This is a genomic window from Paenibacillus radicis (ex Gao et al. 2016) (assembly GCF_014641555.1).
GTDB lineage: Bacteria > Bacillota > Bacilli > Paenibacillales > Paenibacillaceae > Pristimantibacillus > Pristimantibacillus radicis.
Window position 1 is genome coordinate 346,029 of the sequence record NZ_BMHY01000001.1, and the last position, 115,343, is coordinate 461,371.

At 49.5% G+C, this 115,343-nt stretch carries 98 protein-coding genes and 1 pseudogene (2 of these 99 cut by a window edge); 83 read left to right on the forward strand and 16 right to left on the reverse strand.

The window, feature by feature from the left end:
• The 5 genes from IEX98_RS01415 to IEX98_RS01430 form a co-directional block, all read left to right on the forward strand.
• Positions 1-2,341 carry the 3' portion of an S-layer homology domain-containing protein gene (locus IEX98_RS01415; RefSeq protein ID WP_188887154.1) on the forward strand. It extends 1,847 nt beyond the left edge of the window, so only the last 2,341 of its 4,188 coding nucleotides appear in the window; its start codon lies off the left edge, out of view; its stop codon occupies positions 2,339-2,341.
• A gap of 178 nt (positions 2,342-2,519) precedes the next feature.
• Positions 2,520-3,014, forward strand: a complete 495-nt coding sequence (locus IEX98_RS01420; RefSeq protein ID WP_229691931.1) for a hypothetical protein — start codon at positions 2,520-2,522, stop codon at positions 3,012-3,014.
• Positions 2,921-3,202 carry an HAD family hydrolase gene (locus tag IEX98_RS29015; protein WP_229691985.1) on the forward strand — a complete coding sequence of 94 codons (282 nt, stop codon included), beginning with the start codon at positions 2,921-2,923 and terminating at the stop codon, positions 3,200-3,202. The genes IEX98_RS01420 and IEX98_RS29015 overlap by 94 nt, the downstream gene beginning before the upstream one ends.
• A gap of 125 nt (positions 3,203-3,327) precedes the next feature.
• Positions 3,328-3,684, forward strand: a complete 357-nt coding sequence (locus tag IEX98_RS01425; protein WP_188887155.1) for a hypothetical protein — start codon at positions 3,328-3,330, stop codon at positions 3,682-3,684.
• Positions 3,685-3,749: 65 nt separating this feature from the next.
• On the forward strand, positions 3,750-4,031 hold the full coding sequence (locus IEX98_RS01430) for a hypothetical protein (protein WP_188887156.1): 282 nt from the start codon (positions 3,750-3,752) through the stop codon (positions 4,029-4,031).
• 37 nt (positions 4,032-4,068) lie between these two features.
• Here the strand turns inward: IEX98_RS01430 and IEX98_RS01435 are convergent, their stop codons facing one another.
• Positions 4,069-4,461, reverse strand: a complete 393-nt coding sequence (locus IEX98_RS01435; RefSeq protein ID WP_188887157.1) for an NUDIX domain-containing protein — start codon at positions 4,459-4,461, stop codon at positions 4,069-4,071.
• Positions 4,462-4,691: 230 nt separating this feature from the next.
• Entirely contained in the window at positions 4,692-4,853 is a 162-nt protein-coding gene (locus IEX98_RS01440) for a hypothetical protein (protein ID WP_188887158.1), read from the reverse strand.
• A 106-nt stretch (positions 4,854-4,959) separates the two neighbouring features.
• On the opposite strand from IEX98_RS01440, the gene IEX98_RS01445 reads away from it, so the two are divergent.
• The 5 genes from IEX98_RS01445 (at position 4,960) to IEX98_RS01465 (ending at position 10,173) form a co-directional block, all read left to right on the forward strand.
• A complete protein-coding gene (locus IEX98_RS01445) occupies positions 4,960-6,381 on the forward strand; it encodes an MDR family MFS transporter (RefSeq protein ID WP_188887925.1) in 1,422 nt (473 codons plus the stop codon).
• Positions 6,382-6,492: 111 nt separating this feature from the next.
• Positions 6,493-7,683: an FAD-dependent oxidoreductase gene (locus IEX98_RS01450; RefSeq protein ID WP_188887159.1), complete on the forward strand. Its 1,191-nt coding sequence runs from the start codon at positions 6,493-6,495 to the stop codon at positions 7,681-7,683.
• 40 nt (positions 7,684-7,723) lie between these two features.
• Positions 7,724-8,404: a TetR/AcrR family transcriptional regulator gene (locus IEX98_RS01455; protein WP_188887160.1), complete on the forward strand. Its 681-nt coding sequence runs from the start codon at positions 7,724-7,726 to the stop codon at positions 8,402-8,404.
• 316 nt (positions 8,405-8,720) lie between these two features.
• Positions 8,721-8,993 carry a CD3324 family protein gene (locus tag IEX98_RS01460; RefSeq protein WP_188887161.1) on the forward strand — a complete coding sequence of 91 codons (273 nt, stop codon included), beginning with the start codon at positions 8,721-8,723 and terminating at the stop codon, positions 8,991-8,993.
• A 208-nt stretch (positions 8,994-9,201) separates the two neighbouring features.
• On the forward strand, positions 9,202-10,173 hold the full coding sequence (locus tag IEX98_RS01465) for an alpha/beta hydrolase (RefSeq protein ID WP_188887162.1): 972 nt from the start codon (positions 9,202-9,204) through the stop codon (positions 10,171-10,173).
• 74 nt (positions 10,174-10,247) lie between these two features.
• Here the strand turns inward: IEX98_RS01465 and IEX98_RS01470 are convergent, their stop codons facing one another.
• Entirely contained in the window at positions 10,248-10,811 is a 564-nt protein-coding gene (locus IEX98_RS01470; protein ID WP_188887163.1) for a GNAT family N-acetyltransferase, read from the reverse strand.
• A gap of 136 nt (positions 10,812-10,947) precedes the next feature.
• Here IEX98_RS01470 and IEX98_RS01475 point away from each other — a divergent pair, with 136 nt between their 5' ends.
• Positions 10,948-11,964, forward strand: coding sequence for an ATP-binding cassette domain-containing protein (locus IEX98_RS01475; protein ID WP_188887164.1), 1,017 nt, complete (start codon positions 10,948-10,950; stop codon positions 11,962-11,964).
• Positions 11,961-12,776, forward strand: a complete 816-nt coding sequence (locus IEX98_RS01480) for an ABC transporter permease (RefSeq protein WP_188887165.1) — start codon at positions 11,961-11,963, stop codon at positions 12,774-12,776. Before IEX98_RS01475 ends, IEX98_RS01480 begins: the two co-directional genes overlap by 4 nt.
• Before the next feature lie 80 nt (positions 12,777-12,856).
• On the opposite strand, the gene IEX98_RS01485 is transcribed toward IEX98_RS01480, so the two are convergent.
• Positions 12,857-14,320, reverse strand: a complete 1,464-nt coding sequence (locus tag IEX98_RS01485; RefSeq protein WP_188887166.1) for an MFS transporter — start codon at positions 14,318-14,320, stop codon at positions 12,857-12,859.
• Between the two features lie 148 nt (positions 14,321-14,468).
• Between IEX98_RS01485 and IEX98_RS01490 the strand changes: the two genes are divergently transcribed.
• The 5 genes from IEX98_RS01490 to IEX98_RS01510 all read left to right on the forward strand — a co-directional run bounded on the left by IEX98_RS01490 (position 14,469) and on the right by IEX98_RS01510 (position 20,991).
• A complete protein-coding gene (locus tag IEX98_RS01490) occupies positions 14,469-16,118 on the forward strand; it encodes a helix-turn-helix domain-containing protein (RefSeq protein WP_229691986.1) in 1,650 nt (549 codons plus the stop codon).
• A 132-nt stretch (positions 16,119-16,250) separates the two neighbouring features.
• A complete protein-coding gene (locus IEX98_RS01495) occupies positions 16,251-17,213 on the forward strand; it encodes an iron-hydroxamate ABC transporter substrate-binding protein (RefSeq protein ID WP_188887168.1) in 963 nt (320 codons plus the stop codon).
• Positions 17,214-17,227: 14 nt separating this feature from the next.
• Entirely contained in the window at positions 17,228-18,235 is a 1,008-nt protein-coding gene (locus tag IEX98_RS01500) for a FecCD family ABC transporter permease (RefSeq protein ID WP_188887169.1), read from the forward strand.
• Positions 18,232-19,245, forward strand: a complete 1,014-nt coding sequence (locus IEX98_RS01505; RefSeq protein ID WP_188887170.1) for a FecCD family ABC transporter permease — start codon at positions 18,232-18,234, stop codon at positions 19,243-19,245. Before IEX98_RS01500 ends, IEX98_RS01505 begins: the two co-directional genes overlap by 4 nt.
• A 213-nt stretch (positions 19,246-19,458) precedes the next feature.
• Positions 19,459-20,991, forward strand: coding sequence for an MDR family MFS transporter (locus IEX98_RS01510; RefSeq protein ID WP_374705305.1), 1,533 nt, complete (start codon positions 19,459-19,461; stop codon positions 20,989-20,991).
• 63 nt (positions 20,992-21,054) lie between these two features.
• On the opposite strand, the gene IEX98_RS01515 is transcribed toward IEX98_RS01510, so the two are convergent.
• The gene (locus tag IEX98_RS01515; RefSeq protein ID WP_188887171.1) at positions 21,055-22,041 is read right to left on the reverse strand and encodes an oxidoreductase; all 987 of its coding nucleotides are present in this window, start codon (positions 22,039-22,041) and stop codon (positions 21,055-21,057) included.
• Positions 22,042-22,190: 149 nt separating this feature from the next.
• Here IEX98_RS01515 and IEX98_RS01520 point away from each other — a divergent pair, with 149 nt between their 5' ends.
• The gene (locus tag IEX98_RS01520; protein ID WP_188887172.1) at positions 22,191-22,628 is read left to right on the forward strand and encodes an Lrp/AsnC family transcriptional regulator; all 438 of its coding nucleotides are present in this window, start codon (positions 22,191-22,193) and stop codon (positions 22,626-22,628) included.
• Positions 22,629-22,696: 68 nt separating this feature from the next.
• Here the strand turns inward: IEX98_RS01520 and IEX98_RS01525 are convergent, their stop codons facing one another.
• Complete coding sequence (locus tag IEX98_RS01525) at positions 22,697-23,656, reverse strand: ABC transporter permease (RefSeq protein ID WP_188887173.1); 960 nt, start codon at positions 23,654-23,656, stop codon at positions 22,697-22,699.
• A complete protein-coding gene (locus tag IEX98_RS01530; protein ID WP_188887174.1) occupies positions 23,649-24,569 on the reverse strand; it encodes an ABC transporter ATP-binding protein in 921 nt (306 codons plus the stop codon). Before IEX98_RS01530 ends, IEX98_RS01525 begins: the two co-directional genes overlap by 8 nt.
• Before the next feature lie 167 nt (positions 24,570-24,736).
• Here IEX98_RS01530 and IEX98_RS01535 point away from each other — a divergent pair, with 167 nt between their 5' ends.
• Together IEX98_RS01535 and IEX98_RS01540 are read left to right on the forward strand one after the other, a co-directional pair.
• Positions 24,737-25,099 carry a winged helix-turn-helix transcriptional regulator gene (locus IEX98_RS01535; RefSeq protein ID WP_188887175.1) on the forward strand — a complete coding sequence of 121 codons (363 nt, stop codon included), beginning with the start codon at positions 24,737-24,739 and terminating at the stop codon, positions 25,097-25,099.
• Between the two features lie 255 nt (positions 25,100-25,354).
• Entirely contained in the window at positions 25,355-26,524 is a 1,170-nt protein-coding gene (locus IEX98_RS01540; protein ID WP_188887176.1) for an MFS transporter, read from the forward strand.
• 77 nt (positions 26,525-26,601) lie between these two features.
• Here the strand turns inward: IEX98_RS01540 and IEX98_RS01545 are convergent, their stop codons facing one another.
• A complete protein-coding gene (locus IEX98_RS01545) occupies positions 26,602-27,168 on the reverse strand; it encodes a TetR/AcrR family transcriptional regulator (protein ID WP_188887177.1) in 567 nt (188 codons plus the stop codon).
• A gap of 173 nt (positions 27,169-27,341) precedes the next feature.
• On the opposite strand from IEX98_RS01545, the gene lpdA reads away from it, so the two are divergent.
• The 12 genes from lpdA to IEX98_RS01605 all read left to right on the forward strand — a co-directional run bounded on the left by lpdA (position 27,342) and on the right by IEX98_RS01605 (position 40,936).
• Complete coding sequence (lpdA, locus tag IEX98_RS01550; RefSeq protein WP_188887178.1) at positions 27,342-28,730, forward strand: dihydrolipoyl dehydrogenase; 1,389 nt, start codon at positions 27,342-27,344, stop codon at positions 28,728-28,730.
• Positions 28,731-28,759: 29 nt separating this feature from the next.
• Positions 28,760-29,392, forward strand: a complete 633-nt coding sequence (locus IEX98_RS01555; RefSeq protein ID WP_188887179.1) for an HlyD family efflux transporter periplasmic adaptor subunit — start codon at positions 28,760-28,762, stop codon at positions 29,390-29,392.
• Positions 29,376-30,563, forward strand: coding sequence for an ABC transporter permease (locus tag IEX98_RS01560; RefSeq protein WP_188887180.1), 1,188 nt, complete (start codon positions 29,376-29,378; stop codon positions 30,561-30,563). The genes IEX98_RS01555 and IEX98_RS01560 overlap by 17 nt, the downstream gene beginning before the upstream one ends.
• Positions 30,564-30,673: 110 nt before the next feature.
• Complete coding sequence (locus IEX98_RS01565) at positions 30,674-31,591, forward strand: poly(ethylene terephthalate) hydrolase family protein (protein WP_188887181.1); 918 nt, start codon at positions 30,674-30,676, stop codon at positions 31,589-31,591.
• A gap of 212 nt (positions 31,592-31,803) precedes the next feature.
• Positions 31,804-32,718, forward strand: coding sequence for an iron-hydroxamate ABC transporter substrate-binding protein (locus IEX98_RS01570; protein WP_188887182.1), 915 nt, complete (start codon positions 31,804-31,806; stop codon positions 32,716-32,718).
• A gap of 408 nt (positions 32,719-33,126) precedes the next feature.
• The gene (locus IEX98_RS01575) at positions 33,127-34,104 is read left to right on the forward strand and encodes a cell wall hydrolase (RefSeq protein WP_188887183.1); all 978 of its coding nucleotides are present in this window, start codon (positions 33,127-33,129) and stop codon (positions 34,102-34,104) included.
• 151 nt (positions 34,105-34,255) lie between these two features.
• Positions 34,256-34,903, forward strand: a complete 648-nt coding sequence (locus IEX98_RS01580) for a hypothetical protein (RefSeq protein ID WP_188887184.1) — start codon at positions 34,256-34,258, stop codon at positions 34,901-34,903.
• Between the two features lie 16 nt (positions 34,904-34,919).
• Complete coding sequence (locus tag IEX98_RS01585) at positions 34,920-35,615, forward strand: YfjL-like protein (protein WP_188887185.1); 696 nt, start codon at positions 34,920-34,922, stop codon at positions 35,613-35,615.
• A 119-nt stretch (positions 35,616-35,734) separates the two neighbouring features.
• Complete coding sequence (locus IEX98_RS01590) at positions 35,735-37,753, forward strand: AraC family transcriptional regulator (RefSeq protein WP_229691987.1); 2,019 nt, start codon at positions 35,735-35,737, stop codon at positions 37,751-37,753.
• Between the two features lie 116 nt (positions 37,754-37,869).
• Entirely contained in the window at positions 37,870-38,865 is a 996-nt protein-coding gene (locus tag IEX98_RS01595; RefSeq protein ID WP_188887928.1) for a FecCD family ABC transporter permease, read from the forward strand.
• Positions 38,858-39,856: a FecCD family ABC transporter permease gene (locus IEX98_RS01600; RefSeq protein WP_188887186.1), complete on the forward strand. Its 999-nt coding sequence runs from the start codon at positions 38,858-38,860 to the stop codon at positions 39,854-39,856. Before IEX98_RS01595 ends, IEX98_RS01600 begins: the two co-directional genes overlap by 8 nt.
• Before the next feature lie 15 nt (positions 39,857-39,871).
• Positions 39,872-40,936 (forward strand): NAD(P)/FAD-dependent oxidoreductase, encoded by a 1,065-nt coding sequence (locus IEX98_RS01605; protein WP_188887187.1) that lies wholly within the window; start codon positions 39,872-39,874, stop codon positions 40,934-40,936.
• A 549-nt stretch (positions 40,937-41,485) separates the two neighbouring features.
• On the opposite strand, the gene IEX98_RS01610 is transcribed toward IEX98_RS01605, so the two are convergent.
• The gene (locus IEX98_RS01610; protein WP_188887188.1) at positions 41,486-42,475 is read right to left on the reverse strand and encodes a LacI family DNA-binding transcriptional regulator; all 990 of its coding nucleotides are present in this window, start codon (positions 42,473-42,475) and stop codon (positions 41,486-41,488) included.
• Between the two features lie 167 nt (positions 42,476-42,642).
• Here IEX98_RS01610 and IEX98_RS01615 point away from each other — a divergent pair, with 167 nt between their 5' ends.
• The 18 genes from IEX98_RS01615 to IEX98_RS01700 all read left to right on the forward strand — a co-directional run bounded on the left by IEX98_RS01615 (position 42,643) and on the right by IEX98_RS01700 (position 65,545).
• Positions 42,643-43,404, forward strand: a complete 762-nt coding sequence (locus tag IEX98_RS01615) for an SDR family oxidoreductase (RefSeq protein ID WP_188887189.1) — start codon at positions 42,643-42,645, stop codon at positions 43,402-43,404.
• Entirely contained in the window at positions 43,401-44,678 is a 1,278-nt protein-coding gene (locus tag IEX98_RS01620; RefSeq protein ID WP_188887190.1) for a lactate racemase domain-containing protein, read from the forward strand. Before IEX98_RS01615 ends, IEX98_RS01620 begins: the two co-directional genes overlap by 4 nt.
• A complete protein-coding gene (locus tag IEX98_RS01625; protein ID WP_229691932.1) occupies positions 44,642-46,189 on the forward strand; it encodes a gluconokinase in 1,548 nt (515 codons plus the stop codon). The genes IEX98_RS01620 and IEX98_RS01625 overlap by 37 nt, the downstream gene beginning before the upstream one ends.
• Before the next feature lie 21 nt (positions 46,190-46,210).
• Positions 46,211-47,026 (forward strand): ATP-dependent sacrificial sulfur transferase LarE, encoded by an 816-nt coding sequence (gene larE, locus IEX98_RS01630; RefSeq protein ID WP_374705306.1) that lies wholly within the window; start codon positions 46,211-46,213, stop codon positions 47,024-47,026.
• Positions 47,023-47,697, forward strand: coding sequence for a nickel pincer cofactor biosynthesis protein LarB (gene larB, locus IEX98_RS01635; protein ID WP_188887191.1), 675 nt, complete (start codon positions 47,023-47,025; stop codon positions 47,695-47,697). The genes larE and larB overlap by 4 nt, the downstream gene beginning before the upstream one ends.
• 1 nt (position 47,698) lies before the next feature.
• Entirely contained in the window at positions 47,699-49,285 is a 1,587-nt protein-coding gene (larC, locus tag IEX98_RS01640) for a nickel pincer cofactor biosynthesis protein LarC (protein ID WP_188887192.1), read from the forward strand.
• A gap of 2 nt (positions 49,286-49,287) precedes the next feature.
• Complete coding sequence (locus tag IEX98_RS01645) at positions 49,288-50,559, forward strand: glucuronate isomerase (RefSeq protein WP_188887193.1); 1,272 nt, start codon at positions 49,288-49,290, stop codon at positions 50,557-50,559.
• 126 nt (positions 50,560-50,685) lie between these two features.
• Entirely contained in the window at positions 50,686-52,308 is a 1,623-nt protein-coding gene (locus tag IEX98_RS01650) for a helix-turn-helix domain-containing protein (protein ID WP_188887194.1), read from the forward strand.
• Between the two features lie 97 nt (positions 52,309-52,405).
• Positions 52,406-53,458: an ABC transporter substrate-binding protein gene (locus tag IEX98_RS01655; protein WP_188887195.1), complete on the forward strand. Its 1,053-nt coding sequence runs from the start codon at positions 52,406-52,408 to the stop codon at positions 53,456-53,458.
• A gap of 113 nt (positions 53,459-53,571) precedes the next feature.
• The gene (locus tag IEX98_RS01660; protein WP_188887196.1) at positions 53,572-55,287 is read left to right on the forward strand and encodes an ABC transporter ATP-binding protein; all 1,716 of its coding nucleotides are present in this window, start codon (positions 53,572-53,574) and stop codon (positions 55,285-55,287) included.
• 197 nt (positions 55,288-55,484) lie between these two features.
• A complete protein-coding gene (lepB, locus tag IEX98_RS01665; protein ID WP_188887197.1) occupies positions 55,485-56,147 on the forward strand; it encodes a signal peptidase I in 663 nt (220 codons plus the stop codon).
• Positions 56,148-56,237: 90 nt separating this feature from the next.
• On the forward strand, positions 56,238-56,945 hold the full coding sequence (locus tag IEX98_RS01670) for a response regulator transcription factor (RefSeq protein WP_188887198.1): 708 nt from the start codon (positions 56,238-56,240) through the stop codon (positions 56,943-56,945).
• The gene (locus tag IEX98_RS01675) at positions 56,942-57,952 is read left to right on the forward strand and encodes a sensor histidine kinase (protein ID WP_188887199.1); all 1,011 of its coding nucleotides are present in this window, start codon (positions 56,942-56,944) and stop codon (positions 57,950-57,952) included. Before IEX98_RS01670 ends, IEX98_RS01675 begins: the two co-directional genes overlap by 4 nt.
• A gap of 92 nt (positions 57,953-58,044) precedes the next feature.
• Positions 58,045-58,812, forward strand: a complete 768-nt coding sequence (locus IEX98_RS01680) for an ABC transporter ATP-binding protein (protein ID WP_188887200.1) — start codon at positions 58,045-58,047, stop codon at positions 58,810-58,812.
• Positions 58,784-60,661: an FtsX-like permease family protein gene (locus tag IEX98_RS01685; RefSeq protein WP_188887201.1), complete on the forward strand. Its 1,878-nt coding sequence runs from the start codon at positions 58,784-58,786 to the stop codon at positions 60,659-60,661. Before IEX98_RS01680 ends, IEX98_RS01685 begins: the two co-directional genes overlap by 29 nt.
• A gap of 173 nt (positions 60,662-60,834) precedes the next feature.
• Complete coding sequence (locus tag IEX98_RS01690) at positions 60,835-62,877, forward strand: serine hydrolase (protein WP_188887202.1); 2,043 nt, start codon at positions 60,835-60,837, stop codon at positions 62,875-62,877.
• 87 nt (positions 62,878-62,964) lie between these two features.
• Complete coding sequence (locus tag IEX98_RS01695) at positions 62,965-64,914, forward strand: sensor histidine kinase (protein ID WP_188887203.1); 1,950 nt, start codon at positions 62,965-62,967, stop codon at positions 64,912-64,914.
• Positions 64,907-65,545 carry a response regulator transcription factor gene (locus IEX98_RS01700; RefSeq protein ID WP_188887204.1) on the forward strand — a complete coding sequence of 213 codons (639 nt, stop codon included), beginning with the start codon at positions 64,907-64,909 and terminating at the stop codon, positions 65,543-65,545. The genes IEX98_RS01695 and IEX98_RS01700 overlap by 8 nt, the downstream gene beginning before the upstream one ends.
• Before the next feature lie 605 nt (positions 65,546-66,150).
• Here the strand turns inward: IEX98_RS01700 and IEX98_RS01705 are convergent.
• Positions 66,151-67,128 carry a LacI family DNA-binding transcriptional regulator gene (locus IEX98_RS01705; protein ID WP_188887205.1) on the reverse strand — a complete coding sequence of 326 codons (978 nt, stop codon included), beginning with the start codon at positions 67,126-67,128 and terminating at the stop codon, positions 66,151-66,153.
• A gap of 271 nt (positions 67,129-67,399) precedes the next feature.
• Here IEX98_RS01705 and IEX98_RS01710 point away from each other — a divergent pair, with 271 nt between their 5' ends.
• Positions 67,400-69,532: a glycoside hydrolase family 3 N-terminal domain-containing protein gene (locus IEX98_RS01710; RefSeq protein ID WP_229691989.1), complete on the forward strand. Its 2,133-nt coding sequence runs from the start codon at positions 67,400-67,402 to the stop codon at positions 69,530-69,532.
• A gap of 173 nt (positions 69,533-69,705) precedes the next feature.
• On the opposite strand, the gene IEX98_RS01715 is transcribed toward IEX98_RS01710, so the two are convergent.
• Both IEX98_RS01715 and IEX98_RS01720 read right to left on the reverse strand, forming a co-directional pair.
• Positions 69,706-70,578, reverse strand: a complete 873-nt coding sequence (locus IEX98_RS01715) for a carbohydrate ABC transporter permease (protein WP_188887207.1) — start codon at positions 70,576-70,578, stop codon at positions 69,706-69,708.
• Positions 70,579-70,601: 23 nt separating this feature from the next.
• A complete protein-coding gene (locus IEX98_RS01720) occupies positions 70,602-71,552 on the reverse strand; it encodes an ABC transporter permease (protein ID WP_188887208.1) in 951 nt (316 codons plus the stop codon).
• Between the two features lie 193 nt (positions 71,553-71,745).
• Between IEX98_RS01720 and IEX98_RS01725 the strand changes: the two genes are divergently transcribed.
• The 4 genes from IEX98_RS01725 (at position 71,746) to IEX98_RS01740 (ending at position 80,813) form a co-directional block, all read left to right on the forward strand.
• Positions 71,746-73,530 carry a sensor histidine kinase gene (locus IEX98_RS01725; RefSeq protein WP_229691933.1) on the forward strand — a complete coding sequence of 595 codons (1,785 nt, stop codon included), beginning with the start codon at positions 71,746-71,748 and terminating at the stop codon, positions 73,528-73,530.
• A complete protein-coding gene (locus IEX98_RS01730; RefSeq protein ID WP_188887209.1) occupies positions 73,508-75,109 on the forward strand; it encodes a response regulator transcription factor in 1,602 nt (533 codons plus the stop codon). Before IEX98_RS01725 ends, IEX98_RS01730 begins: the two co-directional genes overlap by 23 nt.
• A 113-nt stretch (positions 75,110-75,222) precedes the next feature.
• A complete protein-coding gene (locus IEX98_RS01735) occupies positions 75,223-76,908 on the forward strand; it encodes an ABC transporter substrate-binding protein (protein WP_188887210.1) in 1,686 nt (561 codons plus the stop codon).
• Between the two features lie 239 nt (positions 76,909-77,147).
• Complete coding sequence (locus IEX98_RS01740) at positions 77,148-80,813, forward strand: S-layer homology domain-containing protein (RefSeq protein ID WP_188887211.1); 3,666 nt, start codon at positions 77,148-77,150, stop codon at positions 80,811-80,813.
• A gap of 88 nt (positions 80,814-80,901) precedes the next feature.
• Here IEX98_RS01740 and IEX98_RS29020 read toward each other — a convergent pair whose 3' ends face one another.
• Both IEX98_RS29020 and IEX98_RS29025 read right to left on the reverse strand, forming a co-directional pair.
• A complete protein-coding gene (locus tag IEX98_RS29020; RefSeq protein ID WP_374705316.1) occupies positions 80,902-81,549 on the reverse strand; it encodes a discoidin domain-containing protein in 648 nt (215 codons plus the stop codon).
• 30 nt (positions 81,550-81,579) lie between these two features.
• Positions 81,580-82,755: pseudogene (locus IEX98_RS29025) on the reverse strand (glycosyl hydrolase family 8); the annotation flags it as partial.
• A 522-nt stretch (positions 82,756-83,277) separates the two neighbouring features.
• On the opposite strand from IEX98_RS29025, the gene IEX98_RS01750 reads away from it, so the two are divergent.
• The 3 genes from IEX98_RS01750 to IEX98_RS01760 all read left to right on the forward strand — a co-directional run bounded on the left by IEX98_RS01750 (position 83,278) and on the right by IEX98_RS01760 (position 86,175).
• A complete protein-coding gene (locus IEX98_RS01750) occupies positions 83,278-84,381 on the forward strand; it encodes a metallophosphoesterase (RefSeq protein ID WP_188887212.1) in 1,104 nt (367 codons plus the stop codon).
• Between the two features lie 94 nt (positions 84,382-84,475).
• Entirely contained in the window at positions 84,476-85,570 is a 1,095-nt protein-coding gene (locus tag IEX98_RS01755; protein ID WP_188887213.1) for a glycosyltransferase, read from the forward strand.
• Entirely contained in the window at positions 85,567-86,175 is a 609-nt protein-coding gene (locus tag IEX98_RS01760; RefSeq protein ID WP_188887214.1) for a glycerol-3-phosphate acyltransferase, read from the forward strand. The genes IEX98_RS01755 and IEX98_RS01760 overlap by 4 nt, the downstream gene beginning before the upstream one ends.
• A 356-nt stretch (positions 86,176-86,531) precedes the next feature.
• On the opposite strand, the gene IEX98_RS01765 is transcribed toward IEX98_RS01760, so the two are convergent.
• The gene (locus IEX98_RS01765; protein ID WP_188887215.1) at positions 86,532-86,729 is read right to left on the reverse strand and encodes a hypothetical protein; all 198 of its coding nucleotides are present in this window, start codon (positions 86,727-86,729) and stop codon (positions 86,532-86,534) included.
• A 142-nt stretch (positions 86,730-86,871) separates the two neighbouring features.
• Here IEX98_RS01765 and IEX98_RS01770 point away from each other — a divergent pair, with 142 nt between their 5' ends.
• The 16 genes from IEX98_RS01770 to nagB all read left to right on the forward strand — a co-directional run bounded on the left by IEX98_RS01770 (position 86,872) and on the right by nagB (position 103,972).
• Positions 86,872-87,537, forward strand: a complete 666-nt coding sequence (locus IEX98_RS01770; protein WP_188887216.1) for a ThuA domain-containing protein — start codon at positions 86,872-86,874, stop codon at positions 87,535-87,537.
• Complete coding sequence (locus tag IEX98_RS01775; protein WP_188887217.1) at positions 87,534-88,532, forward strand: glycoside hydrolase family 88 protein; 999 nt, start codon at positions 87,534-87,536, stop codon at positions 88,530-88,532. The genes IEX98_RS01770 and IEX98_RS01775 overlap by 4 nt, the downstream gene beginning before the upstream one ends.
• Entirely contained in the window at positions 88,529-89,488 is a 960-nt protein-coding gene (locus IEX98_RS01780; protein WP_188887218.1) for a PfkB family carbohydrate kinase, read from the forward strand. Before IEX98_RS01775 ends, IEX98_RS01780 begins: the two co-directional genes overlap by 4 nt.
• Before the next feature lie 237 nt (positions 89,489-89,725).
• On the forward strand, positions 89,726-90,769 hold the full coding sequence (locus IEX98_RS01785) for a zinc-dependent alcohol dehydrogenase (protein WP_188887219.1): 1,044 nt from the start codon (positions 89,726-89,728) through the stop codon (positions 90,767-90,769).
• Positions 90,770-90,816: 47 nt separating this feature from the next.
• Positions 90,817-91,803, forward strand: a complete 987-nt coding sequence (locus IEX98_RS01790) for an SMP-30/gluconolactonase/LRE family protein (protein WP_188887220.1) — start codon at positions 90,817-90,819, stop codon at positions 91,801-91,803.
• Between the two features lie 12 nt (positions 91,804-91,815).
• Positions 91,816-92,772, forward strand: a complete 957-nt coding sequence (locus IEX98_RS01795; RefSeq protein ID WP_188887221.1) for a phosphoglycerate dehydrogenase — start codon at positions 91,816-91,818, stop codon at positions 92,770-92,772.
• A 37-nt stretch (positions 92,773-92,809) separates the two neighbouring features.
• Positions 92,810-93,748 (forward strand): shikimate dehydrogenase family protein, encoded by a 939-nt coding sequence (locus IEX98_RS01800; protein ID WP_188887222.1) that lies wholly within the window; start codon positions 92,810-92,812, stop codon positions 93,746-93,748.
• Positions 93,749-93,784: 36 nt separating this feature from the next.
• Positions 93,785-94,357, forward strand: a complete 573-nt coding sequence (locus tag IEX98_RS01805; protein ID WP_188887223.1) for a glucose-6-phosphate isomerase — start codon at positions 93,785-93,787, stop codon at positions 94,355-94,357.
• A 4-nt stretch (positions 94,358-94,361) separates the two neighbouring features.
• Positions 94,362-95,342 (forward strand): aldo/keto reductase, encoded by a 981-nt coding sequence (locus tag IEX98_RS01810; protein ID WP_188887224.1) that lies wholly within the window; start codon positions 94,362-94,364, stop codon positions 95,340-95,342.
• A 147-nt stretch (positions 95,343-95,489) separates the two neighbouring features.
• Positions 95,490-97,295 (forward strand): sensor histidine kinase, encoded by a 1,806-nt coding sequence (locus IEX98_RS01815; protein WP_188887225.1) that lies wholly within the window; start codon positions 95,490-95,492, stop codon positions 97,293-97,295.
• Entirely contained in the window at positions 97,288-98,916 is a 1,629-nt protein-coding gene (locus tag IEX98_RS01820) for a response regulator (RefSeq protein WP_188887226.1), read from the forward strand. Before IEX98_RS01815 ends, IEX98_RS01820 begins: the two co-directional genes overlap by 8 nt.
• 102 nt (positions 98,917-99,018) lie before the next feature.
• The gene (locus tag IEX98_RS01825; RefSeq protein WP_188887227.1) at positions 99,019-100,392 is read left to right on the forward strand and encodes an ABC transporter substrate-binding protein; all 1,374 of its coding nucleotides are present in this window, start codon (positions 99,019-99,021) and stop codon (positions 100,390-100,392) included.
• A gap of 82 nt (positions 100,393-100,474) precedes the next feature.
• Complete coding sequence (locus IEX98_RS01830; RefSeq protein WP_188887228.1) at positions 100,475-101,356, forward strand: carbohydrate ABC transporter permease; 882 nt, start codon at positions 100,475-100,477, stop codon at positions 101,354-101,356.
• Positions 101,356-102,195, forward strand: coding sequence for a carbohydrate ABC transporter permease (locus IEX98_RS01835; protein WP_188887229.1), 840 nt, complete (start codon positions 101,356-101,358; stop codon positions 102,193-102,195). Before IEX98_RS01830 ends, IEX98_RS01835 begins: the two co-directional genes overlap by 1 nt.
• Before the next feature lie 86 nt (positions 102,196-102,281).
• The gene (locus tag IEX98_RS01840; protein WP_229691934.1) at positions 102,282-103,250 is read left to right on the forward strand and encodes a phosphotriesterase family protein; all 969 of its coding nucleotides are present in this window, start codon (positions 102,282-102,284) and stop codon (positions 103,248-103,250) included.
• Complete coding sequence (gene nagB / locus IEX98_RS01845) at positions 103,247-103,972, forward strand: glucosamine-6-phosphate deaminase (RefSeq protein ID WP_188887231.1); 726 nt, start codon at positions 103,247-103,249, stop codon at positions 103,970-103,972. Before IEX98_RS01840 ends, nagB begins: the two co-directional genes overlap by 4 nt.
• A gap of 65 nt (positions 103,973-104,037) precedes the next feature.
• Here nagB and IEX98_RS01850 read toward each other — a convergent pair whose 3' ends face one another.
• Positions 104,038-104,526 (reverse strand): DinB family protein, encoded by a 489-nt coding sequence (locus tag IEX98_RS01850; protein ID WP_308421732.1) that lies wholly within the window; start codon positions 104,524-104,526, stop codon positions 104,038-104,040.
• Positions 104,527-104,647: 121 nt separating this feature from the next.
• Between IEX98_RS01850 and IEX98_RS01855 the strand changes: the two genes are divergently transcribed.
• The 9 genes from IEX98_RS01855 to IEX98_RS01895 all read left to right on the forward strand — a co-directional run.
• Positions 104,648-105,601, forward strand: coding sequence for a helix-turn-helix transcriptional regulator (locus tag IEX98_RS01855; protein ID WP_188887232.1), 954 nt, complete (start codon positions 104,648-104,650; stop codon positions 105,599-105,601).
• A 563-nt stretch (positions 105,602-106,164) separates the two neighbouring features.
• The gene (locus IEX98_RS01860; protein WP_188887233.1) at positions 106,165-107,277 is read left to right on the forward strand and encodes an ABC transporter substrate-binding protein; all 1,113 of its coding nucleotides are present in this window, start codon (positions 106,165-106,167) and stop codon (positions 107,275-107,277) included.
• 69 nt (positions 107,278-107,346) lie between these two features.
• Positions 107,347-108,279, forward strand: coding sequence for an ABC transporter permease (locus IEX98_RS01865; RefSeq protein WP_188887234.1), 933 nt, complete (start codon positions 107,347-107,349; stop codon positions 108,277-108,279).
• A gap of 41 nt (positions 108,280-108,320) precedes the next feature.
• Entirely contained in the window at positions 108,321-109,085 is a 765-nt protein-coding gene (locus IEX98_RS01870) for an ABC transporter permease (RefSeq protein ID WP_188887934.1), read from the forward strand.
• Positions 109,082-110,125, forward strand: coding sequence for an ABC transporter ATP-binding protein (locus IEX98_RS01875; protein WP_188887235.1), 1,044 nt, complete (start codon positions 109,082-109,084; stop codon positions 110,123-110,125). The genes IEX98_RS01870 and IEX98_RS01875 overlap by 4 nt, the downstream gene beginning before the upstream one ends.
• Before the next feature lie 4 nt (positions 110,126-110,129).
• Positions 110,130-110,915, forward strand: coding sequence for a DeoR/GlpR family DNA-binding transcription regulator (locus IEX98_RS01880; RefSeq protein WP_188887236.1), 786 nt, complete (start codon positions 110,130-110,132; stop codon positions 110,913-110,915).
• Between the two features lie 14 nt (positions 110,916-110,929).
• Positions 110,930-111,763 (forward strand): alkaline phosphatase family protein, encoded by an 834-nt coding sequence (locus IEX98_RS01885; RefSeq protein ID WP_188887237.1) that lies wholly within the window; start codon positions 110,930-110,932, stop codon positions 111,761-111,763.
• 369 nt (positions 111,764-112,132) lie between these two features.
• Positions 112,133-114,436, forward strand: coding sequence for a helix-turn-helix domain-containing protein (locus IEX98_RS01890; RefSeq protein ID WP_188887238.1), 2,304 nt, complete (start codon positions 112,133-112,135; stop codon positions 114,434-114,436).
• Positions 114,437-114,438: 2 nt separating this feature from the next.
• Positions 114,439-115,343: the 5' portion of an extracellular solute-binding protein gene (locus tag IEX98_RS01895; protein ID WP_188887239.1), read on the forward strand. Its footprint extends 763 nt past the window's final position; the window shows 905 of its 1,668 coding nt (coding positions 1-905); it begins with the start codon at positions 114,439-114,441; the stop codon falls past the right edge of the window.

The window sequence follows — 115,343 nt, forward strand, 5'->3', positions numbered from 1 at the left end:
TATTGCGAGTCTGCAGGACGCTGACTTCCGGGATGTATCCCGAACCTTCCTAGAGACGTATAAGGATACACTGATCGAGATTCACAACGACAACAGCAAGAAAGCAACGAAGCTGACGAAAAACAATGTGACGCCTTATACGAAGAGTATGATGGACGGTGTATCCAAAGGGACTTATGCCGAGGCGCTGCAAAAATTGTTAGGCAAACGGGCGCTGAACGGAAAACTGGATATTGCTAAAAATTCGGATAAGTTTGAGCTCGCTACAGAGGCAGAGACCGCCTCGCTGAAGGCTGGCTGGGAAGCTTACAAAGCTCAGGTAAGAGGTCAGTTTCCGAATCTTAGCGATGAGCAGTTCAATCAATATTTTACAATTAAAGATATCGTACGCCGTATTCATCAAGGTATTGGCAGCATTGGTGTAATGCGATTCAATGTATTGATTGAAGGTTCAAGTGTTGCGAATACGGACGATATTTTACTTGATGTGAAGGCACAGACCAGAGATGCTAACGTGTCGAAGGATGCCTATCTGAAAACCTCGGTCGATGTTGATTCTTACCTGGGTGTATTGGAAGCGCTGAATGCTTCATTCCTGATCCGGGAAGTATCGCCGTTCAAGGGAGATTACACCGATAAGCCGTTCAAAAACAAAACGGAATTGGAGCAATATTTGATCGATGCTGCTAAGTCATACGCTTATGCCGGATCACGATTGAACCAAGTGTCTGACCAGTTGAATTATAAGTTTGAAGATCGTTTTGTGACGGATATCATTCCAGTATGGAGTGATCTGGAGAACTTTATTCTGAATTCCGCTGAGGACTACTCGCATCAGATTGTAGCCGATTTTGCACTCGTTAAGAGCGATATGCTGGCTGGCAAGCTGATCGATGTAACGACGCTAGATGCTTTGTCTATCGATACGGGCTCGTTGAATCCGAACTTCGATCCGGCTGTATCCAACTACACGGTATCCGTTGAACAGACGGTTGATACTATTGCGATTACGGCGGTGGCAAGCGATGCTAAAGCGACTGTTACAGCGAAAGGCAATCCTTACACAAGCGGAACGAGTGAATCATTCCAACTGTCCGAAGGACAGAATGACATTCCGTTTATCGTAACAGCGCGCAATGGCTCTACGAAAACTTATGTGGTGAAGGTGAACAGAGCTTTATCGTCGACGCCAACACCAACGCCATCGTCGACACCGACGCCAACACCAACGTCGACACCGTCGTCGACACCGACGCCAACACCGACGTCGACACCGACGCCAACACCGACGTCGACACCGACGCCAACACCGACGTCGACACCGACGTCGACACCAACGCCGACGCCATCGTCAACACCGACGCCATCGTCGACGCCAGCACCATCGTCAAAACCGGCTAATTCCGGGAACATTCCGTCGGCGGGTGGTTACTTGTCCTTGAACGGAGCGGGCATTCAAGTGCCGGCGGGTGCCCTTGATGCAGGTTTCGAGATTACAGTCACTAAGGTAAGCAACACCTCCGGCTTGTTTGCCGATGGCAAGCTGAAATTGCTGGGTGACGTTTATGAGATTGTTAAAAATAAGGCAGGCAACTTTGTTAAACCTGTTACGATTACGCTGAATTTCGATAAGTCTAAGGTGAATTTAGCGAAAGTGATTGTGGGCTTGTACTGGTTCAACGAAGAGACGAAGCAATGGATCTCTTTGGACAATGTGCAAGTGGATCAGGTTAACGGAAAAGTGTCTGGAACGGTAACCCATTTCACGAAATTCGCCATTCTGACGTCGGACAAACAAGATCCGAATCCTCAGCCAACCGCGAATTTTACCGATACGAAAGGGCACTGGGCGGAGTCAGGCATTAATGAATTGGTAGCGCTTGGTGCCATTACAGGCTATCCGAATGATACATTCAAGCCGGATAACAAGATTACTAGAGCGGAGTTCGTTACTATTATCACTAAATCCTTTAATTTGCAGGGCAAAGCATCAGGCAAAGAGTTTGCTGATACGAAAACGCATTGGGCAAAAGACGCCATCGCGACGGCTGCATCGCTTGGCATAGTGAACGGTTATAGCGAAACTGCTTTTGGCCCGGATGAGTGGATTACGCGTGAGCAAGTCGCGGAAATCGTCGTGCGCGCAGCAGGTATTGCAGCAGCAGACAAGAGCTTGACCTTCAAGGATAGCTCCAAAGTATCGCAATGGGCTAGAGCAGCGCTTGCGGCAGCGACTGAGAAGGGAATTGTTAGCGGCTATACTGACGGCACTGTGAAGCCTCTAGGCAGCACAACTCGTGCTGAAGCGGCTGTCATTATACTAAGAGCGTTGCAGTTGTAGAAATGAATGATGATGCTACAAAAAGGCGGTTTCCCCATGAGAGGGGAAACCGTTTTTTTTTACGAAGATAAGCAGGACAAAGTGGATATCGAATGGGAAATTATGTGTACAAATTTCCGTTATCGCGTTATTATATTAAAGTATTAAAACAATAACGTAATAAAGGATGTGGGAGAGCATGGTTAAATTGAAGTTCAAAGCGGTATTTCTTGATTTTTATGGCACAATCGTGCATGAAGATGAAGTTTATATTGAGGAAATATGCCAGCGAATATTGGAATCAGCAGTAAACCAAACGACCACAAAAGATATCGGGAAATACTGGTGGCAATCTTTTTCGCGAAAATTCCAATCTTCTTATGGAGAAAACTTCAAAACGCAACGGCAGCTCGAACTGTCCTCATTGGAGGATACAGCAGCCTTCTATAGATCATCCGTTACTCCAATAGAGCTTTGCGAAATTTTATATGGCCACTGGCAAACAGCACAGCTCTTTGATGATGCAAAGTTATTTTTAACGAAAGTTAAAACTCGCCAATCATCCTATCCAATATTGATCGGAAGGACATTCAGGCTGCAATTAAACATAACGGATTATCATTCCAGAACATTATTACAAGTGAGGATGTCAGATCATATAAGCCAAGGCCTGAGATGTTCCAGAGAGCTCTAATGGAACATGGTTTAAATCCTGCAGAGGTGCTGCACGTTGGAGATTCCCTTATAAGTGATGTGTCAGGCGCGCAACAGGCTGGTATTAAGGTAGCATGGATTAATCGAAACCATAAACCATTACCGTCAAACTGTTCTCCAGACTATATTGTAAAATCATTGGAAGAACTGCTTCCTATATTGGCTTGAATTTGTATATGGACTAGAGCTGTTGTTATTTTGCCGGGCATTGTTGATATTAGAAATTCGTTCAATTGCAACAATAGCGGTTATGATCACGTCAACTGAAATAGCATGAAAGGAGGGGATTACAAATGAAGGGTTGGTTTAGAAGGTTTTCTGTCTCGTTAGCCTTATTGTCAATTATGAACGTGGGGGGAGCGACGGCTTTAAGTTCAAATATAAATAATTCCGGATTGACAGCATTTAATCAGGGAGAGACGGCTATCACGAATACTTCGGGAGCGGATCCTGATTTTGATCCTAAAGCAGCTGTTGGGGAAGATGTGTTGAAGCAATTGAAGCAAGCAAGCCCTGATGCTGTCTTGTCTCGAAATCCATCAACAGGCGAAACCATTGTTACGGATAGGAAACCGGTCCGGCCGGTAAACTCGTTGGGCACCGAGCTCTCCACGCCTTCTAGTCTCGATTCTGCCGATGAACGGCACTAATTCGCGGGTTATAAGAAATCCTCGAAAAGACTCACAATGAAATCAAATATTTAAAGGAGCGTCTAATGATAAATGCATATAAAAGATGTGTGATCGTTCTCTTGATAATTGTTGCATTATTTATGTTCTGGAATTCTTTTCGTTCTTCAACAATGGAAGTCGTTATAATTCAGAAAGTAAGTAAAAATGAAATAACTATAAAAAATTTAGGTGATAGAGTAAGAACAATAAAAGTACCAATCGATATTTCAAAACTGGTAGAAGAGAATAAACAATATGCAATTTCATATGACAAACGAATACTTGATAATTATAGAATCAACTACATATCTGCACAATTACCTTAAACAATAATAAATAGCGCATCAGAAAAGAACATTTAATTTATTTCAAATACAGGTCGTATTTCATGTATTTATTATTAGTTTCGATGGCTTTATTAACCTTCGACAATCCAGCTGCAGAAGAGCTGTTTTTATAGTTTAACAACACTTCTTTTGTGAGACTTACCACCATAGGGTCAAGAAGAACTTCCTCAATTGGTCTAAATTGAACGGCTGAAACCTCTGCGTCAACTGATCCTATTGTTTCTGATACGAGTTCCATTTCAAATATAAAATATACGCTTTGCTCCAGTCCGGTTTGAGCTTGTCTCACACCTGATCTAACGCCAAGAAGCCTTTTAGGTATCGACTCCACACCTGCTTCCTCTTTCACTTCTCTTACTGCTGCTTCTTCAATGGTTTCCCCTTCTTCAACATAACCGCCTGGCAGCATCCACTGATCCTTATTTGCGCCATAAGTGGTTATTCAAATTACCTATAGTTGATCCAATCCGAATATTTTCAAACAACACAACGAACATAGTTCTTTACGAACGGTGTTCGTTGTGATATAAATGAGAGGTAGAAGTTATGAATGTGAATATGAAGGAGGCCGATAATCCGCAATAGAGATAACGAACCAACTTCGCAAAATAGCGAAGCTAACTTCGTTCGGCGATGGATTTACAAATAGCTGCACGCCGACAGCGAAGCGATTTTCGCTATTGGAGAAGCAAGGTTCACGAAGAGCGAAGATAGCTTCGCTCCAATAGCAGGCAAGTACTGCAAAGGCTGGATTAGCGAAGGAAGGTTCGTAATAAAGCGAATCTGGTTCGTTCGACGCACAAGCATACACCCGAGTGGCGAAGTACCCTCGCAAATTTAGCTAAGCTTTTCGTTCATGCAGGTTCATGCAGATACTTATAAAGAAAAGAGGTCTTGTCGTTTGAGTATGCAAGCTCAAAACGCTCCATCTGAGTTTTCGCTGAAAAAGATTATGCCGATCCTTCTGGCCGTGGCTACGGGTATGTTCTTAATTATTTTGGATAGCACCATTATGAATGTCGCAGTTCCCAAATTAGTGGATACCTTTCATTCTGATCTGGGTACGATTCAATGGGTGATTACGGCTTACACCTTGGCACTTTCAGCGGTCATACCGCTTGCAGGATGGTTTTCGGAACGATTCTCAGCGAAGCGCATGTTTCTCGTAAGCATTGTATTGTTCGTTATTGCATCTATGCTTTGTGCGCTGTCGCAGACGCCGGAGCAAATGATTATTTTTCGTATACTGCAAGCCCTAGGCGGCGGAATGGTTGCTCCTATCGGTATTGCGATGGTATTCAAGGCTTCGCCTCCCGACAAACGCGGTTCCGTGATGGGGATTCTCGGCATTCCGATGCTGCTGGCGCCAATTCTTGGTCCGATCCTGTCGGGCTGGCTGATTGAATTTATTAATTGGCACTGGATATTTCTCATTAACTTTCCAGTAGGCATTCTCGCCTTTGCAATGGCGTGGCGCTTCCTGCCAGCCTCCAAGCCAAGCAAAGGAATGAAGCTTGATGTTCCAGGTGCAATATTGGCACCCATCGCTTTTGCTTCATTAGTTTTCACCGTTCACCAAGCCGGTGAGAAGGGCTGGATGGACGAATGGACACTGGGATCTTTGGCTCTAGGCATTGTTGCTTTGCTGCTGTTCATCTGGAATGAGCTCAAGCAAAAGCATCCGCTTCTTGAGCTCAGGGTATTCCGCTCCAAAGCCTTTACACATGGCATCATTTTAGCTTGGATGAACCAAATTGCTCTGTTTGGAAGCATACTGTTGTTCATCCTTTATTTACAGCAGGTGAAAGGGCTTTCGCCGTTGGAGGCTGGGCTATACGTGATTCCCCAGGCGATCCTATCTACGATCGGGATTAATGTTGGGGGCAAACTTTTCGACCGATATGGCGTTCGTCCGGTTGCACTCATCGGTATTTTATCTTTAACAGGCGCACTGTTCGCCTTAACGCATATTACGGCCAGCACGAGCGCATTTTATATCATGTGCAGCTTCGCTTTTGTCGGGCTTGGTCAAGGTTTAACGATGATGCAGATTAATACGCATGTGCTGAAATCCGCTCCGATCGAGCTTGTACACCGGGTGACACCGATTACGACCTCAGCGCAGCAGATCATGTCTTCATTCGGTGTAACGATTACAGCCGCGTACCTGACTCATCAACTTCGGAATTTGCCTGAAAATCATACCGCTGAGCAATTGGGACAATCTTTCGGTCATACGTTCTGGATCACGTTATCCTTTGCGGTCATTGCTTTGGTGCTTAGTCTGTTTTTGAAAAAATCACAGTCTTCTTCCAAAAAGCTTTCCTGACAGATCGTCAATTAGAAGAAGTATGCGATTTATTTTTATCATTAACGAACAGTGTTCTTAAAGAACGGTGTTCAGAAAAACAAATTACATGGATGAAGGAGATGCATTTCTATGACAACAAGAGCTCAAGAACAAAAACGAATTGCGATTATCGGAGCTGGACCAGGCGGATTGACATTGGCTTTGCTTCTGCAGCGTTACGGGATTCCAACCGTTATTTATGAACGGGAACAGCAAGACCAGAGCCATACAAGAGGCGGTACGTTGGATATTCATGAGGAATCCGGCCAAAAAGCGCTTAAAGAAGCAGGGTTGTATGAGGAGTTCCAAGCTCTAGCCCGCTATGAGGAAGAGGATTTCCGTATCGTCGATAAAACCGGAAAGATTTATATTGATGAAGAACCGCAACCAGAACAGCTGGAAGCAGCACAAACAGGCGGACGTCCAGAGATTGACCGGGGTGTTCTATGCGATCTGCTGCTGCAGGCGATCAACCCTGGTACAATCAAGTACGGGTATAAGCTTGAAAAGGCAGTTTCGCTGGAAAATGGCATGACCGAGCTTCACTTTGACAATGGTGCTGTCGAAACGGCTCATCTATTGATTGGCGCAGATGGCGCCTTTTCTCGAGTGCGTCCGTTGCTGACGGATATCGATGTCGAGTATTCAGGTCTCACTATGCTTGAGTTAAACATACTGGATGCAGCGGAAAAGCATCCTGAATTGGCAGCCTTCAACAAACGCGGCAAAATGTTTGCACTAGATGACAATAAAGGCATTCTTGGCCAGCTCAATGGAGATGGACGAATTAAAGTATATGCCAGCTTTAAGGCGGAAAGAAGCTGGCTGGAGACAAGCGGGATCTCATTCGATCAGCCCCAAGAAGCCAAGGAGCAACTGCTGGAGATTTTCCAGGATTGGGATGAGCAGCTTAAAGATTATATTCGTTTCGCCGAGGATGCCATCCTGCCAAGACGTATTTACATGCTTCCTATCGGCTTCAAATGGGATCGTAATCCTGGTGTTACGCTAATTGGGGATGCGGCTCACGTCATGTCGCCTTTCGCGGGAGAGGGTGTCAATATGGCCATGTTTGATGCCTTGAAACTAGCGCTTGCTCTTGCCCGGAATACTGATGATTTTGGCAAAGCGATTGGTGAATATGAAGAAGTAATGTATCAGTTTTCCGCTGAGAAGGCCAGGGAATCCGATGATAGCTTGCAGCTCACCTTCGGAGATGATGCCGCTGCCAAGCTTGCTGAGATGATGAATACGATTTATGAGCAATTCGCTCAGCAATAAAGATGTTGAATTTCTCACTGCGCTATATTATAAAGAGAATATGAACAATACAAATCGGGTTATCGTTAGTCGTCGGGACCGTCCGGCCAAAGATCCTCTAAGCCGTGAACTTATCGTGAGAACCGCCTATGAATTACTGAAGGAACAAGGCTTGGCAGGCATGAGCATGCGCAAAGTGGCCAAAGCTTTAGATACAGGGCCATCTTCGTTGTACGTTTACGTTAATAATTTGGAAGAATTAAATTCATATGTATTGGATTCCGGGTTAGGTGAACTGGTACTGCCGGATTCCGGGGAAGGCTCATGGAAGGATCGATTATTCGGAGCGTTGAACTCGTATTTCCTTCTATTGATCGAGAACCCGGGTCTTGCGGAAATTTCATTTTCCACGATTCCGCGAGGCGACAAGTATATGGAGTTAATCGAATACATTCTAGCTGCCTTGCATGAGGGCGGAGTCAGCCCGAAATCTGCAGCTTGGGGAGTAGATCTGCTGCTGCTGTATGTGACTTCGATAGCTTTCGAGAAGCATACCTGGAGGAAGAATGGGACGATGCAACCGTTAGATATCAAAGAAACGTTTAAAAATGCAGACCCTATTCGTTTCCCTTTCATTCGCAGTCTGAATGAGCAAATGTTCTCCGAAGGAACGGAACTTCAGGAACGGTTCAGGTGGGGGCTGGAAGCGACTTTGCAAGGTATTCAATTAAACAACAAGTAATAAGAAGCTAATAGGTTCGAGCATGAAAACAACTGATTTCGGTCAGTTGTTTTTTTGTTGTGAATTAAGCCTCCTTCACAATCCTTCGTCCGGAATTATGATATAATTTGATAATCAAAAAGGGGGTGCTTACTGATGGAGAATCTCTCAAGATTGTCTGGTACTTCTTCCACTCATGCAAAGCCTATTATTAGAAAAGCTATACTTTGCATGGGGCGAAACGTTCTACTATAGCGCTGAACGAACAAACAAGCTTTCCTAATCGTTTGGCTTTGCACCTTATTTTTAAATGTTCAAAATAAGGGAGCGGGCAAAATTGAAATATACGAATGCATCAAAGGTTTTACCGGAAGAGCTAATCATGGAAATCCAGAAATATATTCAAGGGGAGACCCTTTACATCCCTAAGCAGCAAACGGAATATAAAGATTGGGGCAGCTTGAGCGGCGGGAGACGGTTGCTCGATCAACGGAATACCGCTATTCGAAATGCCTTTCTAAATCATAGTAATAGTATCGAAGAATTGGCCCGGGCATATTTCCTTTCGGCTGACACCATCAAAAGAATTGTTTATTCGCATAAAAAGTAAGGAACGACACTGGTGAGCTTTTTTCATCAGTGTTTTTTATGTCAATTATGATTCTAAGTCATCTTTATCCTATTAGGGGGATATTGAATGATTTAAGATAGAAGTGTGACGGAGGCGGACTTGTGACGCGATCGCCCCTGGAATAAAACAAACGGGAACATGCAAATAATGAAGGTGGATTCAACATGAGAGTGAGGAAACGATAACGATGAGTGATCAGCAAAGCAGAAGCAGACATCTGATTGATCCGGAAATTATGAGTGCAGTCGATTTAATACCTACAACCGATCTTACCTATTCCAAGTTAATTGAATCACGCGAAAATCAATCAAAGATGATGCCGCAAATCGATATAACGGAGAAGTTTCCGGTTACCTTTGAAGAAAAGGCTGTACCCAGCTATTTTGGCGGTCCTGCTATTCGAATAGAAATCATTAAGCCTAAGCAGTCCAAGTATGATAAAATGCCTCTTTATTATTCGATTCACGGCGGCGGAATGGTCATGGGAAGTCCGGTCGGCGAACGTATGAGCAATGCAGCGCTTGCGGTCCAGCATGGTTTTTGTTGCGTATCGGTCTATTATCGCCTAGCGCCGGAGCATGTTCAGCCTAGTCAGCTGCAGGACTGCTATTCAGGACTGAAATGGTGTATCGAACATGCAGAGGAATTAGGAATCGATAAGCAGAAGGTCGCCCTTGCAGGCAGCAGCGCTGGTGCCGGATTAGCGGCTGGCGTAGCCTTATACATCCGTGATCAGAAGGAATTCGATATTCAGCATCTGCGGCTTATAAGACCAATGCTGGATGACCGTACGAGTGCAGCGCCGGATCATCCCTATGCGGGCGAGTTTATTTGGAACAACCGAAGCAATTATTTTGGCTGGAAATCGGTATTAGGTCATGAACCTGGTCAAGAAGAGGTAAGTGAGTATTACGTGCCTGCACGTGCAAAATCATTGGCGGGATTGCCGCCGACCTATATCAATATAGGTACCGTTGATTTATTTATTGATGAAGCTCTGCTGTTTACAAAACAATTGGCCTTCGACGGCGTCTTAGTAGAGCTGCATGTGTACCCGGGGTATCATCATTTATCGCCAATGTTCCCGAACGCCCATTATTCGAAAGAAGGAGCAGAATCAAGCGAGCATGCATTATTGAAAGCTTTGGAGCTGCTTTAACCTTCAGATATTCAAGTCAAATCGACAGTTATAAAAATGAGCCTTGGGGAAAAATCCCCAGGGCTTTTTATTTTTTAATTACGAATGACTGCATAGATACACGTATCTCTTAATTCAGAGCCGTCAACCGATAAATCTTCATTCTTTAAAATACCTTCTAGCGTAAATCCTAATCTCTCTGGAATTGCCCGGCTTTTAACATTCAGCGAATCACAGCGTATTTCAAGTCTGCGGGCGTCTAACTCATTAAATGCAAAGGAAACGATGCCTTCAACGGCTTCAGTCATGATCCCGTTTCCGCTATGACGAGTATCGAGCCAGTAACCGATTTCGAATTTTGGAATATCCCAATTGGGGTTATGCAGACCTGAAGAACCTACAAGCTGGCCAGTTTCTTTCATAAAAATGAGCAGCCGTAAGTCTTCCCGCGCCAGAAATTTTACATGGGCTTCTCTAATGTTAGCCTCTGTATCGAATTCGTTTTGCTCCTTCTGCATAAAAGGCAGCCAGCGTTTTAACTCTGTTTCGGATGCTTGCAGCGATTCATACACAAGCTTCCCGTCACCAGGTTTCGGTATTCGTAGTAATAATCTTTCCGTCATAAACTCAGTAGGAAAATCGAATAGCAGCGGATTCAATCGTAAATCCCCCTTCATTTTGCTTTTCCATATCCTAACATCGAACTCGGATGGATGTCTATTAGCGGTCGTTTAAATTCAGTTTAAAAAGCGGAGTTAGGATGACATTAAATTCAGAAATATTGGAGGAATTGCAATGGGGCAAATTCAGACGAAGAGAATAGATCCAAACAATGGAGACTGGGCTGTTGAGGCGCATGGCCTTGTGAAAGTGTTTGGCGACAATCGAGCAGTTGATGGCGTTGACTTAAACGTGAAGGCCGGCTCGATCTACGGCGTGCTGGGGCCAAATGGCGCCGGGAAGACGACGACAATCCGGATGCTCGCTACTTTGCTCCGGCCGGATGCTGGAAAGGCGAAAATATTCGGGCATGATGTGGAGAAGGAGTCGCAAATCGTCCGTCAATTGATCGGCGTGACCGGACAATATGCTTCGGTAGATGAGTCGCTTAGCGCCACTGAAAATCTGGTCATTTTCTCCCGGCTGCTGGGACTAGGACGCGCAGAGGCGAAGCGCAAGGCAGCCGATCTGCTAGAGGAATTTGGTTTGTCCGAGGCGGCGAAGCGGCCGCTTCGCAATTTCTCCGGCGGCATGCGGAGGAGGCTGGACTTGGCTTCAAGTCTCATTGCGCAGCCCCCGCTCATCTTCCTGGATGAGCCGACTACAGGTCTTGACCCGCGCACACGTTCACAGATGTGGGATACGATACGCCGTCTGGTAAGAACAGGGTCAACCGTACTGCTCACTACGCAATATCTCGAAGAAGCCGATCAATTGGCTGATCGGATCGCCGTTATCGACCGGGGGATAGTCGTGGCTGAAGGAACGGTAGATGAATTAAAGTCATCGGTCGGAACTTCATCGCTCCATCTAAGCGTCCAGCATCCGCTGCATATCGAGAAAGCTCGTCAGATTGTGGAGCAAGTGCTGCAAATCCAATCTGTCGTATCGCCCGAAGCGGGGAAAATTACGGCGCCAATGGCCAACGCAGACCTCGTTACGGATCTGCTTATCGCCTTGCGGGCGGCTGGTATTCCACTGGCTGAGATGAGCGTTCAGAAACCAACCCTTGATGAAGTATTTCTATCCATTACAGGCCATGGCGCCTCGGATGCGCCGGCATCCCGTGAGAAGGAGGAAGCAACAGTATGAACAGCACACAAGTGAATGCGGCAACCGGCCGCAAATTGAAAAACCATACGAGTTTCGGCCAGACGGTGCGCAATTCATTGACGATGGCTTATCGAGGGATACTGAAGATTCGGCGTACGCCGGAGCAGTTGTTCGACGTTACGCTCCAACCAATCATTTTCACTTTAATGTTCACCTATATTTTTGGCGGGGCCATCTCTGGGGATGTCATAAGCTATTTGCCGGTCATTATTCCAGGTATTCTTGTACAGACGGTTATTACGACTTCTATCGTTACCGGTGTTCAACTGCGTGAGGATATGGATAAAGGGGTATTCGACCGGTTCAAGTCACTTCCCATTGCGCGTATCGCACCGCTCGCCGGAGCTTTGCTGGCGGATACCATCCGGTATACGATTGCAACGGTGCTGACGTTTGGCATGGGATACATGATGGGCTACCGTCCTGAAGGCGGCCTTGGCTACGTGGCGATTGCAGCGCTTCTTGTCATACTCTGCTCCTGGTCGATTAGCTGGATCTTCGCCTTTTTCGGTGTCATCGCCCGTACAGCCTCCAGCGTACAAGGCATCTCGATGATTGTGTTATTCCCGCTCACATTCTTGTCCAACGCTTTCGTGCCCGTCGACACGATGCCGAATTGGCTTCAATGGTTCGTAAACATTAATCCGATCTCGCATCTCGTTACGGCGGTAAGGGAATTGACCAATTCCGGAATCGTAGGCTGGGATTTAGGTATCTCTCTTATCGGAGCTGCAGTTATTGTAGCGATCTTTGCTCCGATTACGGTTCGCGCTTATATGCGCCGGACGTAGACTTACGAGTTTGAGTTTGAAAATCAAACAAATCAGCCCCATCCATATTATGGATGGGGCTGATTTGTTATACAATCGTGCTAGCCGTTATTCAACACCTGTTTTCTCTGTCTGCTAAGAACAGCGATGACAGCGAACAGCAGGAGTACGATACCGGTAAATCTGAAGCCCTCAGTGATGCCCAGAGACAACCAGCCTAATACAGAAGATCCTGCAACGACGCCTAGCGAGAAGAAGGCGTAGAAGTAACCGTAAGCTTTGCCGCGAAGCTCGGCTGGAACAGCTTGAATAAGCAGCGTATTGATAGACGGAAATAAGAAGGCAAAGCCGACGCCGTAAAGTCCAAGTACGATGTACAGCGTTAATGTCGTCGTGGACTGGCCAATCAGCAGTTGACTGATACCCATCAGGCCGATACCGATCGCCATCGTCCAGGAGGAAGCGACACGGTCAAAGATGCGGTTCGTCGGAAGGACAAAGATCAGTACGGCAATGATACCGAACGTGCTCATTAGGGTGCCGCTTAATCTCGAATCATAGCCGAGTGTCTGAATATGCAAAGGCAGTAAATAGGCGATGACGCCTTGCGAGAACATTAAGAAAAAAGCGCCGCTATAAGCTTTAATTACACCGGAATTGAATAAGGAAGCTGATGATGGCACGGAAGCAGATTCCGCTTCTTTTTTCGGTATCTTATACTTGCTGAGAAAAATAGCCGACAGAATGGCGAGTGCCAGCCCAAGCGTGGCTACGCATGTAAACACGAAAGGAACAGATGTCTTGCTTGCCATGATTCCGCTGAATGCAGGGCCGATAATGGCGGCAAGTCCTACAAACGTACCGGTAAAAGCAACTTTTTTCCCCTGTTCATCCTTCTTCGTCGTATTCGCAGAGAAAGTAAACGCGGCCGGAACGATTAAGCCGGCGACAAAGCCATGCAAAATTCGAACGAAGATTAAGAAGGATGGCTCCTCCACGAATTGATAGAGCAGCAGAGCGCCGCTGGATAACAGCAAACCGGCCATCAAAATTTTGAACGGTCCGATTTTGTCGGTCAAAATGCCGGATAAAATATTGCCGATCGTATTGGACAACGAATAGAGCCCAATGACAAAACCTACAATAAAAGAGCTGGCGCCGATCGATGCGGCGAATGTGCTCATTACCGGCAGCTGTGAAAATAAATCAAAAAAAGAAAAGAATACGATACTATACACGAGCAGGCCATAGTTGAATGGCTTTATCGAATAGCGAGATTGTGCCTTCTTGAGCTGCCAGTCCAGCAGAAAGTTGCCGAATGGGACGAAAGCGGCGGCAACCGCTGCCGCAGGCCAAAGCAGGCTCCAATTCACTCGTAGGGCTGCATAGAGGATCGTAAGCGCATATAAACTGAATATGCCTCCGTGAATACTTCCGACAATGGTGACTGCTTGCTCGATGCCCCAAACATATTTCAAAGGCATAGCGATGCCAAGCAAAACTAATAATGAAATGCCGTCTAAAAGTCCAGTAATGCGTAAAAGGTAGATGGGATGTGCCCGCACTTGAGATGCTCCTAATTTATATTTTAACCAGCCAGTCCTGAAAAGGGCCGACTTATCCATTATAATAGAGGAAAACATTCTGTGCACCCTTATCCGGTCTTTAGACAATTCACACTTTATTATTATGGAGGCTTTGGTTGTGAAAAACATGATTGTCTCGGAATGGGAGGAGTCCCACTTTCCATTATATACAGCTGACAGTATTCAATCGGTTTACAGTACCTCGAACCGCCCGCTGCATCACATTCATGAGCGCTTATCGGTACTGATTGCAATCGTCAGCGGCAAAGGCAGTCTGAAGACGAATGATCAAATGTATGAGCTGACGGAAGGCAGCGTTATCTTGCTCCCGGCGCACAGCGAGGCGGAGCTGACCGCTAATTCTACGCATCCGCTTCATGCGTACAAGCTTGTCATCCATGCACGGGAGCGGGAAAGCTCCCTGCCTGCGGGAGCCATGATGCAGAAAAGCGAAGCGGCTTCCAATTCCGTTGTTTATTTTTTCCCGAATGAACCGGCAATTGTCGCTAACGTAGAAGAACTATATGTCCATCGTCTGCCAGAAAACGAAATCCGCCATGTACAAAATCAAATCGTATTCCATCAGATCATTTTACAATTGCTTCAGGGGCAGGGTGCTAAGTATGCAGCAAGCGAGCAGCCCTCTATGGAACGAAGCATTGCATATTTGGAGAACCACTTCAGTGAGAAAATAACGCGTGAGCAATTAGCCGAAATCGCGGGCGTAAGCCGGTCGCATTATTCGATCCTTTTCAAACAAATGACCGGCTTCTCCCCAAGCGATTATTTGTCGCGGCTTCGTGTTCATCGCGCTAAGGAGCTATTGATTAGCGGATCGGGAACGCTAAGGGAAATTGCATTGAAAGTCGGCTATAAGGATGAATTTTATTTGAGCCGCCGATTCAAGCAGCAGACCGGAGCAGCGCCTTCAGGCTACAATCGCGGAAAGTTCGAGCGTATAGCTGTACTGCTCTCGCCTTATGCCAGTCATTTGCTGCTGCTTGGGCTGGAGCCGGCTATCATCATCTCGGACAGCAGCGAATACGTGAACACGTCGGATTTGCAGCCGCCGCAGTCGATCACCTTTATCAACATTAATTGTTCCATTGAACAGGTGAAATCGTTACTGCTTGAAGCTGATATTGAATTGATCATCGGGGCTCAGGAGCATTTGGATTTATCCGGCTTTCAGGCGGAGCATTTACGGGCTATAGCACCTGTTGCGGAAGTATCCTGGATGGATATGGGCTGGAAAGAGCATCTTCGTATTATCGCCCAGATCATTCAACGGCAAGAGCGGGCGGAGCGATGGCTGGCGGAATTCGAGTTAGAGGAACAGGCGGCTCGTTCACTGGTGGGGCAAAGCAAGGCAGCGAATGAAACGATAACGATACTTGTCATTAAGCCGGACCAATTATTCATTTATGGCAATCGCAATTTCGGCTATGTCATCTATCAATCCCTTGGACTGAAGCCGCCGGTAAAGGTCAAGCAGCAGATGGACATGCTTGGGGACCGGTTTCATTCCATACCTATTGATCTGTCTGAGCTTGCAGGATACGCCGGGGACCGGATGCTAGTCATTATTTTTCCCGATATTAAAGGCTCAATCGAACACTCCGAAGCGATATTCAAGTCGGTTTATTGGGAGGAGCTTCGGTCTGTACAGCAGGGCAATGTGCATGTACTCGATTTGGACGAGTGGATTCCCTACAACCCCATATCCATTCGTTTACAGCTGCAGCGAGCCGTCGATTTATTTACAGCCAATCAATAGTACAAGTCAATTTTCAAACAATAAGGCATGGCTCGACGAAGAGGCTATCCCTATAATTGTGATAGGAAATGAAAATGATAATTATTTTCATCGCTAAAACAAGGGACAATAGAAAAGGGAGAGACTCATCGTATGAAAAAGCTTGCCGTTCCATTTATTCTGGTTTTTGTTATTCTTTTGAGCGCTTGCGGCGCCAATCAAGCGAACAAATCTAATAATGATGCGAATTCTGCATCCACACCTGCACCGACAGAAGCGGCATCCCCGTCTAGTGAAGCTGCTACATTTACTTATCAATCGGAGACAGGACCTGTTGAAGTTCCGACTAATCCGCAGCGTGTCGTCGTTATCACCCGGTTTTTGACTGGTAACGTAATGGCGCTCGGCGTACCGGTAGTTGGCGTTGACGAAATGTCCAAAGAAAACCCGAATTTCAAAGACAAGCTGGCTAATGTCGAAGCAGTTACGGATGAAAGCCTGGAGAAAATCCTCGAGCTGGAACCGGATCTGATCATCGGCCTTGACGGCATTAAAAACATCGATAAACTGAAGCAAATCGCGCCTACTGTTACTTACACGTACGGCAAAGTCGACTTCTTTACCCAGCAGTTGGAGATTGGCAAGCTGTTGAATAAGGAAAAAGAAGCACAGGCTTGGATTGATGATTTCGATGCTCGTACGAAAAAAGCAGGCGAAGAGATTAAAGCGAAGATCGGTGCGGACGCGACAGTGTCGGTTATCGAGACATTTAATAAACAGCTTTATGTGTACGGAGACAACTTTGGCCGCGGCACGGAAATCCTTTATCAGCAATTTGGCCTGAAAATGCCGGAAACCGTGAAGGAAGCAACGAAGACTGACGGTTATTTAGCTTTATCGACGGAAGTTCTGAAGGATTACTCCGGCGACTATGTGATCTTCAGTAAAAATGCAGAGGAAGACAACTCCTTCCAAAACACCGAGACATACAAAAGCATCACTGCTGTGAAAAATAATCATGTCTATGAAGCCGATGCTAAAGCATTCTACTTCAACGATCCAATTAGCATGGAATTCCAGCTCGAATTTTTCATTAAAAGCTTTCTTGGCCAATAAAAGAAGCGTGTCCAATGAATAACAAACGTAACCGGGTACCAATAACGTACAAATGGATGGGCTTCGTGCTTTTGTTCATCCTTTGCTTCATTCTGTCGATGTTATTCGGTGCCGCAAACACGTCGTTTCATGATTTATGGCTAGCTGTGACATCCACGTCGAAGGAAGAGAATGCGCTCCTTCTTCGTGAAATCCGGCTGCCCCGCGAGCTGGCCGCGATTCTGATCGGTGCCGCTTTTGCGGTATCCGGAGCGATCATGCAGGGGGTCACCCGAAATCCGCTGGCGGATCCAGGCTTGCTGGGCTTGACCTCCGGCGCCAATATGGCGCTTGCTGTCGCTTTCGTATTTTTCCCGGGACTGAACAACTTCGCTATCATGATTGCTTGTTTCTTCGGTGCTGCAGTGGGAGCCGCCTTGGTTCTCCTGCTGGGCTCGACGCGAGGGGGACGCTTGTCCCCGATTCGCATTATTTTGGCAGGTGCGGCTGTATCCGGTTTTCTCTATGCGATTTCGGATGCCGTCAGCCTTACTTTCAAAATATCGAAAGACGTAAGCATGTGGACGGCCGGAGGCCTGATCGGCACGACTTGGCCGCAGCTTCAGACGATTGCGCCTGTTATTATTGTCGGAATTATCGCTGCGCTAATTCTATCGAATCAAGTAGGCATTCTAAGCTTGAGTGACGATGTGGCGATTGGTCTTGGACAGAAGCTGGTCGTTATCAAAGCCATTCTCTTCATCATCGTTGTCGTTCTTACGGGAGCATCGGTCGCTCTAGTAGGCAATATGGCGTTTGTTGGTCTCATGATCCCGCATATTGTACGCCGCTTCGTCGGCAGCGATTACCGGCATATTCTCGCTTTCTCCGCTTTGGTCGGGGGAACGTTTATGCTGCTGGCCGACACGCTGGGCCGTACAATTCATGCGCATCATGAAACACCGGTAGCTGCGATCGTAGCGATGCTGGGCTTGCCTTTCTTCCTGTTTGTCGTAAGTAAAGGGGGAAAAACATTCTCATGACGTTATCCTCGCTTATCCGCAAACAGCGTCTGATTCTGCTGATTTGTCTGGGATTGATTGTGGTTACAGCTGTAGCCAGCATGAGCATCGGTCATTCTCCGGTGCGCTTGAACCGGCTCATTCCGATATTTCTAGGCGAAGGCACCTTCAAAGAGGAATTCGTGTTGTTCTCGGTCCGGCTGCCGCGGATTATAATTACCTTTTTGTCAGGCATGGCGCTTGCGTTGTCAGGTTCTATCCTGCAGAGCGTCACACGCAATGATCTGGCTGATCCCGGTATCATCGGTATTAACTCCGGAGCAGGAGTGGCAATCGCCGTCTTTTTCCTTTACTTCCCGATTGATGTCGGATCATTCGCTTACGTGCTGCCGCTCGTTGCATTTGCCGGCGCTTTGATTACGGCGGTATTGATCTACTTCTTCTCGTTCAGCCGAATAAACGGCCTTAATCCGATTCGGCTCGTGCTCGTCGGGGTTGGCTTCTCTACGGCTCTGTCGGGAGTGATGATCGTCATTATCTCTTCGGCAGAACGTTCCAAGGTCGACTTTATCGCGAAATGGATTGCAGGCAACATATGGGGATCGGACTGGCCGTTTATTTGGGCGCTGCTCCCGTGGCTGATCCTGCTCATTCCGTTTACGTTGTTCAAAGCACAGCGTCTTAATCTGCTTTCGCTGAGCGAAGAGTCGGCGATTGGCGTAGGCGTGAGACTCGAACGGGAGCGTCTTGTATTGATTATGGCCGCGGTTGCCGCTGCCGCATCGGCCGTATCGGTGACGGGAGGAATCGCGTTTATCGGATTAATGGCTCCGCATATTGCCAAGGCGCTTGTAGGGCCGCGCAATCAGCTGTTCATCCCTGTGGCTGTGCTGCTTGGCGGCTGGCTGCTGCTGTTCGCAGATACAGTTGGCCGGAATCTCGTCGATCCGGACGGAGTGCCGGCTGGCATTATGGTGTCGCTGATCGGCGGTCCATACTTTGTCTATTTGCTGCTGAAAAAGAAGAAGTAGACGTTTATGAAAATAAACGCCCTCGCACGTATCCGAAAACCGGGTACGGGCGAGGGCGTTTTGCTATTTCACCATATAGAGTCCTGATTTCATCTTATTATCGGTAGAATGGTTTCTAATGAAATACATAAATTGGATAAAGGGAAGTTCATTGCATAACAGACGACGCAGCTTCAGCTTCAGACAGTCATACTTGAAAGACGGAGGGACGAGATGAAGATGGCAAAACGAAATCATATGGGTGTTATTATCGGGGGATTGCTGCTGGCTATCCTGATGGCATCGATGGATAACATCATTGTAGCCACCTCAATTGGTACAATCGTTGGCGACTTGGGCGGCTTTGATAAATTAATGTGGGTCACTTCATCTTACATAGTAGCAGAAATGGCCGGCATGCCGATTTTCGGCAAACTATCGGATATGTACGGGCGGAAACGATTTTTCATATTCGGCATTCTTGTCTTTATGGGCGGCTCAGCGCTATGCGGGACAGCGAATTCGATCGTTGAATTGAGCATTTACCGCGGGATTCAGGGGCTGGGCGGCGGAGCGCTCATGCCGATTGCATTTACGATTATGTTCGATGTCGTTCCTGTACACAAACGCGGCAAGATGGGCGGTTTATTCGGCGCGGTATTTGGTCTCTCCAGCTTATTCGGTCCGCTTCTTGGCGCTTATATTACAGACTATATTCATTGGTCCTGGATTTTCTATATCAACTTGCCTTTAGGCCTTATTGCTTTCATTATGATTGCTTTCTTTTACAAGGAGTCTGTCATCAATTCGAAGCAAAAAATCGATTACTTCGGTGCACTTGTACTGGTGGCTTCGATCGTCTGTTTAATGTTCGCGCTGGAGCTTGGCGGGAAGCAATATGCTTGGGATTCCAGCATTATCTTAGGTTTGTTCGCCGCGTTTGCCGTGCTCATTACCGGGTTCGTATTCATTGAGCGGCGGGCAGAGGAGCCGATTATTACCTTTGGCATGTTCAAGAACAGACTATATGCGACGAGCAACATTATGGCGATGTTCGCAGGCGCGGCGTTCATTACGGCATCGATCTATATCCCGATCTTCGTGCAAGGCGTTCTGGGCGGATCGGCCACCAATTCAGCGCTTGTGCTGCTGCCGATGATGCTCGGCTCGGTTGCGACGGCTGCAGGCGGGGGGCTGTTGATGACTAAGTTCAAATATCGGACGATGATGATCCCGACCTTGGCGCTGCTTGTCGTAGGCATTGGACTCTTGACTACGCTCACGAGCGGTTCGTCGCGTTTTATCGTAACGGTCTTCATGGTTTTGGTCGGTCTCGGAATCGGCGCATCGTTCTCCGTATTGAGCAGCGCCGCCATTCATGGGTTCAGCACGCGGCAGCGCGGTTCCGCAAGTTCTACGCTTAACTTCATGAGGGCGCTGGGGATGGCGCTTGGCATTACCGTATACGGCATGATTCAAAGCCATCTGTTCCGAAATAAACTGGCTTCCCAATTCACCGGGGGCAGTGCCGAGCTGGCGGAAGGGCTTGATCTGAGCGATCCCCGTAAAATATTAACGCCGGAAACAAGGGAGCTTATTCCTGCCTCGATTTTGGATAAAATAACGGATGCACTCAGCTCCTCCGTCGTTCAAACGTTTGCTTGGGCGCTGATTCCATCTGTCATTGCCTTGATAGCCGCCTTCGCTATGAGCAAAGAAAAGCTGGACCCGTCAGCCGAACAGGAACCATATTCGGCTTCGCATTAGATATGAAGCAGGGGCGAAGGATGCTGGCATCCGTTCGCCCCTGGTTATCGGTTTAATCCACTATCATTTCGCCGCCAGCTGCAATAAATGCTCCGCAAAATCCGGGTCGTCCAGAAGCGGCCGTCCGATAGCGATACAATCAGCTAATTGATCTTGAAGGATATGGTTAGCCAGACTTTGCGAGTAAATTTTGCCGACTGCGATGACCGGAATTTGAACATGCTGTTTGATCGCAGCCGCTTGAGGCAGCTGATATGCAGTATAGACGTCGGCAGGAGGGATGGAGAGGTTGCCTCCTGTCGACACATGGATAGCATCCAACTCCGATTCGAGCGGCTTTACTATTCGTGCCCATTCCTCAGGAGTTAGCCCGCCTTCGTAATAGTCGGTTGCTGAAATTCGAATAATGAGCGGATAATCGCTGCCTACTTCCCCTCTGATGGCCGTAAGCACTTCTTTTAAGAACCTCGCTCTATTTTCGGAGCTGCCGCCATAGTCATCCAACCGCGTATTTGATAATGGCGATACGAATTGGTGAATCAGAAAACCGTGCGCCGCATGAATTTCAATGCCGTCAAATCCCGCTGCTACGCTCCGTTTTGCCGCAAGACGATACTCCTCTATAATTTGATGAATGCCTGCGAGAGACAAGGGCTCGGGAGTGCCATAGTGTTCGTCGAAAGCGATAGCGCTTGGTGCAACTAACGAGTCCGTAACCTCGGGAGCAGATTTCCTGCCGCCATGCGACAGCTGAATGAAGACAGGGGTCTGATGGACGTGGACGGCCTCCGTAATTTTCTTTAAATACTTTACGTGCGCGTCTGTGAAGATTCCGATATCGTTGCTCCATAGACGTCCGTTCGAGGAAATAGCAGTGGATTCTACAATAACGAGCCCTACATGCTTGGCCCTTCGGCCATAGTGCTCCACATGGTGATCCGTGGCAAACGCCTCAAGCGTACCTTTATATTGCTGCATAGGCGCCATGATGAGCCGGTTTTTTAATTGCAAGCCTCCTATCGAAATAGGGGTCCTTAAAGTTAATGTCATAATCGCATTCTCCTTTACGAGTGAATAGTGACATTTTAGGATGAATATCCTGTAAATTACATAGATTTAATGAGGTATAATGGATTCATAAGTTTATTTATTACGTTCTATAGCTTCATGAACCTTAAATGATAAGGCGGTATTGTGAAATGGACCAAATTGATTCCAAAATTCTGAACTTGATGCATGAAAATGCCCGTATCCCCATCTCCGAGATGAGCAGATTGATTGCGATGTCTCAGCCGGCTGTTACGGAAAGAGTCCGGAAATTAGAGGAGCAAGGCATTATTACAGCTTACCGGGCGCAGCTTTCTCCTTCAAAGCTGGGTAAAAACACGACTGCCTTCGTGTTGTTCAAAACGGGCAGCTGCAATGATTTTGCTGCTTTCGGAGAAGCATCTCCAGAAATTATCGATCTCTACCGGATTAGCGGTGAATATAACTTTCTGATGAAGGTGGTAACGGAAACGACCCAGACGTTAGCAGCCTTTCTCGATTCCTGCAATGTGTATGGATTCTCGACAACCTTAATTGTGCTCTCCACGGCATTCGAGGATAAAAGCCTGGTGATAGACCAGCATAGTTGAAATTCCGCTATACATGACCAAAGAGAACCGCGTCCCAGGGATGCGGTTCTCTTTGGTCATGTATACATTTAAGCGGCTACGTCGCGTTTCGTGAACAGAAGCCAAGCGATGAATTGGAATGCCAAGTAGTAGATGACGAGCATAAGGATGGAGAACGACAGCGTCATCTCCGGCCGGATAGGCGATGCGCCGCCTTCCATGTATCGCGATAGTTCGATGTTGGCGAAGAGCAAATATTTCACCCAGCTGTAGCTGCTAAGCAGCATCGTTACGGAATTGCCGACCAGCATAAACAAGAGCGAGAAGGCGATTGCCATCGAGGAACTTCGGAATGCGGAAGAGATCATAAAGGCCATCGTGACGTACATAATGAGCGAGATGACGGCAAAGCCGTATTTCGGCAATATATCTAGAATCATTGGACTTTGTTGGACGATACCGCTCTCAGAAACGGACAGCAGCGGCTGATTAATGCCGTCGAAGCCTTCCAGTATGCCCCCTGCAGCGAAAGCAGATCCAAAGCAAAGCAAGAGCAGAAGCAGCGCAAAGCCCATCGTAGCGATATATTTGCTCACCATAATTTTCGTTCGGGAAGCGGGACCAACAAGCAGCAGCTTGATCGTTCCCCAGGAAAACTCTGCGGCGATCATGTCCGCTGCGATAATGACCGTCAATATCGTAACCAGAATGATCAAATTGGAGGAAATGTCCACATAGTCCCAAAGGGTAGGCTCTTTAGGATTGATGCCTTGCTCCAAGTAATACGCATTGAGCTTTATTTGCTCCGTCATATCCGCTTTCTGATTCTCGTGAAGGTCCTGATTATTCTGTAGTTCTTGCTGCATGCGGTTGTTATCTTCTGTTAAGCTCTGTTCCCAGTCCGTGCTGGGGTTCCGGCTCGCTTCCCAATTCATAAGCCCGCTAAGCAGGGCCACGGTGAGCAGCAGGAAGCCAATCATAATCCACGTCCGGGGACGCATATAAATTTTCATATTTTCGTTCCGAATAAGCTTCGATAGACTAGACAACCATTTCACCCCCGGTTATTTCAAGGAATTGATCTTCCAACGATTTTTGCACGGCATGAATGCCCATCACTTCAATCTCTGCGTTGACGAGAAGCTTCGTAATATGCGGGATTGCTTCTTTATCCGCCGTAAGCTCGAGCTGGCTGCCGATCGTATTCATTCGAGCCGCATCGAAGACGGAGGCAAGCAATTGCTCGGCTGCCGGAATATCATCCACTTCAATAATGATTTTGGTCTGCGCGGCGTCTCGAGTCTCTTGCAAGGACCGGATGTCCATAAGCTTGCCGCCCTGTATGATGGCTACCCTGTCGCACATCAGCTCCATTTCGGAGAGCAGATGGGAAGAGACGATCACGGAGATACCCTCTTCCTTCGTCAGCTTGCGCAAGTAATCCCGCAGCTCGCGGATGCCCGCCGGATCAAGCCCATTCGTCGGCTCATCGAGGATAAGCAGCGAAGGACGATGCAGAATCGCTTGTGCGACGCCAAGCCGCTGGCGCATGCCCAAGGAATAACGCTTCACTTTTTCGTGAATCCGGTTCTGCAGCCCAAGCATCGCGACGACCTCGTTGATTCTTTCTTTCGTAATTCCGTTGTGCCGGCGTGCGAAGTGGGTCAAGTTCTGGTAGCCGGTTAGAAACTTGTACATTTCCGGATTCTCGACAATGGCCCCAACGTGAGTCATTGCGAGCTCGAAGTAATTGCGGACGGAGACACCCTTAATGAGGGCTTCGCCTTTCGTCATAGAGATTAAGCCCACGATCATGCGGATCGTTGTTGTTTTGCCGGCCCCGTTTGGCCCAAGAAATCCGAATACTTCCCCTGCGGGTATATCGAAGGTAAGATTATCGACAATTGTACGTCCGCCAATCTTTTTCGTTACATTACGAAGCTGCAATACGGCTTCTGTCATACGGTTAAACCTCCCGAAATTGTTCTACATGAGAACTATACCGGAAGAACGTCTGGTGTAAAATAGACCTTGGAACAGGTTTCTTCCCCATCTTAGGTCGAGTATAATGAAAGCATTCACTAGTAAATGGAAACCAACGACAGTTATCGGCAAGGAGGTTTTATCCGATGAATGAACAAACTGGCGGGGACGAAAACGGCAAGGAAAATGCTGGTGCCAGCATCTGCGAGGTGCTTCAGATTCTTGGGGCAAAGTGGGCTTTACTTGTTCTTGAGGGACTGCTTAAAGGGCCGCAGCGGTTCAATCAGCTTCAACGGAATTTAGCGATTGTGAAGACCCAATCCCTTACCGATACCCTTCGGCATTTGGAGAAAAACGGACTTGTTCACCGGGAGGTTTTCGTAACTGTGCCCGTGACGGTTGAATATTCGTTAACGGATAAAGGCAAAGAGTTTCAGATCGCTTTAATGGAAATGGAGAAATGGGTTCAGAAATGGGGAAACCCGCCGGCTGCTGAATCTGCTATATAAGTTTGCCTTATTAACTCCAAAACATATAAATCATTTTGAACCGTCAGGGCATTCCAGGCTCTGGCGGTTTTTGTGTTCACGGGAAGTAGAGTTAACTTACTTTTCGTTAGTTGATCCGAATAGATGGATTACATCCAAATGATTTGCGTTCTTACGGTGTTGAAGAATGATGACTATAATTCGATTAAGCCAATTACGGCCGGACGCGGCTTTAAGCAATGGCTGAGAACCATAGAAGGAAAGGGAAGATGATTAATGAATCGGAATCGGATGCTTATTTATATTTTAATGATAGCGGTGTTCTTTACCGCCACCTCAGAGCTGGTCGTCACCGGCATTTTGAATGTCTTGGCTGAGCAGATGAATATCTCTGTTGCACTAGCGGGACAACTGATTACGGCTTATTCGCTTGCTTTTGCCATCGGAACACCGGTTATCGTACCACTAACCGCCAGAATGGGGCGGAAGAAGCTGCTGCTCATCGCACTTTTCGTATTTATTGCCGGAAATTTGATTTCGTTTGCCAGCTCCAGCTTTATCATTCTATTAGTTGCTCGTATCATCTTAGGCGTCAGTTCTGGCGTCTTTATGGTCGCCGCTTTTGGAGCAGCAGCCAGACTAGTGCCGCCTGAAAAGATCGGCAGCGTAATGGGCACGATTATACTTGGCTTCAGCAGCGCGATGATTGTGGGTGTCCCGCTTGGCATTGCGCTAACGGAAGCGTTTGGCTGGCAAACGATATTCCTCTTCCTTGCGATTGGGGGAACCCTTATTGTGATTGTCATGATAGGGCTGCTGCCGGAAATTGAAGGAGATGCTCCTGTTCCGTTTCGCAGGCAGTTTACAGTGCTTGCTAATCCAGTCATTTTATTCGCCCTGTTGTTCGTATTGTTCAGGGAAGCGGGCAACTCCGTTATGTTCACCTACGTCACTACTTTTCTCGGTACGATTTTGAACCGGAGCGCTTCCGCAATTGGTCTTATTATGCTGCTATTTGGAATTGCCGGAGCTATCGGCTCCCGTCTGGGCGGCTCCGCTGTAGACAAATGGGGAAGTGTGAGACTCATCTTAATCGGTATAGCTGCTCATATTATTGCGCTCGCTTTTCTGCCCCTGGCTATTCATAGCTACCCGCTCGCTATTGCACTCCTGGCTATGTGGGTGATGTCTATGTTTATAATGGGCCCGGCCACACAAACCTACTTTATTGAGCGGGCGCCGCAGTCGACTAATCTCATTATCAGCTTGAATACATCTGTGACGCAGGTGGGCCTTGCGGCTGGCGCTGGCGCCGGCGGAATGGCCGTAACGATGAACGCAACCGTATTGTACAATCCATGGGTAGCGAGCATTGCGCTATTGCTGTCATTGGCCGCGGCAATCGTATCCATCCGCAAGAGCGCCGTTATGTTGATGCGTGGATGATAGAAATAATAACAATAAGCCATAATAAAAGCAGCCGCGGCTGCTGCTCTATTATGGCTTGTTTGCTTAGCTTCCAGTTAGTGCGCAACGAGCTCTTTAGCTTGCCGTTTGCCGGATGATAGCAGGCTGTCGCTCAGTGCAGGATCGTTGACTGACCGGGCCAGCACTAGCGATCCGACCATCGTGCTTAACAGTGCGCTGCCCGTGGATCTATCAATGCCGCCTACATCGGAGATAAATTGAATCATCCGTTCCAGCTCCTGCGTGTACACGTTGCGGACTTCTTCCGAGGAGCGGGATATTTCACTGGAGAGAGCCGGGAGAATACAGCCCATTTCCGTCCGGTCACGGTGATATTGGCTTAAATAATAATCAATCACCGCGTGGATTTTGGGTTCCTCCTTTGCTTTCTCGGCAGCCTCCCGCAAGTACGCTATCGTATCGCCAATCGCATACCGGCATGCTTCGGCAACCAACTGCTCTTTATTGTCGAAATGCGAATAAAACCCTCCGTGAGTCAGTCCGGCTCCTTTCATAATAAAAGGCACGCTTATGTCGCGGATACCGTTCGTTCGAAAGGCTTGGGCGGCACTTTCAATGATTTTGCCCCGAACTTTGATTTTATGGCCCTCAGGATAAGGCATCGCAATCACTCCTGTCACTTACAATCTGCTCTTTTAAAATATTATAGTCATCATAATAAAACCTGTCAATTTGTCCGGCTTGTTGCTGCAAGGGATAAGCGGGCTATTGACGATTTTAAAATATGATGATTATAATATATTACGGTCATAATATTTTGAGGAGGAATCAGTTTATGAGTCAGCATGAAACGATAGACAATCTGGTCATCGGTTCCGGCCCGGGAGGGTACGTTGCAGCGCTGCGCTCTGCGCAGCTTGGGATGAAGACAGCTGTAGTTGAGCGCAATCAGATTGGCGGAGTATGCACTCACGTGGGGTGCATTCCGTCTAAAGCATTAATCGCCGAATCACATCGTTATCAGCTGCTCAATCAACGGAACAACGCCAATGATTCGTTAATTTTCGAAAGTGCACAGGCTTTCAAGCAAGGGGTTGTGAACAAGCAAGCTGGAGGTGTACGATTTCTGCTGAAAAATGCCGGCGTACAAATTGTAGAGGGGGAAGCCAGCTTTATTGATGAGCATACGGCTCTCATTAAAGGAGCAGGTTCCGAGCAGTATATTTCATTCAAGAATGCCATATTGGCGACAGGCTCTCGTCCGATTGAGCTGCCTGCTTTGCCATTCGGCGGCCGTATTCTCTCTTCTACGGAAGCTTTATCGCTGTCGCATATTCCAGGCAGCTTAATCATTATTGGCGGCGGATATATTGGTGTAGAGCTGGGACAGATGTATGCCAAATTCGGAACAAAGGTGACGATTCTGGAGGGGGCCGAACAGGCGCTTCCAGGATTTGAGCCGGAGCTTACTGCACCCGTGTTGAAGCAGCTTAAGGCAGATGGCGTAACGATCATAACCGGAGCAATTGCTTCGACTGCTGAGCAAACTGCGGATTCCGTAACGCTGCATTACTCGCAGAACCAGAAGCAGCAATTCATTCAAGCGGATTATGCGCTGGTGACCGTTGGCCGAAAACCAAATACGGACGGCAATTTGGGGCTGGAGCGTATCGGGCTGCCCGTTACAAGCAGAGGACTTATTGAGACGGACGAACAAGGCCGTACAGCTGTTCCGCATATTTTTGCCATCGGAGATATTACAGCGGGTCCTGCCCTTGCCCACAAAGCTTCCTATGAAGCAAAGGTTGCGGCAGAAGCGATTGCAGGCCAACCCTCGACAATTGACTATAAGGCAATTCCGCTCGTTATGTTCTCCGAACCGGAGCTGGCAAGCGTGGGCTTAAGCGAGACCGAGGCGAAAGCGAAAGGGATAGCGGTTGTCACCGGCAAATCGCCTTTCTCAATCAACGGCAGGGCGCTTGCACTGCAAGCGACTGATGGTTTTGTGAAAATTGTTGCGGATGAGGCATCCAAAGCGATCATCGGTGCGCAAATCGTTGGGGTAGAAGCTTCGACACTTATTTCAGAGCTGGCTTTAGCCATCGAGATGGGAGCGACAGCGGAGGATTTGGCGCTAACGATTCATCCGCATCCGACGCTTGGGGAAGTCATTATGGAAGCGTCGGAGCAAGCTGCAGGGAAACTAACTACAAACAAAGCCTGAAGCAATCAGGGAGAGGGAGAGAAATAATAATGAAGGTCAAAACGAGCATATATTTGATTCTAGCTGTTATTTTAATTGCAGGAGGTTCGCTGCTCGCTATCAAAGGAAGAGATGCTGTCACGCAAGCAGAGAATAGAAAACAAGGCATTCTTGAATCGGAGCAGACGGCTGTAAGATTTGGCGGCAATTCCGGTAAGATCATTGAGGTTGCAGCAGCACTAGGAGACACGGTTAAAAAGGGCGATTCGCTGTTCAAGATTCAGACAGCCGAAGGAAGCGATGTTGAAGTGGTTGCGCCGGAAGACGGACTGATTACGAAAATCGCAGCTGGCGCGGGCGAAGAGCTTGCGCAAGGAATGCCTTTGGCTGTTGTACAAAAGGCTGCCTATTACACAGATATCTACGTGCAGGAAAGCCAAATTCAAAAGCTGCAGCTCAACCAAAGCGTCAAGGTTCATTTTCCCAATGTGAAAAAACAGGAGGATGCCGAGGGTGTAATTTCTTCGATCGCTGCTGCTCCCCAATTCGCCAGTTTGCGAATGAGCCGTGAGAAGGGGCAAGCGGATCTAAGCATGTATCTCGTCCGGGTGGCGATAGCTTCAGATGCACAATTAATGCCAGGTATGACTGCAGAGGTGGATCTTGATGAAGTCGCTCATTGAGGAATGGAAGTATGCTGCGGGCAGCAAGTTTCTCGTTTCCATCTTTATAGGACCGATTATCGCAGCTGTATTTTTTGGCTTTATGTTCTCCCACAACCAAATTACCAAATCACCGGTTGTTGTTATCGATGAAGATCATAGCTCTTACTCACGGGAACTCATCTCGAAGCTGAATGCTTCCCCTTATATGAAGGTCACGAATGTGTTCGCAAGCCGAATGGAGCCTGAAACTTTATTAGCCAACGAGCAGGCTGTGGCGGTTATTACGCTTCCTTCCGATTTGGAGCTGCGCCAGCTGCAGGGCAAGTCATCGAACATCGGAATCCTGATGGATAACACGATGCCCTCCGGATTAATGGGTATTCGAACCGCTATACAAGAGATCGTCACGACGGAAAATACGACGATTGCGATGACCCGCTTGGGCCAATCGGGGTGGGATGCGGATGCATCAAAGGGGCTGCTTGCTCCGTTATCGCTTCAGCAGCGCAGTTTGTTTAATCCTACCGCAAGCTATGTCGATTTTATGGTGCTTGGATTTGTAAATATTATTGTACTGATGATGACTACGACTGCCGCAGGGTCGGTTGCTCCGCGTCTCCGCAAGGAAGGCAAGCTGTTCGCGAATGGCGAATCACCGCTGCAGCTGTGGGTTCGGAGCGTGCCCTACGCGGTTCTTAGCGCACTCTCCCTGCTGTTAGCCTATGGACTATTGAAGCAAATCGGCGGAATGCGATTCGAAGCAGCGCCTTATATCTTTATTATTCCTTTGCTCATCTATACGTTTGCCTTGTCGCTGCTGGGCATGCTGCTGGGCTACACGGCGAAAGATTCGTCCAAGGTGGGCCTAAGAACAAGCTTCGTCTTGTACCCCTCATTTCTGGCGACGGGGATTCAACTGACCCCGCTGGCGTTTCCTGCTTTCTTTCAAGTTACAGCATGGGCGCTTCCAATGAACTGGCTGAACCGCCTTATTCGCGGAATGGCATTCCGGGACGGGGCGCTCACCGCTTACGGCCGGGAGATAGGAGCGCTGCTAATTATTATTGGCACTGTTTCGCTAATAATCGGGCTGCTCGTCATCCGGGAAGCGCGCAAAGCGAAATTGCATGCGAAGCAGCAGCCGATAGATTCCGGTGTTGATCCCCAGCTCGCTCTTGCACAGGTGTAAGTCTTTCTTGTCCTGCAGAAGATTCGGCTGGAAAACTATTCTATGATAGAATAGAAGCATAGTCTTGCAAGCAAGGCAGGGGGCTGTACGGCATCCGGAGAGGGGAAAGTATGCTATTAATTAGAAGGATATTTAGAAACAAATGGATAATTGGAGCCCTTGGCATCGTATTTGTAGCCATACTCGCATTCTCCATCGCTTCTTATTTCTTGATCAATTCGGTTCCGGCCAAATTCGCAGCTGGCAGCATCGAAGCGAAGTATGCAGCGGCGGGTGCGCTTGAAGTGGAGACAGCCGTAATAACCGATGAACAAGGAGAGAATTTGTACAAAATCTACTATCCTTCATTACTGGATACAACCTATCCGCTAATTGCCTGGGGCAACGGAACGGGAGCGCTTCCGGCTAATTATGACGGTCTGTTCCAGCATCTTGCCAGCTGGGGCTTCGTCATTATCGATACGTATAATACGACGACCGGAACGGGAAAAGAAATCGTAGAATCCATCACCTATATGCTGGATGAGAACGATAACCCTGCTAGTCTATTCTATCAGAAGATACAAGCGGATCAGATTGCAGCAGCAGGCCACTCCCAAGGCTCAACTGGTGTTATCAACGCTCATAATCATTTCGAACGTGGTGCCGAAATCAAAACGGTTGTATCCATTGCCCTTCCAGAGCTGAAGTATTGCGATCCGGAAGATGTGTATGATACATCGGCAATAAAGGTTCCGTTCTTGGTTTTGGGAGGCACCCGAGATTTTATTATTTCTCCGTCCGATTCCAACAATTTAGCTGTTAGCGACGCAAATCCGGATATCCCGGCTATGATGGCCATGGCGAAAGGAGCGGCGCATACTGCAATTGAGAAAGACGGTGGCCAGCATAGAGGTTATTTGACGGCCTGGATGAGGTATCGTCTAATGAACGATTCAGAGGCGATGGTTGCTTTTGAGGGCAAGGATGCTGAGATTGTTGTTAATAAGCGCTGGAAAGATGTCATGTCCAATGAGCAAGGAAGTTAATCTCCGACCCATTCTGCTCCAGTGCCTACAGGCTGCCGAGAACATCTCGGCAGCTGTTTTTATATTCAGATCATTTCATGCATCAACGCGTTAATAGAGAGTGAAATTACGATAAAGCTCTTGCAGTTTTCATGTTGACAAGACGATAAAAACTCATTAAAGTAGTGAAAGTGATAATCATTATCGAGATAATGAAGGGGCGTTTTTATATTATGAAAAAGACGAGTATAGTCGTCGTCATGTTAATGCTTATGTTAGTTGCCAATGCATGTTCAAGCGAGAGCGGACCTAAAACAGAGGAAGGTGAAGGGAAATCTGGAACCCGCCAATATGAGTCGGAGAATGGACCGGTTGAAATTCCAGCGGACCCTAAACGAATCGTTGCTTTGACCAATGCGCCGAACATACTGGCAATGGACGTTGATCTTGTTGGCGTCGATGAATGGACCAAGATGAATCCGCTGTTTACCGACAAGCTGGAAGGCGTAGCAACCGTTTCAGATGAAAAGCTGGAAGAAGTTCTGGCTCTGAAGCCCGATCTCATTATTGCGGGCTCTACGATGAAAAACCTCGATCAGCTGCGCGAAATCGCGCCTACGGTCGTCTATACATGGGGGAAGCTGGATTACTTGCAGCAGCAGCTTGAGATCGGCAAAGTGTTGAACAAGGAGAAGGAAGCCCAGGCTTGGATTGACGATTTTACGAGCCGTGCCAAGGCTGCAGGCGAGGAGATCAAGGCGAAAAACGGAGCAAATACTTCGGTATCCGTCTTTGAAGCCGATTCACAAAATTTCTATGTGTTCGGAAACAACTGGGCGCGCGGAACTGAAATTTTGTACCAGGCAATGGGACTGCAAATGACGGATAAAGTGAAACAGGATGCGCAAGGGCCGGGCGCCTACACGCTTTCGCTCGAACTGCTGCCTGAATATGCTGGTGATTTTATTGTGCTGAGCAGAAAGCAAGGCAACGAAAACAGTTTCATGCAATCCGAGGTTTGGAAAAAAATCGATGCGGTCAAAAACAATCGCGTCATTGAGATTGATACAGAAGCATCGACATATAGTGATCCTGTTACACTGGAAAATTTGCTGAAAATATTCCATGAACAATTTCTAGCCAATTAATAAGAGGCTGGGAGATGCAGGGTAAGGCTGAAACCCAATACCGAGAAGGTATTGGGTTTCGTCATGTTTTTTAGCTAATTTTAAAATGGTAGTAATAGGGAATGGGGCCGTTAGGCAGAACCTGCAGCGGATATTGATGGTACGGAAGCAAAGTGATCGTATAGCTTTGTCCGCCCGGCGGTAGTTTATCATGCTCATAATTACTTTGATTTCCAGTTTATCGGCGGTAAAAGAAGGTACGCTATCGGCCTTAAAACACTGTAATGGTAAAGCTTTTCAGTTATTGATGAACAAAAAGATTCAATTCTGTGAAAACGTTAATCCTTTTGACCTATACAGCTGTGGTATAATTTTGCCCATCGGATATTTGTTGGGAGATCACACCAACTTGAACGCAAGGAGGTACACATGATCAGAGCAGGAAAGCCGTATATAATCGCCATCGTGTTGGCATTGCTTGTACTTGGTTTTGGGCCGCAGTCCCTTGTACTCGCCCGGGAAGCCGCAGATGCGAATGACATAACGATTAAACTTGACGGCAAGAAGCTGACCGATTCGGTCCGCAAGCTCGATGGAAGACTCTATGTGCCCGTCAACCGGATGGCCGAACTGTTCGGCGCTACGACGAGCTGGGATCAGGATAATGAAGAAGTAACGATACATACTGCACTTAATGATAAAATTGTACTCGGAATCGGAGTGCCAACGGTCTATTTCAACGAAGACCGCTATCGGATGGAGGAGGCGCCATTCTCCTCGGACGGCCGAATTTTTGTTCCGTTGCGCCAGTTTACGGAAATGCTGCATGGGACGTTGAAGCTCAATGCAGAGGATGGCGTTGTGGAGCTGACCAAGGTGCAGCCTGCTGTTATTTCGTCAGAATACACGCTGGATGATATCAGCAAGGAATTTAGCAGCAGCAAGGCGGAGCTGTTGAAGCGGAATGGACTGGATAGCAAGCAAGTCAAACCGGGTACGAAGCTCAAGGTTGTCGTTCCATCGGTATTGAGTCAGCCGGCGAAGCCGTTTACCGATGCCGATCTGCAGTTGCTTGCGAAGATTACGATGGTGGAAGCGGGCTATGAGTCCTATCAAGGACAGCTTGGCTTAGCGAACGTTATCTTGAACCGGGTGAAGGACAGCAAATTTCCGGATTCTATTCGCGACGTTATTTATTCCGGAAAGCAATTTCCTCCTGCGCATAACGGCATTCTCGACAAGAGCAAGCCAAATGCCAGTGTCCTCCGCGCAGCTAAGGATGCGTTGAACGGCAAAAATAATGTTGAGAATGCGGTTTATTTCTTTAATCCCGACATCTCCAAAGGCTCATTTTGGTCGAGCCTGGACGTCATTGTTACGATTGGACATCATAGCTTTGCGAAATAATTGCCACAAAGAGTGCGTACCGAGGTTTAACGGTACGCGCTTTTTTTATCCTGAGAAAAAAAGGAATTCATTTATGTTATATCTAAATAGAGTCATACAACAGGAATGAATGATACTTTTGCTGTCTAGTTAGTGGGAGGTAATGTAATCGATGTTTTTAAATTATAAATCCATTTATCAATCGAAAGAGCAGTCTAAGGTTGCTGCGAAAAAACTGCTTGCATTATTAGAGCCTATTCTTGCATCAGGCAGTTTGGTGGACAATGTGGAACACAAAGATGGGAAGTCCGTTTACTATTTAACGAAACTGAACTTCTCTCCATCAGCTATTCATGATTTCTCTCATGCACAAGAAATTTTAACGGTTTTAAGTAAATCATGGACCTGGAGGTTATCGTCTGCCCATACAGGAAGGTTTACTTTGGCTTATGAAGAAGGTTTTATCGAGTTTCTTTTCATCGATGTCTCACACAACGAAGATGAGGCTGGTTTGGCTTGCAATTTTTTTGTAAGAGGTGATTCTGAGTTAGAGGCTGCAACTCGTTTAGAGGGATGGCTCCAAGGGAGTTTACTGAGGTGGGAGACGCTTCATGCGAAAGAATATTTTAAAATAGAGCAATGCTATGTAGTAACCGTTAGCATCCGTTTAGCTAGTAATACTTTTGATGAAGTGAGAGAGGTTCTTTTAGGCATTACGGGTGATTGGAGTGCAATCGGACTGAAAGCCTATACGGATGAGTGTGCAGTCGATAGAGATGTACTAGCCATGGAAGTTAGCTTTAAAGAAACGAAATTATAGAGAGGGGAGGTTTCTCTTGAAAATTTTTTTATCAATCATTACAGTCGTTGCTCTTGTGGTTATCTATTTTGTTTATAGTTTGTTTTTTGGCAATCCATTAAGTATGTACCATTATAAGAAAACAGTGCAACAATACTTGGAATCGAAATACGAGGAACCTTTTAAAGTGGAAAAAGTAGAGTATAGCTTTAAGCTATCCACGTTAAAACAGAGTTATTATGCGGCAACTGTTAAAGATAGTAAAGGTGTTCTGCCCGAATTTAGAGTAGTTAGGCAAAATGATTCCAATCAGCTAAGGGATACTCTGATTCTAGAAATTTGGGATAAGCAGCTAACGAATGAGACATCAGTAATTTTGAAAAAAAACTATCAAAGCGAACATTATACAATCAAAAATTATATACCCAGCCCGCAACTGTCTAATGAAAAAATAGCGGTGACTGACACACCCACTTATGAAAACTATTCGAAATCTGAGCTGTTGGATAAACGGGTGAATATTACGATTACAATTCAAAAGAGTTATGAGGACGAAGATTGGAATGCCATAACTACAATTGTAAAGGATATGGTGGATACTCCTATTTACTTTAATCAATTGAGTATTGAATTTATAGATAGCAATTATAGGTTAGATGCAACAATTAAATTGGACTGGGATCAAGCAATAGATATAGAGCATCAGCGATGCTCATTAGTTGAAAAGAAGTAAACTAGAAGACAAGGTGCTCCTGCAAATAGGAGAACCTTGTTTTTTTCAAGTAAGCAGTTAAAAATTATTGAAAATGATAATTATTATCACATATAATAGATGCGTAACTCTTGAATGAAATGGGAGAGAACGAGGAAGGGGAGAACGAGCCGGTGAAGCTTAGTGACCATGCCAGGCTATGGGATCATACTTTCATTAAAATTTTAGATGTACGCCATGCGACGATGGAACCAGGGGAAGAATTGAGCTCCTATCGTTTGCCTGCGAGCGCCTTTCTCTATACGACGCGCGGCAGTGCGCAGATTCGGTTAGACGGAGTGCTGAATACAATAAGCCGATTCAGCGTCCTTCACGGCGGCAAGGGGCTTTGCCTGGATATTACGGCGGAAGAGTTTTTGGAGTATTACATGATTTTGTATAAAGCGGTACTAGCGCTTCCCGCCCGACCAGAGCTGGTTAAGCTGATGGAGCAGAACAATCCGTTTCAGATGCAATATTTGTTTACACCTCATTACCCGATTCCGGTCTTTCAGAACGTCACCTTGCTAAGCAAAGTTTGGGAACGGTCGGAGACAATGGAGAAATTACATATCAAATCGATATTTTATCAATTGCTGCACGTCATTTTCGAACAGATGGAGCGTCAGAGTGTCATATCCGTTAAACCGGATCTTGTGGCGCAAGCCATTCAATATATTCATCAGCGCTACATGGAGCCGATTACGCTTGAATCCTTGCTAGAGATGCTGGATTGCAGCTCGCGTCAGCTGCTCCGGTCGTTCAAGAAGCAAGTGAGGACTAGCCCTATCGATTATTTAATTCAAGTCCGGATGAATAAAGCGAAGGAATTGCTCCTAACGACCGAACTGACGTTGAAGGATATATCCGAAAGCGTCGGGTATGCGGACAGCTATTATTTTAGCCGGCTATTCAAGAAGCATGAGGGTGTTTCGCCAACTTTGTTCAAAGAAAAAGCACAGCAGCACAATGATCGTCGAAATAATCCATCCTACTTGTTCAGATATCCCATTGTTGCAAGAAGGCATCAACGTTATATTGGTAATGAGTTTGAGAATCGTTATCAATCTAAACGAGAAGGGGATTTACCAATGTACAGGAAGTCTAGAACAGCAATGGCAGCAACACTATTATTTTGTTTCGCTTTGTTTTTGAGCGCATGCTCGACAGGCGGAACGAATTCCGCCGCAACGAACGGCAGCACGCCGAGCAACAATGTCGCGGCAACGGCAACGGCCAGCCCGGCTGCTAATACAGCTGCTGAAACTGAGGCATCAACAAGAGTGATCAAGCATGCTATGGGGGAAGAGACGCTTACCGGCAACCCTGAGCGTGTTGTTATATTGACGAATGAAGGTACGGAGGCTTTGCTGGCTATGGGCATTAAACCGGTTGGTGCCGTGCAATCCTGGATCGGCGATCCATGGTATGACCATATCAAACAAGATATGGAGGGCGTCACGGTAGTCGGAGATGAACTGCAGCCTAACATTGAGCTGATTGCGAGCCTGAAGCCTGACCTCATTATCGGCAACAAGGTTCGTCAGGAGAAAATCTATGAGCAGCTGAAGCAAATCGCGCCGACGATTTTCTCGGATGATTTGGCAGGAGACTGGAAAATCAACTTCAAGCTTTATTCGGAAGCATTGAATAAGCAGCAAGAAGGCGAGCAAGCGATGGCAGCTTTCGATAAGCGCGTCGAAGAAGTGAAAGGCAAGCTCGGCAGCAAAGCGGACACGAAAGTATCGGTCGTACGCTTCTCTGCGAAGCAGGTGCGTATTTATCAAAAACAAACGTTCTCTGGCGTTCTGTTGAATCAGCTCGGTATTGCGCGTCCTGAATCGCAAGACAAGGAATCCTTCATTGAAGTCATGTCCAAGGAGACGATTCCGAGCATGGACGGCGACGTGATGTTCTACTTCGTATCGGAAAATCCGGGCAAGACAGATGCGGCTAATGTCGTAGAGGAATGGAAAAAGGACCCGTTGTTCCAGAACCTGAACGTGACGAAGAACAATAAAGTGATTCAAGTCGACGAGGGAATTTGGAACTCAGCCGGCGGTTATGAAGCGGCCAATCTGCTGCTGGACGAACTTGTAGCTTATTTTGATGTGAAATGAATAAATTTCAAGAAGCTGGCGTCTTTGTCGCGTCAGCTTCTTGATTATTTTAGATAGTGTGACTATCGGTCTGTACATATAGGAGGCTTGTGGTGAGCGAAAATAGGCCCTTCGTGATGCGAAGCAGCAAGAGCAAGATTATAGGACTTGCGGCAGCTGTCTTGCTGCTGTTAATTAGTGTCTTATGCAGTATTCTGTTTGGTCTTCATCTATATGGAATCAAGGATTTGTGGCTGGCATACAGCAGCTTCGACGGTTCCAACGATCATCTTATTCTAACAACTGCGCGGGTGCCGAGAGCCTTAATCGCCGCTATGGTAGGCGCCAGTCTCGCTGTTGCAGGTGCCATTATGCAAGTGCTGACGCGTAATCCAATCGCTTCCCCTTCGGTATTTGGAGTGAATGCTGGAGCAGTGTTGTTCATTGTTATCGGCTTAACGACATTCGGCTCTGCCCTATCGATGAAAGGAATGGTGTGGCTCGCTTTTGCCGGCGCAATTACGACCTCGATGATCGTCTATATATTGGGTTTGCAGGGCGGGGGCTTTGAGCCGATTAAGCTGACGCTGGCCGGTGCCTGCATCGCTGCTTTTGCATCCTCAGTTACGTCCGGCATTATATTGATCGACAAGCAATCGCTGGAGTCTGCCTTGTTCTGGATGATCGGCTCGGTAGAGGGAAGAAATCTTGAGCATTTGCTGATGGTGCTGCCGTATATGGCTGCGGGTCTGCTGATCGCTGCGCTGTTGTCTGGATCACTGAACATTATGGCTCTTGGAGATGACGGTGCCAAAAGCTTAGGCCAGCGCCTCACACTCGTTCGCTTGCTGTCGGCTGCTGCGATCGTCCTGCTGGCGGGAAGCTCGGTCTCGGCGGCCGGACCCATTGCCTTCATCGGGCTTATCGTTCCGCATCTTTGCAAATATTTGATCGGCAATGATTACAGATGGCTGCTTCCTTATTGTGCAGTAGTCGGAGCTATTTTGCTGGTGACAGCCGATTTGGGCGCACGCTTCATTCTAGATGGCAAGGAAGTCCCTGTGGGTGTGGCGACTGCGGTAATCGGGGTTCCGTTCCTGATTCATGCGGCTAGAAGGAGGAAGCATGTTTAGACATCGCTCTGGAAAATATACCGTCATCCTGTTGTCCTTATTTGCCGTTGTTATGTTATTGTCTCTTCTTAGTTTGTCTGTGGGCGGAGTGAAGGTGCCTGTTCAAGAAGTCTGGCTGTCGCTTACGGGACGCAACGCGGAGAGCAGCAATTTAATCGTCATGCAGTTTCGTCTGCCCCGTATATTGGCGGCCGTATTAATTGGAGCCGCTTTAGCTGTTGCGGGCGCTATTCTGCAAGGCGTTATCCGAAATCCACTAGCGTCGCCCGATCTGCTTGGGGTAACGGGAGGCGCTTCCGTTGCGGTGGTTGCTTTCATGACCTTGATGACAGGGTACAGCATCCACTGGGTTCCGTTCATTGCAATAGCAGGGGCGTTGGCTGCCGTTGTGTTGAATTATGTGTTTGCTTGGAAAAGAGGCGTGTCACCGTTCCGGCTAGTACTGATTGGCATCGGCATATCGACCGCGATGGGGGCGCTTACGACCTTCCTGCTCATTAGCGGGCCGGCTTATTTGGCTGCCCAAGTGTTGAACTGGATGACCGGCAGCATTTACGGAACCAACTGGAGCTACATTAAAGTGCTTTGGCCGTGGGTGGCTGTATTCATCCCGCTAGCTCTGCTGTATGCGAAGGAATTGAATGTGCAATCGCTAGGAGAGGAAACGGCTCGCGGACTCGGGAGCAAAATTCAACTCAGCCGGATGATCTTGCTGTTCTATAGCGTTGCACTTGCCGGAGCTGCAGTCGGAGTAGCGGGAATGATCTCTTTTATCGGACTGATGGCTCCCCATATTGCGAGGCGGATTGCAGGCAATTCCTATAAAATCGTAATTCCTGTGTCCGCGCTGCTGGGTTCGATTATATTGCTATTGGCCGATCTTGCCGGACGGCTGCTCTTTCAGCCGCTCGACATTCCGGCGGGTGTATTTACTGCGGGTATCGGTGCGCCTTTTTTTATGTATCTGCTGTTTAAGCGCAAGAAGGTTTAGTGGGAGGCATGCGAGATGACAGAAAAGCTGGAACTTTATGATGTGACGATTATTGGCGGCGGCCCAGCCGGCCTTTACGCCGCCTTTTATAGCGGAATGCGCGATATGAAGACGAAGCTGATCGAAGCCAAGGAGGAGCTCGGGGGCAGAACGCTTATTTATCCGGAAAAAATGATCTGGGATGTCGGCGGGGTAACGCCGATCCGCTGCAGCCAGCTCACCCGGCAAATGATTGAGCAGGCGTATACGTTCGAGCCGACCATTGTATTGGGGCAGCAGATTACCGGGCTGGAGAGGCTTGAGGACGGGACGATGCTGCTTACAGCCGAAAGCGGAGAGCAGCATCTCAGCAAAACTTTGATTTTGGCGCTGGGCCATGGCGTATTGAAGCTCGCCAAGCTGGATATCTCCGGCGCTGAACGATATGAAGTGACGAATCTTTATTATACGGTGGAGGAATTGGAGAGTTTTCGCGGCAAGCAGGTGCTTATATCGGGCGGAGGCGATTCTGCGGTGGATTGGGCGAATGAGCTGGTGAGCATCGCTGCATCTGTTACGGTCGTACATCGCCGAGAGCGATTCGGCGGGCATGAGCGAAGCGTGAGGCGAATGAAGGAGTCTTCTGTACAAGTCCGTACCCCTTACGCTGTGACCCAATTACATGGCCGCGGAGACCGAATTGAAGCGGTGTCGATAGCGCAGATCAATGCGGACGGGGAGCCGATGCATGAATCCGAACAGATTGCGGTGGATGCCGTCTTGATTAATCATGGCTTGAGGGGCGACTTTGGACCTGTTGTTACTTGGGGACTCGAGAAAAAGGATTGGAATTTTAAAGCGGATGAGAAGCTTGCTACGAATTTGCCGGGCATATTCGTAGCCGGCGATGCAGCGAACTATGGCAGCAAATTGCATTTGCTTGCCGGAGCTTTTACCGATGCAGCGCTAGCCGTTAACAGCGCCAAGCATTATTTGGACCCGGAAGCACCGCAGAGGGCGCAGGTTTCCTCGCATAACGCCAAATTCACGGAGAAGAACAAGGCGTTTGATGCCGTTGAAGAAGGAGAAGGAGAAGCATGACCTTCAGTAACAGTGTGTCTATCGTCTCCACTGGTTAAGACCCTGCGAGGGTCTTAACTGGTCCCCGTGAGGGCAAATGTAACGTTATAAGACCCTCAGAGAGTCTTATTCGTCACCGATGGTCGAATATGAAGTAAGAGAGGCATCGTTTTCATTCGTTTAAGACCCTGCGAGGGTCTTAAACGTCTCCCATGAGGGTAAATGTAACGTTATAAGACCCTCAGAGGGTCCTATGCACAAGCAGAAACAAGCCCAGTTCAAGAAAATCATTGAATAGTGCAAAGAAGACCGCCGCATGCAAAAAGAGTTCCAGAATCGGCATGGGTGGATAGTATAACTAAGGAAGTTGTACGATTAGCCTGCATCAATTAGTCGTTTTTGACACTCCTGAACATAACAGTTGCACGGACTCCGCTCCATTTTTTTATCAATATGCCCTTCATGTTAATTTGGAAGACCTTCCGTGATCACGGAAGGTCTTCTTTTATTTTTACGCGAGGTGTGTTTGCCATCAACACATCAGCCTACATCAGCCTACATCAGCCTACATCAGCCTTGCAGCTTGGAGGTAGAGGCGCGGACGACGAGTTCCGGCTCTAGAAATACCGTCTTCAATGACTCCGGGCTTTCAATCAGCTCGAAGATCGTAGAAGCAATGACTTCAGAAATCGTCGAGATGGCAGCGCCCACTACAGTCATCGGCACGCCGATATCTTCCATCTGGGGGAGATTATCGTAGCTGACGATCGAAATATCTTCAGGCACGCGAAGACCATGCTCGCTAATTGCCCGAAGCATGCCTCGCGTCAAATCGATGCCACCGCTAATGACGGCAGTTGGCCTTACAGTTCTCTCGAGCATGGTGCGAGCCGCCATATAGCCGTCATGGAATTCCAGTCCGTTCAACTGCAGAACGGAATCGGGATCATAGTTTAAGCCAAGCTGGAGGATCTCCTCCCGGAACGCTTCAATCTTGACGGTCTGCAGAGGATCTGGTCTATCCGGCTCCCCGATATAGGCGATATGCTGATGCCCCAAACCAACCAAGTGACGGACGGCGAGACGAATCGCTTGCCCCCGGTTGACATCGACAGCGGAGTGCGCGGTGTGGCCGGCCGTACCGTAAGTCAAAATCGGTATTTGCGGCGGGTTTACGTGAGGGTAGCCGGTCATACTGTCCTTATCTCCAAAGACGAGAATAGCGTCCACTTGATAGCGGCGGAAGATTTCGACTGCTGATTCCATATGGCTGATTGACAGCAGTGTAATATAGCCTTGTTTTTCGAGCTCTTCATTCACTCTCGTTAAGAGAGAAGAGAGTGCGGCGCGTTCGATAGAAGGCCATACGACACCGATGGCTCCGCTTTTCCGGGATACGAGACTGCGGGCCGCGATGTTGGGCTGATAGCCCATTTCCTTGGCGATGGACAGAATATGCTGTTTGGTTTTGTCCTGCACGAGCGGGCTGTCTCTCAGCGCTTTGGAGACGGTGGAGAAGCTGACGCCTGCGCGGTCGGCGATATCTTTAATGGTGACCATGGTTGACCTCCGATAAAACGTTAGGCGTACGAGTTAGTAGAATGAGCTTATCATAATACAGCTTTTTCAGAAAAGAAAGCGCCTTATTTTCTGCTAGACAGCAAATGCAGATTCAGCTATCATAAAATAACAACGTTGTTATTTTGGTGAAAAGGGTGGTTAAGCTGATGTTTAATTTGCAAAATACAGTTTCCGTCGTCATCGGCGGCAATGGCGTACTAGGAGGGGCGATGTCGTCTGCACTGGCGGCAGCCGGATCAAAGGTTGCCATCGTCGGCCGGGATATGCAGAAGGCAAAACTAGTATGCGATGAGATCGAGGCAGGAGGCGGACAAGCGATTTCCCTCCAAGCGGACGCTACCAACAAAGCCGAGCTGGAGTCGGTGCTTGAGCAGGTTTTGCAATGGGGAGGCCGAGTGGATACGCTCGTTAACGCCTCTGGGACGAACAGCACGACGCCGTTTTTTGACCTCACCATGGAAGAATGGGACCGCATAATGGATGTGAATCTGAAGAGTGTCGTGCTTGCGTGTCAGGTATTCGGCAAACAGATGATCGAGCAAGGCGAAGGCGGCTCCATTATTAATATTTCTTCCGTATCCTCGTCGCCTCCGCTTTCCAAAGTATTTACCTATTCCGCCTCGAAAGCAGGCGTCAACAGTGTGACGCAATTCCTCGCACGCGAATTTGCTCCTGACCGGGTAAGGGTCAATGCAATTATTCCCGGCTTTTTTCCGGCGGAACAGAACCGAGCGATTCTATCGCCGGAACGGGTAGAGTCGATTATGAGGCATACACCGATGAATCGTTTCGGCGATCCGGAAGAGCTGCAAGGGACGGTTGTCTATCTGGCTTCCTCCAAAGCATCATCCTTTGTCACCGGAGCACTGCTTCGGGTTGACGGAGGGTTTGGGGCGATGACGCTATGAGTGACCTGCTGAAAAGCTTAGTAGAGCACACACCGATTCCGAAAATGATTAAAATCCGCCAGTCATTTGACGACACGATTTTGGACGATCCACTAGGGGAGCTTGCACGTCAACTGCAGAGTGAACCGTCAATGAGGAAGATCCATGCCGGGCAAAAGGTAGCGGTAGCGGTCGGCAGCCGGGGCATTTCCCGCATTGCGGAGTTGACCAAGACGCTCATTGATGAGTTGAAGCGCATCGGCGCTGAGCCGTTCATCGTGCCTTGCATGGGCAGCCATGGCGGTGCGTCTGCGAAAGGGCAAGCGGAGGTGCTGGCGCATCTGGGCATTGATGAGGAACGGATGGGCTGTCCGGTTCGTTCCTCAATGGAAGTGGTGGAGCTGGACCGGCTGCCTAACGGCTTGCCGATCTACTGCGACAAGATTGCGGCGACGGAAGCGGACGCGATCGTCGTGATTAACCGCATCAAGCCGCATACGGCGTTCCGCGGAGCGATTGAGAGCGGATTGCTCAAAATGATTTCCATCGGCCTGGGCAAGCAAAAAGGGGCGGAAGCATGCCACCAGCTTGGCTTCAAATATATGGCGGAGAACGTTCCGGCTATGGCACGGGTTATGATTCAGAAGCTTCCGATTCATTTCGGCGTCGCTGTGGTCGAGAATGCTTATGATCAGATTTGCCGCATCGAGGTGCTTGGCGTTGATAGGATGGAAGAGAGAGAGCAGGAACTGCTTGTGGAGGCGAAAAGCCGCCTGCCTCAAATTCTTTTTTCTCAGCTGGATGTGTTAGTTATTGATTACATCGGCAAAAACATTAGCGGCGACGGCGCCGATCCTAACATTACTGGCCGTTATCCAACCCCTTACGCTCATGGCGGGCCGGATGTGAACAAAATGGTCGTTCTCGATCTGACTCCCGAATCCAAAGGAAATGCCAATGGAGTCGGCACGGCTGACTTCACAACAAGCCGCTTGGTCAGCAAGACGGATTGGCCGGGCACCTATGCGAATGGACTTACTTCCACGGTATGTGCGCCGACGAAGCAGGCGACTACGCTTGCCGACGACCGTGATGCGATCAAAGCAGCGATCAAAACCTGTAATATTTTGGACTACACGACGTGCAGACTGGCTCGGATAAGGGATACGCTGCATCTTGGCATCATCGAAATTTCGGAATCGTTGTTGGAGGAAGCGAAAGCGAATCCGCGGATTGAGATTTTGGAAGGGCCTTATGAATGGACGTTCGACGAGGAAGGATATTTGGCGAAATGACGATGAACGCCTGGCTAGTATTAGCGATCGATATTGGCACGACCAGCACGAAGACACTGGCGGTGGACGCTGACGGAAACATTCATGGCAGCCACTCCATCGGTTACCCGCTGCACACGCCAAGTCCCGGTTATGCCGAGCAGGACCCGGACGTGATTTATGAGGCGGTATTGGACGGTGTTGCCGCTGTGATGAAGAATGGCGGCTGGAACGCGTCCGATATTCTATGCGTTACGTTCAGCTCAGCCAATCATAGCTTGATTCTTGTCGACGAGAACGGCGTACCGCTTACGCCAAGTATCACCTGGGCGGATCAGCGCAGCGCCGTCCAAGCAGAGCGGTTGTTGAGCGACGGTACTGGATTGGCCATCTATGCCCGTACGGGAACGCCGATTCACCCGATGTCGCCGCTCGTCAAACTGATCTGGATGAGAGAAGAGCGCCCGGAGCTATTCCATGCCGCGCATCATTTTATCGGCATAAAGGAATATGTGCTGAATAAGTTATTCGGAGTTATTGTGATGGATTATTCGCTGGCCAGCGCCACAGGGCTGTTTAATTTGAAAACCCTTTCATGGGATGCAGAGGCGCTGCAATTGGCTGGTATCCGCGAGGAACAGCTGCCGCAGCTAGTACCGACGACAAAGCGTCTTGACGGGTTGCTCAGTGAGCCGTCTGAGCGCATGGGTCTTGATGCGAATATACCGTTTATCGTTGGCGCACAGGATGGCGTACTGGCTAATCTCGGTATTGGAGCAGTGGAGGAAGGCGTGATGGCGGTTACGATCGGCACAAGCGGGGCCGTTCGTATGGCTGCGCAACGTCCAACCTTTGACCCGGAGGGGCGGTTATTCTGCTACGCATTGACGGAATCCCATTGGATTGTTGGCGGACCTTCCAATAATGGAGCGATTGTCGCGCAATGGATTTCGGAGCGGCTTTATCCCGGCAAGCCGCTGGAGGAGGTGCTTCCGCTTGCAGCAGCTTCTCCGGCTGGTGCGAACGGCCTGCTTTTTTTACCGCTATTATCTGGTGAGAGAGCGCCGTTCTGGGACGCTCAGGCCAAAGGCGTATTGTTCGGGCTGACACTTGGCCATACGGAAACCGATATGCTGCGTGCCGCACTGGAAGGTGTGCTGTTCCAGATTACAGCGATCGTCTCTTTAATGAAGCAAGCCGGTGAGAAGCCGAGGGAAGTCAGGGCTTCGGGCGGTTTTGCCCGTTCTACGCTCTGGTGCCAGATGCTGGCCGATATGCTGGGCGTTCCTGTCAGCGTGCCGGATTCGGTCGAGAGCTCCGGCCTGGGCGCAGCACAGCTAGGGCTGTATGCGCTGGAAGGATGCAGCGGACCGCTGCTGCGCTGGAATCAACGGAATGGCAAACGCTACGAGCCGGATTTATCCAACCATGAAAAGTATGAAGTGCTGCTTCCGTTTTATTTGAATCTATACGATCGTTTGAAAGAGCCGATGCGAGATATCGCCAAGCTCCTGCCTGCGGGCATCCGTTAGCCGAAGGAGGAATACAGAATCATGCATGATAAATACGACAAGCTTCAGACGATTCTCTCCGAAATGGAATCCGTTGTAGTCGCATTCTCAGGCGGCGTTGACAGCACTTTTCTTCTGGATGCGGCGATTAGAACGCTGGGCGTTGACCGGGTGCTGGCGGTTACGGCCGACTCGGAGACTTATCCGACAGAAGAGCTTGAGGAAGCGATCCAATTAGCGAAGAAGATCGGTGCGCATCACCAGGTTATCGAGACTTCGGAATTGAGTATTCCGGGTTATAAAGAAAACAACGCCAACCGCTGTTATTTTTGCAAAAGGAGCCTGTTTGAGCATTTGGAGCCGTTCATTAAGGAGGGTGCTTACAAGCATATCGTCTATGGGCTGATCGCCGATGACATGAATGAGCACCGGCCTGGCGTACAGGCGGCCAAAGAACGCGGAGTTCGCGGACCGCTGCAGGAAGCGGGATTGTTCAAAGAGGAAATCCGCGATTTGTCACGCGAATATGGTTTGCCCACATGGAATAAACCAAGCTTTGCCTGTCTTTCTTCACGGATTGCTTATGGAGAAACGATTACGATCGAGAAGCTGGGACGGGTTGGAGAAGCGGAACGGTATATTCGCTCGCTTGGATTCGGTCAAGTAAGAGTGAGAAGCCATGGCGATATTGCCCGGATCGAGGTGGAGCCGGCAGTAATGGAGCGTCTGCTGGCTCATTCTACGGAAATTTCCTTCCGATTGAAGGAGCTGGGTTATCTTTATGTCGCGATGGATCTGACCGGTTATCGCAGCGGCAGCATGAATAAGGCGTTGAAGCTTGGGGGAACGGCGAGATGAATGAATTCGAGGATCTTGGTTTTTGCAAGCTGGACGTCGGACGTGATGAACGAACCGGACATCCGGAGGTTGTGTTTGGAATGGGGAAGACCCCCGATCAAGTGGAGAAGATCTTTGCCCGGCTTGCAGATGTTCACGGCCGTGCTTTGGTAACGCGGGCTACAGAAGAGATGGCTGAGCGGGTGCTGGCCACCTATCCGGAAGCTCGTTATGACAACGTGTCGCGTCTTATCTCTCTTGGGCAATCGGCACGAAAGCTGCCGGGAAAAGTCGCGGTATTGACGGGGGGCACCTCAGACATTCCGGTCGCGGAAGAGGCAGCCGGAACAGCCGAGTGGATGGGCTGCGAGGTTGACCGGATATACGATGTTGGCGTGGCCGGTATCGACCGGCTGCTGAGTCAAAGGGACAGAATTCGGGAAGCATCCGTCGTCATTGGCGTAGCTGGCATGGAAGGCGCGTTAGTGAGCGTCGTCGGCGGTCTCGTGCGCAGACCGGTGATCGCCGTCCCTACATCGGTGGGGTATGGGGCTAATTTGCAAGGCATAACGACGCTGCTTGCCATGATGACCTCGTGCGCGGCGGGCGTTACCATCGTAAACATCGATAACGGCTTTGGGGCAGGCTTCCAGGCGGGCATGATTTTACAACTAGTAGCGGAGGGCAAGTAACATGAGGACGCTCTATTTGGATTGTATTTCTGGTATTGCAGGCGACATGGCCTTATCTGCTTTGGTCGATGCAGGTGCAGACCCTGCTTACATCGTCCACCACCTCTCGGGCCTTCCGATAGACCCTTTTACGATGGAATTTGTCGGAGTCGACCGCAGGGGGATATCGGCAAAATGGTTGAAGCTGAGCTTCGACAATGAGGTGCATGAGCACAAGCACGGGGATGACCATGATCACGTCCACACGCACTCGCATGAACACGGGCATGCTCATGATCACGTCCACACGGATTCACATGAACACGGACATGCTCATGATCACATCCACCATGATGAACATTCTCACGAGCATGGTCATGATCATCACAGTCATGATCATGACCACAAGCACGGACATGCTCATAATCACGTCCATACGCATTCACATGAACACGAACATGCTCATAATCACAACCACAATGATGAACATTCCCATGAGCATCATCATGGTCATAGCCACGATCATCACCACCATGATCACCACCATACTCATGGCGAGCACGACCATCATCACGACCATGGCCACCATCATGATCATCGGAAGGCTTCGGATATTATCGGGATGATTGAGAACTCAAGCTTGCCGGAACGGGTCAAGACGAGGAGCCTGTCTATCTTTCATTTGATTGCCGAGGCTGAAGGCAAGATCCACGGCATGAACCCGGCAGACGTTCACTTCCACGAAGTTGGGGCGATGGATTCGATATTGGACATCATCGGCGTTTGTCTTGCGCTTGAGAGTCTTGATGTTAGCCGCATTATCGTCTCCCCCGTGCCGACTGGAACCGGCCGGCTTCGTATGGCTCATGGTCTATACCCAATTCCTGCTCCGGCTACAGCTGAGCTGCTTCGCGGTGTGCCGTTATCGCCGTTCACGGCCAAAGGGGAATTGACGACACCAACAGGCGCTGGAATTGTCAAAGCGTTGGCTGCAGAGTTCGGTACTTTGCCCGCCGGAACGATCAATCGCATCGGCTATGGTGCGGGAACGAAAAACTTCGAGCATCCAAACGTACTGCGAGCGGTGTTGTACAAGCATGAGGAAGAGCATGAGCATGAGCAAGGACATGGACAGCGTCAAGGGGCCCGTTCAAAAGAAACCGTTGTTGTTCTTGAAGCCCAGGTGGACGATTCTACCGGAGAGAGGCTTGGTTATGCAATGGAGAAGCTCTTCGAGGCGGGAGCACTTGATGTGTACTATACGCCCGTTTATATGAAGAAAAATCGGCCGGGCGTTCTGGTAAGCGTATTATGCTACCCGTCTAGCGAAGAGCTTTGTGAGGAAACGCTGCTCACAGAAACCTCGACTTTCGGTGTGAGGCGCAGCGAATGGACGCGCAAGGCGCTGGAGAGGCAATGGATGCAAGTGGATACGAGATACGGCACTATTCGGGTCAAGCAGGCGCTCGATGGAGGCCGCATCATGAGGCAAGCTCCTGAATATGAGGATGCTGCGCAAGCGGCCAGATCTTATGGTGTTTCTCTGGAGACAGTCTACAACGAAGTCTATCTGTCCATCGGACGATTAGAAGCTAAAGGGGAGAAATGAAAATGACAACGCAATCGCAATCCGTCGTAAGCTTGGCCGACCTTCGGCAAACAGTAGAACGGTTGGCCATGACGACTCCCGTTACGGATATGCATACTCATTTGTATGCGCCAGAATTTGGTGATCTTCTGTTATGGGGCATTGATGAGCTGCTTACCTACCACTATTTAATTTCGGAGTCGTTTCGATGGTCGGAGGAGGAGTACAGCCATTTCTGGTCGTTGACCAAACGCGAGCAAGCGGATTGGATATGGAAATTGCTGTTCATCGACCATTCTCCGTTAAGCGAAGCGGCAACCGGATTCATTACGATCCTTAAGCGGCTGGGGCTGGACGTATCTTCGCGTAATCTGGATGATTACCGGGAGGCGCTATCCAGACGTACGGTACAGGAACAAGTCGATACGGTTATGCAAATTTCCGGAGTAAGCAAAATCGTAATGACCAACGATCCTTTTGATTCCGTTGAACGTCCAGTTTGGCTTGCGGATCAAGGAAAGTCCGATCCCCGGTTTTATGCGGCACTTCGTGTAGATGCCTTGTTGAATGATTGGCCTCATGCAGTGAAGGAGCTTCAAAAGCTGGGTTATGATGTACAAACGGAGTGGAGTCAGCGGACGAAAGAAGAGACGCGCCGTTTTCTGTCGGAGTGGATTATTCGAATGGATGCCCTTTATTTGGCAGTCTCGATGCCCGGCGACTTCGTCTATCCCGCGGATGACCACCGCAGCAAGATGATTGACGACGTGATGGTTCCCGTATGTGGTGAACGGAATATTCCGTTTGCACTGATGATTGGCGTTCGGAGACGAGTGAATCCATCGCTTGGTTTGGCCGGGGATATGAGTATGCGCTCAGACGTAACGGCAGTAGAAGCATTATGCCGCCGCTATCCGGAGCAGAAATTTCTCATTACGATGCTGGCAAGGGAAAATCAGCATGAATTGACGGTACTCGCACGTAAGTTCCGCAATTTGATGATTTTCGGCTGCTGGTGGTTCCTGCACATTGAATCGATGGTTGAGGAAATGACGCGTTTCCGTGTTGAGCTGCTCGGCACCTCCATGATTCCGCAGCATTCCGACTGCCGTGTATTTGAGCAGCTTATTTACAAATGGGAGCATTCGCGGAGAATTATCGGCAGCGTACTGGCCGACAAATACGAGAAGCTGCATCATAGCGGCTGGAGCGTGACAGAAGAGGAAATTCAGCGGGATTTGGACGATATGCTGAATCAAAACTTCTGGCGCTTTCTTGGCAAGGAACATAAGTAAACGTGAAAGTGAATCGATGCCTGACGACCGCTTACCGCGGCTCGCCAGGCTTTTTTTATACTGGACGGTGAGAATGGTTTTCAATTACAATTGTGATAAAGCATTCTCTCGAAAGGGTGACATGGAATGACGATTGCTGAGCATCCGTCTTCGGATAAGTCATGGAGCAAGCAGTGGCTCCATCAGATATGGATTCGATTAAAGGAAGCTTCCAAGCAAGACCATAGCACCTTTCATTACCAACTGCTATATGGAAGCGCACCTTCTCATTTGTTTATCGTTCTGAATGGGCAAATGGGCAATATCATTGTGGATGGATTATTAGGTCCGGCAAGTCCGGATAGAGTATATTGGATCAGGCCCGGCCAGCGGGTTGAAATGAATTATTCCTCAGTCGGGCCGCGAGAATTGTATCTATTTCCGTTTGAAGCACTTGACCTGAATGAGGCATTTAAAGCGGAGGAGCGGGATGATTTCCCCCCAGCATCTGAAGGTCTGCCTGCAGCCTCTCCGGCCGAACTGCTGGCATTATGCGAGAAAATATTCGGCCATTGGCACAGCGGCGACAAAGTGGACCGGTTAGCCAGCCAAGCGGGCTTTCAGGACCTGCTTCATTTGCTGTTCAAAAAGCAAGGGCAGCACGAGGAAGCGCTGGACCGGGTCAGCGAATATATGAAGCTGCATTACCGGGAGCCGGTTACGGTCGAGGCTTTGTCGGAAATGGCGGGCATGAGCCGGTATTACTTTATGAGATCATTCAAAGACCGGTTTGGGCAAAGCGCGATGGATTATTTAACGGAGCTCCGAACGAACCAAGCGAAGCAATTGCTGGAAGAAGGGTTTCCCCTATGGGATATTGTGGACCGGATCGGCTACAAGGACCCGCAATATTTCAGCAGCCAATTCAATAAGAATGTGGGAATATCGCCCAGAACCTATACGTTAAACCGCAGATGCAAGGTTGCAGCCTATAGTTGGCCGAACATCGGACATTTGCTTACACTTCAAATGATTCCGTATGCAGCGCCGATTGATCAGTTCTGGTCGGATGATTATCGTAAAAAATATCGTTTTGATGTGAAGCATCTGCTGAGCCATGATTATGAATTTAACCTTGAGGCGTTATGGCGTTCCCGCCCCGATCGTATCGTTGCACTTGATGAGATGCTTCCGGAGGAAGAGAAGCAGAAGCTTCGGCAAATTGCTCCCGTTCTTTTCCTGCCCTGGCATACGGAAGACTGGAGGATGCATTTGCAATTGACGGCTCAATTTCTGGAGCGTGAAAAGGAAGGCAGCCTGTGGCTAACCCGTTATGACCAGCAGGTCGAAGCCGTGGCGCAGCGTATGCCTGCGGCTTTTAGGCAAGGAACGCTGCTTATTATAAGCATTGCATCCCGGGGAATTAACGTCTGGGGGAAGAGAGCAGGAACGGTGCTGTATGACGATTTAGGCCTCACGTGCCCCACGGGCGTTGAGACGGTTGAATCCACGGAGTACGTGCAAGCAGAGCAGCTTGGAGCGTATGACGCGGACTCGATTCTCATCCATGTGTTGAAGGACCGGGACTCGCAGATAATATGGGAGCGTCTCCAGCGCTCGGAGGTTTGGCGTAAACTTCGGGCTGTCCGCAACCATAACGTCTATCACACATCGGGACAGGCCTGGCTCGCTGAACCGATTCTGGAATATACGGCGAATCGGCATGATCATATGCTGCAGGAGCTCAATGCTTTATTTCGTGCCCTGTAACGGGCGGAATCGGGCATGATTTCACATTCCTTCACAGGACAAAGGTGATATAATGATCTATATGATTATGATTATCACTATCAGTGGAGGCGAAACCATGCATCAAACAGAGAAAGCCTTTCGCGCAATTGCGCGTGGCGGGCTAGGTCAAATAAGAACACGGGGGATAGGATTGCTGCTGATCCTTATCTGCATGACAGTCATCGTGAGCGCTTGCGGGAAACAAGCGAACACGAACGTCAAGCAAGCGGAGGAAACGCCAGCGTCGACTGCTTCTAATGAAGGGGCGCAAACGCAATTCATTAAGCACGGGTTTGGCGAGACAGAAGTTCCTTTGCATCCAAAACGGGTTGCCGTATTTGGTCTTGAAGATATCATGCTGTCGCTCGAGGCACCAATGGTGTATGCTTATGGCTTTAAGGGCTACTACTTGGAAGAGCAATTGAACAAATTGAATATTAAGCTATCCAACAATACGAATTTTGAACCAAGCTATGAACAAATTCTGGCTTCGCAGCCTGATCTTATTATCGTTCAGCAATATTCTATCGATCAGAGCAGATATGAGGAGCTGAGCAAAATTGCGCCAACTATCGCTTTTGCTCCGGATGACTGGAGATCGTCAATTGTCGTAATCGGCAAAGCGCTTGGCCTGGAAGACAAGGCACAAGCCGTGCTTAAAGCGCATGACGAGAAGATCGAGCAAGCGAAAAAAGCAGTTACCGATGCGGTTGGCACAGATAAAACCGTTGTCTATATGCGTCCTTCCGAAAAGGATTTGCAGGTGTTTTTCCCAAGCTTCAGCTTCGTCTACACGGCGTTTGGTCTGAACCCGGATGCCAGCATTGCCGAATTCCAGAAGGAAACCTCTGATGATTGGGGAATTAACACTTCGCTTGAGAAGCTGCCTACTATTACAGCGGATTATATATTCGCAATCTATGGAGGATCAATTGATACAGAGGAAGAGGTACAAAAGCAATTGGACAGCTCAGCTGCGCTCGAGAAGCTTCAAGTGTGGAAAGCGATACCGGCTGTGAAGGAAAACCATGTATTCAAAGTGTCGCCGAGACATTGGATGTCTTCCGGCCCGATTGCGGAAAGCAAACAAATGGAAGATGTCGTGGCTGCGGTCACTGGCAAGAAATAACTGGCGTTCACGCTCAGAACGCAGCAGGGGCCGCTTATGTTAAGCGGCCTCTACCGCTCTGTAGGGGAATGGTGATGGATTCAGCTTGATGGAAATGGAAGGAGCATTTTTTCGTGATATACAAATTTTTTGCCTATTATAAGCCTTATAAAACGTTATTTCTAATCGATTTCTGCTGCGCTGTATTTGCTGCCCTGCTAGAGCTCGGCTTCCCGCTTGTTGTGAATCAATTCGTCGATAAGCTGTTACCCTCCGGCAACTGGACTATGATTCTATGGGCATGTCTGGGTCTTCTTTCTATCTATGCGCTTAATAGTGTGATGCAATATGTGGTGACATATTGGGGACATAAGCTAGGGATCAACATTGAAACCGATATGCGGAAAAAGCTGTTTAATCATGTGCAAAAGCTGTCGTTTCGTTTCTTCGACAATAATAAAACGGGACATCTTATGACGCGGATGACCAACAATCTGATGGAAATCGGCGAATTGGCGCATCATGGCCCGGAGGATTTATTTATTGCGGCTATGACGCTAATCGGAGCCTTTATCTTGATGCTGCTGATTAACTGGAAGCTGGCGCTGCTCTCCGTCGTCATTATTCCGGGTCTGATCTACTTGTCGCTCTACTTCAATCGCAAGATGATTCGCGCCTTCCAACAGATGTTCAAGGATGTCGGGGAAATTAACGCTAGAGTAGAGGATAGTGTCGGCGGCATACGTGTTGTGCAAGCATTTACTAACGAGAAGCATGAAGCTGCCCGTTTTGCGAAAAACAACGAACAATACCGTCTGACTAAATTTATTTCTTATAAAATTCAGGCGCAAAATACTTCCATCAGTTATTTTCTGATGCGTATGGTTATTTTGTTCGTCCTCGTCTGCGGCACTTGGTTTGTTATAGACGGTCAAATGACGAGCGGGGATTTTGTCGGATTTCTACTGTTGTCTAATGTGTTTCTAGGGCCGATCAACAAAATTAATTCGGTCATTGAAAGCTACCCGAGAGGGATGGCGGGCTTCAAGAGCTACTTGGAGCTGCTGGAGACGGAGCCGGACATTGCAGATGCACCAGGAGCACGGGATGTAGGTACACTGCGAGGCGATATTCGTTACAGCGGGGTTACTTTCGGGTATGAGAATGAAGCGAAGGTACTGAAGTCCATCGATCTATCGATTAGCGCCGGAGAGACGATTGCGTTTGTCGGCCCTTCAGGCGCGGGCAAAACAACGCTTTGCAGCTTGCTGCCGCGCTTCTATGAGCCGGAGTCCGGGACAATCTCCATAGACGGAATCGACACGGCTCAGATGAAGCTTGCCTCGCTTCGCGGACAAATCGGCATCGTGCAGCAGGATGTTTTCCTATTTACAGGAACGATTCTCGAAAATATTGCGTATGGCGATCTAAATGCAAAGGAAGCGGACATTTGGGAAGCAGCACGCCGGGCGCAGCTGGATACATTCATTCGGGCACAGCCGGACGGCCTGCAGACGATTATAGGCGAGCGAGGCGTCAAGCTTTCGGGCGGTCAGAAGCAGCGGCTTGCTATTGCCCGGATGTTCCTGAAAAATCCTCCGATTCTGATTCTGGACGAAGCAACCTCTGCGCTCGATACCGAGACGGAAAAGGCGATCCAACAATCGCTTGCCGAGTTGTCCGAGGGCAGAACGACACTGGTTATTGCGCACCGGCTGGCAACAGTCAAAAACGCGGACCGCATCGTCGTTGTGACGGAGAAGGGCATAACCGAGCAAGGCAAGCATCAGGAGCTGCTTACGAAGGGCGGCTTCTACAGCAAACTTTATGAAGCGCAGTTTGGCGCATAGCTAACATAATAAGAGGTTCTTCTTCAAGTAAATGCTTGAAGGAGGACCTTTTTTTATGCTGAGAGTTATATATAGTGTCGAGTAATAAGGACTTATGAACCATTGAAACAAATCTGAACTGCGATAAAGTGGTATATATTACCATAAAGCGGATTAGTTATCCGCCCTATCTTTTTCATCTTATGTTAGGAGGATGTATGGTGAAAATATTATTTATATATACTAGAGCTATTTTTATTATTTTTATTGTAAGTGTAATCGTTGCAGGCTGTCAGAAAGAACAGGAAAAAGTTGAATTTGAATACCCTGTATACACTGAGCTTAAGGAAGGGATGTATTTAATAACTTACGATTATGATTCGATGGCATTGTCCAAAACAGAATATATATCATTCGATAATGGAGACCTTGTCATAGATCCAAACTATTATCAAACGCATGATTTAAAGAGAGGGGATGTGATCTATTTTGAAACGCCAGCTGATTTTAAATCCCATCATCCCGAAAACAATATAGCTCGAATTATTGCTCTTCCTGACGAAAAATTGCGTATAAAGAAAGGACAGATCTATATTAACAACGAGAAATTGAAAACCTTCTATGGAAAATCACTCGCTGGAGGTTTACATAAGAAGGAATTTTTAAAAATGATAAAAAAGGCTCCCGGAACTAAATGCGAAAAAGAGTGCTTAAATACATTTAAAAGTACGTTTGATTTCAGTCTAAAGAAAACTCTAATCCCCAATCATGCTATTTATGTAATCGGGGATAACTGGTCAAGAAGTTACGACAGCAGATTGTTTGGCACATTGCCTGAAATAAATATTTTAGGGAAAGTGATGGGTTACGCAAAGCCTTAAAGCTGTGCGTGGCCAATAACAGGATATCCCGACGCTTTTGTCGAAATAGCGTTCAACGGAAGGGCAATCGAACAAAGGAGAGAGTATGACATGCATAAAATAATGGTCGTAGAAGATGATCCGAAAATTGCGGAGCTTCTGCTGTCTACAATAAAGAAGTACGGCTATGAGGGAATACGGGTTCATGATTTCCAGCATGTATTAGAGGAGTTCCATGAAGCGAAGCCGGATTTAGTGCTTTTGGACGTGAATTTGCCTAGCTATGACGGCTATTATTGGTGCAGGCAAATTCGTAATGCCTCGATATGTCCTGTCCTGTTCATATCAGCTCGTGACGGTGAAATGGATCAGATTATGGCTCTTGAGAACGGCGGAGATGATTATATGACGAAGCCGTTTCACGCTGGAATTGTGTTAGCCAAAATTCAAAGCCAGCTTCGGCGTGCCTATGGGGAGTATGCAGCCAGAAACAGTGAACGGGTTCTTGAGCAGGACGGGCTTGTTCTTTATCCCGAAAGACAGGAGCTGAAGCTTGGAGATACCGTCATAACGCTTACGAAAAAAGAGTCCTACATTGTAGAAAGTCTGATTGAGCGCTATCCGCGGGTAGCCAGCCGGGAGGCTCTGCTTGAGAAGCTGTGGGATGATCAAACGTATGTCGATGAGAATACGATCAACGTAAACATTACCCGCGTCAGAAAAAAGTTTCAGGAGCTGAACATTGAGGATGCTTTAGTGACGGTTAGAGGGATGGGTTACCGGCTAAACGTTACCTGGACGAAGGAGAATTACGAGTGAAACTATTTTTCAGAGAGCACGCTTTGCTTCTTGTCGTCCAGCTTGTGCAATTAGGCTTCATCGTTTCGATTTATTGGCTGGATGGCTATCGCGATCTGTTGACCGTTCTATATTCTGTATTTATTGCTTTTTTCATTTTAAGCGGATATCTGGTGTACCAGTTTGTCAGCCGCAAGCACTATTACCTCCGCCTAAGCCAGCCTCTCGAATCATTTGATGCTTCAATCCAGCAGCGCGAGCATGCTCCCGTCTCCGAGGCGCTTCAGAAGCTGCTGCATAGCCAGTACCGCCATTATGAGCAGCAGCTTTACACGCTCAAGAAGCAGCAGGAGGAGCATCTGATCTTCATGGACCAATGGGTGCATCAGATGAAAACACCGCTCTCGGTCATTGATCTCACGGTTCAACATATGGACGAGCCCGAATTTGCCAGCATACGCGAGGAGTTGGAGAGGATGCGCTCTGGCTTGCACACGGTTCTTTACATGTCCCGGCTTCGCGCCTTTGAACAGGATTTTCATGTCAAGCCCGTTGCTTTATCGCAAATGATTAGTAACGTTATCCATGACAACAAACGATTATTTATCCGCAACCGGATTTACCCCGAGGTTCAGAGCTATACGTCTGACATAACGGTCGAAACGGATGAGAAATGGCTGTTTTTCATGCTGTCTCAGCTCGTTATCAATGCCGTTAAATATTCAGCTGGTACCGATGCCGAAGGGAAAAAGGTTGTGGTTTCCTATTATTTGCGCGGCAATGAACCCGTCATTGAGGTTGCAGATCGAGGGATAGGTATTCCTGCCGCTGATATGAAGCGGGTGTTTGATTCCTTTTTTACCGGTCAGAATGGGCGCGGTACGCGTGAATCTACGGGCATGGGGCTTTATTTGACGAAGGAGGCGGCAGATCGTCTTGGGCATCGAATTGAGCTAACGTCTGAGGAAGGTAACGGTACGCAGGTGCGGATTGTTTTTGCATCCTATCAAAAGCTTACAACCGTGTAATAAAAGTGAAAGCCAAATCGATAGTTTGCAGCCAATCGTCTACAGTATACTGATCACATTAACTGTTTGCCCCGTGAAAGGAGATCAGAAGTATGCTGCAAGTAAGACGAGTGAGTAAAATATATGAAGGTAAAGTGGCTTACCGGGCTTTAAGCGATATTGATTTAACGATTGAAGACGGTGATTTTGTCGGTATTATGGGTCCTTCGGGAAGCGGGAAAACGACGCTGCTCAACTTGATTGCTACGATTGACGAACCGACAACCGGTGAGGTTCTATATGACGGCAAAACGACAGGCAAGCTGAACAAAAATGAATTAGCGATATTTCGCCGCCGTGAGCTTGGATTTGTATTTCAAGACTTTAATCTGCTCCACACTTTGACGGTTGAGGAGAATATTGTGCTGCCGTTAACGCTGGATGGAAACAAGGTCAGTGAAATGAAGCAAAAGGTAAAAACGATAGCAGAAAAGCTAGGGATTACAGAGATCATGAACAAACGGCTGTATGAAATATCCGGAGGGCAGGCGCAGCGGGCTGCTGTCGCCAGAGCGATGATCCATTCCCCCAAGCTGCTTCTCGCAGATGAGCCAACCGGCAATTTGGATTCCAAATCGGCAAAGGATGTCATGGAATTGCTGGAGAGAATTAACCGCGAGCAGAATGCAACGATGATGCTGGTTACGCATGACGCGGTGGCTGCCAGCTATTGTAAGCGTGTTGTCTTCATTAAAGATGGCAGGTTCTATTCGGAAATACATCGGGGGGATAATCGCCAAGCCTTTTTCCAGAAAATTATCGATACACTCTCGCTGTTAGGGGGACATCACAATGACGTTTCGTCAATTCGCGTTCCGTAACGTCTCCCGGAATAAGAGGCTCTATGCGGGATATTTCCTTAGCAGTCTATTTACGGTCATGGCTTTCTTTACCTTTTCTATCTTTGCATACCATCCGGTACTTAGCGGAGTCGATAGTAGCAGCGTGACGTTTGCCCTTTCCGTATCCAAGTGGATCATTTATGTCTTCTCTTTCTTTTTTGTTCTTTACTCGATGAGTTCATTTCTGCAATCGCGAAAAAGAGAATTTGGACTCATGATGATGCAGGGCATGACCACGGTACAGCTTCGTCTGATGATTTTTTTAGAAAATATGATGATTGGTTTGTCCGCGACAATAGGCGGCATTGCTCTGGGGCTTGTTTTTGCCAAGGTTATACTGCTTACAGGAGAAAACTTTCTTGCCGTCAACGAAAAGCTGGCTTTTTATTTTCCCTATAAGGCCATTGTTCTGACCCTGCTTTCATTTTTGCTTCTATTTATTTTGATTTCCTTTTTTATTTCGGCCGTACTGCAGAGCGGAAAGCTAATTACGCTGTTAAATGGTGACAAGCAAGCAAAGAGTGAGCCTAAGTCCTCTGTGCTTCTAGTTTGGCTAGTGCCGATTTTGCTGGGAACGAGTTACTTTCTTAGCTTGCGAGCCGAAGGCTTAGAAGCACTATTATTACTTGTTCCAGTCGTTGTTATGGTATGCATCGGCACCTATCTGCTGTTTACGCAGCTTAGCGTCTATACGATCCGGAAGCTGAAAAGGATGGAATCGATTTTTTGGCTGAAAACAAACATGCTGCTTTTTTCCGATCTCGCCTATCGGATGAAGGACAATGCGCGTTCATTTTTTCTGGTTGCTATTATTTCTACCGTTTCGTTTTGCTCGATCGGCTCGTTGTACGGCTTCCAATCGATGATTGGCGGCCACAACGTCAAAGATAATCCTTATTTATTCACTTACACGACCACGAATGGCTATAGTGATGAGCAGAAAAATATAGAGCAGATTGACCGCTCGCTTAAAGAAGCAAATGTTACAACTGAAAAAGCGTTTCTGAACCTTGCTTACTACAAGGCTTCCAACAGGGATGCAACGATTGCAGTCGTTCGGCTATCCGACTACAACCGGATGACGGAGTTAATGGAAATGAAGGGAATTGTGCTCTCTGACGGGAAAGCAGCGGTTGTTGACTTTGGACTATCACGTATAGGCCAATCCATGCTCAACCAGCCGATAACGCTGCAGCCCGATGTTGTCATTGAAGCGAATAAAGCAGTTGTATCGCCGGCGGTACACGGTATAAACGGCTATTTCGTTATTTCGGATGATCAATATGCAAAGCTTGGAGCATCTGTACAAGAGAAACATTACTATATATGGCACGGGCCGCTCGGGCAAAAACAATCCATAACGGCAGGGGGAAAGCTGTCCAATGCCCTTCCTTATTCGGACAGCTACGAGTTCTTTGCCCTTGAATTCCAAAACTCTGTTCTAGATAAGCTTTTTGGCCCTATCCTGTTCATCGGTTTATTTATCGGCATCGTGTTTTTTGTCTCCGCAGGCAGCTTTCTCTATTTCCGTCTGTACAGTGATCTGGATGATGACAGACGGAAATTCAAAGCCGTTTCCAAGATGGGACTTAGTGAAAAAGAGCTTACGAAAATATTGAACCGGCAAATGGTATTGCTTTTCTTTGCGCCAATTGTTGTTGCATTGGTACATGGGGCTGTAGCACTTACTACACTGTCTCACATGTTTCAGTATTCGCTGCTGAAGGAATCCGTGCTCGTTCTTGGTCTGTTCTTTATCGTTCAAGTGATCTATTTCTTTATCGTCCGCTTCTTCTATATTAGGCAGGTGAAGCTGGCGATTGTCTGATTCGATTGAATGAGTCATTCACAGCAGTTACTCCATTTGGCATGTTTGCGTGATCACGCAAAATAAATGCGTGATCGGCGGCGATATCCGCAGTCCGGTACGGATTCGCCATTTCAAGCGAAATGATAGGATGAGGTTGCAACTACTTCATAAGTGTAAAAAGGAGATTAAGTATGCATCTTTCTTCCCTCATCCCGGTCAGAAGCTTTGTTCGAACAGGGCTGCTGGCTACACTTGCCGCCGTTATGCTGACTCCTGCATTTGCCGCTGCGGCCGAGCCGGCATCCGCATCCGCATCCGCATCCGCAACTGCAGCCAAACCTATTTATTCGAAAGAGTCGTTTATCGACGGATTTTTTAACCGTAAAGACATTAAACCGCTCCTTACCGGAGCAGTTGTAGCAGTTGTCAATGGCGACCAGCCAGTGCTCGTTAAAGGATACGGCTACGCTAATGTGGAGCGCCAGACGCCGGTAGATCCTAACAACACCTTATTCCGGGTCGCTTCAATTACGAAAACCTTTACTGCCACCACCGTGATGCAATTGGCAGAGGAAGGAAAGGTTGAGCTGGATCGCGATATTTCTCCATATTTGAAAGGAATCGTCATTCCGAACAAGACAGGCTCACCATTGACACTGAAGCATTTGATGACGCATACGAGTGGGTTCGACCGCACGGAGGCGGCTGCAGATGAAGGAGATCCAGGCGATGTCTACCCGCTGGACCGCTTCATTAAAGACAATATTCCGACTGTTGTACGCAAGCCGGGTGAGGCCTACCGCTACGATAACTATGCCTATAACCTGCTTGGTTATATTGTGCAAAATGTCAGCGGCAAGCCGTTCGATCAGGTTGTGCAGCAGCGGATCTTTATGCCGCTCGGCATGAAGAACAGCCATTTGATTCTGACGCCTGATATTCAGAAGCGGCTTGCCACTCCGTATGATAGTGATGGTGAACCGCTGCCTCAGTATGCGACGTATCCGAACAACTCTCCCGATGGCGGCATGATGACGACAGGAACGGATATGGCCCGGTTCATGATCGCAGAGCTGAATGGCGGAAAGCTTGGCGATGCTTCCATTCTCAATGCGCAATCCTTGCAGCAAATGCAGCAGCTTAGCGTATCGATTCATCCGGATATTCCAGGCGTCGGCTTTGGATTCGAATCTAGTTATCCGGATTTAAACAACGGGCAGTTTGTCATCGACAAGGGTGGTGCAGCAACCGGGTTCCAATCGCATATGTGGCTGCTTCCCGATCGTCAAACCGGACTGTTCCTGGCGTTGAACAGCACGCGGAATGCCAGAACGATTCAGAGGGAGCTGTTCAAGGCATTCATGGATCATTACTTTCCTACTGCGGAGGGTACGGATACTCCCATCGCTCCGCTACGCCAGTCCAAAGAGCAGCTGGCTCCTCTTACTGGCATTTACCGTGATCTGCGGATGCCGATGTGGCATTACGATGTCGAAGCCAGAGATGGCGGCTTGACCGTCACGGATGCCTATGGCGAACACAGCTTGTCTCAAGTGAAGGAATTGCTGTTCGTAGACGAGACGGGGAGATATGCAGCCTTTAAAGAGAATGGGGAAGGAAAGATCACTTACTTCTCCTATAATAAAGCGGACAGCTGGTCCGAGATGCTGCCGAATCCTAAGCTTTATAGTGATGTGCCGAACGGTCATGCCTATGCCAAAGCAATCTATTATGTGCAGCAGCAAGGGATGCTGGCCAAGGAAAATGATGGGGCAGCTTTCAAGCCGGAGCATCCGATTACCCGCGAGCAATTCATCGGACAGCTAGTGGTTTTGGCGGATATTCCGCTTTCGGAGGAGCCAGTCATTTTCGCGGATGCAGCCGGCAGTCCTTATGCGGCAGAAATTCAGACCGCTCTGGAAATCGGACTTGTAAGCGGCACGAACGGTGGAAGGTTTGAACCGGACCGTGCGGTTACCCGGCAGGAGGCTGCCGTTATTATCGCTCGCGCACTGCAGCTCCAATTCGGCTCGATCGTATCGGCAGAGGCTGCGCAGGAAATTATTCTGAAAGCAGGGACGAGCGCATGGGCGGTGGAGGGAGTTCGAATTGTACTTGCCAGAGGCTGCTACGGACCTGATGTAGTGAAGGATGCCAACGGCGTATATGATTTCCGTTCCCGGCAGCCGCTGCTGCGGCAGGAAGCTGCCGCGATGTTTTACCGGTTTCCGTAACGAGCAAAGCGAGAGCGATATTATCCCTTAAGGGGGTAATTCGCTCTCTTTCTTTCATGCTATAATCGAAGCGGGTGATCGCGTAAAATGAACCTTAATAATGACCGTCCATTAAAACATAAAACGGTAGTATTTCTTATCATGTCTGTCATTTGCTATATGCTTCTTGCCTTCTCCATTCATTTTCTTTCGCTTCAATCACCTTACATCGGAGCTGAGCTTCGCGAAGAAACCGGGATCGGATGGATTGTCGAGGCGGTCGAGGAGCGGGGGAAAGCGGCGGAATGGGGAATATCCCCCGGCGACGTTATTACAGCTATGGAGGCTGTTTCGGAGGCGAAGCTGGTAGTGGACGGCTCAAGTATATGGTTGAGCAAGGCAGACCGGGTTATCGTGCAGAAACAGGACGGACGGCAGCTGGCTTTCAGCAGTACGCCAGATTCGCGGGCAATTGCCGTTGCTGCGTTCTCGGCTGCGTTGGAGCTTCTGCTGCTTGGCTTAGGCGGATATGCGATTCTATCAATACCGGAATCCCGTGTTATCCGGCAGTTCTATATCCTCAACTGGATGTTTGCTTTATGTCTGCTCACACAATTTTCAGCCGAAAAAAGCTTATCCGACATCATCATATCGTTTTTATCCATCTGGCTTCCCTATTTGTTGTTAAGCTTCTATTTGCTGTTCGTATTTCGTACGGTCCACCATCGGTTCAAGTATCTGCTGCGCGTATGCCAAGGCTTTGTGATATTGTTCTCGGCTTATCTCACATATTTGATCGCAACGGAGAGCGACGTGCCCAAATGGACGGCCGATGTCCTGAATTGGACGATTATCGGTACATTACTGCTGCTGGCCGGTATTACCTTTGCGTATTGGAAGGACTTTGAGCGAATGGAAAGAAATCAATTGTTGAATCTGTTTTTCGCCTTGTTCCTCAGTTTAATGCCATACGCCTTTCTATATGCGATACCGATGCTGATGCACGGACAATCTGTCATTCCTTTAAAATATTCGCTTACTGGTCTTGTGCCGTTTTCCTTCGCGATTACTCGGCTGCTCGTCGCGCGAAGTCTGCTGGACATGCGGATCTACATTCCTCGCTTGCTTATACATAGCTTCTACCTGGGCATAGTGTTCATGTTATTCTCCCTTGCAGCTAAAGGAATATCGACGTATGAGATGTGCCTCTTATTTGTTGTGTTTATCGTGTTGTCTTGGGGGTACCGGAGGGCTTTGCTCCGATTCCGGCATCGCACCGAGGAGCGTACGGAATGGCTGGAGCGGCAAACGCGGCTGTTGTCGCTCCGGCTGGCTAAGAAGCCGGGGAAGAGAAGCGAGGCTGCGTCGTTCCTCGCCGATAGTCACCTTGCCGAGCCTTACAGCTCTAGCCTATTAGAAGCGCAGCAGTCGGAACGGATTCAACTCTCTTATTATTTGCATGATCATTTGCTGCAAAATATGATTTTCCTCTCGCGTGATCTGGAGGAGCTGTATGAAGCCGGAACAGCAGACAAAGAACAGGTCGCCCTCTGGTTGAAATGCGTCTATGATTCGCAACGGGACATTCGCAAGCTATGCGATGATCTATACCCGTATATCATCGATAAAGGCGATCTGAAGGAAGCGCTGCAATGGCTGCTGCGGACGATGCGGGAGAAGGGCAATATCCGAACCGAGCTGGTCTATGAGCTGCCGGACGGGGAGCCAGCGAATGAACTTGTTAAAATAAACTTGTTCCGGGCGATCCGAGAATTCGTCAACAATGTATATAAACATTCGGGAGCAGCCGAGATGTCCATTCGAATATGGAGTGAGCGGCAAGAAATCCGTTGTCGGATTGCCGATGACGGAACAGGGTTTGATATGAAGTCGGCGCTGGAGACTTCCCCTGGCGGGGAGCGGCGTTTCGGACTCCTGTCCGCTTACAGTCAGGTTCGTCATCTTGGCGGAGTGGCAGATATTGAGACATCGCCGGGAGAAGGAACGGTCGTTAGCATCTATTTGCCGTGTGGAGAGGAGGCGCGTGTCCATGGGTGACAAAATTAGAGTGGTGCTGCTGGATGATCATCCGCTCGTGCTGGAGGGGTTGAAAAACCGGCTGGAGAAGGAGCCGGATATTGTAGTGCCGAAGACGTTTGACGATCCTCGTGATTTGCTGGAAGACATCGCTTCTTGCCAAGCCGACGTGCTCGTCATGGACATTGCGATGCCCCATCTGAGCGGCTTCGAATTGGGCAAGCAATTAAAGGAGCAATATGGGCTCTCGCTGAAAATCATTTTGCTTTCCGGTTATACGTATGATGAGTTTTATAGCAAAGCCTATGAGATCGGCGCACATGCTTTTTTGTCCAAGCAAAGCACCTACGCTCAAATTATTAATGCAATTAAGCAAAGCATGCTGGGGCATGCGCTCGTTGCGGAGAAGGTGCTCGGTAAGTCGAGGGATGTTCTGACCGCTGTAGAGCGCGAGGTGCTCGTACGAATTGCTGAAGAGAAAACAAACAAGGAAATTGCACAGGAGCTGGCGATGAGTCAACGAACCGTAGAGCATCATATGACATCGATTAATCAAAAGCTTGGCGTTAAATCGCGGGTTGGTGCAGTCTCCAAAGGCTATGAGTCTGGGTTGCTAGGGAGCATTCATTCAGGTGGAGCTGATGAAGACTGAAGCTGCAGCGCCTTAACCTACCCAAATCGGCAGAAAAAGCCCCGAAAAGTGTGCTGTATTATTCGTATAAGACCCTATCAGGGTCTTAACCGTGCCGATTGTGCTGTTCGCTCATTAGTTAAGACCCTTGTAGGGTCTTAACCTACCCAAACTGGCAGAAAAGCCCCGAAAAGTGTGCTGTATTATTCGAATAAGACCCTGACAGGGTCTTAACCGTGCCGATTGTGCTGTCCCCTCATGAGTTAAGACCCTCGCAGGGTCTTAACCCATCCAAACTGGAAGGAAAAGCCTTGAGAAATATGCTGTTTTATTCGTATAAGACCCTATCAGGGTCTTAACCGTGCCGATTGTGCTGTCCCCTCGTGGGTTAAGACCCTTGCAGGGTCTTAACCCATCCACGCTGGCAGAAAAAGCCCCGAAAAGTGTACTGTTTTATTTGCATAAGACCCTGACGGGGTCTTAACCGTGCCGATTGTGCTGTCCGCTCCTTAGTTAAGACCCTCACAGGGTCTTAATCTATGCAAACTATCAGAAAAAGCCCCGAAAGTGTGCTGTATTATTCGTATAAAACCTAGCTTTGCTGCGGTTTATTGCCCTTATCAGAACTATGTTCCAGTTGCTGCTGTTACGGAAGCTCCTTGCACCAAAGTCACATAAATCCGCTCGTTCTCGACAGGCTCGCCGCCCAGCATTTTAATTAGCTGCTCGGAAGCGAGCGCTCCCCATTTGGGCATCGAATAATCGATCGTAGTAAGCCGGGGCTCTATAAACTGGGCCAGTTCGGTATTGTCAAAGCCGACGAGATGAATATGCTTGCCGATGACGAGGTCTGTATGCGTACGAATATAACGGTAGACGCCGATCGCCATTTCGTCATTGAGACAGAAGACGGCTGCCGGCCGGGTATATTCCGCTGCGATCCGCTGCGCGGCGGCTTCTCCCGAGGATTTGGTAAAGTCGCCGGGAAGGACAGTGAATGTCAGACCAGGTACGCGTTCAATGGCCTGATGTACGGCGCGTAGACGCTGAAGGGCATCGTAGGAGCCTGCCGGACCGGACACGGCATAAATGTTGTCATGTCCCTGCTCGATCAGATGCTCGATCGCAAGCGTTGCGCCGGCTTTATTATCAAGCAGCACTTGATTGATATGCGGATGCTGCAATTCACGGTCGAGTACAACAGCTTTGTGGCCGTTATTGGCGTATTGAAGCAGCTCCTCGTCGGAGAACGTCGCATCAAGAATGATCGCTCCGTCGATCATCCGCTCGGAGATGAGGCGCCGCGACTGCGGGCCGCTGCATACGAGCAGGTCATAGCCTTTGGAGCTGACATATTCTTTAACCCCTTGGAGCAAATTTCCGTAAAAGTTGCCTTCGAAATCGGTCAGAAAGATGCCGATCATGTTTGATTTTTTCGTCTTCAGCAATCTGGCTGCTGCATGGGGCACGTAATTCAACTCTTCGGCGGCCTGCAATATTTTCGCGGCGGTCTCTTTCGTAACCTTGTCGTTGCCATTAAGGGCGTAGGAAACCGTAGAGATGGAGACGCCGGCCCGTTTTGCTATATCTTTTATACTAACCAATAGACTCGCCCCTCTGACCTAGTTGGTGAAACGTTTAGATTTTAACTATAACCGAAAATAATAATGCGTACAACCTTGAAAATATCCCGTTTCTACTTGAATTAATCCAATTGACAGGGGATTGAATCGCCAATTATAATCGGAATCAAATGGAATCGAAACGTTTCGATGAACCATTTATACTATGTGCAGAGGGGTTGCGTTTGACCTGACTACTTCCAATTCTAATTCACAATCCGTTGATCACAAATTGAATGACTTAATCCGGCAGATGACGCTGGATGAGAAGATCGCGCAGCTGATTCAGCTGGCCGTTCCTTTCTATGAAGGCGCAGGCGGCGAAGGACAGATTACAGGGCCGATGGACTCTCTTGGCATTACACAGGATACCGTACGCAACTCGGGCTCCGTGCTCGGCATGGCCGGCGCGCAGGACGTAATCGATATGCAGCGTACGCATTTAAGTCATAACCGTCTTGGCATCCCGCTGTTGATGATGGCCGATATCGTCCACGGCTTCAAGACGATATTTCCGGTTCCGCTGGCAATTGGCTGTTCATGGGACATGGAACTGGCGGAGAAAAGCGCAGAAATCGCGGCAAGGGAAGCTGCGGTGTCCGGCGTACACGTTACGTATGCGCCAATGGTCGATCTCGTTCGGGATCCCCGCTGGGGCCGCGTCGTTGAGTCGACGGGAGAAGACCCGTATTTGAATGCCAAGTTTGCAAAAGCTTTCGTTCGGGGCTTTCAAGGGCAAGACCTGTCGGGCGATTATGATCGCGTAGCCGCCTGCGTCAAGCATTTCGCCGCATATGGCGCTGCGGAAGCTGGCCGGGATTATAATACGGTCGACTTGTCGGACCGTCAGCTTCGTGAATTTTATTTGCCGGCCTATAAGGCAGCGTTGGACGAAGGCTGCGAGATGGTGATGACATCCTTCAATACAGTGGATGGCATCCCGGCAACCGGCAATCAGAAGCTGATGCGAAAGCTGCTGCGGGAGGAATGGGGCTTTGATGGCGTACTTATTTCCGACTGGGGCGCGGTGAAGGAGCTAATTGCCCACGGCATTGCTGCCGATGAGTCGGAAGCAGCTTATAAAGCGATTCGGGCTGGTGTCGATATCGAGATGATGACTGCTTGTTATGTCCATCACTTGGCAGAACTGGTTGAGCGCAAAGAAGTGGATGGATCGCTTATTGATGAAGCCGTGCTGCGTATTCTGCAATTGAAGCAGAAGCTAGGCCTGTTCGATAATCCTTACCGGGCAGCCGATCCGGAACGGGAGCGGGAGATCGTATTCAGTGACGCGCATCGTGAAGCTGCCCGTGAGCTGGCTGTGAAGTCCTGTGTGCTGTTGAAAAATGAAGGTGTCCTGCCGTTTAGCCGCGATCGCAAGATTGCATTAATCGGTCCTTTCGCCTCCAATCATGATGTGCTTGGACCATGGTCCTGGACGGGCTCGAAGGATGCTGCGATTACGCTTGCCGAGGGGCTAAGCAGCAAACTAGGCGACCAGGCGAAGCTTGTTATCGCCGAGGGTTGCGGCATCGAGACCGCTACGGAAGCGCAGCTGCAAGAAGCGTTAGCGGCTGCAAGCGAAGCGGAGACGATCGTTCTGGCTCTTGGCGAGCATACGGATATGAACGGAGAGGCGGCCTGCCGAGCGGATATTCGTCTGCCGCAGGTTCAGCTAGAGCTGCTGCGCGAGCTCCGCGCATTAAATAAGCCTATTGTGGTCGTTTTATTCAACGGTCGTCCCCTTGATCTGCACGGCGTATTTGAGAAAGCGGATGCGATTCTGGAGGCTTGGTACCCGGGTTCCGAGGCTGGCAACGCAGTGGCAGAATTGCTCCTTGGGGATGCCAATCCGAGCGGCAGGCTGACGATGTCATTCCCTTATAGCGTGGGTCAAGTTCCGGTCTACTACAACGCCTTCAATACAGGCCGCCCTCAAGGTGCGCCAGACGCGCAGGTTCGTTATGTATCGCAGTACCTGGACATTCCGAATGAGCCGCTGCTGCCATTTGGCTTTGGACTCAGCTACTCCGAATTCGAATATAGTGAGGTTTCGCTTTCTTCCCCTGTGATGACGAAAGAAGCGCCGATCAAGCTGACCGTTAAGGTGAGGAATAAAGGCATTGTTGCCGGAGTGGAGACGGTGCAGCTGTATGTGAGAGATATGTCGGGCGAAGTTGTTCGTCCGGTGAAGGAGCTGAAGGCTTTCCGCCAAGTGGCGTTGCAGCCGGGCGAGAGCACAGAGATCGAGTTTATTCTCCGTGAGGAGCAATTGCGTTACTACCATTCCGATCTGTCGCATGAGAGCGACGCGGGTGAATTTATCGCTTTCGTTGGTCCAAACAGCAGTACGAATACCCGGCTCCCGTTCCGGCTGGAGAAGTAAGTCAATCAACTATAGCTAGAGGCAACAAGGCCAACCCGAAGCACGGGTTGGCCTGCCTTTGGCTTTATTTTTGCCATCGTGATTGTGAATTGCCATTGTCAGTATTGCCTCGTATGAAAAAAGAGCTGCTCCGGCATTCACCGGAAACAGCCCCAAATTGTTTCATTGCTCTGCTATTCCTTGACGGCACCGATCACGATGCCTTTGACGAAGAAACGCTGCAGGAACGGATAGACGATTAGTATCGGCAGCGCGCCGATAAAGATTTGCGAAGCGCGAAGCGTCCGCTGTGACATGTTGGCGATGACGGCCGGGTCGAAGCCGGTTGTGCTGCCTTGTACGATCAGCGTCTGCATGAAGCTGGCGAGCGGCAGATTTTCGGCTCCCTTCATATAAATAAGCCCGTCGAAATACGCATTCCAGTGTCCGACCATCGTAAACAAGGCGATCGTTGCAATAGCCGGCAGCGAGATTGGCAAATAGATCGAAATAAAGCTGCGGAAAAAACCGGCGCCATCCATAAAGGTCGCTTCTTCAAGCTCTTTGGGTACCGTACGGAAAAAGTTGAGCAGCAGAATGATATTGTAGACGGTTACGAGTCCCGGCAATATCAAGGCGAGCAAATTGTTCAGCAGGCCAAGCTTCAGAATAAGAATGTAGCCCGGAATGAGGCCGACATTGAACAGCATCGTCACAACGAAATACCAAAGGTAGACGTTGCGGCCTCGAAACACGCGATTGTCCTTGGACAAGGCGTAGGCGGCAAGGGCGTTGACGGCCAATGCCATCGCCGTTCCGAGAACGGTCCGCTTGACGGATACCCAAAGCGAAGTGAGAAAGTTTACGTTCTCGAACGTCTTGGCATACGCATCGATTGTAAAGCCAATCGGCCAGAATGTAACGAGTCCGGCGTTGGCCGGGGCCGTATCGCTGAAGGAAACCATCAGCAAATGGTAAAGCGGCAGCATGCAGCCGATGGAGATGATGGCGAGAAGTGTATAGTTGAACACGCTAAACAGGCGGTAAGGCAGCGTTTTATGATACATGGACGGTCATCCTTTCATTCGAACTAGAAAATGCGGTAGCCAGCGAATTTATAGGCGAGCCGGTACGAGACGACGATGAGTATGAGGCTGATCATCGATTTGAACAGGCTGACGGCAGTTGCGAAGCTGAATTGGCCGCTCAGCAGGCCTTCCCGGTAGACGAAGGTGTCGATAATATCGCCTTGCTGGTAGATCATCGGGCTGTACAAGTTGAACACCTGGTCGAAGTTGGCGTTAAGCACGTTGCCCAGTGCGAGCGTTGCTACTACGATCAGAATCGGAATAAGCGAAGGAATCGTAATATGAATCGTTTGTTTGAGCCGGGTTGCTCCGTCGACTTCAGCAGCTTCGTACAGCGCAGGATTAATTCCGGCAAGCGCGGCGAGGAAAATAATCGTATTGAAGCCGAATTCCTTCCACACATCGCTGAATATAATCGTCAGCCGGAACCAGGTGCCGTCGCCAAGGAAAAATACTGGCTTGATACCGAACACGTTCGTTAGAAGCTGGTTGATAATGCCGGTCTGAGCGAGCAAGTCGATCAGAATGCCCCCCAGCGTAACCCAGGACAGAAAGTGCGGCAGATAGACAAGCGTCTGAATGGACCGTTTGAAGCCCATATTCCGCACCTCGTTCAACAATAGGGCGAAGCCGAAAGGTACGATTAAGTTCAGGATGATCTTGGAGCAGGCGAATAACAGCGTGTTCAAAGTGATTTTCATAAAGTAGTCGTTCTCGAACATGTATTGAAAATGCTTCAAGCCAACGAACGGAGAGCCGGTAATGCCGAGTGAGGCTTTGTAATCCTGAAAGGCCATAACGACGCCCGTCATCGGTATATAGGAAAAAACGAAAACGGACAGCACGGCTGGCAGCACCATAAGATGCAAAATCCACGGTACGCTGTAGCCTTTTCTCTTTTTTGCTCCTCGGACGGCCGTGAGCTTGACATCTGGCGAAGTAATTGGGTCCATCGTTTTCTTCCTTTCTATATTTTTCATTTGTATATGGGGTGAAGCCCTGCTATATATAATAACAACACGCAGGATGACCCAACTATAAGACAATGTTAGGATTGATAGTGTTTTGTTAGGGATATGACCGGGGGGAAGATGATCGATGCGAGGCAGATTAATAAGCATATTCCGAATCAAGCGAGGCTCGAGAATGAGTCTTTTTGCGAAAATGAACGGATTAATCATTCTATTGTTCATTCCGATTATTTTATTTTTCACGTATTCCAATCAGGTCTCGATTCATGTCATCGACAAGGAGCTCAAAGCTTCGAACATTAAGCAGCTATCGTTCTTGTCCAGTCAGATCGACTCGCGTGTCAATCAGACGATGGATTTCGTCGTGACCTTCTCAAGAGATCCCAACGTCCGCAAATTCAACGGCTTAAACATTTGGGATGACCGTTATGACAAAATGCAGACGCGATACATCATTCAAGAAAAGATGATGCTTCAATCCGGGGTGATGAATATTTGGCCGGTTCAATTCACGGTGTATTCGCAGTTAAATAAAGCTGCAATCTCCAATGCGAGCAGCATGGTTGAGTATGATGAACAGTATTTGACACGGAATGTAACGGGCAAATGGTCATACGGCGACGGCAGGCCGGTCCGGCCGGGAGAACCGCAAGCCTTTCACTGGTTCTATACCGATTCCTTCGGACAGCAAACGCTGAAAGGCAGCGATTTGGTCGTACAAGCCAGCTTTTACCCGGAAAATATTCAGAACATGCTGGATACCTACAAAGCCGGCGGACAAGGTGATCCGCTGCTGTACCGCAAAGGCGACGCGCCAATCTTGAATCGCAGCGCTGACGGGCCTCTATCAGAAGAGCTTGTCCGCTTTCTGGATGCGAAAGACTTGGGCGATACGATGCAGGAGGTGGTCGAGCTGGACCACAAGCGTTATCTCATCAGTTCTGTGAAATCGCTTTCTTTGGATTGGCAGCTGGTGGACATCGTGCCGCTCGATCAGATTGTAGGTCCGATCTCCTCCAGCCGTAATTTATTTTATTTGGCGATGGTGCTGCTGTTTATAGTCGGAATTTCTTCTTCCGTACTGCTGTACCGCAATGTCCAGCGGCCGATCCGGAAGCTGATCCGCGGCTTGCAAAGCGTACAGCGGGGCGATTTTAGCGTTCAGATCGACTCTAACGTCAATAATGAATTTGCGTTTTTGTTTTACCGGTTCAACGATATGTCGAAGCAAATTCAGAGCTTAATTGAGAATGTGCTGAATGAGAAGCTGCGGGCCCGCGAGGCGACATTGAGGCAGCTGCAGGCACAAATTAATCCGCATTTCTTGTATAACTGCATTGGTTACATGATCAATATGGCGCAAATGAAAGATGAAGGCGCTGTCGTCTCCATGGGGCATAACTTGAGCGCTTATTACCGGTATATGACTCGTCTGGAGCGGCCGACCGCATCGCTGCAAGAAGAGGTTCAGCTCATCATTAATTACTTGGACATCCAGAAGCTGCGCAACGGGCGGATTCATTACCGGATCGATATTTCCGAGGAAATGCTGAAGCAGCATGTTCCGCGGCTGATGCTTCAGCCGATCGTCGAGAACGCAGTCATTCATGGGGTTGGAAAAAGCTATTCGTCCGGGGAAATTCGAATTACTGGCGTATTGTCGGAATGCCGCTGCCGGCTTTCGATCGATGACGACGGTCCCGGCTTGACTGAAGAGCAGCTTTCATCACTTAACCGCAGTATGAGGCAGCCGCTGCAAGATGATATGGGCTATGGCTTCTGGAATACGAACCAGCGGATGATTCACCAATTCGGTGATCAATCGCAGCTGGTGTTCAGCAAATCGGAGCTTGGAGGATTGCGGACGGAGATCGTATGGGATTACAGCTCGCTGGAGGCGCAGCGCCAGCATTCCGCAAAAGAGGGGGAACAACCGCATGCAAATGATCATCGTGGATGATGAAGCACATTGGGTAGATAATTTATCGACGACCAAACCTTGGCATACGCTAGGTATCGAGCAGGTCCACAAAGCCTACTCCGCGCAAGAAGCGCTGCGAATTATGGAGGCGTATCCGATCGATATCGTTATCTCCGACGTTCTAATGCCGGAGATGACAGGCATCGAGCTGATTGAGATCATCCGCAAGCGTGACAAAAAAACCAAATGCATTATTTTATCGGGCTATTCGGACTTCGAATATACGAAGGAGGCGCTCCGCCACCAGGCTGTCGATTATTTGCTCAAACCGCCTATGGATGATGAATTGCTGGCAGCCGTAAAAGCAGCTGTCGAGCAATTAGAGGAGGAGTGGGGCAGTATAAGCTCTTACGAGCGAATTGAATCCACCCTTCGGGAAAACTTGCCGCTGCTGAGAGGCCAGCTGCTGCTGAACGCCTTGCGGGGAGAGCGGCTGCAGTCGAATGATTGGATCAGGAAGCTGGAAAGCTGCGGTCTGCCGTTCCGTTTCGGAGAAAGTGCGCTGCTGCTCGTCCGGATGGAAGAGGAATTTGGCAAATACCGCAACAAAGGACAGCATCTGATGGAGTATGCGATTCAGAACATGACCGAGGAGCTGTTTGGTGAATTTGCCCACGTATGGGGAGTGAAGGAGGAGCATGGCTATCTCGCTTTTCTCGTTCAGTATAAGGATGGAATTGACCGTGAAGGCACAGAGTCGAGGCTGGAGAGTGCTGCCATGCAGCTTCAGGCGAAGGTTAAGCAATATTTGAAAGGCGCGCTGTCGATCGTTATGACGGAGACCTTCGAATTTCCTGAGAGGCTGCCGGAGCGTTACCGCCATGCGCTGGCCTACTTTCGGCAGATCGTAGGCGATGAACGGGAATTCGTAATTCGTGCGGGAGAGGTGGAAAGCCCGGTGTCGAGCGGAGCTCTGGATGTTATCTATGCGCCGCCGGGGTTAAAGAGCCTGCTGGAGGCTGGCCGCTGGGAATCCGCCGAGCAGAAGCTGGGCGAGATTTTTGCAGAGCTGGATGGCCGCTGGTCCGATTCCTGGGAGCATTGCCTGGAAGCGGGCTATCATATCGCTTCGGATTTCGCCCATTATGCGCATCGAAGCGGCCATTCCCTCGCGGGGTTGCTAGGTGCAGATATCGAGCTGCTGCAAGGCGGGGAGGCGTTTTCTACCATTGGCAAGCTTCGAAGCTGGGCGTATAGCGCGCTGAGCAAGCTGAAGGAGGGAACGTCCAACGAGGTGAAGGACATACGCTCCGTCTACGTGAGGAAAATTCAAAGCTTCGTGGAGGCGAACCTGCATCTGGACGTATCGCTGCGTGCTCTGGCGGATCATGTCAATCTTCATCCGACGCATCTCTCTAAACTGTATAAGATCGAGACGGGCGAAGGCGTCAGCGATTTCGTATTCCGGCTGCGCATGGAAACAGCCTGTCACAAGCTGAAGACGACCGATAAGAAGGTGTACGAGATTAGTGCGGAGATCGGCTATTTGGACCCTGCTTATTTCATCAAGGTGTTCAAGCGGCAGTATGGAACGACCCCTCAGGAATTTCGGGAATAAATTGAACAACATGACAGAGTCCTATGGAAACTAAAAAAGTCATATAGATGACCTCCTGTGCCCGTTGGTAAAGTAGCGATAGAAATCATTTTACATCGTAGGGGGAAAATCAAATGGGTACATTCAAGAAGCTTTGGCTGCCGATCATTGCGTTGGCGCTTATCCTCTCCGCTTGCTCCGGCAATGCCGGCAATTCTGGCAGCAATAACGGAAGCAAGGAGGATCCGGCCGCAACAGCAACCGGAAGTGCTGCGGATCTTGCCTTCGAAAAAGGCAAATACGATCCGCCGATAGAGATCAGCACCGTCATTATGCCGCGTGAATACACAAAAGGCGAGACAAAGGAAAATAACGTGCATGACCGCTGGATGCTGGAAACGCTGGGTATCAAATATAAAAACACATGGTATCCTGCCGGGGGCGACCAATACAAGCAGCAGCTTCAGCTAGCGCTGACTTCTGGTGAGAAGCTTCCGGATTTCGTAATGGTGCCAACCGATGCCGTTCTGACGAATCAGCTGATCGATTCCGAGCAATTCATTCCGATCGACGAGCTGTTTGAGAAATATGCGAATCAAGCGTGGAAGGACCATGCCGCGCAGCATCCAGAGCTATGGTATCCGTTCACGAAGAACGGCAAGAAGTGGAATCTGCCGATCATGGAATATACCGACAATGACGATACGCTTCTATGGCTTCGTGAGGACTGGATGGCGAAGCTGAAGCTGGAGGCGCCTAAGACGATCGCCGATCTTGAGAACATTATGGACAAATTCAAAAACGAAAATCCGGACGGGCTGGCTCCTAAAGATGTCTATCCGCTGGCAATCTCGATGAAGAGCAACACGAATACGTGGATGGGCGGCCTCGACTGGCTGTTTGGCGCTTATGGCACTGTTCAGGAGCAATGGAACAAGGATGCAGACGGCAATCTGGAGTACGGCTCTGTTAATCCAGGAGCGAAGCAGGCGCTTGCCAAGCTGCAAGAGTGGATGGAGAAAGGGTATATTCATCCCGATTCTGCATTGTGGGACGAAGGGAAATCGGCGGAGATTTGGACGAAGGGCAACGCGGGTATTTTGCCAGGCGCGAACTGGGTTCCGGATTGGCCGGCTCCAGATTTGCTGAAAAACGTACCGGGCTCGCAATATAAAGCGTATCCTGTGCCTGCTGGCCCAGATGGGCTGATCGGCACCAAATGGCAAAACTCGGGCGTCAACAGCAGCTTTATGATTAACAAAGACGCGAAGCACCCGGAAGCGATTATTTTATACTATAACTATTTGCTTGATAATTTGGCTAATCCGGCTGTAGGAAGCAAGTACGAAAACGGCTTTGCACAAGGCTATGACTGGGATATGGTCGATGGCCAGCCGACAAGCGACAAAGAGAAGATTAAAGATTTCTTCGATAAATTCCCGTACATTACCGGTCCTGCCCGTATTCCTGATCTGTATATGAGCACGCTGGTTAAGCTGGCAAACGGTGATAAGCCGGAGACGCCTTACGAGAAGCAGCAAGCCCAATTCCGCAAGCCGGAAAACTGGTATGCCGCAAAAGTCGTGATGTCGCAACTTGATATCCGCAAGCAAAACTATTTTACGGGTGCAGCAACGCCTACGATGATCGAGAAATGGAATCTGCTCCGCCAATCCGAGCTGGAGACGTTCAACAAAATCGTTTACGGCAAACTGCCGGTAGATGCCTTCGATACGTTCGTCGCAAATTGGAAAGCGAACGGCGGAGAGAAAGTGACCAAAGAAGTGAACGAGTGGTTCCAATCGGTTTCGCAGAAATAATGTAATGCAGCGGAAAGGTAGAAGACCGGACCGCATCCAGGAAAAAGAGCCCCTACTTCCATTTACATTGGAAATAGGGGCCTTTTTGTAAGTGAATTGGGATGTTGCTCTAGCTTCTGAACATGTATGATTTATCCTCATTTTACGGGCTTTAGGTAATCTAGATTGAACTGGCTAACTTAATAATCTATTAAAATAACGGTAACGTGCGCATGACACTCTGTTGTTAGGATGAAGCGGTGAATTCTAACGATGGGGTGATGGGTTTGAACCGTTTAATAAAGAGTAAATGGTTAGTTTTGTTTTTGACGGTATTAGTGGCAGCGGGAGCGATAATTCCGGTTGCAGGTCCACGAGAAGCGGAAGCGGCGGGGGAAGCAGGTCCAGCTCCGGTTGAACTGGTGGGCAAAGGCTCGCATTGGAGCTATAGCGCAGAGGGAATTGATTATAGCGCGGCGATGAAAAACCCGTCTTTTGATTTTTCGAATTGGCAACTTGGTTTAGCCCCATTTGGCTACAAGGAAAAAAGCGGAGTGGGTACAAGCGATGTGGGAGTTGATCCGTTTGGTTCGGTAGCTACGATCATTAGCTTCGGAACGGATGCCAAGAAGAAATATCCGACGTCCTATTTCAGCAAAATCATTACAATTGATGATGTGAGCAAGTTTGATAGCTATCATATCACTTTTGGCGTCGATGACGGCTTGATCTTCTACGTCAACGGGACAGAGATCTACCGCGAGAGCTTGCCTGCAGGCGAGGTAGGTTATGGCATGTTCGCCACAACTTCATTCGCGGACCCTAAGGTTTATTCGCCTGATTTGAACACAGCGCTCAAAGCTGCTCTACATAACGGCGCCAATCTGCTGACGGTTGAAGTCCATAATCAAAGCTTGTCGAGCTCTGATCTGTATTTCGACATGATGATGACGGCTCTTCCGAAGCAGGATGAAGCTGGCGGAGGGAATCCGGAAGTGCCAGGGCAGCCAGAGGAACCCGGGCAGCCAGAGGTTCCGGAACAGCCAGGAGTGCCAGGCAAGGATATACCGCTGCTGTCCAAAAATGCAGCATGGAAATACCTGGATAGCGGCACAGACCAAGGAACGGCTTGGAGAGCCGCAGGCTTCGACGATTCAGAGTGGAAAAGCGGTTCGGCTCCACTGGGTTATCCAGTCGCCACTTCGACTGCACTGTTCGGCGGCATCAAGCAATTGATCAGCTACGGTCCATCCAGTTCCAAGAAATACATTACCTCGTATTTCCGGACGACTATTGAGAGTGCCGGCCTGTCCGATATTACGAAAATCGTCGGCCAATTCGGCGTAGACGATGGTGTTGTCCTTTACGCGAACGGATCGGAAGTGTACAGGTTCAATATGCCGGAAGGCGAGCCTAACTATTTGACGCTTAGTGCGACGACGCTAAATGATCCGTCTACGGAGACGGCGGACTTGACGCAAGCGTTGAAGGCCGTTTTGCATGAAGGCACAAACGTGCTGGCTGCTGAAGTTCATCAGCGCAGCGCCGGCAGCTCCGACGTTTATTGGGATATGCAGCTGATCGGCAACCCGCAGGCGACAGCACCTGGGACGCCGCTTGATCCGCATCCTACGGCGATTGCATTGACTTATAAAGGGGATCCAAGCAATACGCAAGGCTTTGCGTGGTACACGGATCCAGCCGTGACAGGTACGCAGCTGGAGCTTGCGGAAACTTCGAAGGTAACCGGCGGGACACTTCCGGCCAATGATACGATGTCATTCACCGGCGATAAGATGGAAGTGTATGTGTTCCAGTCGAGTGCAGATAAGAGCGCGGGCAAGAAGACGACGTATGCGAGCCATAAGGTGGCGGCGGTTGGCTTGAAGCCGGGCACGGAATACAGCTACCGGGTAGGGGATGGCGAGACGGGCCATTGGAGCGATATTCGCACATTTAAAACGGCCGACCCAAGCGATGATGCATTTACATTCCTCTATACGACCGACCCGCAAGGAACGACTGAGGCTGAATATGTGACTTGGAATCATACGCTTGAGCAAGGATTGGCGAAATTCCCGGATTCGCGCTTCATTACAGTGACGGGCGATTTGGTGGATAACGGGGATATTGAGAACCAGTGGATGTGGCTGCTCAATAAGCCGAAAAACATATTTGCAGAAGTGCCGCTTGTTCCAGCGCTCGGCAACCATGAGAGCAAGCTGAACAACAACTTCTGGTATCATTTTGACCTGCCTAATATTTCGTACACAGGAGCGAAGCCGGATGGCTCGGTATACTCCTTCGACTATGGCGATGCACATTTCATGGTTATGAATACGGAATATAATGAAGTGAACGGCGTTGACGTCGTGTACAAGAAGCAAGAGGAATGGCTTCGTGCAGAAGCGGCTAAGAGCGATAAGAAGTGGAAAATCGTCATGTTCCACAAATCGCCTTACTCGGTAGCAAGCCATACGAATGACAGTGACGTTTTGTTCTTCCGCGAAAAGCTGACAGCTCTGTTCGATGAGATTGGCATCGACGTTGTTCTGAGCGGTCATGACCATACGTATACGAAGTCGTATCCGATGTACGGCAATGTGCCGCAAAAAAATACGCCGACCGATGCGGACGGCAGTTTGCTTAACCCGAAAGGCACAATGTATCTGGTGAGCAATGCAGCAGGCGACAAGCGGTATACGCCAAAAGCGGGACCATTCCCGTTCGCGGAGAAATACGGCCAGCCGAATAAGGAAATGTTCACCGGTGTGACGGTTACGAATGACCAAATTTCATTCGACGTATATACGACTACGGAGACCGGTACGACCGACCGCTACGATCAATTCAGCATCAAAAAAACGCAGCCTGCTCCGAATCCGGTGCAAGATGCAAAAATGAGTAAAATCGAGGATGGGGCAGCAACATTAACTTGGTCCGCTCCAACAGGCGGACGTGACATTACCGCTTACCGGATCTATGAACAAACGGATCAATTGGGTGCGAACTGGTCTGTACGCATTCAACCGGAAAGCGGAAAAGCTTCATATGAGTATGCACTCGCAGGCTTGGATACAACGAAATCCTATAAGTTTGTCATTAAAGCGGTAAGCGACAAGGATAACTCTGCTCCAGTTATCGCGCAGGCAGTAACGGACCCGGGCAACGGAGGCGGAACAGACCCGGGCAACGGAGGCGGAACAGACCCGGGCAACGGAGGCGGAACAGACCCGGGTAACGGTGGCGGAACGAATCCAGGCAATGGAGGCGGAACGAATCCGGGCAACGGAGGCGGAACGAATCCAGGCAATGGAGGCGGAACGAATCCGGGTAACGGTGGCGGAACGAATCCGGGTAACGGAGGCGGCACAACTGAGCCGAAGCCGGTTCTGACTGATATCGGCAGCCACTGGGCGGAGTCAGGCATCGAGAAGGCATTGGATAAAGGGTTCGTAACGGGGTATGCCGACGGCAAATTCCGTCCGGACAATAAGACAACTCGCGCTGAGTTTATTACGATGCTGGCACGGGCACTTGAACTGCCGGCGGCAGGAAAAAACAGCAGCTTCACAGATCAAGGCGCTATTCCGCAATGGGCACAGGAAACGATTGCGAAGGCGGTCGAGCTTGGACTTATCGGAGGCTATGCCGACGGGACGTTCCGGGCGAACGATCAAATATCACGTGCCGAAATGGCAGTTATTATCGTACGTGCGGCCGGCCTGAAGGTTGAGCCAAACGCTTCGCTATCTTTTGCAGATGCTGGTCAAGTACCGGCATGGGCAGTCCCTTACGTAGCTGCAGCTTATAAGGCGGGCTATATTTCAGGCGTAGGCCAGAACCGGTTTGCTCCTAACGCTAGCGCGACGAGGGCTGAGGCGGTTACGCTGATTCTGAAGCTGTTGTCCCAAAGCGGGAAATAGTTCATTGATTACGGCAGGGTAACAACGGAAAAGGCGGTGCGGGGATAATCTCCCTGCACCGCCTTTTTTTTTCGCCGATTTCTATGAATTAAGAGCCGTACACTTCAAAGTCATAGAGGGAATAACCATAAGCGGTTCCTCTTGCTGAACAAAGCACCCGGACGTACCGTCCGCTTTTTGCCGTGAACGTCAGATCGTCGATTCCGCCGTCACCGGTCGTTGTGGAATAAGCGTCCGTCCATGAGGAGGTGTTGTCGGATACCTGGATTTTATAGCTTTTGCCGTAAGCAGCCTCCCAGTTTAATTTAACCCGGTTGACGCTTTTCGTTGATCCAAGATCGACATAAATCCATTCATTGTTGCTGCCTTCGTTGCTGGCCCATCTTGTGGATGAATTGCCGTCCGTCGCTTTGTTTGCCTCGAAACCGGTTCCTTCTACAGAACTGGCCGTTGCGGTTTTGTTCAACGCGAGATTGGTGCCGGTGGACGGAGCCGAAGTTGTTGTCGCCGTTGCGGTATTGCTGTTCGGCGAGAGGTTTCCTGCCGCATCAATCGCTTTCACCGTATAGCTATAAGCTGTCGAAGCGGTTAAGCCGGTATCGCTGTACGTTGTGCCAGAGGGCGTTCCGACTTGTGTGCTGCCGCGGAATACGCGATAGCCCGTCACTCCCACATTGTCGGTCGAAGCCGTCCAGCTTAAGTTAATTTGGCTGCCGGAGACAGCTGTGGCGGTCAGATTGGAAGGCGCAGTTGGCGCTTGTGTATCGGTCGGCGTACTGCCGGCAGTCGGCTTCCACCAGTTGCCCGAAATAAACAGCATGTTCAGCAGGTTATAGGAATCGCTGAAGTAGGATTCCTTCTTATTCTTCATCCAGTCCCAGCCGGAGTTGACCCAAGCCTGATGGGCGGTATTCGTAGTAGCTGCCGAGATGAATGGCGATACGAATACGGCAGTCGCGTAGCTGCCGCTCGCCGTCCCGTTCAACTGATAGCCGTCTTTAATATTGCCGGGACTGCCGCCCGTATTGCCTTTAATCCATACCGCCATCTTGTTCGCGATATCCCGTCCGCGAGTATCGCCGTAAAGGGCGTAGTCCATGACGATCCGGAGCGGAACCCGGCTGGCGTTGTAAAAGTATTGATTCGTTTCCGGAAACTCATCCAGGTAGTTTTGCGGAGCCGGTTTAGGCGGATTGTCGACAACGAAGTCGGAGATCAGCCCTGTAGTGGAGGAGTAGGTGTTCGAGAACTGCGTGTACACGCTGTACAGATTATTAATAACGTTCAACCACGTTTGATCCCCCGTTACTTCATGGAAAGCTCTAAGATGGGAGAGCATCCAGTCGGAAGGGCGTGTATTCAAGGCGCTTTTCGAATCCCAGTCGCCAAGGTTCAGTCTGTTGTTCGTCGTTACGTTGCTCGCTTTAATTCCGTTCGTAATCATTTTTTTGGCTTCTTCTAAGTAGTTGATCGTACCGCCTGAGCCCCACTGACGATCAGCAAGAATTAGGGAATATGCAATATCCAGATCGCCATCCGTAGCGGAGGAGAAGTGGCCTTGAGCGCTGCTGCTGTCCGCTACGACCCAGCCCATCAAGTTGGCATTAGTCGAGCTTTTGAACGCTCTGGCGGTTTTGAACATGCCGTCATAAATCGTTCTCGCATTGGCATCGTAGCCGGCCATCAAAGCTGTGATTACCATGCCATAGCCTTGCCCTTCCGAGGTGCCGAGCGGGGTGTAGCCTTCAGCACTGCCGGTAATATCACCTTTCACATAGTAGCCGCCAGGCAGGGACGACAGGTTGTTTTTCACATACTTTCCTTTCCAGTAGTCGTAGTAGCTAGCGACGGCGCTGTTCATAGCGGCTTGGGTCACATGGTTGGGCTTAATAATGCCGGGATAGCTGACTTGCTGCGGGAAAGGCTTCAATTCACCGGCGGCATGGGCCTTATTCTGGAATGGAGCGGGAGCGCCGAGCAGTGTGACAAGCATTGTGAGACAGAGAAGAGCAACACCAAACTTTTTTGATTTGCTGCGGTTCGATTGTTTCAAAATGAAATTCCTCCTTTTATTAGGTTGGAACTAAACTTGACCTCGGTCGCTGCCCTCCTTTCAAACGGTTGCATTTTATAAATTAAAGCGCTTAAACTTTTAGTCCAAAAAAATAGCTTAAGCAAACTATGTTTAAGCGCTTTAACTTTAGTGGTAACAAAAAAAGCAAATCAGTTGATGACGGACGGAGCCTGCTGCACCGCGGGATCAGCCAAGTTACTTCTGCTTTCCATTTGTTGAATGTTGATGATTGTAAAAAGAATTTATCATATGGAAATTGTTTATGTCTACACCAATATTAATTTTTTGTGAAAAATAGGACTGTAAGCCCTCCATGCCAGCTTAAGCGGAGTTTCCGGACAAACCCTATTAAATGCTATACTGAAAGCAGCATTCAGAAGGAGGACAACGATGTTTATCGCAATCGGCATTGTATTTTTGGCGTTATATGGACTCATCGTGTTTTATATCGGATGGAGCGGCTGGTCGTGGATGAAGCCGTCCTGGTCGCGCCGCTTCCGGTTCATTTATGGAGCCGCGTTAGTCTTTCTGGCAAGCTCCTTTATTCTCGCCAGAGTGTTCGGCGGCTCTATCATTCTTAATGTAATCGGCAACTATTGGCTGGCCTTGTTCAGCTTGCTCGTTATGCTGCTGCCGCTCGTTCATCTTATCGTCTGGCTGACGAGACTTACCCGGCTTCCGCGCCATAAGGTGCAGAAGTGGGCGGGTATCGTCACGCTGGCCGTGCTCGCTTTTCTTATGGGTTATGGCAGTTTCCAAGCCTATAGTCCAACTGTTCGTGCTTATTCCATTGCGATTGATAAAAAAGGACCGGAGAACGGCAAGCTTAACATCGTAATGGCTTCCGACATGCATTTCGGCTATTTATCGGGCAAGAATCACGCCATTCGCATGGTGAAAGAGATTAATGCGCTGAAGCCGGACATCGTTTTGTTTCCCGGCGATCTGATTGATGATGATATCGTGCCTTACAAGGAGAAGGGCATCGGCGGCATTTTGGCGGGCATCGAAGCGCCTTATGGCGTGTTTGCCTCATTGGGCAATCATGACAAGTTCAACGGCGATATAAGCGAATTAATCGCTCTTCTGGAAGAGAGCGGGATGCAGGTGCTTTACGATGAAGCCGTCACTGTCGGCGACTGGCTGACGATTATCGGCCGCAAAGATGCCAGCGACAAGGGGCGATCGGAGCTATCCGAGCTGACCCGCGGAATGGATGAATCGCAGCCTATATTCCTGCTGGATCACCAGCCGCGTGGCTTTGATATCGCTCAGCGTGAAGGCGTCGATCTCGTCGTATCGGGACATACGCATCACGGGCAAATTGCGCCCGGCAATCTCATTACACAAAGGCTGTTTGAGAACGATTGGGGCTATCTGCAAAAAGCTCAGCTGCATTCCATCGTCTCTTCGGGATATGGCTTCTGGGGACCGCCGATCCGTATCGGCTCACGTTCCGAGATCGTGCAAATCGAAGTTTCTTTTACAAAATAAAGGCAAGCTAACTTTTAATCCGGAGCAAGCTCAGACGCAAAAATAATATGGTTCCATCCCTCATATAGATAGAAAGTAGAAGGGGGATCAGAACATGTGGATTATTATTCTAGTGTCGGTCGGCTGTCTCTCCGGATTTTTTTTGTTCAAAAAAAACACATTGCCAGTCTACCCCGAGCCTTATCGCGGCAATCGGAAATTGTCCGTGATCATCCCGGCAAGAAACGAAGCCTGCAATTTGCCCCATTTGCTCCATTCCCTTCAATCGCAAACCGTCCCCCCTTACGAGATTATCGTTGTTGACGATTTCTCAGAGGACCGGACGAAGGAAATAGCGGAAAGCTACGGCGTCAAAGTCATTGCCGGCAGCAGCCTCCCCTCAGGCTGGACGGGTAAAAGCTGGGCGGTATGGAACGGATATTTGAATGCATCGGGCGATGTGTTTGCTTTTCTCGACGCGGATATCCGCTTGGCCCCTCAAGCGCTGGAAGCTTTGCTGAAAGCGAGGGAGCGGACTCGCGGCGTCGTATCGGTCGTGCCGTTCCATCATACGGAGAAACGGTATGAGAAGCTTGCTCTAGTCATGAATATGCTGGGCATCTTTGCGTTTACGTCAAAATTTGAGCGGAGCAATCCGCAGAAAGGGCTGTACGGCTCTTGCATACTGGCCTTGAGGGAAGATTATGAGCGGATCAATGGCCATGCCAGCGTTAGAACCGAAGTATTGGACGATCTGCTGATCGGTTCGAAGTTTATCGAGGCGGGAATACCGGTCACCAATTTTATCGGCTATGGCCTCGTCTCGTTCCGTATGTACCCGCAAGGCATTCAAAGCGAAATCGAGGGCTTCAGCAAAGGAGCGATATTAAGCACTTCGAGGCTAAGCCCGTGGACGATTATTCCGATCGCCATCTGGGTAGTGGGACTGCTCGTGTCTGAAGCGATGTTTTTGGCCATCGGCACCTCGTGGTTTATTCCGATGCTGGCAGGCTATCTGCTATACATGCTCCAATTCATTTATTTTAAAAAGTATGTGGGTAAATTCGGTATCGTCATTCCGGTGCTGCATATTATCGCTGCTTTGTTTTTCATTGCCGTCATGCTGTATTCGGCTTATCAGGTCGTATTTCTCGGGCATGTAAGATGGAAGGGAAGGAAGATCCGGGTGGGAGGCCGACGGGAGCAATGATCATCTGGTTGACCGTCTGTTCGTTTCTGTCGGGTGCTCTCATGTTCTCTTACTGGCTGGGGCTTGCGGGGAGAAAAAATTTGAAAACGGTAGGCGACGGCAATCCCGGCGCTTTGAATTTATGGAAAGCTTCCGGTTACAAGCTGGGCATTGCCGGCGTGCTACTGGACTTTCTGAAAGGCTATATTCCGCTGTTCTTGATCATTGAGGGCGGATATGGGGAAGGGTACGCCCTTATTCCACTTGCCCTCGCACCTATACTGGGTCATGCGTTTAGCCCATTTCTTAGAGGCAAGGGAGGCAAGGCAATTGCGGTTACATTCGGTGTCTGGAGTGCTTTGACCACCTTCGAAGGCGCTTTAGCGTACGCCGTTCTGCTGGCGCTTCTGGCGGCTGCCAGCCGTTTGCATGCGAGAACGAATACGACGTCGTCACGGGCCGACGGCCTGCAGGTTGTCAGCGGCATGCTGCTGCTTTCCGTTTATTTGGTTGCCAGAGCATTCTCCCCGGCCATCCTGTGGGTGTGGTTCGGAAACTTCGTCATTCTATTGTATACGCATCGAAATGAATTGACCGCTTTGCTGAAAGAACGCCAGGGCGGCTGATGTAGATGCAGATGTAGATGCAGCGCTACAGTAGAAATCATCGCTTATCGTTATAACTTTGCTCCATTGCAGCTTCAGCTTCAGTTTCAGCTTTTAAAGACAATTAACATTTAATATAACGAAACGAAAGAGAAAGTCGCATTATTTACCAATACCGGTTTTCTCTTTCGCTTCGTTTTGCAGGTATTATGCTCGATAAGGAGCAGCAGGGGTTTCTGTGATATGGAAAACCTTCGGGCAGACCCCAACAAAATGTAAACATACATTTTGATTCGGCTCAAACAGCCCAAAAACGGCCTCAAAATGCAAAAGTGCATTTATAATCGCCCGATTCGGCTCTATTTCTTCTTTTTAGGTCAATCAGCCTGCACTTTTGCATTTCGATGCGATAAATCGCCCGAAAACCGGCCTACAAACTGTATTTTTACATTTTGATTCGCTTCGCTCTGAATATACAGCTCAGAGCCCCGATAATTGCGCAGCAGCTTGCCCGCTAGTACAAAAGCCGATTGTTCCCCTAGAACAATCGGTTTTTTGCGTTGTCTAACCTTCATTGTCATCCAAGAAACGTACAGGTTTTACGAAAGATGTGGGGTACTGCCCGCTTTTAATTGCCTTTATGATGAACGTACATGAGGAGAACTCATGCAACAGAACAGGCAAAGTTGTCATTCAAGTATGGCGAAGGGGTGACTTATGTATAAAATTGCGGCAGTCATAGGCGATTATTATCATCGCGAGGACATGATTCAATCTGCGCTCATGTCCGCGGTGCAGGAAACTTTCGGCGGGAAAACCGCTGTTGATGTATGGATAACCGATGCGCTCGAGCTGCCTCAGACGTTAGCGAAGCGGCCTGATCTCGTCGTACTGTTTAAGGAAAACCGCGTTGATCCGGAGGGAGATAAATCGGCTCTATGGATGAACGAAGCCATTGCCCAGTCGATTACGGCTTACGTTAAGCAAGGGGGCGGTTGGCTGGCCTGGCATTCTGGCCTGGCATCCTATCCGGAAGACGGAGCTTATGTCGATATGCTGCGGGGCAGCTTCGCATCGCATCCGGAGCTTCATGAGCTGGTGGAATATGAGGGGAACGGGGTTCAATTCACGATCAAGGACGAGCATTACTTCGTCCATTGCGACGAATCGCGAACCGAGGTTTACTTGCGCTCCACATCGGTTGACGGGAGCTCTATCGCCGCGTGGCGTCATTATTACGGAGAAGGGCGGGTATGCGCGCTGGCCCCGGCACATCGGCCGGAAGGGCTGCAGCATCCGAGCTTTATCGGACTGCTCGGCGAGGCTTTGGCATGGTGTTCGGGCACAGAGGAGCACGCCAATTCTAAGGAGGTTAAAGGATGAGCCCTATTACGGATTCACATACAGCCGATGCGGAACGAATCGCACGGGTCAAACAGGCGCTGCTTAGCATGCAAAGGTATTCCTGGGAGCAGGGAGTTGCCGCGCAAGCGCTGCTGGAGTCTGGCGATACGGAGCTGGCCTTCCTGCTCGCGCGAGATGCAGTTAACCGCCAAGATACGTCCGGCAAGCTTGGCGTCATGAATGACGGCTATTCCGTCACGGATTCGGCTGCCAACGGCGAGGCCGTCGCACGCGCGGCTCAAGCAACGGGCGACCCGCTATTCATAAAAGGCGCGGCAAGCATGCTGGACTGGCTGCTTCACCACGCACCTAAGACGGAGGAAGGCATCTTACGGCATGTAATCGACAAGCCGCAGGTGTGGATTGATTCCTTTTATATGGCACCGCCGTTTCTGGCCATTTCGGGTCATTTCGACGAAGCAGTGAAGCAGATCGACGGCTATCGCAAGCTGTTATGGAACCCGGAAGCGAAGCTGTTCGCTCATATTTACGATGACGAGGCGCAATCGTTTATCCGGGAGGCGCATTGGGGCGTAGGCAACGGCTGGGCTGCCGCTGGCATGATACGCGTTATAGCAAGCTTGCCGGATAGCTTGCCGGAGGAACGGGGGCGGATCGCAAATTATTTGCAGCAATCCATCGACGGCAGTCTGGCGCACTTGCGCGAGGATGGGCTATTCCATGACGTAATGGATGATCCGTCAACCTTTGTAGAGACGAATGCTGCACAGATGGTGAGCTATTCGATTTACCGCGGCGTGCTGCTCGGCGTACTGGATAAGGACTACATCCAATTTGCAGATCGAATGCGGGCGGCTGTACATGCACGGGTTGACGAGAATGGTTTAGTGCAAGGTTCCTGCGCGGCACCGTTTTTCGACCGGCCGGGAACGGCTCCCGAGAGCCAAGCGTTCTTCCTGCTGATGGAGAGTGCGGCCAGCCAGTATCGGGAGACGGAGGGAGACGCGTCATGAAGCTGGATGTCATTTGCTTAGGTGAGCTGCTGATAGACTTCGTATCGACGGCAAAGGATGTTGAATTAATTGACAGTCCCGGCTTTGTAAAAGCACCGGGAGGAGCTCCGGCCAATGTGGCCGCAGGCGTAGTGAAGCTGGGAGGCACGGCTGGATTTATCGGCAAAGTAGGCGATGATCCGTTTGGCCATTACTTGAAGCGGGTGCTGGATGAGCTGACGGTAGATACCAATTGTCTGGCGCTGGACAGGGAAGCCCGCACGACCTTGTCATTCGTCGCGCAAAAGCCCGACGGCGACAGAGATTGCATGTTCTATCGGCATCCCGGCGCAGATATGCTGCTGTCCGCCGCGGATATCGACGAGGCGTATATGAGCCAAGGTGCTATTTTCCACTACGGCTCGATCAGTCTGGGCAGTCCGAGCAGCAAGGAAGCTACGCTGCAAGCGCTGGCTTATGCCCGCGAACATGGGCTTCTTATTTCATACGATCCGAATTTGCGGATGGATTTATGGCCGGATCAGGAGTATGCCCGCAAGGAAATCAACGAAGGCTTTGGCTACGCGGATATCGTTAAGATTAGCGAGGAGGAATTCCGCTTCATTACGGGATGCTCTACGGTAGAGGAATGCGGACGTTATATTATGGAACGCGGGCCGAAGCTGGTCATCGTTACACTGGGCAAGGATGGCTGCTACTATACGAACGGCGAACTGAGCGGCTATATCGAAGGTTTTAAAGCCGAAGTCGTGGAGACGACGGGTGCAGGTGACGCGTTTGTCGCAGCTGTGCTGCAAGGTTTGGCAGAGAGGAAGAAGGCCGGACAGCCGCTATTCGACGAACAATTGCCCCAGCTTCTCCAATTTGCCAATGCAGCGGCTTCGCTAGCTACAACGCGGATTGGCGCGATTCCTTCCTTGCCGACACGGGAAGAAGCATTGGCAAGGCTGGGCTAATGGCGGAACGCTTTGCCGGATGCTAGAACGCTAGAAGGACAGCGGGAGTGATAGGCTGAACTGCGGCATTCGATTCGCGCGAAGTGAAGCGTATCGAGTTCAGGTGGCTTTTTGAAGATTCCTTCCATCGGTTTCGCAAGAATAAACCGGATGGAATCAAGAATGGCACCTGAACCGAAACGCGCAGCAGAGTGTGCTTTTAGGCACGAAAACTGGAAAAGGAGGAGCTTCCCTGCGATGAAAAGCTTGATTGTAGATAAAGACGGACAGCTCTCTGTCCGCGAAATAGCGAGACCCTCGTATGGTCCTTATCAGGCGCTGGTGAAGATGGTCAGCTGCGGCATTTGCCGCGGTACGGATACGAAGCTGATCCATGGCGAATTCAAGGGCTTCGATACGTATCCGGCTGCTTTGGGTCATGAGGGCGTAGGCCGCGTCGTCGAGACGGGAGCGAAGGCTCGAAATTTACAAGTCGGAGATCTTGTGCTGCTGCCGTTTTTGGAAGGCGAGACGGACGGTATTCATTCCGGCTGGGGCGCTTTTTCCGAATATGCGGTAGTGGGCGACAGTCAGTCTCTGATTGAGGATGGAAAAGGTCCCGGCTCGCCGGAGTTTTCCGAAGCCTATTGCGCCCAGCAGAAGCTGCCGCCGGATATCGATACGACGATGGCGCCGATGATTGTGACGTTTCGTGAAGTGCTCAGCGCATGCAAGCGGTTCGGCTTTCATCCGGATGCCAGCATTGTTGTCATCGGGGCGGGCCCCGTCGGGCTTGCTTTTATTACCTTTGCCAAGCTGCTCGGCATGGGTCCGGTCATCGCGGCAGTAACGAGCGAGACGAAAGCCGAAGAGGCGCAGCAGGCTGGCGCAGACTACGTCATCAACAGCAAAGTCTCCGATCTGACAACCGAAGTCCGGGCGATATGTCCGGATGGCGTTGATTTCTCGGTAGACGCTGTAGGCAAAAACGAAATTATTAATCAAAGCATGGAGCTGCTCGCCCCATATGGACATATTTGCTGCTACGGCATTTCATCGGAGACGACCATGCAGTTGGATTGGAGCAAAGCTCCATACAACTGGCATTTGGACTTTAACCAGTGGCCATCCAAGCTGGAGGAGTCACAGAGCCACCGTCAAGTGTTGAGCTGGATGAACAGCGGCGCGCTGCGGGCGGAGCAATTTATCTCTCATGTGTATGGATTTGACCGGATATTGGATGCTTTCGAGCAAGCTGTCCAACCCGGCGGTATGAAAAAAACGATTATTACATTCGAATAGCCGGGCGGAAACACAATCAATGCCCGGTCTAACAGGAGGCTAAACCTATGAATACACCTCAATTGTTTGCTTTATTGCCGGAAGAGCATGTCACGACACCAGACGGAATGGCGATTGCAGCTGATGGAGACCTTGTACTGTCTTGTCCTAATTTCGCAGATCACTCGCGTCCTGCCTGTCTTGTCAAGATCAATGCGGATCGTCAGGTTCGCAAATGGGTAGAGGTTCCTGTTCACCCGGACACCGGTATTGCCTGCCCGATGGGCATTGCGTTTGGCCCGGACGGCGACATTTATGTTTGTGACAATCAGGGCTGGTCGGGTTCTCCGGAGGGCAGTTTTCAAGGCCGTATCCTTCGGCTTCGTATCGAGAACGACCAAGTCGTCTCGACGACCATTGTCGCCCAAGGCATGGAGCATCCGAACGGCATCCGGATTCGCGACGGGTATATGTATGTGACGCAAAGTGTGCTGACGAAGGTTCAGGACCCGACTGGTCTGCTGCGCAGCTGCGTCTACCGCTTCGGCCTAGACGAGGAGGGTATCCAAATTCATAACAATCTGGACGATCCCCATATGCTGACCTCGCTGCTGACGCTTAACGAAAACGATCAGTACGGTGCAGACGGCATCGAATTTGATCCGCAAGGCAATCTGTATGTCGGCAATTTCGGTGACGGAGCCGTTCATAAAATTACGTTCCATCCCGACGGTTCCGTGAAGGATAACATCGTCTGGGCAAAAAATCCGGAACAGCTTCAAACGACGGACGGGATGGTGATGGACGAAGCCGGCAATCTCTATATCGCCGACTTCTCCGCGAACGCTATCGCTAAGGTCTACCCGGACGGAACGGTAGAGCGTTATGCGCAAAGCCCGGACTCGGACGGCTTCCAAGGCGAGCTGGATCAGCCGAGCGAGCCGATTATCTGGAACGGGAAGCTGATCGTTTCCTGCTTCGACTTGGTAACAGGCCCAGGCAAGGTGAATACGAAGCATGAGCTGCCGGCTACGATGTCAGAGCTGGATCTATAGAGGGGTGAGACGATGCCGAAAGTGCTGATTACGCCAAAATCTTTCGCGAACTACAAAGCTTCCGTCTACCCGCTCATTATCGAGCAAGGCTATGACATCATTGAGAACAACTTGGGCCGCACGATGACCGAAGCGGAGATCGTGGAACAGGCTCGTGAAGGTGTGGTCGGCATCATTATTGGCGTCGATCCGCTGCCTGCCGAGGTGCTGGCGCAGTGCAAAGATTTGCGCGCCGTATCCAAATACGGCATGGGCATGGACAATATCGATCAGGACAAAGCCAAGGAACTGGGCATCCAGCTCCGCAACGCTGCGGGCTCTAACCATATTTCTGTTGCCGAGCATGCGATCGGCTTGTTGTTTGCATTAGCGAGGAACATCCCGCATATTGTGGCGTCCGTCAAGCAAGGGCATTGGGAACGCTCGATGGGCATCGAGCTGACGGGCAAAACGATAGGCGTAATCGGCGGCGGACAGATTGGCCGCGAGGTTGCGCTTCGGGCGAAAGGCATAGGCATGCAGCCTGTCATCTATGATCCGTTTCTGCGGGATGATTCGTTTCTGGAAGCGAACGGTATGGGCCGGATTCATCAGCTGGAGCTGCTGCTGGAGCAAGCCGATGTCGTGTCGCTTCATCTACCCTACACACCGCAGACAAAGCATCTGATCAATGAGGAGACGCTGGCTCGAATGAAGTCTTCGGCACTTCTTATTAATACGTCGCGGGGCGAGCTGGTCGATGAAGATGCACTGTATGCGGCGTTAACGAGTGGCGGTATCGCCGGCGCCGCGCAGGATGTGTTCTCTGTCGAGCCGCCGGAAGCGGGGCATCAGCTGCTGCAGCTCGACCGTTTTCTGCTTACCTCCCACACAGGCGCTTTCACGAAAGAAGCTGTCGCGCGAATGGCGACTTTATCGACGCAAAATCTGCTGGATATGCTGAATGCCCCTACCGAACAAAAGGCTTGAAACGACAATGACCCGACGGCTTGAAAGGAGCAACTACATGCTTAATTTACAAAAGGCTGAGCAGCCTACCCTATATTTCATCGGCGTGACGACGACGCAATCTTCCATTATGAAGCTGTTCCCGCTTTGGGCGGAAGCGCTGGGACTGAAGGATGCGGTCATTCGCGGCATCGACATCGGTATTCATGCCGACTCGGCCCTTTACAGACAGGCCGTGCAGTTTATTAAAGACGATGAACAATCACTTGGCGCGCTCGTGACGACGCACAAGATTGATCTCTATCATGCAGCCAAAGACTTATTCGATTACCTGGATCCGTATGCAACGATGTTCGGCGAGCTTTCCTGCATTTCCAAAAAGGATGGCAAGCTGGAGGGCTATGCGAAAGATCCGATTTCCAGCGGTCTGGCTTTGGAGGCTTTCGTGCCCCAGAACTATTGGCAGGAGCATGACGGCGAACTGCTCGTCATGGGAGCGGGTGGCAGCGCAATTGCCATCTCCGCCTATTTGCTGGATAAGCAGCGGGCGGGACGGCCAAGCAAGCTGATCGTGACGAACCGCAGCCAGCACCGGCTGGACGAAATTGAGCGCATAATGAACGAGATTGCGCCTGATGTGCCGGCTGCCTATCATTTGACGCCGCAAGCGAGCGCCAACGACGAAGTAATGGCGTCCGTTAAGCCGCATTCGCTCATCGTCAATGCGACCGGCCTTGGCAAAGACCAGCCGGGCTCGCCGATCACTGATGATGTTCTGTTTCCGCAGGACAGTCTCGTATGGGAGCTGAATTACCGGGGGGCTCTAGACTATTTGCACCAAGCGAACCGTCAGAAGGACGATCGCCGCTTGTACGTGGAAGACGGCTGGATCTATTTCATTCATGGCTGGACACAAGTCATTCAGGAAGTATTCCATCTGGATATCGCAGCCGACACCTTTGCAGAGCTGGAGCGCATCGCCGGAACCTTGCGCTGATTTCTATACAATTCAACGAGAATGGAGCGATTCATAATGGGCACCGTCCCTTTTTCCGCGCATTTCGATTTGCTAAACGGAGCATCCCAAGATTACGAACCGACGAAACGGCTGTTGTCCAAAATGTCTGGCATGTACGAGGACGCCGAGGCGCTGGCAGAGCTGGTTGCATCGGGAGACCCGCTCGTCTATGAGTTTTACGAGCTGTCGATGCCGGAATCGCCAAACGAGCTGCTGTTCGGAACGAGCATCGTACACCCCGGCAAAGTCGGACGTGAGTATTACATGACGAAAGGCCATTTTCACACCATACTGGATACCCCCGAGGTGTACTACTGTTTGAGCGGAGAGGGGTACATGCTCATGGAAAATCCCGAAGGCGAGTGGCAGGCCGAGCGCTTCGCTCCCGGGCAGGCGGTATACGTTCCGCCGCGTTATGCCCACCGCAGCATCAATACGGGATCGGTGCCGCTCGTTACCTTCTTTGTCTATCGCGCCGACTCCGGTCATGATTACGGGACGATCGAGAGCAAAGGCTTCCGCAAGCTGATCGTCGAGCAGGACAGCGAGGCTGTTATCGTCGATAATCCGAAATGGGAGGAGAGATAAGGTCATGCAATACAGCTACTTGGGAAGAACGGGGATGAAGGTAAGCCGGCTTTGCCTTGGCACGATGAATTTTGGCGTGTCGACCGACGAGAAGGAAGCCTTCCGTATTATGGACGAAGCGCTGGATGCCGGCATTAACTTTTTCGATACGGCGAATATTTACGGCTGGGGCGAAAATGCAGGTACGACGGAGAGCATCGTCGGCCGCTGGCTGGCGCAGGGCGGCAATCGCCGCGAACGGACGATTCTCGCGACCAAAGCCTATGAGAAAATGTCCGATCCGCTGGACGGGCCTAATGATGAAAAGGGCTTGTCCCTCTATAAAATTCGCCGACATCTCGAAGGCTCGCTCCGCCGTCTGCAAACCGATCATGTAGAGCTTTATTTCATGCATCATATCGATTGGCGAACGGGATGGGAAGAGCTGTGGGAAGCGCTGGAGGGTGTGGTTCGCCAGGGCAAAGCCGATTATATCGGCTCCAGCAATTTTGCCGGCTGGCATCTCGTCAAAGCGCAGGCTGCGGCCAAGGAACGCAAATTTATGGGGCTTGTTGTGGAACAGCATATTTACAGCCTGCTGAATCGGACGCCGGAGCTGGAGGTGCTTCCGGCCGCACAAGATCTCGGTCTTGGCGTCGTCGCTTGGAGCCCGCTGGCCGGGGGCGTACTTGGCGGCAATGCGCTGAACAAGAACATCAGCAACCGCACCGCGCAGCAGGCAGCCGTCATCGAGAAACACCGTGCAAGTCTGGAAGGCTTCTCGGCTTTATGCCGCGAGCTTGGTGAGAAGGAAGCTAACGTTTCCCTTGCCTGGGTGCTGGCGAATCCAGCATTGACCGGTCCGATCATCGGACCTCGCACTGTCGAGCAGCTGCGTGATACGATTCGCGCCACTCAAATCCAGCTTGACGCCTCAACGTTGCAGCGTCTTGACGAGCTGTTTCCGGGGCCGGGCGGCCCGGCTCCGGAATCCTATTCCTGGTAGTCCTGCCCTTGCAGCTGCAGGATTGTCCTGTACCAAATTAATAAAGAAGCCCGGTTCCTCCCAGGAATCGGGCTGTCTATCTTTTCAGAATCTAATTTGCGGAGTAAGCTATACGTACACTCGTAAGGGCGAAAGGGAGGAAGCGAAATGCTGGCCAAAATAAAAAACATCTATCTCGAGCTTCCAATCCGGTTCAAAATCCAGCTGTGGTTCATGCCGATGCTCGTCTTTACGGCTGCCAGCATCGGTTACGTCTCATATACGACCGCTTCCAATCAGGTATTGGAAAAAATCGCCCAAGCCCAAGACAACATTGCTTCGCAAACGATCTCTCATCTGGATTATTTAGCCAAAGATATTTATGACATTTACAGCTATCTTTCACTCTCCTCAGAGCTGCATGATGTGCTTTCACCGGATGCCAGCTACAATTCCGCGCAGATAGTCAATTCAATGATTAACCGGCTGCTCAGCACGCGGCAGTTTTTTCAGTCGCTGCTCATTTTCTCAGACAACTTCCCGACCATCAAATTCAACAGCCTGAACAATAATGAAATTATCGGCTATGACGAATATAAAAAAAGTGAAATATATGAGCATACAATAGACAACGTCATTAAAGGGGCTTGGGGCGTAGAGGAAGAGCCGCTCAAGCTGTTTATCGGCGATGCGCGCAAAAAAGTATTTTACAGCAAAGTGCTCGTCAATCCGGAAACGTTAACGCAAGAAGGACTTATGATTATCGGCATGACAGAGGCGGATTTCCGCAAATCCTTTGGCCCGAAGCGCGACAATGTCGAAATTGTCGTTATGAATGAATACGGTACCATTATGTCGGATTCGGACGGCATCTGGAGCGGACATGCCTTTACCGAGCTTCCCTATTACAATCAAATGCCGCTGGATCAGGTGGATTGGACGAGGCACGACAAACAATGGCTCATCTCGCATGCCTCGTCCTCGGCGACCGGCTGGCATGTGCTCGTCATCCAGCCGAGAATCGAGGAACTCCAACAGTTGAACAAGATCCGCTGGTTGACGCTTGGTTTCGTATTTATGATTATTCTCATCAACGTTCCGCTCAGCTGGGTGATCTCGAAGCTGTTTCTCAACCCGCTCAAGCGGCTGCTGAAATCGATGCGCGAGCTGCAATCCGGCGACTTCAGCCAATATGTCGATATGGAGCTACGCGATGAGATCGGACAATTAGGCCATGGCTACAACATCATGGTGACGAAAATCAAAGAGCTAATTCAAGATGTGTACGAATCCGATCTATCGCAAAAAGAAGCGGAGCTGCGCATGCTGCAATCGCAGATTAATCCGCATTTCCTATACAATACGCTTAATTCCATCACCTGGATGTCTTATCGCGAAGGAGCAGATAAGACTGCGGACATGATCCAGCGCCTGTCGGTGTTTTTCCGCTTCAATCTGAGTCAGGGCGCCGATATTATTACGATTGAGAAAGAATTGGCGATCGTCGAAAACTATTTATTTCTCAGTCAAATCCGTTTCGGCGACAAGCTGACGTATTCGATCGAAGTGGAGCCTCACCTCCAGCAAATTCGCGTACCCAAGCTGCTGCTGCAGCCGCTTGTAGAAAATGCGGTCGTTCACGGCATTGAGCAGATGGAGGGGCAAGGTTTTATCCATCTATTTATCTATGAGACTGAGAATGAGCTGGTGATGGAGGTTACGGATAACGGGATCGGCATCGCACCGGACAAGCTGGAGACGATGCGTGCTGCCATTGAAGCGAAGCAGCGATCAAGCACCCCGGAACATACGGATGGATTTGCCTTGTTTAACATGAAAGAGCGGCTGCGCAATTATTTCGGCGACGATGTCGCCATCGAGATTAACAGCAAGCTGAACGTTGGCACTTCGGTCAAATTAAAAATCGACCGGAGTCGTACAGGGATACAAGGAAAGGATGAACGGGATGCTTAAATTGTTAATCGTAGAAGACGAGGCGACATTTCGCGAAAGCATCTTAACGATGATCGATTGGGAGTCGGAGGGAATCCGTGTGCTGGGAACAGCCTCCAACGGCCGGATTGCGCTGGAAATGATGGAAAAGGAGCAGCCGGACATCCTGTTGACGGATATTCGGATGCCGCAAATGTCAGGATTGGCACTCATCGAGGAAGTATCCCGGCGCGGCTGGGATCTTGTCCCGGTCTTATTGACCGGATACAGCGAATTTGAATACGCACAGCAAGCGATCAAGCTTGGTGTGCTGGACTATATTCTGAAGCCTTGCAACCCGAAGCAGGTAAGGGAAGCGATTATGCGGGCCAAGCTGAAAATCATTTATTCCAGAAGTCAGCATCAGCAGGTAGACCGGCTGGAGCGGCAATGGAATGCCAACGTTCGGGCGATCAAGGAGGATCGGCTGATGAAATGGCTTCGTTCCGTCAAACCTCTTGATCCCGGGAAAATGGCGGCTGAAATCAAGGAATATGGTATTCAACTCGCAGATAAACCTGCATTGGTCATCGTTTTCCGGTTCGATAAGAAGGCGCTTAATGCTTTATCCTACACGGAGGAGGATCTTCCGCTGCTTCGTTATGCAGCTTCCAACATTATGGAGGAGACGATCGGCGAACGATTCGCCGGCCATCATGAGCTGCTGACGCTGGAGGAGCAATTTGTATTGATCGCCAACGTCCCGGACGGTCTGAAGCTGGAGGATTTCCATGACGGATTAGAGCCGATTCAGCGAAATTTATCGCAATTTTTGAAAGTAAGCATTAGCATCGGCGTTGGAGGCAAGCATCCGCTGACGCAGCTGCATGTCTCTTACCGCGAGGCGGAGGACGCGTTGTCCCGTCGTTTTTTTCATGGCAGTCAGGGCGTGTTCATGACGACGGAGACGGAGCATTCCGAACCTGATGCGAGCCGCAGGATGAAGTTTCAGGAGGATTTCGCCGATTTCGAGCTGCGCATCCGCGAATCGCTGGAGGCCAGCAACTATTCCGATTTCGTCATAGAAGTGGAAGAGTGGTTGAATGCGTTCAAAGAGCAGGAGCTGTCGATTCAGCGAATCCACTTGCACTCTTATGCGTTTATTAACGCTTTAATTAAGGAGATAAAAACGGCGAACGGGGAGCAGGCCAAGGAAGCGGTTGAGCAAATGGAGAGTTTCGCGGTTCAAGTACAGCGCCAGGAAACGTTTGAGGAGCTGTCCACGCTGCTCACCGTTGTCATTCAAAGGTTCGTCGAGTTTCGCCGGATGAAGAAGCTGCCGCATAAGACGATTCAGCATGTGCTGAATATGATCGAAGAGAAATATATGACCAACCTGACGCTGAAATCGATCGCGGAGGACGTTTTTATATCCCAATCCCATCTGTCGACGTTGTTCCGTCATGAAATGGGCATTAACTTTCTCGATTACTTGCATCAGTACCGGATCGAGAAAGCGAAGTTGCTTTTCAAGCAGGAGCAGGGAAAGGTGTACACGGTAGCCAAGCAGGTCGGATACTACGATGAAGCGCATTTTGTCCGCTTTTTCAAGAAATGGACCGGCATGCTGCCTTCCCAGTATAAAAAACAGAACGGCTTCTAATAAACATACAGCTTTACCGAAGAATCACAGGTTATCCCTTCCATAAGCCTCATTTATAATGAAGCTACAGCGCTGATGAAAGATATTAAGAGGAGGGTTCTTTTGAAAAAGTTACTTACTACGCTATCTGCAATTCTGGTGTTTACAGCCGTCGTTACCGCTTGCGGCGGAAACGCTGAAAAGCCGGCATCAAACGACGGAGCGAAGCCAACCAACACGGCAAATACAGAGAAAAAGCCGGATTCCGGTCAAAAGGTTGAAATCAAGTTTTTCAGCAACAATCCGGATCGCACCGGAGGCCAGGGTAAAGCGGAGCAATTGCTGATCGACCAGTACATGCAAGAGAACCCTAACGTAAAGATTACTGTGGAAACGCTTTCTCCCGATCCGCAATTTCAAGATAAGCTGAAAATTTACAACGTCTCGGGCGATCTTCCCGATGTCACGATGATGTGGGGCGGCGCGCGTTACCTGAGCCCATTTGTTAAAAACAAATCGCTGGTTGCTTTCACAAAAGAGGATTTTGCCGGCCAAGGCTTTATCGACGCCGCATTTGATTCCTTCACAATGGATGGCAAAATTTACGGCATTCCGAAAAACACGGACTTCCTCGTGGTTTATGTCAACAAAAAGGTATTGGCCGACAAAGGTCTTGAGCCGCCAAAAACGGAATCCGACCTGTTCAAAATCGCCGAGAAGCTGAAAGGCACCGACATCGTTCCAATGGCGCTCGACGGAAGAGACGCTTGGCCGCTGGCCCTGCTGTTCGACGCGGTTGTATCCCGTCAATCCGGCGGATTTGACGTCTACCACAAAGCAATTGATCGCACGGGCTCGTTTAACGATCCGGCTGTTGTCGCATCGGCGCAAAAACTGCAGGACATGGTGAAAAGCGGCGTGTTCGGCGACGGCTTCCTGAACCTCGATTACGGCGCGGCGCGCAACCTGTTTGGTCAAGGCAAAGCGGCTATGTACCTGATGGGACAATGGGAAATGGGACTGTCCACCGATGCCAACTTCCCGCAAGAAGTACGCGACAATATGATTGCGATTCCATACCCGGCTTCGGATGACGGCAAAAGCCCGACAACGGACCTGCTCGCTTGGTTTGGCGGCGGCTACAGCGTAGCCAGCACGACAAAAAATACCGACGAAGCGAAAAAATTCGCGATCTGGCTGTTCAAGAAAGAAAACTGGGCTAGAACGGTATGGCAAAACGGCATTACGTTCCCGGCACAAGCTTATGATGAGTTCGTAACGGGCAATGAAACACAGCTTCAGAAGGATTTGACGGAAATCTTGAAATCGGCCGATGAAATCAGCGGTGCGAATTCGCAGGACCGTCTCTCTGCTTCAACGTCCAAAGGCTACCTCGACTCCATCACGGAACTGCTGGCGCTCAAAACGACGCCTGAGAAATTTGCCGAAGCGATCGATGCAATTGCTGACAAATCGCATAAAGAATTGAATCCTTAAATCTAAAACAACAGCACCCATGGAGCAAAGCGGGATTGATAGTTTTGCTCCATTTTTGCAGAGAGAAATGGAAGTGACGGATATGAATAAACTATGGATGGACAAACGGAATATCGCCGTGTTGATTACGCCGGGGCTGCTGTTCATTCTCGGGCTGATCCTGTTGCCTATTCTGGTTGCCCTGTACCTTAGCTTCACCAATTACGATGGCGTCGACTACCAATTCCAAGGGTTTGACAACTATACACAACTGATCTTCCATGACCCTATATTTTGGAAATCGCTCCGGCATGCGGTCTTTCTCGGCTTAGCTTTCGTTCTCTTGCAGCATCCGCTTGCGATGTTCATGGCCATTATTACGCCGTATACGGGGAAATTCGAGCGGATATTACGGGTGGTCATTTTCATTCCTTCCATTATCTCCACTTTTGTTACGTCGCAAATGTGGGTCAGTATCCTATCGGTTCAATTCGGTCTAATTAACCGGGTACTGGGTCAAGTCGGCTTAGCTTCTTGGAGACAGGATTGGCTGGGCGATCCGTCCATCGCGATTATCTCCATTATATTTGTTGCGAGCTGGCAAGGCTTCGGTTACGCTTATCTGCTCTATTATGCAGGCATCAAGGGGATTCCTTCGGATCTATACGAAGCGGCCATTGTGGACGGAGCCAACCGCTGGCAGTTTAATACGCGCATTGTGCTTCCGCTTATGTCGCCGGTCATCCGCATTAATGTCGTGCTCGCGATTGTAGCCGGTTTCAAACAAATGGAAACTGTTTTCTTAATGACAGGCGGAGGTCCAGCCAACAGTACGCAGTTTCTGGCCACGTACCTGCATTCGAAAGCGTTCCGTGAAGGCCTGTTCGGATACGGCAGTGCGATATCTGTTCTGTTCGTTATCTTCTGCCTGCTCATTACACTAGTGATGAACCGCTTGTTGAAGAAAGATGTAGGTGAGTTCTAATGGTGACAACAACGAGTAAATTCATCGTAAAAGTCGTTCTCTATGCAGGATTGGCCCTTGTGGCGCTGGCTCAAATCTTTCCGTTGATTTGGATGTTTAACTTTTCGCTACTGAAGAGCGGGGATTTCTTCGGCAGCTATATTCTGAAGTGGCCGGAGCCTTTTCAATGGAAAAACTATTCCGATGCATTCAACTTCGGTCATGTCCCCGCCTACTTGCTGAACAGCATCATCGTCACGGTTGTCGTTATTGCCGTCACCGTCGTCGTATCATTAATGCTCAGCTATGTTATCGCAAGGATTGACTGGAAATGGAATAAATATTTGGCGGGGCTGGTCATGATCTGCATGATTGTACCGATATACGCAACGTTGCTGCCGAATTTTTTCATATTTACGAATACGAAATTAATCGATACGTATTTGGCCTTGATTTTACCGAATATTGCCTTTATGATTCCAATCAGCGTCTTTATTTTCATGGGCTTCATGCAGACGACGCCGCGGGCGATCGAAGAAGCAGCCGTAATCGACGGATTGAACTTGCTGGGCGTCGTATTCCGGATTATATTCCCGATCTCCAAGCCGGTTATCGCTTCCGTAACGGTGCTTACCTTCATGAGCACGTGGAATGAGTTCATTATGGCGGTGACCTATATTCGCAGTGATTCGTTCAAGACGCTGCCCTTCTCGCTCATCCAATTTACGGGACAATATGCTTCCAATTACGGCGCTCAGTTTGCGGTCATGACGATCATTGCGCTGCCGTCCGTGTTGCTCTACATGCTGTTTACGGAACAAATAACGAACAGCCTTACTGCAGGCGCGGTAAAAGGCTGATTTATAGGCAGGTGCTGTCCGGCGTGCAGTTGACTGCCAACGGACGGCTTTTTTTATTAGAACTTGAATGAATGGGAGGGACGGTTATGTCGATACACACCGTTCGCGGGACCGTGGACAAGCAGGAGCTCGGATTTTGCCACAGCCATGAGCATCTGTTTCTGGCAAAGGGGCATCCGTCGACGCTTAACCCGGCGCTTTGTCTGGACGATTATGAGAAAACGCTTGAGGAGCTGTTAACCCTTCGAAGCTGCGGAGGGCGTGCCGTTGTCGATGCCCAGCCGCTGGGCAGCGGAAGGGTGGAGGCTTGGCTGCTGCGGGTATCCATCGATGCGGACATGCACATAATCGCTTCCACGGGCTTTCATAAATTGAGCTTCTATCGGGACGGCCATTGGATTCACCGCTATAGCGAGAAGCAGCTGACGGAAGTGTTCGTTCATGAATTGACCGAAGGCATGTACACGGGAACAGATCTTGGCGAGCCGGGCCATTGTATCGGTGCAAGGGCAGGCATTATTAAAACAGCGATGGATGCACAGCGGATGAACGATCCGGACAAAAGATGGTTTTACGCTGCTGCAGAGGCTGCTATCCAGACGGGAGCTCCAATTCTATGTCATATCGAATCGTATGACGAGGCCGATGAGCTAGTGCGACTGTATATGGATCGGGGTGTTCCGGCGGACCAGATCATCGTATGCCATCTGGACCGCAAGCTGGATTATCCGGAGCGGCACCGCAGGCTGGCAGAGCTGGGCGTATATTTGGAGTATGATACGATTGCTCGCTACAAATATCATGGTGACGCGGAAGAGGCGGAGCTGATCCGCCAGATGATGGATTGGGGGCTGGAGCGGCAAGTGCTGCTAGGTTTGGATACAACCCGCGAACGGATGAAAAGCTATGGCGGTTCCATCGGATTAGACTTTATTTCAGTCAGCTTCCTGCCTTTATTGCGGCAATACGGAGTGAGTGAGGAACAGATTGCAAGTATGATGATCGGCAATCCGGCAAATGCGTTTGCATGGCGGGAGGCGGGGAGAGGCGCATGAACGTATTGACGTTTGCTACTAATGAGGAGTTATCCGCTTATGCGGCTGATTTCATCACCGATATGGTGCGGGCGAAGCCAGATGCCGTTCTAGGATTGGCAACGGGCGAGACGCCGATCGGCGTCTATGAGCAGCTTGTAGCAAGGTATCGGGAGGGGCGGGTCAGCTTCCGTCAGGTCAAAGCCTTTAATTTGGATGAGTATGCGGGTTTATCGCAAGGGCATACGCAAAGCTATCAAGCTTATATGCATAAGCATTTGTTCAGCGGCATCGATTTGCCGCTAGAACAAGCGTATATTCCGTGTGGCAGGGCGGATGATCGTTGGGGTGCAGCCCGCGATTACGACCGTCTGCTGGATGAGGCGGGACAGCTGGATTTGCAGCTGCTGGGAATCGGCCATAACGGTCATATCGGCTTTAACGAGCCAGGGGAGGAACTGCATGCCCAGACCCATGTTGTTAGACTGAAGGAGGAGACGAGAGCAGCCAACTCCCGTTACTTCGAATCGCTGGCGGAGGTTCCTGAATATGCAATAACGATGGGCGTCGGCCCCATTATGAAAGCGAGGCAGCTGCTGCTCATAGTCCGCGGCGAGGATAAAGCTGCTGTGCTGAAGAAGGCACTGCTTGGTCCGATCACGACACAGTGTCCAGCCTCACTGCTGCAGCTTCATCCGCAATTGACCGTTTTGCTCGATGAAGGTGCTGCTAAAGAGCTCTAATCGTTCAAGTTTATAAGGCAAACCACGCTTGGATGGCATGTCCAAGCGTGGTTTTTTTTCGGATATTAGTACAAATCGAACATGTTGACTTCATAACCTTGCATTTTCAAATAGGTAAACAGCTGTCCCCTGTGATGCTGAAGATGGGTGACAATCTCGACCAGCCATTTGGCTTGCGTTGCACCATGGTCAAGGTAGAACGGTTTTGTCTGCAAATGGAGAAACTCATCGTCCGTCAAGCCATCCATATATTCGCGCAATGCTTTCAGGCCGTCCTGCATCCGGGCACTTAGAGCATCAAGCTTCTCTTCAGCGGCATATACGGCTTCGAGCGTCCGGACCTCATCCTCTGTTTTTTGCTGCAAAATAAAGAGATCGACAGCAGGGATCGCGGCCAAGTGCTCGGCCAGTTCACGTAAGGAACGCATGTTTTCGCGAGGCCGGAAACCAAGGTCCTCCTGTTTGATTTTGGAAAGCAGATTTACGGATGTCCGGACGATAAGTTCTATTTCGTCATACAGCAATGATTTCATTTGTTGCAATGCTGGCATCATATTCGCTCCTTTTTCGTTAAATTGGTGTACGGGCTGGACGTTCTTCTTCATTGTAGACTAAAATAGTGACAACTATTGTCATATTTTTAAAAATGAAATGATGAAAAAGGAGTACTGCCAAATGCCCAAGTCCAAACGGCTGCTGGAGCTGATGCTGACGATCAACCGCAAACGAAAGTTTACGGTCAGAGAGCTTGCGGAGGAATTTGGCGTATCGTCCCGGACGATTCTCCGTGATCTGCAGGAGCTTGGAGAGCTCGGCATGCCTCTTTACTCGCAAGTAGGTTTGCATGGGGGCTATCAAGTGCTGAATGAACGTACGCTTCCTCCCATCGCTTTTACTGAAAATGAAGCGGTTGCGATTTTTTTTGCGAGTCATGCGCTCCGGCATTATCCTGTACATCCGTTTAAAGCCGAATCCACCTCTGCGCTCAGCAAATTTTATTTAAATATGCCTGGTGACACCCGTGAGCGCATCGACCAGATGAAAAACCGGTTTGATTTGTTCACGCCGTCCCGTGCGGCCGAGTCGCCTCATTTGACATTATTGCTCGAAGCGGCGATATCCCAGCATGTACTATCTATAGATTATGAGTCTCCCAAGGGGCTAACGAAGCGAATGATCCAGCCCATCGGCATCTATGCGGAGAGCGGCCTCTGGTATTGCCCGGCCTACTGTTTTCTTCGCGGAGAGCTGCGCTTGTTCCGCTGTGACCGGATTGCTGCTGCTGAGCTTGCAGGACCGGATACCGAACCGGTTTCACTGGAGGAGACGCATTTGGGCAATTGGACTGCCGCTGATGGAAATGAAGCCGATTATTATCCCTTTTATGTCGAGCTGCGTAAAGAAGGCATTCCTCTCTGCGAAGCGGAATTGGGGCGAAAAACGGAAATTCATATCCGTCCGGACGGAAGCGGGTGGATCCAGTCTGTCATTCCGAAGGATGACCTCGACTTTTTTGCCGATTTGTTTATCGGCCTCGGCGAGCGGGCTGCCGTGAGCGAGCCGCCCGAACTGCTCGCACTTATTCGGAGCAAGCTGCAGCGCTTGATGAATAAGTACTCTGAGGTATAACAGCCAACTGCGCCGCAGCTGGTGATCGCAAACCGCTGAAGTTAATCCGTTCACCTTCTGCGCCTACTCGCTGCATGGAATTATAAATCAAAATGTAAAAATGCAGGTTGTTAGCCGTTTTATCGGCGATTTACCGGTTTAAAATGCAAAAGTGCAGGTTGATTGGTCAAAAAAGCACCGAAATGGCGAAATGGAGTGATTTCAAATGTACTTTTGCAGGTTGATGGCGATTTCGGGACTTTTGGAGCGCATCAACATGTATTTTTACATTTTGATGATGACGTTGATCAGAAAATCCTAGTAGCGATCGTTATGCTTGCGCGATTCCATAAGGCTGTAAACCGAATATGTACTGGAAAACGTGAATCGTTCCCAACTATCCTTTGACACGCCAAACTGGCGTGTTTTTTTGTGTCTTTACATGATCGCATTAATTTTTTAACAAATTTATTCACTTCGGATGACCTTGGGAAAATAAACAATACCTATACTCAAGGAAGGGTGAAAACAACAAGAATGTGCATGGAACCCACAATAATCCACATGGGAGTGAATGAGAGATCATGAAACCTTGGTTCAAGAAAGAGATAGTCGTTGGACTTGTTCTAGCTGTATTTGTTGCTGCGCTAGCTGCATGCGGGGGAGGCTCGAATAAAGAAACGGCCGTTAACGAAGGTGCGGATTCGGAAAATTTATCAATAGCAGATATTGAAGCTAAGGCTAAAACAGAAGGATCAGTCGTCAGCGTCGGCATGCCGGATTCTTGGGCCAACTGGAAAGATACTTGGGCGGACATGCAATCGAAATACAGCTTGACGCATACAGATACCGATATGTCGAGCGCAGAGGAAATCGCCAAGTTCGAAGCGGAGAAGGACAAGCCTACAGCGGATATCGGCGACGTAGGTATCGCATTCGGACCTGTTGCAGCGGAAAAAGGAGTAACGCAGCCTTACAAAACCTCTTACTGGGAAGAGATCCCAAGCTGGGCGAAAGACAATGACGGCCACTGGGTTGTAGGCTACCAAGGCTCAATTTCGTTCCTGACGAACACGAAGCTCGTTCAAAACCCGCCGCAAAGCTGGGAAGATCTTAAGAACGGCAACTACAAAATTATTGTAGGCGACGTGACGAAAGCTGCACAGGCTCAAATGGCTGTACTCGCTGCTGCAATTGCATTTGGCGGCGACGAATCGAACATCGAGCCGGGAATTGCATACTTCGAGGATCTGGCTAAAAAAGGCCGGTTGTCCAATGCGGAAGCAAGCTTGGCGAATATCGAAAAAGGCGAAGTCGAAGTGACACTGCTGTGGGACTTTAACGCTTTGAACTACAGCGATCAGCTGGGCAAAGATAAATTCAATGTTGCCATCCCGAAAGAAGGCAGCGTAGTAAGCGGCTATGCCACGATCATCAACAAATACGCTCCGCATCCAAATGCGGCGAAGCTGGCTCGCGAATACATCTTGAGCGATGCGGGTCAGATCAACTTGGCTAAAGGCTATGCAAGACCAATCCGCGAAAGCGTGAAGCTGCCGGATGACGTAGCTGCTAAACTGCTGCCAAGCGAAGCTTATGCTAATGTAAAGCCGGTAGGGGACTACAAAGTATGGGAAGCTACGGCAAAAACGATTCCGCAGCTTTGGCAAGAACGCGTTCTCGTACACATGAACTGATATTAGCCTAACATGGGGCGTCGTCGTCATTCGGTCGGCGGCGCCCTTTTATCTGGAAGGAGCACCTCAATGAAACGAAGGAATCGATGGGTATTTGCCGGCCTCATTCCCTTTATCGTCATGATCGCCGCTTTCCAAATCGCGCCTATTGTGTCCATGCTGACGGGGAGTGTCGCGCGGGAGAACGGTCCGGGCATTACGTTTGGCTTTTACGCGAAGGTATTGCAAAGCGATTATTATTTGAAGGCTATCACCAACAGCTTGCTTATTTCGATATGGTCCAGTGCGATTGCGATAATAGTAGGTTTGATCTGTGCTTACTCCATTACGCGATTTTCGCCCAAAATACGTGATTTGCTGCTTACGATTTCCAATATGACTTCGAATTTCGCAGGCGTTCCGTTAGCCTTTGCTTATATTATTCTGCTTGGAAGCAACGGCGTGTTCACACTGCTGTTCAAGCAATGGGGCTGGGATGTATTCCAAAACTTCAATTTATTCAGCTGGTCCGGCCTCATACTGGTCTATGTCTATTTTCAAGTACCGCTAGCGCTTCTGTTGCTGTATCCGTCCTTCTTCGGCATTCGCGAGCAATGGAGGGAAGCAGCCATGCTGCTGGGTGCGGGCAGATGGAAGTTTTGGGCTACGGTTGGTCTTCCTGTCCTGACGCCTGCCATCTTCGGAACGCTTGGCATCTTGTTTGCGAACGCAATGGGCGCCTATGCGACTGCCTACGCGCTGGTCGGCGGCAATTATAACCTGCTCGCCGTCCGAATCGGTTCGCTCGTATCGGGCAATGTCGTCAATCAGCCGCAGCTTGGCAATGTGCTCGCCGTCGTGCTGGCATTGTCTACGCTATTAGCCGTCTATTTGAATCATAAAATGACGCAGCGTTCAAGCCGGTTTAATGCCGCTCCGTCATCCGCGCAAGTACGTACGCGCAAGCGCCGCAGCTCGCTTCGGCCGGCTTCTACAGCATCGGCAAAGGAGGAATTGTCGTGATTGGGAAGGCAAAAAAAGCCGGTTGGGTAAACCGTACGCTTATGGTAGCGCTGATGTTCTATTTGCTGCTTCCTTTGCTCGCTACACTAATCTATGCGTTCGCGAAGGAATGGCAGGCGACCATCCTGCCTGAGCGATGGACGCTGGAATGGTTCAGCGAAATGTTCGGTGACGCCCGTTTTATGGATGCGCTGTGGACTTCCCTGTATCTTTGCGCCATCAGCGTTGCGCTCAGCCTTGCCATTATGCTGCCTGCCGTATTTATCATTACCGTGTATTTGCCCAAATGGGAGACGTTCATGAAGGGCGTTGTTGTACTTCCCTATGCCGTGCCGGGCGTCGTAGCGGCGGTGGGATTGATTCGCACGTACTCTACGGGACCTGTTCCCATTGCAGGTACCGCATACATTTTGATCGGCGCCTATTTTATCGTCATCCTGCCCTATATGTATCAAGGAATCCGCAACAGCTTACTTACGGTGTCGGCTGTTGAGCTACTGAATTCGGCGGAATTGCTTGGCGCCAGCCGGATGAGGGCCTTCGCGAACGTTGTGCTTCCGAACATTTGGCCAGGGGTTATCATTTCGACATTGTTGTCCTTCTCCGTATTATTCGGCGAGTTTGTATTAACCAATATGCTGGTCGGCGGACATATTCATACGATTCAAATTTACTTGTATCAAAGGCTGGGGGAGAGCGGTCATTTGGCAAGCGCCATCGTCATTTCCTATTTTGTGTTTATTCTCGCATTGTCTTTAATTCTAATGAAGCTTACTCAGAAAATGAACAGGGGGATCCAGGGATGAGTGCCTATTTGGAGCTGCAAGCCATTCGCAAGCAATTCGGTCATACAAATGTATTGAATCAGATTAATTTGCAAATTCGCGAGGGAGAACTGGTTACTCTGCTTGGACCTTCCGGCTGCGGCAAGAGTACGCTGCTGCGCTGTATTGCAGGTCTTGCTGACATAGATGACGGGAAGATTATATTGGACAACAAAGATATCGTAAACGTGCCGCCCCGCAGCCGGGAGATCGGCATGGTGTTCCAATCTTATGGCTTGTTCCCGAATATGACCGTCAGCGAAAACATTCAATACGGAATGAAGATGCGGGGTGCTTCCAAGGAAGAGAGACGCAAACGTTCCGAGGAGTTGCTGGCGATGATCGATATGGAAGAGAAGCGAGGGGCATATCCTCAGCAATTGTCTGGCGGCCAGCAGCAGCGCGTGGCACTTGCCCGCTCGCTCGCCGTACAGCCCAAAGTTCTTTTGCTGGATGAGCCTTTGAGCGCATTGGACGCAAAAATCCGCAAAAGCTTGCGGACCGAAATCCGTGAAATTCAGAAACGGTTTCAGATGACGACGATATTCGTGACGCATGATCAGGAGGAAGCCTTCATTTTGTCTGACCGGGTATGCCTGATGAATAAGGGCAGCATTGTACAGGAGGGCAGCCCTGAGGAGCTGTATACGAGGCCCAAAACAGAGTTTGTCGCCCGTTTCATGGGGAGCTACAATGTCCTTACGAAGCCTGAGGCACTGCGGCTGTTCGGGCAAGTAGACAGTCAAGCGGAGCGCTTTGCAGTTCGTCCGGAGTCCGTCGCTTTGCTTGGCGGGGATGACCGCCAAACGGCTTTGAACGAAGGCAAGCAGATTATAGACGGCAGCATCGAATCCGTCTCCATTCTAGGAAGCATTATTCGCTACGCTGTGAATGCCGCCGATGTTAAATTAACGATTGACACCCTTAATGATGGCCGTCCGCTTCGGCAAGCGGGAGGCGGCGGTATAAGCCTGGCCTTGGACCGCTCGCAGCTGCTGCCTCTTGAGAAGGAAGGAGCTTGAAGGAATGTCGATATCTTCGGAAGAACGCAAACGAATCATCAAGGAGCAATTGAAGCTTGAAGGGCAGGTTAAGGTGCCCGAACTATCGTTGCGTTTGACCATCTCCGAGGAAACGGTTCGCCGCGATCTACTCGTTCTCGAACGGGAGGGGCTGGCTAAACGCGTGTATGGCGGAGCGGTGCTGATTAAGCAATCTAATTTCGAATCCCCGTACTTGCAGCGCCAGAAGGTGCAAGCGAGCGAGAAAGAAAGGATTGGACAAGCTGCGGCTCAATTAATCGAATCCGGAGACACCATCGCTATTGATGTCGGGACGACGGCGCTTGAATTAGTGAAGGCGATTACCGGCCGGGAGCGTCTGACTGTATTGACCAATTCCCTAGCAGCCGCTTATCATCTAATGGAGTCATTGAATGACGGAAGGTTCACGGGCAAGATCATCGTTATTGGAGGGGAGCTCAATCCCGAGCAACAGTCCATTACAGGTACGATTGGCGAAAGCGTGATGGCGCAGTTCCGGGTCGATAAAGCGTTCATTTCCGTGGGGGGTATTTCCTTGAAGCGGGGAATTAGCGATTATGACTTGGGTGAAGTAGCTATGTCGAGGCAAATGATAGAGGCGGCCAATCAGACCATTGTACTGGCGGATGATTCCAAGCTGAACAAAGAAGCGTTTATGGAAATTTTGCCGCTGCAAAGAGTGCATGCGATCGTCAGCAACGTGGCGCCCCCGAGAGAATGGGGACAAATGCTGCGCAATTATCATTTGCAGTGGATTGAGGCCAAATAATAGGAGGGAACGGAATGACAGGGCATGAAAGCAAACTGATCGTTGTCGTATTGGATGGACTTCGTTATGATGCAGCACGCAAATACTTGGGCTATATGGAACATCTTGTGGAGCAGGGCGAGGTGCAGTGTTATCGGGTGCGTTCCGAGCTTCCGAGTCTCTCACGTCCGTTGTACGAGGTGCTGCTGACCGGTACTCCGGCGGCAAGAAACGGCATTACGGCCAACCATATCGCGAGGCTGAGCTACGAACAGAGCGTTTTCCACTTAGCAACTCAAGCGGGGCTGACAACAGCTGCAGCCGCTTATCACTGGGTCAGTGAGTTGTATAATTCAGCTCCGTTCAATCCTGTTACCGATCGGCACCAGCATGATGAGAGCAAGCCGATTCAACACGGTGCATTTTATTTCGAGGATCATTACCCGGACAGTCACTTGTTCGCAGATGCTGAATATTTGCGTACAGCATATGATCCGAATTTTCTTTATGTGCATTCCATGAATATTGACGATGCAGGGCATAAGCATGGCGGCGAAGGCAAGGGATACGAGGCAGCCGTCCGGACAGCTGACGGCATATTGGCGACACTGGTACCGCTCTGGCAATCGCATGGCTACAGGATCGTCGTAACTTCCGATCACGGGATGAACGCTGCCGGCATGCACGGCGGAACGGAACCGGAGGAGCGGGAAGTGCCGCTTTATTTATGGGGACAGCAGCCGGCAGTTATTCCAGAGTCAATCGGCAAGGATGAACCATTGTCTCAACTGCTGCTGGCGCCGCTCATGTGCCATTATCTTGGACTGGACGCTTCCGAAGCGATGATCCGCTTGGAACAAAAGCAATAATTCATAGTTATACGGCGATTCTCTTCTAGCAGGGGGTCGCTGTTTTTTTTCTTTGGGGAGACGGGCCCGGAAGCAGGAAACACAAGGGTTTACAGGAATATGGTACGTCCAAATACCGAAATGTACCTTATGCAGGTAGGTACAATCCGGTAATATTAACCGTTAGATAGCACTATTATTACCGGATTGTACACTATATCTGTTCAGCCTGATCGTATGCCGGTTTAGCGATTCGGGCTTTGTTGCTGTTCCATATCATTCGGGATACGCAGTCGTGTTTGTTGCTCAATACTATTGCAGAAATAGCAATAATCGGTTATGATAGCGCTCTCATAATGTTCTTTTTTCAGAAGGGGAGAGATCTATATCTTGCCAAAACATTCCAGAGTATTCAGAAGATTTCTGGTCTCTTATATAATCATCCTGATTATCCCGAGCATTGCCGGCTACATGTCCTATCAAACCTCAATATCGGTTACCCAGTCGCTGGCGATTGAGAACAGTGTGACCCAAATTCAGAAGAGTCAAGAAATATTGGAGCGGAGAATGGCTGAGGTTGAAGGCTTTACGAGGCAGATGGCCATTAACCAGGACTTAGGAATATTAATGAATGAAGTCAACTCGTCGGATAAAACGAATGTGTATGGCATCTGGAAAATGATGAAGGATGTTTTGACCTTTGGTCAAACGAATGATTTTCTGCAGCATTTCTTCATTTATCTGACTAACTATAATGTTGTTCTGACCCCCGGTTCGGCTTATTACCGTCCGGAGCATTATTACGACAGCTTCCATTATAAAGATCTTTCCTTTGACCAATGGAAGAAAGAGGTGCTGGAATCTACGCATAGAAGTGAAATTATGCCGCTCAGCGAGTTCGTCAATAAAGGGACGGAAACCTCTGTCGTCACCTATATGCAATCGCTTCCGCTGGATAGCTTCAGCAAAGCTTCCCCCGCTATAGTCGTCGTTATTATCGATCAGAAGACGATTACGAGTCTGCTGTCGGGATTGACGGAACGCTACGGCGGGTGGGCGCGTATCGCTGATGCGCAAGACCGGACGATCGGCTTGCAAGGCATCGAAGAGGATGAAGTGAAGGAGCTTGTATCGGACAAACGCTATGATATGGGCAAGGTAAGTCAGTTTTACGGGGATGATCTCGTCATCACACTTACCTCCAACACGAATGATTGGGTATATCAGGCCGGCATTCCAAGAAAGGTGCTGCTGGAAAATGCGAACAAAATCAAGTCAATCACGTTCACGGTAACCGGTCTGGCGCTGTTTGTCGGCTTGTTCGTCGGCTTCCTGCTCTCTTACCGGAACAGCGCTCCAATGGACCGTTTGGTCGGCATTATGAAGGAACAGTTCGGTCATGAGAATACGTCCGACCGCAACGAGTACGATTTCCTTCACGGCAACATTTCCGAAATGCTCAACCATAATAAACGGCTTGAATCGCAACTGCATGAACAGCAGCCGCTTATTCGGGACGCCTTTCTGAAGCGCCTGATCGCAGGTGATTTTCAGCTAAGGGAAGAGCTTGTCGCGGCAGCCGTACAATCGCATGCCGGACTTAATGGAAGCACCGGCTATGTCGGCATCATTCAAATCAACGGCTATTCCTCCGGTATGGAAAGCATAGAAATTCTGAACGAACTCAGCGTGGCGAGGCTGCTGCTCAAGCAGTCGTTAATGGACACGGGAAGCCCGATACCGATGACCGACATTTGGTCGGATAAAATTGTATTCGTATTTGCATTTCACGAAGCGGATATGGCGAAGCAGCTCGGCCGGGAAGAAATTGCGAATACGCTGAAGCATATTTCGGAGCTTGCCTTCCAGGAATACCGGATTTCGATTACGGTAGCTTTGGGCGACTTCTTTGCTTCCGAGCTTGAAATCAGCCAATCGTTCGAGCAGGCGAAGCAAACGCTGGAATATGCTTTGCACACCAATAAGAAAGAGCTCGTATGGTTCGACGAAACCCGGATGGACAGCGCTACCTATTATTATCCGCTTGATGTCGAGACAAGGCTGATCCGGACGGTCAGGGCGGGCGAGATGGAAGCTGCCATTCGGATTTTCCAATCCATTATCGATCAGAATACCGTCCATCGGGAGCTGTCTGTGGAGATGAAGCATCAATGGATCGGCGAGATGAAAGGAACGTTCCTTAAGCTGTTGAACCAGAAGGCCTTTCAGGAATCGGAGCTGTTCGAGCCGGTAAAGAACCAGATCATCGACATTGAGGAATCGTCGGCGATCGAGCAGATTCAAGAGCAATTAAATGAAGTGATGGTCACGTTGTGCAGCTTGATTACAAGCAAGAAAAACGACGGACACGCCAAACTGGTAGACAGCATTAAAGTTTATATTAAGGAATCCTATGCGGACTCCGAGCTTACCCTGTACCGGGTGGCGGAGCAAGTGGGAAGGCCGTGGAAATATATTTCGCAAATTTTCAAAGAAGTTACAGGCATCAATCTCTCCGAATATTTGGAGAAGGTCAGAATGGAAAATGCCGAAATTTTATTGCGTGAAAGCGACTTGACGATGGAGGAAATATCGGAGAAGGTGGGCTACAGCAGCTCGCATTCGTTCCGAAGAGCTTTCAAGCGGGTAACCGGCGTTCCGCCGAGCTCCTATAGACAATCTGCGGAGGGATAACGATGGAGAGGAAAATAGCGGCGGCGTGCGCGCGTATGGCAGTTATGCTTATACTGACGAGTTTGCTGATCGTCGCTTGCAGCGGAGACTACAAGCAGAAATCCGTCGAAGGGCAAGGCGAAACAAAGCAGCAGCCCGTTCAAATCCGGGTGTTTGCGCATCAGAATAACGGGAGAGATCTGTCGGATAACGAATTCTCCAAGCATCTGGAGGAGAAGTTTAATGCAGCTTTTCAATGGGAGGCCGTATCCTCCGAAGGTGCCAAAGAAAAGCGGCAAATCTCGCTTGCGAGCGGCAAATATCCTGACGCTTATATTTTAACGGCGTATGTCGACCAATTTTCCCAATTGGATGTGCTGCGCTACGGTCAACAGGGCGTATTTCTGCCGCTTAATGAGCTGATTGACCAATATGCTCCGCATATTAAGGAGGCGCTTGCGAACAATGCCCAGCTTCGGGCGTATTCTGTGGCGCCTGACGGCAATATTTACGGACTTGTCGGCTATAGCGAATGCTTTCATTGTTCTTATCCGAACAAACTTTGGATTAATACAGAGTGGCTGGACCGGCTGCATTTGCCGATGCCGGAGACGACCGAGCAATTCAGAGAAGTGCTGCGGGCGTTCAAGACGAAGGACCCCAACGGCAACGGCGTGCAGGATGAGGTGCCGCTCAGCGGTTCAATCGAGGAATTTGGCGTGCGGGTCATTCCGGTACTGATGAATGGCTATATTTACGATGACGACAGAACGTATCTGACGCTTTACGAAGGCAAAGCCGACTTGGTGGCCGATAAGGAAGAATGGCGGGAGGGGCTGCGCTATATTAAATCTCTCTTTGATGAGGGACTTATTGATCCGGGGGCATTCACGCAAAGCGCTGATGCATTCCGGTCGATTGGCAACTC

Bases quoted from the DNA above. Each gene is read 5' to 3' on its own strand.
- IEX98_RS01420 (WP_229691931.1), top strand. From the start codon at position 2,520: ATGGTTAAATTGAAGTTCAAAGCGGTATTTCTTGATTTTTATGGCACA.
- IEX98_RS01425 (WP_188887155.1), top strand. From the start codon at position 3,328: ATGAAGGGTTGGTTTAGAAGGTTTTCTGTCTCGTTAGCCTTATTGTCA.
- IEX98_RS01430 (WP_188887156.1), top strand. From the start codon at position 3,750: ATGATAAATGCATATAAAAGATGTGTGATCGTTCTCTTGATAATTGTT.
- IEX98_RS01435 (WP_188887157.1), bottom strand. From the start codon at position 4,461: ATGCTGCCAGGCGGTTATGTTGAAGAAGGGGAAACCATTGAAGAAGCA.
- IEX98_RS01445 (WP_188887925.1), top strand. From the start codon at position 4,960: ATGCAAGCTCAAAACGCTCCATCTGAGTTTTCGCTGAAAAAGATTATG.
- IEX98_RS01450 (WP_188887159.1), top strand. From the start codon at position 6,493: ATGACAACAAGAGCTCAAGAACAAAAACGAATTGCGATTATCGGAGCT.
- IEX98_RS01455 (WP_188887160.1), top strand. From the start codon at position 7,724: ATGAACAATACAAATCGGGTTATCGTTAGTCGTCGGGACCGTCCGGCC.
- IEX98_RS01465 (WP_188887162.1), top strand. From the start codon at position 9,202: ATGAGTGATCAGCAAAGCAGAAGCAGACATCTGATTGATCCGGAAATT.
- IEX98_RS01475 (WP_188887164.1), top strand. From the start codon at position 10,948: ATGGGGCAAATTCAGACGAAGAGAATAGATCCAAACAATGGAGACTGG.
- IEX98_RS01480 (WP_188887165.1), top strand. From the start codon at position 11,961: ATGAACAGCACACAAGTGAATGCGGCAACCGGCCGCAAATTGAAAAAC.
- IEX98_RS01490 (WP_229691986.1), top strand. From the start codon at position 14,469: ATGATTGTCTCGGAATGGGAGGAGTCCCACTTTCCATTATATACAGCT.
- IEX98_RS01495 (WP_188887168.1), top strand. From the start codon at position 16,251: ATGAAAAAGCTTGCCGTTCCATTTATTCTGGTTTTTGTTATTCTTTTG.
- IEX98_RS01500 (WP_188887169.1), top strand. From the start codon at position 17,228: ATGAATAACAAACGTAACCGGGTACCAATAACGTACAAATGGATGGGC.
- IEX98_RS01505 (WP_188887170.1), top strand. From the start codon at position 18,232: ATGACGTTATCCTCGCTTATCCGCAAACAGCGTCTGATTCTGCTGATT.
- IEX98_RS01510 (WP_374705305.1), top strand. From the start codon at position 19,459: ATGAAGATGGCAAAACGAAATCATATGGGTGTTATTATCGGGGGATTG.
- IEX98_RS01515 (WP_188887171.1), bottom strand. From the start codon at position 22,041: ATGACATTAACTTTAAGGACCCCTATTTCGATAGGAGGCTTGCAATTA.
- IEX98_RS01520 (WP_188887172.1), top strand. From the start codon at position 22,191: ATGGACCAAATTGATTCCAAAATTCTGAACTTGATGCATGAAAATGCC.
- IEX98_RS01530 (WP_188887174.1), bottom strand. From the start codon at position 24,569: ATGACAGAAGCCGTATTGCAGCTTCGTAATGTAACGAAAAAGATTGGC.
- IEX98_RS01535 (WP_188887175.1), top strand. From the start codon at position 24,737: ATGAATGAACAAACTGGCGGGGACGAAAACGGCAAGGAAAATGCTGGT.
- IEX98_RS01540 (WP_188887176.1), top strand. From the start codon at position 25,355: ATGAATCGGAATCGGATGCTTATTTATATTTTAATGATAGCGGTGTTC.
- IEX98_RS01545 (WP_188887177.1), bottom strand. From the start codon at position 27,168: ATGCCTTATCCTGAGGGCCATAAAATCAAAGTTCGGGGCAAAATCATT.
- lpdA (WP_188887178.1), top strand. From the start codon at position 27,342: ATGAGTCAGCATGAAACGATAGACAATCTGGTCATCGGTTCCGGCCCG.
- IEX98_RS01555 (WP_188887179.1), top strand. From the start codon at position 28,760: ATGAAGGTCAAAACGAGCATATATTTGATTCTAGCTGTTATTTTAATT.
- IEX98_RS01560 (WP_188887180.1), top strand. From the start codon at position 29,376: ATGAAGTCGCTCATTGAGGAATGGAAGTATGCTGCGGGCAGCAAGTTT.
- IEX98_RS01565 (WP_188887181.1), top strand. From the start codon at position 30,674: ATGCTATTAATTAGAAGGATATTTAGAAACAAATGGATAATTGGAGCC.
- IEX98_RS01570 (WP_188887182.1), top strand. From the start codon at position 31,804: ATGAAAAAGACGAGTATAGTCGTCGTCATGTTAATGCTTATGTTAGTT.
- IEX98_RS01575 (WP_188887183.1), top strand. From the start codon at position 33,127: ATGATCAGAGCAGGAAAGCCGTATATAATCGCCATCGTGTTGGCATTG.
- IEX98_RS01580 (WP_188887184.1), top strand. From the start codon at position 34,256: ATGTTTTTAAATTATAAATCCATTTATCAATCGAAAGAGCAGTCTAAG.
- IEX98_RS01590 (WP_229691987.1), top strand. From the start codon at position 35,735: ATGGGAGAGAACGAGGAAGGGGAGAACGAGCCGGTGAAGCTTAGTGAC.
- IEX98_RS01595 (WP_188887928.1), top strand. From the start codon at position 37,870: ATGCGAAGCAGCAAGAGCAAGATTATAGGACTTGCGGCAGCTGTCTTG.
- IEX98_RS01600 (WP_188887186.1), top strand. From the start codon at position 38,858: ATGTTTAGACATCGCTCTGGAAAATATACCGTCATCCTGTTGTCCTTA.
- IEX98_RS01605 (WP_188887187.1), top strand. From the start codon at position 39,872: ATGACAGAAAAGCTGGAACTTTATGATGTGACGATTATTGGCGGCGGC.
- IEX98_RS01610 (WP_188887188.1), bottom strand. From the start codon at position 42,475: ATGGTCACCATTAAAGATATCGCCGACCGCGCAGGCGTCAGCTTCTCC.
- IEX98_RS01615 (WP_188887189.1), top strand. From the start codon at position 42,643: ATGTTTAATTTGCAAAATACAGTTTCCGTCGTCATCGGCGGCAATGGC.
- IEX98_RS01620 (WP_188887190.1), top strand. From the start codon at position 43,401: ATGAGTGACCTGCTGAAAAGCTTAGTAGAGCACACACCGATTCCGAAA.
- IEX98_RS01625 (WP_229691932.1), top strand. From the start codon at position 44,642: ATGGACGTTCGACGAGGAAGGATATTTGGCGAAATGACGATGAACGCC.
- larE (WP_374705306.1), top strand. From the start codon at position 46,211: ATGCATGATAAATACGACAAGCTTCAGACGATTCTCTCCGAAATGGAA.
- larB (WP_188887191.1), top strand. From the start codon at position 47,023: ATGAATGAATTCGAGGATCTTGGTTTTTGCAAGCTGGACGTCGGACGT.
- larC (WP_188887192.1), top strand. From the start codon at position 47,699: ATGAGGACGCTCTATTTGGATTGTATTTCTGGTATTGCAGGCGACATG.
- IEX98_RS01645 (WP_188887193.1), top strand. From the start codon at position 49,288: ATGACAACGCAATCGCAATCCGTCGTAAGCTTGGCCGACCTTCGGCAA.
- IEX98_RS01650 (WP_188887194.1), top strand. From the start codon at position 50,686: ATGACGATTGCTGAGCATCCGTCTTCGGATAAGTCATGGAGCAAGCAG.
- IEX98_RS01655 (WP_188887195.1), top strand. From the start codon at position 52,406: ATGCATCAAACAGAGAAAGCCTTTCGCGCAATTGCGCGTGGCGGGCTA.
- lepB (WP_188887197.1), top strand. From the start codon at position 55,485: ATGGTGAAAATATTATTTATATATACTAGAGCTATTTTTATTATTTTT.
- IEX98_RS01670 (WP_188887198.1), top strand. From the start codon at position 56,238: ATGCATAAAATAATGGTCGTAGAAGATGATCCGAAAATTGCGGAGCTT.
- IEX98_RS01680 (WP_188887200.1), top strand. From the start codon at position 58,045: ATGCTGCAAGTAAGACGAGTGAGTAAAATATATGAAGGTAAAGTGGCT.
- IEX98_RS01685 (WP_188887201.1), top strand. From the start codon at position 58,784: ATGACGTTTCGTCAATTCGCGTTCCGTAACGTCTCCCGGAATAAGAGG.
- IEX98_RS01690 (WP_188887202.1), top strand. From the start codon at position 60,835: ATGCATCTTTCTTCCCTCATCCCGGTCAGAAGCTTTGTTCGAACAGGG.
- IEX98_RS01695 (WP_188887203.1), top strand. From the start codon at position 62,965: ATGAACCTTAATAATGACCGTCCATTAAAACATAAAACGGTAGTATTT.
- IEX98_RS01700 (WP_188887204.1), top strand. From the start codon at position 64,907: ATGGGTGACAAAATTAGAGTGGTGCTGCTGGATGATCATCCGCTCGTG.
- IEX98_RS01710 (WP_229691989.1), top strand. From the start codon at position 67,400: ATGACGCTGGATGAGAAGATCGCGCAGCTGATTCAGCTGGCCGTTCCT.
- IEX98_RS01715 (WP_188887207.1), bottom strand. From the start codon at position 70,578: ATGTATCATAAAACGCTGCCTTACCGCCTGTTTAGCGTGTTCAACTAT.
- IEX98_RS01720 (WP_188887208.1), bottom strand. From the start codon at position 71,552: ATGGACCCAATTACTTCGCCAGATGTCAAGCTCACGGCCGTCCGAGGA.
- IEX98_RS01725 (WP_229691933.1), top strand. From the start codon at position 71,746: ATGAGTCTTTTTGCGAAAATGAACGGATTAATCATTCTATTGTTCATT.
- IEX98_RS01730 (WP_188887209.1), top strand. From the start codon at position 73,508: ATGCAAATGATCATCGTGGATGATGAAGCACATTGGGTAGATAATTTA.
- IEX98_RS01735 (WP_188887210.1), top strand. From the start codon at position 75,223: ATGGGTACATTCAAGAAGCTTTGGCTGCCGATCATTGCGTTGGCGCTT.
- IEX98_RS01750 (WP_188887212.1), top strand. From the start codon at position 83,278: ATGTTTATCGCAATCGGCATTGTATTTTTGGCGTTATATGGACTCATC.
- IEX98_RS01755 (WP_188887213.1), top strand. From the start codon at position 84,476: ATGTGGATTATTATTCTAGTGTCGGTCGGCTGTCTCTCCGGATTTTTT.
- IEX98_RS01760 (WP_188887214.1), top strand. From the start codon at position 85,567: ATGATCATCTGGTTGACCGTCTGTTCGTTTCTGTCGGGTGCTCTCATG.
- IEX98_RS01765 (WP_188887215.1), bottom strand. From the start codon at position 86,729: ATGAAGGTTAGACAACGCAAAAAACCGATTGTTCTAGGGGAACAATCG.
- IEX98_RS01770 (WP_188887216.1), top strand. From the start codon at position 86,872: ATGTATAAAATTGCGGCAGTCATAGGCGATTATTATCATCGCGAGGAC.
- IEX98_RS01775 (WP_188887217.1), top strand. From the start codon at position 87,534: ATGAGCCCTATTACGGATTCACATACAGCCGATGCGGAACGAATCGCA.
- IEX98_RS01780 (WP_188887218.1), top strand. From the start codon at position 88,529: ATGAAGCTGGATGTCATTTGCTTAGGTGAGCTGCTGATAGACTTCGTA.
- IEX98_RS01785 (WP_188887219.1), top strand. From the start codon at position 89,726: ATGAAAAGCTTGATTGTAGATAAAGACGGACAGCTCTCTGTCCGCGAA.
- IEX98_RS01790 (WP_188887220.1), top strand. From the start codon at position 90,817: ATGAATACACCTCAATTGTTTGCTTTATTGCCGGAAGAGCATGTCACG.
- IEX98_RS01795 (WP_188887221.1), top strand. From the start codon at position 91,816: ATGCCGAAAGTGCTGATTACGCCAAAATCTTTCGCGAACTACAAAGCT.
- IEX98_RS01800 (WP_188887222.1), top strand. From the start codon at position 92,810: ATGCTTAATTTACAAAAGGCTGAGCAGCCTACCCTATATTTCATCGGC.
- IEX98_RS01805 (WP_188887223.1), top strand. From the start codon at position 93,785: ATGGGCACCGTCCCTTTTTCCGCGCATTTCGATTTGCTAAACGGAGCA.
- IEX98_RS01810 (WP_188887224.1), top strand. From the start codon at position 94,362: ATGCAATACAGCTACTTGGGAAGAACGGGGATGAAGGTAAGCCGGCTT.
- IEX98_RS01815 (WP_188887225.1), top strand. From the start codon at position 95,490: ATGCTGGCCAAAATAAAAAACATCTATCTCGAGCTTCCAATCCGGTTC.
- IEX98_RS01820 (WP_188887226.1), top strand. From the start codon at position 97,288: ATGCTTAAATTGTTAATCGTAGAAGACGAGGCGACATTTCGCGAAAGC.
- IEX98_RS01830 (WP_188887228.1), top strand. From the start codon at position 100,475: ATGAATAAACTATGGATGGACAAACGGAATATCGCCGTGTTGATTACG.
- IEX98_RS01835 (WP_188887229.1), top strand. From the start codon at position 101,356: ATGGTGACAACAACGAGTAAATTCATCGTAAAAGTCGTTCTCTATGCA.
- IEX98_RS01840 (WP_229691934.1), top strand. From the start codon at position 102,282: ATGTCGATACACACCGTTCGCGGGACCGTGGACAAGCAGGAGCTCGGA.
- nagB (WP_188887231.1), top strand. From the start codon at position 103,247: ATGAACGTATTGACGTTTGCTACTAATGAGGAGTTATCCGCTTATGCG.
- IEX98_RS01850 (WP_308421732.1), bottom strand. From the start codon at position 104,526: ATGATGCCAGCATTGCAACAAATGAAATCATTGCTGTATGACGAAATA.
- IEX98_RS01855 (WP_188887232.1), top strand. From the start codon at position 104,648: ATGCCCAAGTCCAAACGGCTGCTGGAGCTGATGCTGACGATCAACCGC.
- IEX98_RS01860 (WP_188887233.1), top strand. From the start codon at position 106,165: ATGAAACCTTGGTTCAAGAAAGAGATAGTCGTTGGACTTGTTCTAGCT.
- IEX98_RS01865 (WP_188887234.1), top strand. From the start codon at position 107,347: ATGAAACGAAGGAATCGATGGGTATTTGCCGGCCTCATTCCCTTTATC.
- IEX98_RS01870 (WP_188887934.1), top strand. From the start codon at position 108,321: ATGGTAGCGCTGATGTTCTATTTGCTGCTTCCTTTGCTCGCTACACTA.
- IEX98_RS01875 (WP_188887235.1), top strand. From the start codon at position 109,082: ATGAGTGCCTATTTGGAGCTGCAAGCCATTCGCAAGCAATTCGGTCAT.
- IEX98_RS01880 (WP_188887236.1), top strand. From the start codon at position 110,130: ATGTCGATATCTTCGGAAGAACGCAAACGAATCATCAAGGAGCAATTG.
- IEX98_RS01885 (WP_188887237.1), top strand. From the start codon at position 110,930: ATGACAGGGCATGAAAGCAAACTGATCGTTGTCGTATTGGATGGACTT.